Source organism: Streptomyces sp. NBC_01433 (assembly GCF_026340105.1).
Lineage (GTDB): Bacteria > Actinomycetota > Actinomycetes > Streptomycetales > Streptomycetaceae > Streptomyces.
Genome location: NZ_JAPEPM010000002.1, coordinates 1,834,694 through 1,950,036 on the forward strand (window position 1 = coordinate 1,834,694; position 115,343 = coordinate 1,950,036).

Sequence of the window (115,343 nt, forward strand, 5' to 3'; positions counted from 1 at the left end):
GTCCTGTTCGCCACCGTGACCATGGTCGGCGTCAACACCCTGCGCCGGGTCGACCTGGACCAGGGGCACAACATGACGATCGCGGCGGTGGCGCTGGGGGCGGGGCTGCTGCCCGAGGTCTCCGAGGGCATCTACGACGGCTTCCCGTCCTGGGCGCAGATCGTGGTGGGCAGCGGCATCACGAGCGCCGCGTTCACGGCGTTCCTGCTCAATCTGTTGTTCCACCACACCTCTTGGGGGCGTGGGACACCGAAGGCGGGTGGGGAGCCGCCGGAGCAGGTGGATACGGAACTGCCGGAGCAGGCAGATGCGCAGCTGCCGGAGCAGGTGGCGTCGGCCGAACGGGGCATCCGGAGCGCCGTGAACATCTCCTGATCATCACATCAGCTACTTTCCGTCAGTGACCCTATTTGAACGGAAAGTTACGCGTTTGGCCGCTCTGACCCTTCTAGGGGGAGTACTCGCCGGTTGTGGGACCCCTTCGGGCTCCGGCGCGAAGGCGGACCTGGTGCACGCCCCATCGAGGGCCTCCTCGATCGCGCCCCCGACGGCTCCCTCAAAACCGCCCACCCTCGCGCCGGGTCCGGCCGGGCGGACACCGGTCTTCGAACGGGGGCTGCCCCGCGGTCGAGGTGACAAGGTCGTGGCACTCACCTTCGACGCCGACATGACGGCCGATCAGGGATCGCGGGCAGCGGCGGGCGAGCAGTTCGACAACCCGCCGCTGATCGCGCTGCTGCGCCGGCTGAAGGTCCCCTCGACCGTCTTCATGACCGGGCGCTGGGCCGAGGAGTACCCGGAACAGGCGCGGTCCATCGGCACGGACGCGCTGTTCGAGATCGCCAACCACTCGTACAGCCACCATGCCTTCGCCTCGCCCTGCTACGGCCTGCCGGTGGTGGACCGGGACGGGATGCTCGGCGATGTGGAACAGGCCTTCGCCGCGTTCCGGAAGGCCGGGGCGCGCAATGTGGTGCCGTACTTCCGCTTCCCCGGCGGCTGTTACGACGACGCGTCGCTGCGCGCCCTGGCACCGGCGAAGGTGACGGCGGTGCAGTGGGACGTCATCAGCGGCGACGCGTTCGCCACGGACGCGGACGCGGTGGCCGAGCAGGTACTGAACGGGGTGCGGCCGGGGTCGCTGGTCGTGATGCACTGCACGCGCAGCGCGGCACCGGTCACCGAGGAGGCCGTACGGCAGGTCGTGCCGGAGCTGCTCAGGCGCGGCTACCGCTTCGTGAAGGTCTCCGAGCTGATGCGGGGCTGAACCCGCACAGGGGCCGGGGGCCCGGATGGGCAGGGCGGCGATCAGCCGGAGCAGGCCGTGCGGCCCGCTTCCTGCCACTCGCAGACCGGGCACAGGGTGATGCCGCGGGTCGGCTCCGGGTACTCCGTCGGCTCGCGGCACAGCACGCACTCGGCATACGGAGGGCCCATGGCGGCCGGGCCGGGCGCCCGTACGGAGGCCGGGGCGGGAGTCTCGCAGTACGCATCGTCCATGGGGACGAGCGTACGGGCCGCCCGCGCCCGCCGGGGATCTGCGGGGCACGCGCCCCTAGTCACCCGCGCCGCGCGGCCGACCGGCAGACGAAGAGGGCCACCGCCGCCGCGAGAACCGCCGCCCCGAGCAGCGGCAGGCCGGGCACGGGAACCGAGCCGGTACGCGATCCGGAGACCAGCGAGGTCACCGCGTACTTCGCCGGTGAGCCGCTGGTGACCAGGGCGAGCAGGACGCCGAGAACGGTGGCCGCGACGGACCGGCCCCGGCGGTTCGGCAGCGGCCGGGTGCAGAGCGCGCCGACAGCCGCTCCCAGCAGGGCGCAGCAGAGGACGGCGAGCAGTCCCGCGAGTGCGGCGGACGGAAGGGTGCCGATGGTGCGGTCGTTGGTGACCGGCGCGCTGACCAGGGTGACGCCCACGGCGGCCACGGTGCCGAGGGCCGCCGCGCACCCCGTGGCGGTGAGCAGCGAGGCCAGCTGGACCCGCCCGGGTCCGGCGGCCGCCGCCGCGACGGTCCGGGCCGCGTCCGGCTCCTGGGTGGCGCAGAGCTGGACGAACCAGGCGGCCACCGGAAGCAGTACGGCCGCCGTCCATCCGAGCGAGTCCAGCACGGGCTGCCCGCTCCGCACGCCGATGCCGAGGGTGGCCGCGTAGAGGAGGACAGGGGCGAGCCAGCACTGCGAGCGCAGGAGCAACGCGGTCTGGTAGCGGAGCAGCACGGTCATCGTGCATCGGGGCGGGAGGTGGGGGTGGGGGTGATGGCGGGGTCCGGGTCGAGGTCGGGGTCCGGGTCGGGGTCGGTCGCCACCTGCCGGACGTGCCAGGGCGGGTGGGCCGTGAGGAGCACCCGCAGCAGGGCGTCGGAGTGCGCGGCCCCGACGGTGAGCCGCACGGTTCCGGCGGTGCCGGGGCCGGTTCGCGGGTGGGCGCGCCGGGCAGTCCGGCGGGGAGCGGGGCGCCGGAGGGCCCGGTGGCCTCGATCAGGACGCGCGGTCGGGTGCGGTCAAGGTCGGCCGGGTCCGTGACCGGTACGACGGTGTTCCCGGCCAGCCTGAGCGTGAGGTCCACCGAGGCGGCGAGCCGGCGCGGGTCGTGGTCGACGAACACGACGGTGGCGCCCGCGCCGACGCGTTCGGCGACGGCCCGGTCCAGTTCGTCGCGGGCCGCGGTGTCGAGCCCGGTCCATGCCTCGTCCAGGACCAGCAGGTCGGGTTCGGCGAGCAGTGCCTGGGCGCGACGGCGACCTTCTGGCCGGTGCCCTTGGAGAGTTCGGCGAGCGGGGTACGGGCGTGCCCGGTGGCACCGAACCGCGTCAGCCAGGTCTCGGCGCGGGCGGCGGCCTCGGCGGTGCGCCGGCCGTGGACGCGGCCGAGATGGACGAGGTAGCCGGCCGCGGTGAAGGGCAGCGCCGCCGGGAAGCGCTCGGGGACGTAGGCCGTACGCGGACGCTGTCCGGTGATCCGGCCCTCGGTGGGGGCGTCGATTCCGGCGAGCAGCCTCAACAGGGTGGACTTGCCGGTGCCGTTCGCGCCCTCGACGCGGACCAGGTTCCGCGCGGGCAGGTCGAGATCGACTCCGCGCAGCACCCAGGGTCCGCCGAGGCCGTAACGGCGTCCGACGCCTCTCAGGTTCGGACCGCCCCCCATGTGCCGGCCGGTCTCAGTTGGCCGTCTTCTCGGGCTTGAGCTCGCTGGGCCGTACGATCACGAACCCTTCGCCCTGGAGCATCAGCTGCACCGCCTCGCCGGAGCCGCCGCGCACCATGGAGCCGAAGCTCTGCGAGCGGTGCAGCGAGGTGGAGAGCTGCTCGCTCCATCCGACGACCGCGTCCGTGTCCACGTACACCGGCTGCTGCCCGGTGACGGGGATGACTATGGGGTGGCCCTCGCACATCAGGCCCAGTTTGCCGTAGCCGCTGAAGACGCTGTTGAAGAGGCCGCCGCCGGTCATCCCGGCGCCCTTCACGGTCTTGATCTCGTACGTCAGGCCGGCGTCGAAACAGAGGACGTTGCGGCCGTTGATGGTCAGGACGTCGCCCTGCTCCATCTCCACGATGAAGCAGTTGGCCGCCTCGTGGGCGAACCATGCCTCGCCCTGGCCGCGGACCGCCATGAGCGGCAGCCCCTCGCCGGTGACCGCGCGCTTGAGCATGCCGCCCAGGCCCTGGCCCTTGCGCTCGAACTGCAGGTTGCCGCGGTAGGCGATCATCGATCCCTGGCGGGCGTGCATCTCCCCGTTGACGGCGTACTTGATCGATTTGGCGTTCTGCACGGTCATACCGGGGGCGGTGGCCTGCTGGGCCATGTGCTCGCTGGAAAAGAGGTCGCTCTTCATGCGCAGCATCCTCACCCGGAGCATGTCATTCCGCCAAGAAGCGTGATTCATCCGCCGGAAACCCGGCGCGGAGAGCCTGGCAGACTGGGACGGGTGAGCAGCAACGACACCCCCGCGACCGAACCCGCCACGACCGCCCCGGACAGCCCGTTCCGGACCGAGCCGACCTCCCGTGACGAGGCACCGCAGTTCGTGCTGCCGATCGTGCTGCATCTGGAGAAGACGGACCCGCCGGCCCGTACCGACGCCCTGCGGACGGCCGCCCGCGCGGTGCTCACGATCCTGTCCGACGAGCGCTCCCTGGGCGAGGGCGAGTGGGCGCAGGAGATGCGGGACTGGCAGGACGCCCGGATCCGCAAGGTGGTGCGCCGGGCGCGCGGCGCGGAGTGGCGCAAGGCGTCCGCGCTGCCCGGGATCACGGTGACGGGCGAGGGCGCCGAGGTACGGGTGTTCCCGCCGGTGCCTCTGGACGGCTGGCCCAAGGAGCTGGCCAAGCTCCAGGTGTCGGGCACCGACCTGGACGACCCGGAGCCCCCGGCCGCACCCGACACGACGGGTCCGGTGCTGTGGCTCAACCCGGAGCTGGACATGTCGGCGGGCAAGACCATGGCGCAGACCGGGCACGGGGCGCAGCTCGCCTGGTGGGAGCTGTCGGACACGGAGCGCAAGGCGTGGCGCGAGGCCGGTTTCCCGCTCGCCGTGGCCACCGCCGACGCGGAGCGCTGGCGTCGGCTGACCGTGAGCGGACTGCCGGTGGTGCGCGACGCCGGGTTCACCGAGATCGCCCCTGGGTCCTGCACGGTGGTCGCCGACCATCCGGCGCTGCGCCGCTGATTCACCGGGGCTGTCCCTCCCCCGCACCACCCGCACCACCCACACAGCCCGTACCACCCGCACCGCCCGTACCACCCACACAGCCCGTACCACCCGCACCGCCCGTACCACCCACACAGCCCGTACCACCCGCACAGCCCGTACCACCCCGCGGTGGTGCGGCGGCACCGGAGCGCTGGGGCGGGGAACCTCAAATCGACCTCTGAACGTCCCTGTGTTCGGATTCACCACCGCCTGCCGGGGCCATCACCCCTGCACGGGATGGACAAGGGGGACACCATGAGACTGGGAATCGGTATCGGCTGGCGGCCTGAGATCGCCGACGCCGTGGAGGCGCTGCCGGGCATCGACTGGGTCGAGGCGGTGGCGGAGAACATCTGCGCCGACCATCTGCCCGACTCCCTGGTACGGCTGCGGGAGCGCGGCGTCACCGTCGTGCCGCACGGCGTCTCGCTGGGCCTGGGGGGCGCCGACCGCCCGGACGCGGGGCGGCTCGCGGACCTTGCCGCGCGGGCGGAGCTGCTCGGTACGCCGCTGGTGACGGAGCACATCGCGTTCGTACGGGCCGGGGGGCCGCTCACCGCGTCGCCGAGGCTGGAGGCGGGCCATCTGCTGCCGGTGCCGCGGACCTGGGACGCGTTGGAGGTGCTGTGCGAGAACGTGCGGATCGCCCAGGACTCGCTGCCCGTGCCGCTGGCCCTGGAGAACATCGCGGCGCTGATCTCCTGGCCGGGCGAGGAACTGACGGAGGGGCAGTTCCTGGCGGAGCTGGTCGAGCGCACCGGGGTACGGCTGCTGATCGATGTGGCCAATCTGCACACCAACCGCGTCAACCGCGGCGAGGACCCCGCGAAGGCGCTCGACGAGCTGCCGGTGGAGGCCATCGCGTACGTACACGTGGCGGGTGGCGTCGAGAAGGACGGCGTCTGGCACGACACGCACGCCCATCCCGTGACGCGGCCCGTCCTGGACGTACTGACCGAGCTGCGCTCACGGGTCGACCCGCCCGGTGTGCTGCTGGAGCGTGATGACGACTTCCCGCCCGCGACGCAGCTGGCGGACGAGCTGACCACGATCCGCGCCACCCTGAAGGCGGCAGCCGCGCCGGACACGGTGGCGTTGAAGACGGCGACGACAGCGACGACCGTGGACGTCCCGGCTGCCGCGAAGGATCCGGACGCCCCGTCGGCCCCTCGGCCGGTGGTGCGCGCCGTCTGTGCCCCGGCGGTCCGGGAACGCTCCGCCGTCGCCCAGACCGCGCTGCTCTCGGCACTCGTCGCGGGCACTCCCGCACCCGAGGGCTTCGACCAACGGCGCCTGGGCGTGCAGAGCCGGGCGCTGGCCGCCAAGCGGGCGGGGGTGGTCGCCAAGGTCGCGCCGGAGCTGCCGGAGATCCTCGGCGACGACTACCGGGACACCTACCTCGCGTACGCCATGACCCGGCCCATGTCCGCCGGATACCGCCGTGACGCCCTCGACTTCGCGGAGCAGCTGCTGATCGCGGGCCGGCCGGCGGACGCGGCGGCCAGGCGGCGGCTGACCCACTGGTGGCAGGACCGGGCGGCCCCTCGCCCGCCGCGTCGTACGACCCGTCTGGTCCGGGCGGCCCGTGCCGCCCTCGTGGGGAAGTGATCCGCCATGAACGCGTTGGCTCTGCTGCTGTCCCTCGCGGTGGCCGTCTCCTCGGTGCTGCTGCTCACGAAGACCGCGCGTGACCGCGTCCGCAGGCGCCCCACGGACTCGGATGTCTTCGTTCACGACCTGTACGAGGCGGCCTTCCTGAACGGCGGCCCGGCCAGGGTGGTGGACACCGCGCTGACCGCCCTGTACTCGGACGGACGCCTGATCATCGGCGGCCCCGGCATCGTCGCCGTACAGCGGCCGGAGGCCCGTGACCCGGTCGAGCGGGCCGTGCTCTCGTCGCTGGCCGACGCGCCGAGCGGGGCGCTGCACACACTGCGGGAAGCGGTGATGCGGCATCCGGCGGTGCAGGAGGTCGGGGACGGACTCGCCGCCCGTGGGCTGCTGGTCTCCCCCGGGGAGAGCCGGCCGCGCCGCCGCTGGGGGCTGATCCAGGGGCTGAGCTGCCTGGTGGCTCTTCCGGTCTCCCTGATCCTGACGTTCGTCCAGTACGCGACGCACGACGGCTACGCGGACATTCCGTTCCCGTTCATCGTCAAGATGCTGCCCGCGATCCTGATCGGCGGCCTGATCGGCCTGCTCGTAGCGTCGGCCACCCGTATCCGGATCACGAAGGCGGGGCTACGGGCCATACATGGCCACCGCTCCGCCCACGCCACCGTGCGGGACCCGGCCCATCTGGTGGCCACGCTGGGACTGGGCGCGCTGCCCGATCCCGTACTCCAGGGGCAGTTGATGGCGGCTGCTCGGTTCCGTACCGGCAACCGGCGGTCGGCGTCGTTCCGTACCGCTTCCGGTGCCGGTGCCTCGTCCCACTCCTCCGGCACCTCGGATGTCCTCGTTGCGACGGCGTGGTGTGCCGGTGCGAGCCCCAGCGGTGCGAGCTGCGGGGGCTCGACCGGGGGCGGCGGGCACAGCGGCGGTGGCGGAGGCTGCAGTTCGGGTTCGAGCTGCGGTTCCGGGTCCGGGTCCAGTTGCGGTTCCGGGTCCAGCTGCGGCAGCAGCAGCGGATCGAGTTGCGGCGGCAGCTCAGGCGGCTCCAGCTGCGGCAGCAGCTCCTGACCACCCGTCGGACAGGCACCCGTCCGCATACTGAACAGGGCATGGCGCCCGGCCGCCTGCCTCGCATAGAAATCCGGCATGCTCTGGGTCATGTTTCTGCTGGTCGCGTGGGGCGCGGCGGCGATCTCCTGTGTCCGGCTCTGTCTCGCCTCCGCCGCGGCCGCGCAGCCGCCGGCCGACGTCGCGCGGGAACCCGCACGTCATGAACTGAACCTGTACGAGACGGCGTTCCTGGCCGGCGGCCCGCACCGGGTCGCCGATCTGGCGCTGGTCTCCCTGCATCTGCGGCGACGGCTGCTGCTCGCCCACACCGGCTGGGCGACCGTCGTCGATCCGGAGGGCCTGGACGAGGTCGAGCGGACCGTGATCCGTGCCATCGGCCCGGAGGGGCAGTCCCGGATAGCGCCGATACGGGCCGCGGCGGCCGCAGCCGACGCCGTACGTACGCTGGCCGACCGGCTGGTCGCCGCGGGCCTGGCCGTGCCGCCCGGAACCCGTACGGGCATCGCGTCGGCGGTGCGGGCGGTGCGCGGTTCGGCGGTGCTCGTGGTGGCGATGGGCGCCGCCGCCGTACTGATCCCGGGCCGGGAGCCGGGGTACGGCGGTCCGGTGCTGGCCTGGTTCGGGCTGCCGCTCGTACTGACCCTGGGCTGTCTCGCCATCGCCAGGATCGAGAACCATCCGTACAGCCCGTGGGCCTCCCCCACCGGGCAGCGGTGGCTGGACTCGCTGCCCGCCCCGGTGCGGGGCGCGGATCGCGAACTGCTGGCCGCGGTGGCGGTACGCGGCGTCCGTGCCGTGCGGGACCCGGCGCTGCGGGCGGCTCTGACGGGCCGCCCGATGAACGCCTGAGCCCCGCCCGGTCACTGCTCGACGGCGGCGGCTGTTCGCCGCCTCGCCGGTCCGGGCTCGCCGCAGGCAGAAAACCTGCGGCGAACCCGGAGCCGAACCCGGTGTCGCTGGAACGGCGGGCGGCACACGCGGTGCCGGTGCCCGTCGCCTGATCTTCCGGGTTGGGGTGGTCGGGAAACGCTGGCTATGCGAGCCCGGCCACCAGGTCTGCGATGGACTTCCTGCGCCCCGTGTAGAACGGCACCTCTTCGCGGACGTGCAGCCGCGCCTCGGAGGCCCGCAGGTGACGCATCAGGTCGACGATGCGGTACAGCTCGTCGGCCTCGAAGGCGAGGACCCACTCGTAGTCGCCGAGCGAGAAGGAGGCGACGGTGTTGGCGCGGACGTCGGGGTAGCCGCGGGCCATCTTGCCGTGGTCCGCGAGCATGCGACGGCGGTCCTCGTCCGGCAGCAGGTACCAGTCGTAGGAGCGCACGAAGGGATAGACGCTGATGTAGTCGCGCGGCGTCTCGTCGGCCAGGAACGCCGGAACGTGCGACTTGTTGAATTCGGCGGGGCGGTGCAGCGCCATGTTCGACCAGACCGGCTCCACCGCGCGGCCCAGCTTGGTGCGCCGGAAGAGGTTGTACGCCTCCTGGAGCTCATCGGCGGTCTCGGCGTGCCACCAGATCATGAGGTCGGCGTCGGCCCGCAGACCGGACACGTCGTACGTGCCCCGCACGGTGATGTCCTTGGCCCCCAGCTGGTCGAACAGCTCCTGGACCTCCTCGGCGTAGCCCGCGCGGTCCAGGGGCAGCACGTCGCGCAGCTTGAAGACGGACCACAGCGTGTAGCGGATGACCTCGTTGAGGTCCTTGGCCTTCTTGCCGGCGTTCGGACCCTTGCTTGATGTCGCAGTCTCAGGAGCACTCATACGGCTATTGTCCCGCCTCGCTCCGAGTGCCCCGAACCAGGGTCGACGTGGCGATGATCTCTCCCGTGATCGCCCCGGCGTCCTCTCCCGCGCTCCCGTCCGTGACCGTTCCCGTGACCGCCGCTGTGCCCTCTCCCGCGCCTTCTCCCGTCAGGTCGTGGGCGAGCTCGGCCGCGGCCCGGTGCGCGCTCGCGACGCAGGCGGGGATGCCGACTCCGTCGTACACCGCCCCGCAGACCCGCAGCCCCGGCAGCTTCGCGACCTCGTCGCGGATGCGGGCGACCCGGTCGAGATGGCCGACCGGGTACTGCGGAAGGCCGCCGATCCACCGGGTGACCTCGGTGTCGACGGGCTTCGCGGCCAGTCCGGTCGCCTCGGCGAGGTCGCGCAGCGACACATCGACCAGTTCGTCGTCCTCACGGTGCAGATGGTCCTCCTCGCCGTAACGGCCGACGGAGGTACGCAGGACGAAGAGGCCGGGCGCCGCGTCGGCCACCCACTGCCACTTGTTGCTGGAGAAGGTGGACGCCTTGATCGTGCGGCCGTCGACCGGCGGGACGAGGAAGCCCGAGCGCCCGTGCAGCGCGCCGGTCGCCTCGGTGTCGAAGCGCCGGAACGCCAGGGTGACCAGGGCCATCGACGCGTACTCGACTCCGGCCAGTTCGGCGGAGGCGGCCGGGGACTCGGCGGCCAGGAGCGTGGAGGCGGACCAGGCGGGGGTGGCCAGGACGATGCCGTCGGCGGTGATCACCCGGGTGTCGGTGCGGACGTTCCAGCCCTCGTCGGTACGGGTCAGCCCGAGGACCGGGGTCGCGGTGAGGATCTCGCCGCCCCCGGCACGTACGGCTGCGGCGACGGCGTCCGGAAGGGTGCCGACGCCGCCGTCGATGCCCTGGAAGACGGGTCCGGTCCGCTGCCGGGCGGCGGCCCGCTCCTGGACGCGCCGCACCCCGTCGAGCAGGGACCCGCCCTCCTTCACCACCTCGAAGAGCTGCGGTACGGCGGCCCTCATCGAGATCCGGTAGGCGTCACCCGCGTACACCCCGCCGAGCAGCGGTTCCACGAGCCGGTCCACGACCTCGCGGCCGAGCCGGTCGGCGACATAGCTGCCGACCGCGACATCGTCGCCGACGGCGGTCGGGGTGAGGTCGCGCTCCTGGGCGATCCTGGCGAGGCCCTCCGGGGAGAGCACCCCGCTGAGCGCCGCCGGGTCGCCCGGCACGCCCATGACATGGCCCTTGGGCATCGGCCGCAGCGCGCCGCGCGTCCATACCGAGGCGGTGGCGGTGGCGGGCGGCTGGAGACGGTCACCGAGGCCGACGGCACGGGCCAGGCCGACCGCCTCGGGGCGCCGCGCGAGCATCGACTCAGCGCCGAGATCGACCCGGGTGCCCGCGATCTCCCCGGTCATGAGTTTGCCGCCGACCCGCTCCGTCGCCTCCAGGAGCGTGACCCGCAGTCCGGCCAGGACCAGCCGGTGGGCGGCGGCCAGACCGGCGATGCCACCGCCGATGACGACGACATGGCCCGTACGCGTGTTCACGCGCTGATGAGAACGCTGCATGGGTCCACTCTCTCAAACCCGTACCGAGTCATGACCGTGACCACTTCGAAACCGCTGACAGGCAACCCGCGCAGGGGGTCCGTACGTCGAACCGGCACCATCAACCATCGTCCTGGGGGGACCAGTTATGAAAACCGCGAGAAACACCTCTCGTACGGGCACGCGCCGTTCCCGCGCGGTCCTCGCCACCGGGGCGCTCGTCGCCCTGCTCGCCGTAGGCGGCTGCGGCGCCGCGGGCGACGACAGCTCCTCCGGCACCAGCGCGGCGGGAAAGCGGGCACCGGACACGGCCGGAGGCGATGCGGCCGCGTACGGCGCGAAGTCCGCGGACGGCGTCAAGCCCGCCGAGGGCGCCTCCGCCGCACCGAAGGCGGGGGCCGCCGCCACCCATGTCATCCGCACGGCCACCCTGTCCGTCGAGGTGAAGAGCGTCCCGAAGGCCGTCGCGGCGGCCCGCGGCACCACGGAGGACAGTGGCGGCCTGGTGGCGAACGAGAGCACCGAGCGGGTCGACGACACCCACGAGGTCTCGCACCTCGTGCTGCGCGTCCCGCAGGACCAGTACCAGGCGGTACTGCGGAAGCTCGCGGGGTCCGGGAAGCTGCTGTCCCGCTCGTCGAACGCGAAGGACGTCACCGACGAGGTGGTCGACGTGGAGAGCCGGATCGCCACCCAGCGGGCGAGCGTGGCGCGGGTCCGGGTGCTGATGGACAAGGCCGAGAAGCTCAGCGACGTGGTGACGCTGGAAGGCGAGCTGAGCACGCGTCAGGCTTCGCTGGAGTCGTTGCTCGCCCAGCAGGCGAGCCTGAAGGACCGCACCTCGCTGGCGACGATCACCCTGGACCTCACCGAGCCGGAGGGGGCGGCCGAGGAGGCGGAGGACGACGGGCCGGGGTTCCTGGACGCGCTGGGCGGCGGCTGGGACGCGTTCGTGACGACGCTCCGGTGGATCGCGATGGCGCTCGGCGCGGCGGCCCCGTTCCTGGCCGTCGTCGCGGTGCTGGCGGTGGTCCGGCGGCGGCTGCACGGCCGCCGGTCCCGCCGCGGCGCGGCCCTGGACCGGGCTGAGCCCGCACCGGCCACGACACCGGACACGGAGACCGCGCCGACCCCCTGAGCGCCGTAGCGTGGGCCCCCGGAAACGGTGAAGGGACCCGGCATGACAGCGACGCGACTAGTGGTCATCGGCGGCGACGCGGCGGGCATGTCCGCCGCGTCGCAGGCCCGCAGGCTCAAGGGGCCGGACGAACTGAGCATCGTCGCCTTCGAGCGCGGCCACTTCACCTCGTACTCCGCCTGCGGCATCCCGTACTGGGTCGGCGGCGACGTGGAGCGGCGCGACGACCTGATCGCCCGCACGCCCGAGGAACACCGGGAACGCGCCATCGATCTGCGGACGCGCACCGAGGTGACGGAGATCGACGTCGCCGGGCGGCGGGTGCGGGCGGTGGACCGGGAGAGCGGCGAGACGTACTGGACGGGCTTCGACAAGCTGGTGATCGCCACCGGGGCCCGGCCGGTGCGCCCGGCGCTGCCCGGCATGGACGCGGCCGGAGTCCACGGGGTGCAGACCCTGGACGACGGCCAGGCGCTCCTGGACTCCCTGGACCGGGCCACCGGGCGGCGCGCGGTCGTCGTGGGCGCGGGGTACATCGGCGTCGAGATGGCGGAGGCGATGCTGAAGCGCGGCTTCGAGGTGACGGTGCTCAACCGGGGCGAGCAGCCGATGGCGACGCTCGATCCGGACATGGGCGCGCTCGTCCATGACGCGATGGACGGACTGGGCATCACGACGGTCAACGGGGCGGCGGTCACCAAGATCCTCACGGGTCCGGACGGCCGGGTGAGCGCGGTGGCGACGGACGCGGGGACCTACCCGGCGGATGTGGTGGTGCTCGGCATCGGTGTCGCGCCGGAGACCGCGCTGGCCGGGGCCGCGGGCCTGCCGCTCGGCCCGCACGGCGGTCTGCTGACGGATCTGTCGATGCGGGTCGTGGGCCACGACAACATCTGGGCGGGCGGCGACTGCGTGGAGGTCCTGGACCTGGTGGCGGGCCGCACCCGTCATATCGCGCTGGGCACCCATGCCAACAAGCACGGTCAGATCATCGGGTCCAACGTCGGCGGCGGCTACGGAACGTTTCCGGGCGTGGTCGGTACGGCGGTGAGCAAGGTCTGCGATCTGGAGATCGCCAGGACCGGGCTGCGCGAGAAGGACGCGAGGGCGGTGGGCCTGCGGTACGTCACGGCGACGATCGAGTCGACGGGCCGGGCGGGCTACTACCCGGGGGCGCGGCCGATGACGGTGAAGATGCTCGCGGAGTACCGCACGGGACGGCTGCTCGGCGTGCAGATCGTGGGCCGGGACGGGGCGGCCAAGCGTGTGGACATCGCGGCGGTGGCGCTGACGGCCGGTATGACGGTCGATCAGATGACGGCGCTCGACCTGGGGTACGCCCCGCCGTTCTCCCCGGTCTGGGACCCGATCCTGGTGGCCGCCCGCAAGGCGAGCGCGGCGGTGCGCGCGGCGGGAACCGCCTGAGCGACGCGGGACGGGCGGGGCCCGGCGTGACGCACTTACAACGTCCGCCGGGCCCCGCCCGCGCGACGAAGGGGCGCCCAGGGGCCTTCCCGAGGGTCCGAGGGCGCCGGGGAAGGCCCTACCGGGCGGTCTGCGTGTGTACGTACTCCACGAGCCGGGTCAGCGCGTCGGGGTCCATCGACGGCATCACACCGTGGCCCAGGTTGAAGATGTGGCCCTCCAGGCCCGCGGCCGCGTCGAGCACCTCGCGGGTCTTCTCCTCCACCGCGGGGGTCGGCGCGAACAGCACCGCCGGGTCGAGGTTGCCCTGGAGCGCCTTGCCCGGACCGACACGGCGTGCGGCCTCGTCCAGCGGGACCCGCCAGTCGACGCCGACGACATCCGCGCCCGCCTCGCCCATCAGGCCGAGCAGTTCGCCGGTGCCGACGCCGAAGTGGATGCGCGGGACACCGTGCGGGGCGATCGCGTCGAAGACCTTCGCCGAGGCGGGCAGCACCGAGCGGCGGTAGTCGGCGGGGGCCAGGGCGCCCACCCAGGAGTCGAAGAGCTGGACCGCCGAGGCACCCGCGCGGATCTGGACCTCCAGGAAGGCGCCGGTGATCTCCGCGAGCCGGTCGAGCAGATCGGCCCAGAGCTGCGGGTCGCCGTACATCATGGCCTTGGTGCGCTCGTGGTTGCGGGACGGGCCGCCCTCGACCAGATAGCTGGCGAGCGTGAACGGCGCCCCGGCGAAGCCGATGAGCGGGGTGGCACCCAGCTCGGCGGTGAGCATCCCGATGGCCTCGGTGACGTACGGGACGTCCTCGGGGGTGAGGTCGCGCAGCCGGGCGAGATCGGCGCGGGTGCGGATCGGCTCGGCGATGACCGGGCCGACGCCGGGCTTGATGTCGAGGTCGATCCCGATGGCCTTGAGCGGGACGACGATGTCGCTGAAGTAGATCGCGGCGTCGACCTTGTGGCGCCGCACGGGCTGCAGCGTGATCTCGGTGACCAGCTCCGGCATCATGCAGGAGTCGAGCATCGCGATGCCCTCACGGACCTTCAGGTACTCGGGCAGCGAGCGGCCCGCCTGACGCATGAACCAGACCGGGGTGTGCGGCACGGGCTCGCGTCGGCATGCCTTGAGGAACGCCGACCCATGGGTGGCGGAGGTCTTCGTCTGCTGGCCCGAAGGGCGGTCGTTGGCACTCACACACAGAATCTTCGCACGCACGCGGAAGGAGCCCGGCCCCGCACGGGTGTCCCTCCCTGCGCCGGGCTCCGGTTCCGCCTACTCTTCCCGGCATGGCTCCGGCTCAGGGACAGTTCTCCGATCAATCCGATGGCGCTGACAGCAAGGACAGTGCGGACGGTAGTTCCGTCCCGCCCGCGTTCCGGTCGGCGGTCGACGCACTGCGCTCCGCGCGGCTCCGCCCGGAGCTGGAGGTGGAGCCGACCCGGCCGCCCCAGCGGCTGGCCCCGCACGCGTACGCGCTGGAGGCGGCGGTCGTCGACGGCGAGGACGATCTCGCCGACGGCCGTCTGGTGCTGCTGCACGATCCGTCGGGGCACGACGCCTGGCAGGGCACGTTCCGGCTGGTGACGCTCGTGCGGGCGGAGCTGGAGCCGGAGATGGCGGCCGATCCGCTGCTGCCCGAGGTGTGCTGGTCCTGGCTGACGGGTGCGCTGGAGGCGCGCGGCCTGTCGTACGGCGAGGCGGGCGGAACCGTGACGCGCGCCGGATCGCACTACTTCGGTGCGCTGGCCACGCGCCGTCCCGCGACGCAGATCGAGATCAGGGCGTCGTGGACACCGCGCGAAGGCCGGGGCGGAGTGCCGGACGCGGGGTCACACCTGATGGCGTGGGGCGATCTGCTGTGTCAGATCGCGGGTCTGCCGCCCTCGGGTCCGGCGGACGCGGCGGTGGTGACACTGCCGCAGCGCCGCGGACCCCAGATTCCGTGACGCTCTGTCACATGAGTTCGTTCATTTACCGACTCTCTTTTCGTACAATCGATCGCATGTCCTATTTGCCCGAATTGTTACTCACCAAATCGTGATCTTCCTCTAAAGGAGGACGGGTCTGCTGCCGAAGAGGTCAATGACCCTTCAAGCACGGTTCGCCCCGGCTTCATCCCCGAGCCGGCCCGTCCCGCCACTCCCCAGGAGGCCTGGTGTCCGTTCTCCTCGAGCAGCCCGCAAGCCTGGTCGCCTACCGCCCGAACAAGCCGACGGCCATGGTCGTCGTGGCCGACCCGCGCGTCCGTTCCACCGTCACCCGCCATCTGTGGGCACTCGGAGTACGTGACGTCATCGAGGCGTCGTCCATCGCGGAGGCACGCCCCCGCGTCGGCAACCCGCGCGACATCTGTGTTGCCGACGTCCACCTGCCCGACGGTTCCGGGCTGACCCTGCTCTCCGAGACCCGGGCCGCAGGCTGGCCCAACGGTCTCGCCCTCTCCGCCGCCGATGACATCGGCGCCGTTCGCAACGCCCTCGCGGGCGGCGTGAAGGGCTACGTCGTCACCGGTACGCGCACCAACATCGGCCACCCCACCCGCCCCGGCGTCGCACCGATCGGCGCCAATGCCGCCCGTATGCACCGCCGGCCCCCCGGTTCCCCGAGCCACCCGGGCGGCTACCGCGAACTGTCCGGCCGTGAGGTGGAGGTGCTCCGCCTGGTCGCCGAAGGCCAGTCCAACAAGGCCATCGGCGTCTCGATGGGTCTCTCCGCCCTCACCGTCAAATCCCACCTCGCCCGCATCGCCCGCAAGCTCGGCACCGGAGACCGCGCAGGAATGGTCGCCGTCGCCCTGCGGACGGGCATCATCCACTGACCCCTCGCCCGCCGGGACGTGCACAGATGCGCCCTCGGCTGGAATACGTGCATCGGCGCCCGTCGACGGAAGGTTCCGTCGACGGGCGCCGTGCATACACAGATACCCTTGACAGGTGACCGACGCCCAAGAGACCGCAGCAGACACTTCACTGCGAACCACCGGGGGCGCCCCCCCGGACGACGTCGCCCCGGCGCCGATCCCCTTGCTCGAACCGCGCGAGGGCATCCCCCCGGTGGTGGCGTCCGACGACGCCCTCGCCGAGGTGGTCGCGGCCTTCGCCGCGGGCACCGGCCCCGTGGCCGTCGATGCCGAGCGCGCCTCCGGCTACCGCTACGGCCAGCGCGCCTACCTCGTCCAGCTGCGCCGGGCGGGCGCGGGCAGTGCGCTGATCGACCCGGTCGGCTGTCCGGACCTGACGGCCCTGGGCGACGCCCTGACCGGCAGCGAGTGGATCCTGCACGCCGCCACCCAGGACCTGCCCTGTCTGCGCGAAATAGGCATGATCCCCACCGGGCTCTTCGACACGGAGCTCGCCGGACGGCTCGCGGGCTTCCCGCGTGTGGGCCTCGGCGCGATGGTCGAGAGCGTGCTGGGTTTCGCGCTGGAGAAGGGCCACTCCGCGGTCGACTGGTCCACCCGCCCGCTGCCCGACCCCTGGCTGCGCTACGCCGCCCTCGACGTCGAGCTGCTGATCGACCTGCGTGACGCCCTGGAGGAGGAGCTGGACCGCCAGGGCAAGCTGGAGTGGGCCCGGGAGGAGTTCGACGCGATCGCCTCGGCGCCGCCCGCTCCCCCGCGCAAGGACCCCTGGCGCCGCACGTCGGGCATGCACAAGGTCCGCCGCCGCCGTCAGATGGCGGTCGTACGGGAGCTGTGGAACACCCGCGACCAGGTCGCCCAGCGCCGTGACATCTCACCCGGCAAGGTGCTCGGCGACGGTGCGATCGTCGAAGCGGCCCTGGCGCTTCCGGCCACCCTGCAGGCCCTGACCGCACTGCCCGGATTCGGCCACCGCATGGGCCGTCGGCAGCTGGAGCAGTGGCAGGCGGCCGTGGACCGGGCCAAGGCCCTGCCGGACGCCGAGCTGCCGCAGCCCGGCCAGCAGGTGGCCGGGCCGCCGCCGCCGCGCTCCTGGGTGGACAAGGACCCGGAGGCCGCAGCCCGGCTCTCGGCGGCGCGTGCCGCGGTGTCGGAGCTGGCGGAGCGGCTGCACATGCCCCAGGAGAATCTGATCACCCCGGACACCGTGCGCCGGGTGTGCTGGGAGCCGCCCAAGAGCCACACCCCGGGCGCCGTCGAGGACGCGCTCGCCGGGTACGGGGCGCGGCACTGGCAGATCGAGCAGGTGGGACCGATCCTGCTCCGGGCGCTGGACGCCACCGTCTGACCCCCGCGCCCGAACCTTTCTCCACAGCACCCCCGGCCCCCGGCCGGGGGTGCTGTGTTCGGTGGCCGCGGAGGGCTCTTCCGGAGGCCGGTTTCCGGGCGGGTCGGCCCCGCGGGGGCACGGCTTCCCGGGGCGCGGTTGTCGTCCGGGCGCCGCGGACCACGGATCCGCGGCCGGAACGCTCATCCCGGAGGGTCGAATTCACGCCAGGTTGCACGCGCTCCCGCCGTCCGCCGAACGGGGCTCCGGCGCCCGTGTGCCGTCCGCCCGACCGGTGTGACCTTCGACGCTCCGGCCCCGGGGGGTGGGCAGTCTGGTTACCCGCAAGTAGCATGAGGGCAGGCGGCGCGCTTGTGGGCGCGCCCCGCAGCAGTGCCACCCCGCACCCTGGAGGAGAGCCATCGTGCCTCGTACCATCCGGGATGTCGTCTTCGTCGACGGCGTCCGCACCCCGTTCGGCAAAGCGGGCCCGAAGGGCATCTACCACGAGACCCGCGCCGATGATCTCGTCGTGAAGGCCATCCGGGAGCTGCTGCGCCGCAACCCGGATCTGGACCCCGCCAAGATCGACGAGGTCGCCATCGCCGCGACCACCCAGATCGGCGACCAGGGCCTGACGCTGGGCCGGACCGCCGGAATCCTGGCCGGTCTGCCGACGTCCGTCCCCGGCTACTCGATCGACCGCATGTGCGCGGGCGCCCTGACCGCCGTCACCTCGACGGCCGGCTCCATCGCCTTCGGCGCGTACGACGTCGTCGTCGCCGGTGGTGTCGAGCACATGGGCCGCCACCCGATGGGTGAGGGCGTGGACCCGAACCCGCGCTTCGTATCGGAGAAGCTGGTCGACGAGTCCGCCCTGTTCATGGGCATGACCGCGGAGAACCTGCACGACCGGTACCCCACGATCACCAAGCAGCGCGCCGACGAGTACGCGGTGCGTTCGCAGGAGAAGGCCGCCAAGGCGTACGCCAACGGCAAGATCCAGCAGGACCTGGTACCGGTCTCCGTGCGCCGCACGAACGCCGAGGCGGGCGAGACGGGCTGGGGCCTGGTCACCGCCGACGAGCCGATGCGTCCGGGCACCACGATGGAGTCCCTGGCCGGTCTGAAGACCCCGTTCCGCGCCCACGGCCGCGTGACGGCCGGTAACGCCGCGGGGCTCAACGACGGCGCCACCGCCTCGCTGCTCGCCGCCGAGGACGTCGCCCGCGAGCTGGGCCTCCCGGTGAAGATGCGCCTCGTGTCGTACGCCTTCGCGGGCGTCGAGCCGGAGGTCATGGGCTACGGCCCGATCCCGGCGACCGAGAAGGCGCTGGCCAAGGCCGGTCTGTCGATCGACGACATCGGCCTGTTCGAGATCAACGAGGCGTTCGCCGTGCAGGTGCTCGCCTTCCTGGAGCACTACGGCATCGCCGACGACGACGCGCGCGTCAACCAGTACGGCGGCGCCATCGCCTACGGTCACCCGCTCGCCTCCTCGGGTGTGCGTCTGATGACGCAGCTGGCCCGCCAGTTCGAGGAGCAGCCGGAGGTCCGCTACGGCGTGACCACCATGTGCGTCGGCTTCGGCATGGGCGCCACGGTCGTCTGGGAGAACCCCCACTTCGAGAACGCAGCCGGAGGCAGCAAGTGAGCTCCACCACTGAGCTTCTGAAGGGTGCGGCCCAGCTGTTCCCCGGTGAAGTCGTCACGCAGGCGCACGTACGCCACCTCGACCTCCCCGCGGGTGCGGGCAGGTTCGCGCTGATCACCCTGGACAACGGCCTGGACCACACCAAGCCGACCACCTTCGGACCGCAGTCGCTGGCGAACCTGGACGCCGCCGTCGACCAGGTCGAGAAGGAGGCCGCCGAGGGCACGATCACCGGTATCGGCATCACCGGCAAGCCGTTCATCTTCGCCGTCGGCGCCGACCTCAAGGGGGTCGAGCTGCTGGGCCGTCACGAGGACGCGCTGGCCATCGGCAAGGGCGGCCACGACGTCTTCCGCCGGCTCTCCTCCCTCGCGGTCCCGACGTTCGCGTACTACAACGGCGCGGCGATGGGCGGCGGTGTCGAGGTCGGTCTGCACTGCTCGTACCGCACGGTCTCCAAGGCGCTCCCGGCCTTCTCGCTGCCCGAGGTCTTCCTCGGTCTGGTGCCGGGCTGGGGCGGCTGCGCGCTGCTGCCGAACCTGATCGGTGCCGACCGTGCGGTCTCGGTGATCATCGAGAACTCGCTGAACCAGAACCGTCAGCTCAAGGGCAAGCAGGTCTTCGAACTGGGGATCGCGGACGCGCTCTTCGAGGGTGCGGACTTCCTGGAGCAGTCGCTGATCTGGACCGCCGACGTGCTCAACGGCACGGTCACGGTGGAGCGCCCCGACGTCGACCGCGGGGACGCCTGGGACCGGGCCGTGGCCCGTGGCAGGGCGATCGCCGACTCCAAGGTGCACGGCGCCGCCCCGGCCGCGTACCGCGCGCTGGAGATCATCGCCGCGGCCAAGGACGGCGACCTGGGCGCCGGTTTCGACGCCGAGGACCAGGCCCTCGCGGACCTGATCATGGGCGGCGAGCTGCGCTCCGGGATCTACGCCTTCAACCTGGTCCAGAAGCGCGCCAAGCGCCCGGCCGGTGCTCCGGACAAGTCGCTGGCCCGCCCGGTCACCAAGGTCGGCGTCGTGGGAGCGGGCCTGATGGCCTCGCAGCTCGCCCTGCTGTTCCTGCGCCGCCTGGAGGTCCCGGTCGTCCTCACGGACATCGACCAGGCGCGCGTCGACAAGGGTGTGGGCTATGTCCACGCCGAGATCGACAAGCTGCTCGGCAAGGGCCGCGTCAACCAGGACAAGGCCAACCGCTACAAGGGCCTGGTCTCCGGTGTGCTGGACAAGGCCGAGGGCTTCTCCGACGCCGACTTCATCATCGAGGCCGTCTTCGAGGAGATCGGTGTCAAGCAGCAGGTGTTCGCGGAGGTCGAGGCGGTCGCCCCGGCGCACGCGATCCTCGCCACCAACACCTCCTCGCTGTCGGTGACGGAGATGGCGTCGAAGCTGAAGCACCCCGAGCGGGTCGTCGGCTTCCACTTCTTCAACCCGGTCGCGATCCTGCCGCTGCTGGAGATCGTCCGCGGTGAGCGGACCGACGACGCGGCGCTGGCCACGGCGTTCGGTGTGGCCCGCAAGCTGAAGAAGACCGCGGTCCTGGTGAAGGACGCCCCGGCGTTCGTCGTCAACCGCATCCTCACCCGCTTCATGGGCGAGATCCAGAACGTCATCGACGAGGGCACCCCGGTCGAGGTCGCCGAGAAGGCCGTCGAGCCGCTCGGCCTGCCGATGTCCCCGCTGGTGCTCCTGGAGCTGGTCGGCCCGGCCATCGGCCTGCATGTCTCCGAGACCCTGAACCGCGCCTTCCCGGAGCGCTTCACGGTCTCCGGGAACCTGGCCGCCGTGGTCAAGGCGGGCAAGCGGGGCTTCTACGTGTACGACTCCGGAAAGCCGGAGCTGGACCCGGAGGTCGCCGCCCTCCTGAAGCAGGGCGATGTCGTCCTGTCCGAGGAGCAGACCCGCGACCGCGTCCTGGACGCGGTGGCGCAGGAGATCGGCCTGATGCTGGACGAGGGCGTCGTCGCCGAGGCCCAGGACATCGACCTCTGCCTGATCACCGGCGCGGGCTGGCCCTTCCACCTGGGCGGCATCACGCCGTACCTGGACCGGGCGGGCGTCTCGGAGCGGGTGAACGGCAAGAAGTTCCTGGCACCGGGCGTGGCGAGCGTCCCGGCGTAACACCTGGGGAACGGGCAGGGCGGGCCGCACGGGAGGGATCCGGTGCGGCCCGCTCGCGTCTCCCCCGCCGTTCACCTCACCGGGCTTCCGTCTCCTCGGCCGCTCGACGCCCGGCTTCCGTCTCCCCGGCCGCACCCGCGTCTCCACCGGCCTCGCCCCGGCGGCCCGCTTCCGGTCGGCCGGCTCAGCTCCGGGGGATGACGGCGATCGCGTCGGCGACCTTCCGCCGGCGTTGCCCGCCGGGCGCGCCCGGCTCGGAGGGACGGTTGACGACCTCGCCGCCGACCACCATCGTGCTGGAGCCGCCGCCGTCGAGGTTCAGCCCGTCCACCGCTCCGAGTTCCCGCAGGATCTCCGCCGCTTCGCGCAGCGTGACACCGGCGCTCCGCGCGCTGCGTCCGTCGAACACCACGAGGAGCAGGGTCCCGTCGGCCTTCACCCCGGCGACCGTCCGAGGGTGTCGCGCGTCCACGGAGGCGGCGCTGACTCCGTTGGCGGCGGCGTTGATCCGGACCGCTCCTCCACGCAGCAGAGCGGGGCCCGCGCCCATCACGGACACGCCGGGTGCGAGGATGTCGCGCCCCGTCCGATCCGTCACCGCCGTCTGCCGGGCGATCCGCTGTCCGGGGCCGGCGTGTGCCCGCAGCCAGTCGGCGCCCGCTCCCACACCTGCCAGCGTGGAACCGTCACGGGGTATCACTCCCCCCGCGGGGCTGCGCACTTCGCTCACCCGCCCGTCCGCCGTCAGTACCGCTTCGGTGCTGCCCGGCTCACCGGGCGGCGTGTGTTCGCCCCAGCGCGGGGTGAACGCGACGACTTCGCTGTCGTCGACACACAGCTGGTTGTGGCGGGGCCGTGACTCGGGAAGGCCGGTGGCCTCCGACCGGTCGCCACCTGTCCCGCCGCAGCCGACGATCCTTCCCGGTACCCGGTTGATCCCGTCCAGTTCGCGCGTCGCGCCGTCGGCGGCCGACAGCGTGAGGGCGGAACGTACCTCGTCGACGCGGGCCCGGCCGCCCCGCCGACCGGGAAGAATCAGCGCGGTGCGGCCGTCGGCCGCCTCGCTCAGCAGCTCGCCGTCGACCACCCTGATGCCGAGCGGATCGCCCGCGTAGCCGCTGAAGGCGGGGGACGCCGGGGTGTCGAAGAAGGAACCGTTCACCGCGGCGACGGCACCCGCCCGGCTCGCCATCCGGCTGACGGTCTCCGTGGTCGTCAGGTGGTGGGCGGCGACCGCTCTCACGGTGACGTGCGCGGTGGGGGCGATCGTGAGTGCGGTGACCTGGACCGGGCGTCCGTCCGCCAGCCGGTGGGTCGTACGTCCGGTGGTCACCCCGCACGGAGCGTCCTGTTCGCAGACTCCGCCCGCCGGGCCGGGAACCGGTGGCCGGGCGGGCCGGGCCGCGTCGCCGCCCGAGCAGCCGGAGAGCGCCGCGGTGGCCGCCAGCAACACCGCGCACCACCGTGACAGGCGTTCGTACCGCGGCCTCACCTTCCCGGTGTCCTCTCCCGCAGCCCCCCGCGCGGGGTGCCGGGTTCGCCGACATGGACCGTCACACGGCCCGTCACCAGGTGGCCGGGACCGGCCTCCAGTACGTAGTCGAACCAGTCGTACCCGAGGTGGCCCCGGAACGGGTCGTACGTCACCGTGCCGTCCGGTTCGACACCGGTCAGCCCGTGTCTGGCGGGGCCGACGCCGATCAGGCGCACGTCCTCGCCCAGTCCGTCGGCGAGGTCCTTGAGGACGCCGCGGTGTCCCGGCAGCAGCACCAGGGCCCGCCCCTGCGGCGGCACCGGGGCGATCCGGTAGCCGCGGTCCTTCAGCGAGAAGGTCGTCGAGGTGAGGCCCTTGCCGCCGTCGGCGATGATTCCCGCCCTCAGCACCGGGACGAGGAAGGCGTCGGGGGACGCGTAGTCGTTCACCCGCAGCGTGAACCTCGCCACCCGCTCGACACCGGGTCCGGTCGAGGTCGCGTACCGGTCTCCGGAGGGCAGCAGGCTCATGCCCGCCATGCTCTCCATCACGGCGACCCGCGCGAACGAGTCGGCCATGAGATAGCCGTAATAGCGTGTTCCGTCGCCCTGCGGGGTGAGGATCCACTCGCAGTCGATGCGTTCGCCCGGCCGGACCGGTTCACCGGGGTCCCGGTCGGCGCGGAGTTCCAGTCCGCAGACGATCGACGGATCGTCCTGCTGGACACTGCGCAGGGTGGCCAGGGTGAAGGTCGTCATGATCTGTCGGCCCCTCGGCCCGGGCCCAGGGTGCGCGCCCTCGTCAGCTCGTGATGTGACGCGTCGTCGAGCCAGGTCACCCACTCCGGCGGGAATTCGGGGCGGTCGAGGTTGATGGCCCAGTGGGACGGAATGATCTGCTCGGCCACCAGCGTGTGGACGACGTAGCGTGCGCACGCGAGGGCACCGGCCGGCATCAGGTGTCCCGGATCGTGAAAGCCCTCGGGATGGTTGGGGTGTTCCCGCGGCTCCAGATGGACGAAGAAGGGGCGTACGCCCTCCGGTCCCAGCTCGCTCCACCAGCTGTGCGTCCGGTCGTAGAGGTTGACGTAGGGAACGCCGCATTCGACGGCGAGGTCGCGCATCGCCATCGGATACTCCGTGATGCTTCTCGGCAGATTGCCGTGCGCGTCGTGGGTGTCGCTTTCGGGCGGGCTGATCAGAACCGGATGGGCGTTGCGCTCGCGCGCGCCGTCCACGAACTTCCTCAGGTGCCGCGGGAAGTCCCCGTACGCCTCCGTGCGGAGCCACTCCTGCGGCTTCGCGTCATTGATCCCGAAGGAGGTGAGCAGATAGTCCCCGGCCCCGATGTTCGCCAGGATCCATTCGAGACGACCGCGCTCGGTGAACGTACGGGCGCTCGCACCCGCCCGGGAGCAGTTGACGATCTCCACGTCCGGGCTGATGAAGAGGTGGAGCACCTGGCCCCAGCCGGTCACGGGCGCCCTGCTCGCTTCCCGGGCCGCCGCCGCCGAGTCGCCCGCCAGGAAGATCCGGGGAGGCCGCGGTGTGCCCGCTTCCCCGTCAGACAGCACGCTCCCAGCCTCCGTCCCGCGGCACGGGGCTCGCCCCGTGGAGGTCCATTCCGTCGGCGGTGGGCAGCGGGTCCGGCTCCCGGTCCTGCCGCGGATCCGGTGCCGACAGGACTCCGACCGGCCCCGAAGGACCGAGGTCGGCGGCGTTCGCGTCTCCCAGGGCGTCGATCGCCCGGTACACGCGTTCACAGTTTCCGTCGCCGCGGTGCGCGAAGAAGTGCTCGGCGCGTTCCCGGTAGGGGCTCTCGACGGTGAACTGCCGGGCCATCGCCGCGATGATCTCGTCGACCGCCTGGTCGACGGTGCGGCAGACCGGCCCGAAGCCGTCCTGCGACAGGTTGAAGTAGCCCCGCTTGTAGTGCCGTCCGTAGAAGTCCTCCTCGTCGAAGGGGACGTGGACGAGCGGGATGCCCATGTACGCCACGTCGAAGAACACCGACGAGTAGTCCGTCACCATGAGGGAGCACTCCTTCATGGCCTCCTGGACGTTGCGGGTCTTCGGGTCGGCGACCTCGATGGCGGCGGCGTCGATCCGGAAGTTGTGGAGGTAGGGCCGGATCTCGTAGTGGGGGAAGAACTCCAGGTCGACACCGAAGCGTTCGAGGGCGTCGATGAGCCGCCGGTCGGAGAGCAGCGACCGGTAGAAGCGGAAGTACTCGGACTGGGTGAAGGCCGTCTTGGCGGGCCCGGTGGACTTCTTGTACGAGGCGGTCACGATCCACTGCCGCCAGGTGGGCATGAGCAGAATGCGCGGGCGCTGCCTCGGCTCCCTGCGCAGCGCGTCGAAGCGGGGCAGCCCCGCCAGCACCGCGCGTTCGCCGAAACCGGCCTCCAGGGCCAGGTACTCGCGTTCCTGACGTCCGGTGGTCACGATCATGTCGTAGCTGGTGATCCGCTGGTCCACGCCGGAGGTCACGTCGTTGTAGATGATCCCGTGCTGCAGGAACACCCGCTGGTACTTCAGCAGCTCACCGAACCGGTGCAGGAAGAGCACCTTCCGGTAGCCCTCGGGCACCAGGTAGGACTCGGAGTCGTACGAGCCGATGAGCTTGGTCGCGTGCAGCAGGTACATCCGGTGCTTGAACGAACCCAGCTTGATCACTCGGCCGTAGCGGGCGACCTTGGCGTGGTCGGCGGCCTTCCCGTCGATGACGTAGTAGGCCCTGCGGCGCTTGCGGTGGGTCCGCATCCACTTGAAGAAGTGGTACGAGTTGTCCTGCGCCGTGTCGGTCCGCTCGCCGATGAGCCAGATCTCGCGGGAGTTGAGGAACGGGTAGGTCAGCCAGTACGCCAGCCGCATCCGCCAGCCGGGGTTGCGGGTCTTGAGGATGCGGATCTCGCGGACCGTCCGCCACAGGGCGTGCTTGACCCGGTGGCGGATCTTCCGGTCGACGAGCCGCAGGTGCAGGGCGTCCTGACCGCCGATGGTGAGCATGTAGGGGTGGCGTCCGATCCTCCCCGGTCCCTTGAGCCGGTGCAGCGGCAGCCGCGCCTTCATCACGACATTGCGCTGGCGGGAGCCGTCCACCCGTTGGACGCGCAGCCGGAAGTCGCCGACGCCGAATCCCCCGCGCACCAGATCGGCGAGCGGTATCTCGGCGTACCAGCCCGCGTACAGGTCGCGGCCGTTGCGGGCGTTCCACAGATCGCGCCGGGCGACCTGGCGCAGCGGCACACTGATCTTGGCGTTCGCCGTCTGGTAGACGAACGCCAGCGGGTTGAGCATCGGGCCGCTGATGTCCATCCCGGGGAAGGACAGGCAGCCCTCCACGACCAGCACATCGCCTCGGGTACGGACGGACTCCACCACGACGTTGGGGTCGTTGACCCGGGCGGCCCGGGTGTTCCTGGCACCGCCCGCGTAGCTGCGGTGGAAGCCGTCGTCGTCGATCTCCAGCACCAGGGGTGCCTGCTCCAGTACGGGTGCCGGGTCCCGGAAGAGCTCGAAGTTGCCGCTCTTGGCCGCGTAGTGGTCGAGCTGCTGCGCGGGGTTGGTGGCGTATTCGAGGATGACCTCGTCGGGGATCTGGGCGTAGTGCCGGGAGATGTCGGGGAACATCTCCTCCAGCTGCGTACGGCCCATCACATTGCGGGCGTTGCACAGGAAGCCCTTGTAGGTGCGGGTCGCGTAGCGCTGGAACATGCGTCTGATGTCGGACCGCTCGGTGGCGGTGTAGTCCAGCAGGAAGTGGTTGAGCCGCAGGTGGTCGCGGTAGTTCGCCGGCTTGCTCCACAGGGAGTCCATGATGGAGGAGCCGTCGGGGCGCCCGCGGTAGTAGTAGACCGGGCGGTCCACGATGCTGATGGCGTTCGCCCGCAGCATGCCCGGCAGGGTCACCCAGGAGTCCTCGAAGTGGACTCCTTCGCCGAAGCGCACTCCCAGGCGGCGCAGCAGGCCGGTGCTGAAGACCTTGTTGCAGGCGGATCCGCTGAAGATCAGGTCGGGTACGTCGGCGAAGTCGTCGATGCGGCGGTCGCCCTTGCCGAAGTACTGCTTCCACGGGCCGTACGGCCGGTCCGGGAAGTTCACCAGATCCCCGACGACCACCTCGGACCCGTCCCGCCACGCGGCCTGGAGCATCAGGGACAGGGCCTGCTCGCCCAGGATGTCGTCGGAGTCCAGGAAGGTGACGTACGGCGCGGTGACGCGGTCGAGACCGTTGTTCCGGGCGTTTCCGAGCCCGCCGTTCGGCTGGTGGACCACGGTCACGTTGGCGTAGAGGCGCGCGAAGTCGTCGAGGATCCGCGGGGTCTCGTCGGTCGCGCCGTCATCGACCAGGATGACCTGCGTGGCGGCGAAACCCTCCTGGGCCGCGATCGAGCCGAGGCAGTCGTCCAGGTAGGCGGCGACGTTGTAACAGGGCACGACGACGGCCATCTCGAAGGGATGTTCAAGGGTCGCGAACGGCCTGTGGAGCCGGTCGCGCCACCACATCCAGGGCGCGTCGGGGTCGTTCTGGGCGGACTCGAAGGTCCGGCGTCCGGCCGTCGCCCCGCGCAGGGCGAGATTTCCGCTGACGGTGCGGTAGCCCTCGAACTCCTCACCGTCCGACGCGAAGCCGAGCCCGCCGAGGTCGACGTCACGCACGTTGAGGGGCGACCGTGACCGGGCACGGTTCCACTCGACGACGACGGACACATTCCAGACGGTGCCATCCGAGAACTCCTCGCCGAGCATGGCCGCGAGGTCGACCGAGCCGCCGAAGGAGACGAACCGCTCATCGACCTCGACGCCCGGGACGGGTGCCGTGATGTCCTTCTTGGAGTGCCGGTTGCGTACGGCCAGGGTGAGCTTGAGGTCGTGTCCGCGCTCGATCCGCCCGAACCGGTTGACCAGCCGGCCCTGGAAGCGGAGCTTCGACGCGTCCGTCATGGACCATGCGTCGAGCTGGGCGAAGAGCGGTTCGTTGGAGAGCTTGGCCCGCGACAGGCCCAGCTCCGTCACATCGAGCATGCGCCGGGCGTCCGGCAGGTGCAGATGGTCCCCCGACCAGAAAACCCGTCCCTCCTCCTCCACGAGGAAGGACGACAGCACGCTCTTGCGTTGCGCGTAGTCGAGGGTCGTCAGCGCCGCCTCGATCTCCTGGTACATGACGAGGTAGGCCCGCACCCGGTCGACCGGGTCGCACAGTTCGAAAGCCTCGTCGCTGATCGAGAAGAGGTAGTTGCCCGCGATCTCGGCGAAGCCCTGCTGGAACTCCGGGTCGCCCTCCGCGAGCGCCCGCATGTACAGGCGCAGGTCGTGCGCGAGGAACTTCGAGTCCTTGCGGACCTTGAGCTGCCACAGCCCCCGGTCCAGGAGGAACGCGTCGGTGGCCCGGTGCACGGCGACCCGGTCCGTGATGCTGCGCAGTTCTCCGGTGCGGCCGGTGATGGATCCGCCCTCGGACTCCCACATCCACCGGTACACCGGGTCGGTGATGACGGTGATCCCGTCCGCCAGGCAGCCCGCGACGGTGGAGAAGTAGGTGTCCTCGTAGAAGACGCCCTCGGGGAACCGGACACCGGCGTCCCGCAGGAAATCCACCCGGTACATCTTCGCCGCCGCGATCGGGTCCGAGAGCAGCAGCGGGAACTCCACGAGGCCGGGCACGGTGCGCGCCATCGCGTACACCTCCGGGGCCCAGCCCTCGCTCTCGCCGGTGGCACGGTTGACCCGGACCGCCTTGCCCGCGGTGATGTCGCTGCCGGTCTCCAGCGCTCCGGCCAGCAGCAGCTCGCAGGCGCGGGGCGGAAGTTCGTCGTCGGCGTCGAGGAACAGCACGTACCGGCCTGCGGCCTGTGCGATGCCCAGGTTGCGGGGCGCGCCGACGCCACCGCTGTTCGTGGGCCTGCGCAGCACGCGGACGCGGCTGTTGTTTCCGGCGAAGCTCTTCACGACGTCGAGCGTGTTGTCCGTCGAGGCGTCGTCGACGATGACCACCTCGACCAGTTCGTACGTCTGGTTGACGGCCGACTGGAGCGCCTTCCCGATCGTCGTCGCCGCGTTGTAGGCGGGGATGACGACGGTCACCCAGACGTCAGGGGTGTCCTGTTCGTAACTCACGCGAAGCTCCCTCACTCGCCGGGGTGACCGTGGTGCTGCGGCTGGTGGGTGTGGGGGGCCGCGTACAGCGGCTGTACCTGTGGGTGGTGACGGCTCTGGTGGTCGTGGCCCCGGTCGCCCGGCTGCTGGTACTCGTGCCCGTACGGCGGCCGGTGGCCCTGCGTCGCGGGGGCCGGGTAGGTCTGGGCGTAGGGCTCGGGGTGGGCCTGGGCGTAGGGCTCGGGGTAGGTCTGGGGATACGGCTGGGGGTACGGCCGGAAGCCGGGGTCGTCGTCGGGCTGCGGGTTCAGCAGCTCCTCGTCGGCGAACGTCCGGGCCGGCACCGCCCGGCCGTGGCGGTGGCGCCCGCGGTGGAGATGGGGGGCGATGGTCCCGGCCGCGCTCGGGGCCGGCACGTTCAGACCGGCCATGACGGCGGTGAAGTCGCGGGTGGAGAGCCAGAACTTGTACATGATGATCAGCTCGAAGATGCCCATCAGCACCGCCGACACCAGAGTGGTCATCAGGATGTGGCCGATCAGCGGGCCGATGATGAAGACGAACATCTGGAACTCGATGCCGCTGATGAGATGCGGCCTGATGCGGCTGCGCAGCAGCGCCCTTCTGACCCTCAGGTACCAGGGGAAGCGGTGGCGGAACTGGGCGTGGAGGTCGACGACCTGTCCGGTGCCGGTCTGTTCCTTGAGCAGTTCGGCGTCGGCCTCGGGGTTCTCGCGCAGCAGGTCCTCCATGAACTGGACCTTCGGCGCCTCGGGCTCGGCCGCCGGGACTGCCAGAACTGCCGGAGCTGCCGGGGCTTCTGCGGCTTCCGCGGCGGCGGGTTCGGCCCGCCGCTGCTCGTTGGTGACCTTCTCGATCTTGGCGCGCATCGACATGCGCATCTTGTAGATCTGAAGAGCGTCCACATAGCGGAGCATGTCGAGGAAAACAACCATCAGCGCAGCGAGAAGAAACCTTTCGTCATCGGTCCGCAGGTACTGCCCACCCATGAGCGCCAGGGCACAGAAGAGCACCCGGATACGGTCGAAGACGTAGTCGAGCCAGCCGCCGAACACCGTGCCGTTGCCCTTGAGCCGGGCGAGCTTCCCGTCGATGCAGTCAAGGATGAAGCTCAGGTGGTACAGCGCCGCCCCGATGGCGAGGGACAGACCGTCGCCCTTGAGGAAGAACCCCGCGGAACCGAGGCCGACGAAGAGCGCCGCCCAGGTGACGCCGTTCGGCGTGATGAAGTTGAACCGCGCCATGACGATGAGCATGCGGGTCGCGACGGGGTCGACCAGCACCACCGTCCACCAAGCGTCACGCTTCTTGCATGTCAGTTTCTGGACAGCACGCAGAGACAGCTTGGCCATAACCCCTCAGTCACGAGAACAGCGGCGAACAGTCCTCGTTCATGCACGGGCAAACACGAGGGACCCCCATGTTCACGAGGTACCCACGGGTCCTTCACATGAAAGGTTCATCGACTTTATCAAGAACTTAACCATTTTCGGCCAGTGTCATCGCCGATAGAGACCCTCCAGGATCACCGCCGATCAAGGAGCGTCACACTGTGTGCCAGGAACCGAACTCGAAGCCGCTGTTCAGTGACTCTCGGTGGGCAATCGCCAACTGTGCCCCGGCTGTGAACACGCCCAATGTGACCATTCCGGTACGGGAACGGACAGCGGCGGGCGTGAGAGGCGATTTCGCGCCCGCCTCGTTCCACCACACCCCGGCGTCCGGTCGCCCTTCGGCGTACGCCCCCGCCACCGCCGTACCGCCCGGCCCCGAACGGACGAGGAGCGCGTAGTTCCAGCCATTCACCTCGACCCCACGGACGCCGCCGATCGGCCCGGTGCCGTCCGCGCCACCGAGGGGTACCGGGGCCGCGGCCCCCGGCCACCACATGCCGGGCTCGTTCGTCCGCAGGTCCCGGAACAGGACGGTGCCCGCTTCCGGGCCCGCCGCCATGGACCGCGGGCAGGGCGAGAAGGGCACGCCCCGGTCCTCGGTCCAGGTGCCCTCCGGCCCGGAGCGGAACCAGCGCACCACCGCGTCGGAGTCGCGCGCGCGGGCCAGCAGTTCGACCTCTCCGCGCGCCGTCGTCACCGTGATCAGATCGTCCGCGACGCGGACTCCGCCCAGATGCCGCCACGGTCCCCACGTTCCGTCGGGAGACTGCTGACGACAGCTGACGCTCTGTCCGAAGTTGCGCGTGAAGACGAAGAAATTGCCCGCGCCGTCGAAGCCGGCCACCGGGAATCCGCCTTCCCGGCTCTTGTACCGATGACCGTGGTTCGCGGACCCCAGCGAACGCCACGGAGTGAGCGGCTGCCCGGTGCGGTACTGGACGGCATGGACGATCTCCACGTCGTCACCGCCGTCCTTGCGTCCGGTCCGGCGCAGCGCGAGGAGGTGGACGAAGCCCTGGAGATCACGGACGACCGTGAGACCGGGCATCAGCCTCGGGCCGGGCAGCAGTTCGGGACCCTCCCAGGCACTCCCGCCCGGCTCGGTCTGAACCCACCGCACCACACCGGCCGCTGACGGGAGGAAGGCGGACAGCCGGCCGTCGAACCCCTCGGTGAGCCAGTCGGCCGTACGGGGATAGCGCGACGCCGCGGCGGCACCCAGCGTCTCGTGCGCCCCCGCGCGACGGCAGTCGGCGAACACCGGGAGGCCGGACTCCAGCTGATACGCCCGCGCGGCGGCCAGCCCGTCCAGCGCGGCGGCGGCACGCCGCGGGGGCTCCTCGTGCACCGGCCTGTCCTGCTCGTCGTCGTACCCCACCCGGATCGGATCGGGGTCCGACAGGCGTATCCAGCGGGGACTCAGCGCGCGCAGCTCCCGCAGGAGTCCGTCCCGGCCGCCGTCGCCACTCGCGTCGGCGTAACGGGGACCGCCCGCGAGGTGACACCCGCGCCGGGCCGCTTCGGCGAGCGCCCGCTCCAGGGCGGCGCGCTCCTCCTTGTTCCCCTCGTCGGCGCACAGGACGCCGATCTCGGTCCCGGCCTCCTCGGCCGCGACCAGGGGCACGGCATCGAGCGGGCCCGCGACGATGATCACCACCCGCTGGGAGTCCGCGGCCCCGGCCGGGCCGGTCTGCGGCTTCCTCACCGGACCGCCTTGCGTCCCGCGGGCCATGTCTTCCCGTCCTTCCGAGGTTCACGCGACGGCGTGGCGCTCATGTCCGGCCGTCCTTCCGAGGCTCACGCGACCCGATGGCGCTCATATCCGGTACCAGTCGCTGAGGGTCAGGCCCTGACCGTCCTGCTGCCGCGCGAGGGCCAGACGACGGTCCGCGCCGATGGCGGCCACGGCCAGCCTTCCCTGTCCGTCGCACACGAGCGCGGGGTCTCCGGCGCAGCTCATCGCGGTGTCCGTCCACCAGACGCCGGCCTGCTCCCCCTCGGTGGTACAGACACCGAGGCCCACGGTTCCGGACGCGCCCCGGACGGCCAGCACCGTGCAGTCGAGTCCGTCCAGTGTCGTGCGCAGCGCACTGACGCGCCCGTCTCCCGGCTCGCCGCCCAGCGGTACGGGCCACTGCCCGGCCCGGACGGCGACCGCACCGGCGCCGCGCGCGTCGCTCAGGTAGTAGGTGAGCCGGCCCGGGGCCGTCTCCAGCGCGGTCACCGACCCCGGCAGGGGGATCACCCCCACCTCGGCTCCGGGAACCAGGGCTCCCCCCGGCTCCGTCTGGCGCAGGTGGAGCGCCCCTGTGCGTACGGGAACGAGTATCTCCACCAGCCCCGTGGACACCGCCGCGGGCGCGGGCCGGTCGGTGACACCGGCGACCGGGAGATTCCGCCACGCCTCCCACTGGCCGTGCTTGTCCTCCCGGCGCAGCGAGAGTGCGCCCAGGCCCGTCGGGACACAGACGTACAGCGCGCCGTCTGTGGCAACGGCCGCTTCCGGGGCCCCGACCTCCACCGCCCGGCGGACTTCCTTGAACGGGTTTCCCAGCGACCGCCATTGCGTCACGGGCCGGCCGGTCTGGTACTGGGTGGCGTGCATGATGTCGACCGTCGACCAGTCGTCGGCGCGCGGCCGCACCCGGCGTCCCACCAGGTGGGCGTAGCGGTCGCGCCCCTGGACCACTGTGAGGTGGTCGATGCCCTTGGCGGGGATGGCCTCGGGGCCCGCCCAGTGACGCGAGCCGGGAGTCGCCTCGGTCCAGCGCAGGACCGCGCCGTCGACATGGACGTAGGCGGTCAGCCTGCCGTCGTGACCGGTCAGCAGCCAGGGTCCGCCGAGGACCTGGCCGAGTCCCGTCCCGGCAGAACCCGACGAGTCCGTCGGCCGGTCTTCGCGCAGGGGGGCACTTCGCATGGCGTGACGTACCCCTCCCAGGGCATCAGGCCCCGTCCAACGGGCGGGGGCTCAGGACCGAGACATCATAGACATCGGCAGAAACGTTTGTGCGGAGGCCGTTCGTCACACGGCCGGACGGCGTGCGTGCGGGTGCCGACGGCACCAGCCCTCCCAGGCCGACGCCACCATCTCGCGCACGTCGTGCCGGGCGGACCAGCCGAGCTCATGGCGGATGCGGTCCGCGGACGCGACGACCCGGGCCGGGTCGCCCGCCCTGCGGGCTGCCGCGACGGGGGCCGCGTCGGGCCCGTACCCGGTCACCTCGCCGATCAGGTCGATCATCTCCCGCACCGAGACGCCTTCGCCCCGGCCGATGTTGACCGTCAGATCCGTACCGGGGCCCCGGTCCATCAGGGCGAGCGCGGCCGCGAGGTGGGCCGACGCGATGTCCTCGACGTGGATGAAGTCGCGTACGCAGGTGCCGTCCGCGGTGTCGTAGTCGTCGCCGAACACCACGGGGGCCGCACCCTCGGTCAGCTTCTCGAAGACCATGGGGACGAGGTTGAAGACCCCGGTGTCCGCGAGGTCGGGCGTGGCCGTGCCCGCGACGTTGAAGTAGCGCATCGAGGCGGTGGCGATGCCGTGCGCGCCGCCCGCCGCGCGGACCATCCACTCACCGGCGAGCTTGGTCTCGCCGTAAGGGTTGATCGGGGCGCACGGTGTGTCCTCCGCCACCAGCCTCACATCGGGCATGCCGTACACGGCGGCCGACGACGAGAAGAGGAAGGCGCGCACCCCGCTGTCCACGGAGGCGTCGAGGAGGCTCTGGAGGCCCTGGACATTCTCGCGGTAGTAGTACAGCGGGCGTGCGACGGACTCGGCCACCTGCTTCTTCGCCGCGAGATGCACGATCCCCCGGACGGAGAACTCCCGCATCGTGCGCCGCAGATGATCCCCGTCGAGGGTCGTCCCCCGGACGAAGGGCACGTCCGGGGGGAGACGCGAACGGTCGCCCGTCGAGAGGTCGTCGAACACCACGACGGGCTCACCCGCCTCGCGCATCGCGCGCACCGCGTGCGCCCCGATGAACCCTGCCCCACCTGTGATCAACCAAGCCATGGGGCGAATAGTAGTTCGATCTACCCATGAGATGAATTTTCGGCTATCGGAACACACTTTCACACGATCGACTGTTCTATAGTGCACGGTCAGTCATGCATTCACGGACCGGTCACACCCCCCACCCGAGTCCCACGCACTTCACCGCCCGCACCGGGCATTGAGATTTGAGGACTTGAGCGGGATGACCCACGACGCCATGACACCGGCCCCTCACGAAGGCCCGGGGACCGCACCTCACGGCGACGGCCGGACACCGCGGGGCCGCAAGAAGGAACGGAAACGCCGACGCGGCCTCAAGATCACGCTCGGTGTGCTGCTCGTCCTGCTGCTCGCGGGCGGTGGCACCGTCTACTGGCTGTACAGCCGGCTCGACGGGAACATCACGGGCGTCGACATCGACAAGGCGCTCGGCGAGGACCGCCCGGAGAAACTGCCCACAGCCGGACAGAACCTGCTGGTCCTCGGCTCCGACTCGCGGGCCGGGGCGGAGAACAAGGAACTGGGCGGCGGCGGCAACGTGAGCGGCGCCCGTTCCGACACGGCGATGGTGGTCCACATCCCCGAGGGGCGGACGAAGGCCGTCGCGGTGTCCATCCCGCGTGACACGCTGGTGACCCGGCCCGAGTGCGCCAAGTCCGACGGCTCCACGACCTCGTCGGCGGACCGGGTGATGTTCAACTCGGTCTACTCCCAGCTCGGACCGGCCTGTGTGGTCAAGACCGTCGAGAAGATGTCCGGCGTCCGGATCGACCACTATCTGGAGATCAACTTCGCCGGGTTCAAGGACCTGGTCGATGCCATCGGCGGCGTCACCGTCGATGTCCCCCAGGACATCCACGACAAGTCCTCCGGCCTGAACCTCACCGCCGGTCCGCACAAGCTCGACGGCACCGAGTCCCTCGCCTACGTACGCACCCGGCACGGCATCGGCGACGGCAGCGACCTCGGCCGCATCGGCCTCCAGCAGCAGTTCCTGCTGGCCCTGCTGAGCGAGGTCAAGTCGCAGGACCTGCTGGGCAGTCCGTCGAAGTCGTACAAGATCGCCAACTCGGCCACCAAGTCCCTGACCACCGACTCCGGACTGGCCTCGCTGACGTCGCTCGGGGACTTCGCCCGCTCGATGAACGGCGTCGACCCGGCCACGATGGAGACGATCATGCTCCCGGTGGCGTACGACAAGAAGGACCCCAACCGGGTCGTGGCCGCCGAGCCGCAGGCCGGTGAGCTGTGGAAGGCGATCCGCTCGGACACCGCCATCCCCAAGTCGGCCAAGAAGTCCCCCGCGACCGGCGGCTGACGGAGCCAGGCGCTCCGGCGCCGTGACACGCTGCCGGGATGCCGAACGAACCCGTACTGGTCATCGTCGACGCCGCGAACGTGGTCGGTTCCGTCCCGGACGGCTGGTGGCGGGACCGGCGCGGGGCGGCCGAGCGGCTGCGCGACTCCCTGGTCCCGTACGCCGGGACCGGCCTGCCCGGACATCCCGGCCCCGTCGAACTCGTCCTGGTCGTCGAGGGCGCGGCCCGGGGCGCCGAGGCGGTGCCGGGCGTACGCGTCGAGACGGCGGACGGCAGCGGTGACGACCGGATCACCGAGCTGGTCGCCGCGGCGGGGAGCCGCCCCTGTGTCGTCGTCACCGCCGACCGCGGGCTGCGGCAGCGGGTCGAGGCGTACGGGGCGCGGTGCGTGGGCCCGCGTACGGTACGCCCGCTGCCCCCGCACCGCGGCGACTGAGCTCGGCCGGGACACGGCCGGACGAGTGGCCCCGAAGCGTGGTGCGGAACCCGCCGGGCGCCTCATTCGCGCCGTGAGCCAGGCCCCCTGCGGGGACGCACCGGGAAGGCGACTCCGAGGGCGTCGAGGACGGCCAGCGGGTCGAGGTAGTCCCGCCAGTGCGTGATCCTGCGGTCCCGGATGGTGATCACGGAGACGAAGTGGTTGTCGTACGCCCGTCCCGTGCCGACCGCGCGACCGTGCACCACGTACTCAAGGACGACGACCGAGGTCTCGCGGTCGTGGTGGACGGCGAGGCCGTCGGCGCTCTCCGCGACCATCGTGTCCCCGTACCCGCGATACAGCGCGGCCAGGGCGTCCCGGCCCTCGATCCGCCTCGGGTAGTCCGGCACGGTGACCACGTACTCGGTGACGGCGTCCTCGGTGAACCAGTCGAAGAAATGTTCCCCGTCGACCAGACCGTCGAGCCCTTCCCCGACGATGCGGAAGAACGGCTCCAGCGCTGTGAAGTCGTCCAGATCCCTGACGGCCATGACGTTCCTCGATTCTCGAACACGAATGGGGGATGCGGGGAAGCCCGGACCGGAACCGGAACCGACGTCTTCCGCACGGACCGGACGCTACGACGGGACCAGGACAGCTTCGGTCCTGATCGTGCCGTGCCCTACGCTCCGGCGTGTGATCAGCACTTCCGCGCGACTCCTGCGGCTGGTCTCGCTGCTCTCCACCCGCCCGTCGTGGACCAACAGCGAACTGGCCGAACGTCTGGACGTCACCGCACGCACCGTCCGCCGGGACATCGCCAAACTGCGCGAACTCGGGTACGCCATCGACTCCGACCCCGGCCCCTGGGGCGGGTACCGGCTCAGCGGCCGGGGCAGCAAGGTGCCGCCGCTCAGCCTGGACGACGAGGAGTCGCTCGCCGTGGCCGTCGCCCTGCGCGAGGCGGCCCTCAGCGGTGTCCTCGGCACCGACCAAGCAGCGCTCTCGGCCCTCCTGAAACTCCGAAGACTGCTGCCCGCGCACATCGCGGACCGGCTGGTCGCACTGGACGCCGCGTTCGTCCACACCCCCCGGTCCGACGAACGCCTGGTCCGCCCCGATGTGCTGCTGGAACTGGCCACCGCCTGCCGACGGGGTGAGCGCGTCCGGCTCTCCTACCGCGACCGGCAGGACCGGGCCACGGTCCGGGACGTCGCCCCCCACCGCCTGGTGCGCACGGGCCACCGCTGGTACCTGGTCGCCCTGGACATCACGCGGGCCCAGTGGCGCACCTTCCGCGCCGACCGCGTCACCGAGGCCCACCCGACCGGCCGGCCTGCCGCCCTCGTCGACCCGCCCGACGCCGCGCTCCTGGTCTCCCGCATGCTCACCAGCGGCTACCCGCTCTACACCACGGTCCGTGTCCCCCTGCCCCTGGACCGGGCGCTGCTCCTCGTCCCCCGCAACCTCGGCACGCATGAGGCCGACGGCACCCACGCCACGCTCGTCACCATCGGTGGCTCCACCCCCGAAGAACTGGCCACGTATCTGCTCCGCCTGGCGACCCCCCTGAACGTCCTGACCCCCGCCTCGGTCCGAACCGCCCTGCGCACCCGGACCCAGGCCCTGCTCGACGCCAACGGTCCGGAACCGATGGACGCTTCAGCGCCCGGTCGACATCCGGCTGTGCTTGCGCCCGTACGCGAGGTAGATGATCACGCCGATCACCATCCAGATCCCGAACCGCAGCCAGGTCTCCGCGGGCAGATTGAGCATCAGCCACACCGAGGCGGCCACCGAGACGATCGGGAGCGCCGGCACCCACGGGGTGCGGAAGGCACGGGGCAGGTCGGGGCGGGTACGGCGCAGGACGATCACGCCGAGGGCCACGACGACGAACGCGAAGAGCGTGCCGATGTTCACCAGGGTCGCCAGTTCGTCGATGCTGGTGAACCCGGCGACGATCGCGATGATCACGCCGAGCAGGATCGTCGGACGGTACGGGGTGTGGAAGCGCGGGTGCGTCTTGGAGAAGAACCGCGGGAGCAGTCCGTCGCGGCTCATCGCGAAGAACACCCGGGTCTGGCCGAGCAGCAGGATCATGCAGACCGTGGTGAGGCCGATGGCCGCGCCGAAGCTGATCGCCCCGGCGTAGAAGGGGCGTCCGACGGCCTTGAAGGCATCCGCGAGCGGGGCGCTCACCGAGAGCTGGGTGTAGTTCTGCATGCCGGTCACCACGATGGACACGGCGACGTAGAGCACCGTGCAGATGACGAGTGAGCCGAGGATGCCGCGCGGCATGTCCCGCTGCGGAACCCTGGTCTCCTCCGCCGCGGTGGCCACGACGTCGAAGCCGATGAAGGCGAAGAAGACGACGGAGGCGGCGGTGAAGATTCCCATGACGCCGAAGTTCGTGGGCGTGTAACCGAACATCAGCTGGACCAGCGGGGCGGTCAGGTCCGAACCGGAGGGCTGCGGTTCGGCCTTCGGGATGAACGGTGTGTAGTTGGCGGCCTTGATGAAGAAGCTGCCCGCGACGATCACGATGAGGACCACCGCCACCTTGATCGCGACCACGACCGTGGTGACCCGGGCCGACAGCTTCATGCCGAGCACCAGGATGACGGTCAGCACCAGGACCAGGGCGAACGCCAGGATGTCGAAGCCGAACCCGTTCGACGCGTCGGTCCCGGAGAGCGCGTCGGGGAGCGTCCAGCCGATGTTGCCCAGGAGCGAGCGGACGTAGCCGGACCAGCCGACCGCCACCACCGCCGTGCCCAGGGCGAATTCCAGCACCAGGTCCCAGCCGATGATCCAGGCCACCAGTTCGCCCAGTGAGGCGTACGAGAAGGTGTACGCGGATCCGGCCACCGGGACGGTGGAGGCGAATTCGGCGTAACAGAGCGCGGCGAGGGCGCAGACGACGCCCGCGATCACGAACGCGATGGCGGTGGCGGGGCCCGCCGACTCCTTGGCCACCTTGCCCGTCAGCACGAAGATGCCGGTGCCGATGACCACGCCCACGCCGAAGACCGTGAGGTCCAGCGCGGAGAGGGACTTCTTGAGCGCGTGCTCCGGCTCTTCGGTGTCGCGGATCGACTGTTCGACCGTCTTGGTCCTGAACAGCCCGTTCCCGCTGGGTGGTGTGTCCTGCTGCGCGCTCACCTGCGTACCTCCACGCGGTTGTCGTGAACGCCATGATTGGGACACCACCGGCCGGGCAGCGCGGCACGGGCGCCGTTTCACGCGAATGGGCCGGTCGGGTCACCCGTACAGGGTGGTCCGACCGGCCCATTGGCCGTACGGGTCAGTCGCGGGCGGGCTCCACGGCGCGGCTCTCGTACCCGCCGTCGAGCTTGGCGACCAGACCGGTGACCTGGCGGGCGATGTCCGGCGCGGTCAGCCCGATCTCGGCCATGACCTCCTTGCGGGAGGCGTGGTCGAGGAAGACCGGCGGAATGCCGAAGTCCCGCAGGGGTACGTCGACCCCCGCGTCGCGCAGCGCCTGGGCGATGGCGGAGCCGACGCCGCCGGCCCGGCTGTTGTCCTCGACGGTGACGACGACCCGGTGCCGCTCGGCGAGCGGGGGCAGCGCCTCGTCGACCGGCTTGACCCAGCGGGGGTCGACCACGGTGGTGGAGATGCCCTGGGCACCCAGCAGGTCGGCGATCTCCAGGCACATCGGGGCGAGCGCGCCGACGGAGACCAGCAGGACGTCCGGCCGGTCCGTGCCGGGCTCGCGCAGGATGTCCATGCCACCGGCCCTGCCGACGGCCTTGACGGCCGGGCCGACCGCGCCCTTGGAGAAGCGGACCACGGTCGGCGCGTCGTCGACGTCCACGGCCTCGCGCAGCTGGGCGCGGACCTGGTCGGCGTCGCGCGGGGCGGCGATCCGGAGCGTGGGGACGCACTGGAGGATCGACATGTCCCACATGCCGTTGTGCGAGGCGCCGTCCGTACCGGTGACTCCGGCCCGGTCCAGGACGAAGGTGACCCCGCACTTGTGCAGGGCGACGTCCATCAGGACCTGGTCGAAGGCGCGGTTCAGGAAGGTGGCGTACACCGCGAAGACGGGGTGCAGCCCGCCGGTGGCGAGGCCCGCAGCGGAGACCGCGCCGTGCTGCTCGGCGATGCCGACGTCGTAGATCCGGTCCGGGAACGCCTCCTCGAACTTGCCGAGGCCGACCGGCTGGAGCATGGCCGCGGTGATCGCGACGATGTCCTTGCGCTCCTTGCCGAGCTTGACCATCTCCTCGCCGAAGACCGAGGTCCAGTCCAGGCCGGAGCTGGAGATGGGCAGGCCGGTGTCCGGGTGGATCTTGCCGACGGCGTGGAAGCGGTCGGCCTCGTCCTGGAGGGCCGGGGTGTAGCCGCGGCCCTTCTCGGTGAGGCAGTGGACGATGACGGGGCCGCCGAAGCGCTTGGCGCGCTGGAGCGCGGACTCCAGCGCCTCGATGTCGTGGCCGTCGATCGGGCCGACGTACTTCAGGCCGAGGTCCTCGAACATGCCCTGCGGGGCGATGAAGTCCTTGAGGCCCTTCTTGGCACCGTGCAGGGTCTCGTACAGCGGCCTGCCGAGGACGGGAGTGCGCTCCAGCAGGTCCTTGCCGCGGGCCAGGAACCGTTCGTAACCGTCGGTGGTACGCAGCGTGGCGAGGTGGTTCGCGAGGCCGCCGATGGTCGGGGCGTACGAGCGCTCGTTGTCGTTGACCACGATGACGAGCGGGCGGTCCTTGGCGGCGGCGATGTTGTTCAGCGCCTCCCAGGCCATACCGCCGGTGAGCGCGCCGTCGCCGATGACCGCGACGACATGGTCGTCCTTGGCCAGTACCTCGTTGGCCTTGGCAAGGCCGTCGGCCCAGCCCAGCACCGTCGAGGCGTGCGAGTTCTCGATGATGTCGTGCTCGGACTCCGCGCGGGAGGGGTACCCGGAGAGTCCGCCCTTGCTCTTGAGCTTCGAGAAGTCCTGGCGGCCGGTGAGCAGCTTGTGCACATAGCTCTGGTGGCCGGTGTCGAAGAGGACCTTGTCCCGGGGCGACTCGAAGACCCGGTGCAGGGCGATGGTCAGTTCGACCACGCCCAGGTTGGGGCCCAGGTGACCGCCGGTCTTGGACACTGCGTCGACGAGGAAGGTACGGATCTCCCCGGCGAGCTGCTCCAGCTGGTCGAGGCTGAGCCGGTCCAAATCGCGCGGTCCCTCGATGCGGGTCAGCAGGTCCACCCGTGCCTCCTTGCGTTGAGCTGGTCGAGCGTGCCGATCCGATGAGTCTAATGTTCCGCCCGCCGTCGCGGGCATCGGGCGGGGGTGTGCTGTCACACCACCGGCCGATACGCGACGGTGCCCGGCACCCGATGAGGGGCGCCGGGCACGGTCCGGTGCAGGTGGCGTCAGGCGCGGCCCGCGGTCTTCTGGGTGCGGCGGGAGACCGAGTCGATGACCACGGCGGCGAGGAGAACCGCGCCGGTGATCATGTACTGAACGGCGTTGGCCATGCCGATCATGTTCAGGCCCTGCTGGATCGACTGGATCACGATCATGCCGAGCAGCGCGGACCAGACCTTGCCCCGGCCGCCGAAGAGGCTGGTGCCGCCGATGACGGCGGCCGCGATGACCAGCATCAGCGTGTTGCCGGCGCCGACGCTCTTGGTGGCGCCGCCGGAGAGGCTGGCGATGAAGAGTCCGCCGAAGGCGCCCAACGTGCCGGACAGCGCGAAGACCGTGATCCGGATCCGGTCGACGTTGATACCGGCGCGGCGCGCCGCCTCGGGGTTGCCGCCGACCGCGAAGACCTGGCGGCCGAAGGCCGTACGGCGGGCGACGAAGTCCGCGATGATCAGGACGGCGAGGAAGAGCACCAGGGCGAGCGGCAGGCCGCGGGCACCGGAGGGCTCGTTCAGGACGTACGCGACGACGAAGCACAGGATCGTGACGACGGCGGTCCGCAGCACGACCTCGCCGGTGGGGCGTGCGGGCAGGTTCGCGGCCCTGCGGCGCTTGCTGTCCACCAGGAGCGAGGCGGCGTACGCGAGGACGGCGACCAGGGCCAGTCCGTAGCCCGCGGCCTTGTCCTCGAAGAAGTAGTTGGTCAGGTTCTCGACGGCACTGCCGGACGGCGTGTTGATCGAGCCCTCCCCGCCCATCATCCAGTCCTGGAGTCCGCTCCAGCCGAGGAAGCCCGCCAGGGTGACGACGAAGGCCGGTACCCCGATCTTGGCGAAGAAGAAGCCGTGCAGCGCGCCGAGGGCCATTCCGGAGAGCACGGCGACGATGATCGCCAGCCATTCGTTCCAGCCGTTGTTCACGTTGAGCACGGCCCAGACGGCCGCGCCGACACCGGCGACGGAGCCGACCGAGAGATCGATCTCGCCGAGCAGCAGCACGAAGACGATGCCGACAGCCATGATGCCGAGGCCGGAGCTGTAGACAGCGATATTGGCGACGGAGCTGGCGGAGAGGAAGTTGCTGTTCTGGAGCTGGAAGACGATCGCGATGACGATCAGACCGACGAAGACCGGCAGCGAGCCGAGTTCGCCGCCGCGCACCTTGCGGGTGAACTCCGACCAGTAGCCCTTGAAGCCCTCCTCGCGGACGAGGAGGCGCGGGTCGACGGCGGGGATGGGGGCCGCCGACTGCTCGGCCGCCGGTGCCGTCGCGGGGGCGCCCTTCGCGGGCTCCTCGGCGGCGGGCTTCTCGGTGGAAGGTCCGGGGGTCTTGGCGAGGTCGCTCACTTCGCGTCCTCCTTCGTGGCCGTGTTCGTGGCGGTGCGTGCCTGGCGACGCGTGACGGCATTGTCCGTGGCGCCGGTGATCGCGGCGATGATCTCTTCGTGGGAGGTGCTCGCGACGTCGAAGACGCCGTTGTTGCGGCCCAGTCGGAGCACCGCGACCTTGTTCGCGACGGCGCGCACGTCGGCCATGTTGTGGCTGATGAGAATGACGCCGTGGCCGCGCTCGCGCAGCCGCTCGACGAGGTCGAGGACCTGGGCGGTCTGCTCGACGCCGAGTGCCGCGGTCGGCTCGTCCAGGATGACGACCTTGGGGTCGCCGATCAGGGCGCGCGCGATGGCCACGACCTGGCGCTGTCCGCCGGAGAGCGAGGCGACCGGGATCCGGACGCTCGGTATCCGGATGGAGAGCGTGTCCAGGAGTTCCTTGGCGCGCTTCTCCATCGCGATCTCGTCGAGTACGGAGAGCTTGCGCAGTTCGCTGCCGAGGAAGAGGTTGGCGACGACATCGAGGTTGTCGCAGAGGGCCAAGTCCTGGTAGACGGTGGCGACTCCGAGCTCCTGGGCGTCGTTCGGCCGGTTGACCCGGACCGTCCGCCCCTCCCACTCGATGGCGCCTTCGTCGATCGGGTGGACGCCCGAAATGGTCTTGACGAGGGTCGACTTGCCGGCGCCGTTGTCGCCGACCAGGGCGACCACTTCGCCGGGGTGAATCTCCAGGTCCACATCGGTGAGCGCCTGAACGGCGCCGAACCGCTTGGAGATTCCGCGCAACGCCAGCACGGGCGTAGCGGACACGTGAATCATCTCCTTCGCCGCCTGACCGGCGGGGATGGTGCTGCTGAGCTGGGGGGTGTGCGAGAGGAGCCCGGCGCCCGCCCCCGCTTCGCGGGGCGTTGACGGGGCGGGTGCCGGACCGGCTCGGGGGCGCCCGAAGGCGCCTGCCCGCAGGAGTGCTTGACGTGATCCCGCGGGCCCCGGACCTTCCTTGGCGGAGGCCCTACTTGATGCCGGCCGCCTCGCAGGCCGCCTTGTACTCGGCCGTGCAGATCTCCGCGGCCTGGTAGACCTTGTCGGCGATGATCGTGGAGGCGACGTTGTCCTTGGTCACGATCTGCGCGTCGTACAGCTTGGCCGGGATGCCCTTGAACTCGCCCGTGAGGCTGTCGACCTTGACCGGGGTCAGGTCGTCGATCTTCTCGCCCTTGAGGAGCTTGACGGCGATCTCGGCGGTGGTCTCGGCCTCGGGCTTGATCTGCTTGTAGATCGTGAAGGACTGATCACCCTTCAGGACTCGCTGCAGACCGGCCAGTTCGGCGTCCTGACCGCCGACGGGGATCTTGATGCCCTGCTTGTCCAACGCGGTGATGATGCCGCCGGCCATGCTGTCGTTGGCGGAGTAGACGCCCTGGAAGCCCGACTTGCCCAGCGAGTCGATGGCGGCACCCATCTTCTTGTTCGCCTCGTCCGGCGACCAGTCCGGGATGTCCTGCTCGTAGACGACCTTCTTGACCTGGGTGTCCAGGACGCTGTGGGCGCCCTTCTTGAAGAGCGGGGCGTTCGGGTCGGTGGGCGAGCCGTTGATCATGACAACGTTGCTCTCCTTGGCCTTGGCGCCGAGCGCCTTGACCAGGGCCTCACCCTGCAGGCGGCCGATCTTCTCGTTGTCGTACGAGACGTACGCGGAGATCGGCCCCTCGGCGAGCCGGTCGTACGCGACGACCTTGACGCCCTTCTTCTCCGCCTGCTGCACCCAGGACTTGGTGGCCTTGTAGTCGACGGAGTCCAGGATGATGACCTTCACACCCTGCGTGACCAGCGCGTCGAACTGCTTCTTCTGGGTCTCGGTGTCCTGTGCGGCGTTGTTGTACTTGACCTCGCAGTCGTCGCACAGTTCCTTGATCTTCGCCTCCATGATGGGGCGGTCGAACGTCTCGTAGCGCGTGGTCTTGTTCTCCGGCAGCAGGAGACCGATGGTCTTGCTGTCGCCGCCACTGCCGGACTCCGCGTCGTCGCCCGCCTTGCCACAGGCGGCGAGGGAGACCGCCATGGAGAGAGCGGCCGTGCCTATGACGATGCGTCGCGTCATTGCGATCATGGGGGTTTGCCTCCCTGACGTGGCCGCAACGTCGCGGCCGAGGTGGCAGGAAGTCAACTCGGCCGCAACGTCAGCGTCAAGGAGTAAATCCTTAACGAGATGACAACGGTGCCATTCGTTATCTAAGTGAAGACAGGGGTGGCCGCAGGCAGGGTGCTCTCCAAAAGGGTTGAATCCCCCATCTCACTCAGCACCAGGGCCAGCGCCCCCAGTACCTCCGCCCGCCCGCCGAGCGCGCCGGGCAGCACCGAGAGCTGCCGCGCCGCGCTGGGGATGGCGTACCGGGACACCGAGTCACGGATGGGCCCGAGGACCAGTTCCCCGGCCTCCGCCAGGGAGCCGCCGAGCACCACCCGGCTGGGGTTGAGCAGGTTGCACAGATTGGCCACCCCACTGCCGATGTGCCGCCCCACGTCCCCGATCACCCGGCGGCAGCCCGGATCGCCCTCGCGGGCCAGCTGGACCACCCGTTCCATGGTGAGATCGGGGCCGTGGCTGGGCTGGAGCAGGGGCAGCACATACCGGGCGGCCGTGAAGGTCTCCAGGCACCCGCGGTTACCGCAGCGGCACACCGGGCCCGACTCGTCCAGGGTGATGTGCCCGATCTCGCCGGCCGTACCGCCGGGCCCCCGGTAGATGGTGCCGTCGATCACCAGACCGGCACCGACGCCGCTGGCGACCTTGATGTACGCGAGGTCCCGGACCCCTCGCCCGCTCCCCCAGACCAGCTCGCCCAGCGCCCCGAGATTGGCGTCGTTGTCGACGTACACCGGCACTCCGAGCCGCCCGGCGAGCTCGTCGCTCGGGTTGATACCCGTCCAGCCCGGCAGGATCGAGGTGGAGCCCAGCGTGCCGGACTCGACGTCGATGGGTCCCGGGACACCGAGACCGACGCCGATCACCTTCTCCGGGCTGACCCCGGTGGTCTCGATCAGCCGCCTGACCAGCACTTCCGCCCGTCCGAAGCCCTGCGCCGACGAGGCGTCGACGTCCAGCGGCTCGGACTCCTCGGCCAGCACCTGGTGGGCCAGGTTGCCGACGGCCACCCGCAGATGGGTGTGGCCGAAATCGACGCCGACGACGATGCCCGCGTCCCCGCTGAGCGAGACGCTGCGGGCCCGGCGGCCGCCCGCCGAGGTGGGGGTCACCTCGACCGTGCCGCCCTCCTTCAGTTCGCGGACGATATTGGAGACGGTAGCCGCGGAGAGGCCGGTGCTTCTGGCGATCTCCGCCTGGGTGAGCGACCCGGCCATCCGTACGGCTCGTACGACCCGCTCAAGGTTGGCCCGATGCAGAGACGTCTGCGACCCGGGAGTCTCCATCGACTCATCCACTCCTGCCCTTGGCGGACGGCGCGGAAGGCCGTCCCGGCCGGGACCGCACCGATGAGGCCCCGGCTTTCTCCAACATGTGAACTCTAAGCTGAACGTTCGGGGGTACCTCCCGTCAAGACCTGAGCGCACAGGGCCTGGAGCCGCCGCCGACGCGGGGCACGGTCCACGGCCGGAGAGGTCGGAGCGGAGCGCGCGAATGCCCCGGCGGACACATCCACCGGGGCATTCACCTGGAAAAGCGGCCGGGGCCGAATCAGGCCGACCGGAGCCGAATTACTTGAGCGCACCCGCCGTCATGCCCGAGACGACCTGGCGCTGGAAAATGATGTACGCCGCCAGCACGGGAAGCATCGCGATCACCAGACCGGCGAAGAGACCGGAATAGTCACTCTTGTATCCCTGGCTGGCAGCCAGTTCGACCAGTCCCTGGGCGAGCACCCGCTTGTCCGGGTCGGTGTTCAGCACCGTCGGCAGCATGTACTGGTTCCACTGCCCCAGGAAATTGAAGATACCGACGCTGATCAGTCCGGGTTTGGCCATCGGCAGCATGACCTGGAAGAACGTACGGGTGTGAGAGGCACCGTCGATGATCGACGCTTCCGCGATCGATGTCGGCAGCGTACGGAAGAACGAGGTCAGGAAGAACACGGTGAAGGGCAGCGAGTACGCGATGTACACGAGAATCAGCCCGTGGATCGTGTTCAGCAGCCCCATGTTGTCCATGACGTAGAACAACGGCACCAGCGCCAGCATGACCGGGAAGCTCATCCCGCCGACGAACAAGAAGTAAATGAACCGGTTGCCGGGGAACTCGAAGCGGGCGAGCACATAGGCGGCCATCGAACCGAAGACCAGCGTGCCGACGAGCGACCCTCCCACCACCAGGATGGTGTTGAGGAAGTACTCGCTCATGTTGGCCTGGTTCCAGGCCCTGCCCCAACTGGAGAAGTCCAGCGAGTCGGGCAGCTCCCAGGGGGAGTTGAAGATGGCCGTGTCGGTCTTGAAGGAGGACATCACGGCCCAGAACAGGGGCAGGATGACCATGAAGGCCCAGAGGATCAGCATCCCGTGCGAGAAGACGTTGAGGACCTGGCCCTCAGCCTTCTTCCCCGGGGCCGCGGCGCCCTTGCGGACGCCACCGGTGCGCTGCTTCGGTACACCCGGCGAACCGGGAGCGGAAGGACCGGAGGCGCCGGAAGGACCGGAGGCGTCCGAGGGGCCGGAGGGAGGGGTGTCAGTGGTCTTCATCAGAACTCCAGCCGCTCGCGCCGGCCCACGCGCATCACGATGGCCGCGAACGCCAGCGTCACGATGAGCAGGGCGACACCGATCGTGGTCGCGTAGCCCGCCTGTCCGTCACGGAACGCCGCTTGGTACACGTACAGCGGCAGGACGGTGGTCGAGTAGTCGGGCCCGCCGGGACCGACACTCATGATGTGCACGACGGCAAAACCCTCGGCACCCAGCGCCAGGATGCCCATGTAGACCCAGCCGGACTGGACCGTGTCCCACAGCAGCGGCAGCGTGATCCGGAAGAAGGTCGTGAAACGGCTCGCGCCGTCCAGCAGGGCCGCCTCGTAGAAGTCCTTGGGGATGGAGGCCATGCCCGCCGAGAACAGCACCACGAAGAAGCCGACCGTGCACCAGACGAGGACCGCGGCGATGCACCACAGGGCCAGCTTCGGATCGCCCAGCCAGTCCGGCACGTCCTCGAAACCGAACGCCTTGAGCGTGCCGTTGATCATGCCCTGGGCGGGGTCGAAGGCGAACTGGAACAGGATGGCCACGATCGCGATCGAGAGCACCTGCGGGAAGAAGTACGCGATCTTGTAGAAGCCCGAGCCGCGCACGCCGGCGATGGCGGCGCCCCTGCGGCGCCGCCCGCCCACGTTGAGCATGAAGGCGAAGAAGAGCGCGAGCCCCAGCGTCACCAGCGGCAGCAGCACTGCCAGCAGCACACTGTGCTGAAGGGATTTCCAGAAGACGTCGTCGTTCAGCATCTTGGTGTAGTTGCCGAAGCCGATCATCTTGAAGTCGGGGCTCAGGCCCGTCCAGTCCGTGAACGAGTAGTAGATGGACTGGATGAACGGCCAGATGACGAAGATGACGTACAACGCCATCGGCACCACCAAGAACCCGACTATGAACCGGTATTTACCGTGTTGCATCGTTACCGACTCCGACCTTCCTGCGCTGCCGCCGCTGGTGACGGGTTGTCACTGGTGCTTGTAGTGCTTGATGGACTGGTCCTTGGCCGCCGCGTCGGCGTATCCCTGGATCTTCTTGATGGTCTCGGCCGGGTTGGCGCGGCCGGCCATCATCTCGCCGAGTGCGGCGACACCGATCTGCTCCTTCTGGAGCTTCACGTACCAGTCCTGCAGGCGGGGGTTGACCACATTGGTGCCGGCCTTCTCCAGGGCGGCGAGGCCCGACGTGAGGCCGTCCGACAGCTGCAGGCCGTCGGTGCCGCCGTTGAAGGCGGACAGGGACTTGCTGCTGGTGGTGAAGGACTTGGAGGACTCCTCGCTGAGCAGGATGCGCAGCTGCTCCATGCCGCCCTCGGGGTTCTTCGCCTTCGCCGGAACGATGAAGGGCTCGCCGCCGGATGCCCACATGGTGCCGAACGGCAGCACGTCCGAGGAGTCGAGGCTGGAGGGAGCGCCCACGGACAGCTTGAAGTCCTTGGGGATGATCGCCGCTTCCTCGTTCTCGACCCAGGAGCCGTTCGGGATGAACAGCGCCTTGCCGCGGGCCCAGGCGCCCTGCGAACCGCGGTGGTCCAGGCCCGGGGTGCCCTTGAGGATGTAGCCCTTGGCGAAGAGCTCGTAGTACGCGTCGAAGGCCGCCTTGACGGCGGGGTGCTCCCAGGCCTTCGGCTCCAGGTTGTCGATCGCGTCGAGGACCTCGACACCGCCGATCTTGGCGATGAACGGGTAGAGCGAGAAGGGCAGGTAGTAGGGGTGCTTGCCGGGGTAGGTCCAGCCCGCGATCCCCTTCTTCTTGGCCTTCGCGCACAGCGCGAGCATGTCGTCCCAGTTCTCCGGGTACTGCGCGTCGAGCTTGTCCAGCGCCGTCTGGGAGTACCAGACGCCGTAGACGGTGTACGCGTAGTAGAGGATCCAGCACGGGTCGCCGTCGAACTGGCCCATCTCGACGATGCCCGGACGCAGCGTGTCACGGACCTTCTTGGCCGGGTCGTCGATGGAGGGCGCGTCGAGCAGCGGGGTGAGGTCGGCGAGCTGCTTCTTGCCGACCAGGACGCCCATGTCCATCTGCTGGGCACCGGAGTTGTCGATCAGGTCCGGCGGGGTGCCACCGTTGAAGCGCGGCTGCAGTACCGACTGGATCTTCTGCGTCTTGGAGAACTTGACCTTCGCCTTGGGGAAGGCCTTCTCGAAGGACGCCTGAGCGTCCTCGGCGTACTTCGTTCCGTATCCACCGTCGAAGATGACCAGTTCGAGGGGGGCGCTCTCATTGACCGCCAGCGGATTCTTGGCGGTCTTCGTGCCCTTTTCGACCTTGTCGTCGCTTCCGCTGTCGCCGCTCGCGCAGGCGGACAGGAAACCCATCGTCGGAACAGCGATCACGCCGAGTGCGGCAGACCGCTTGATCAGATCGCGACGGCCAAGGCCCTCATTGTTGTGGGCGGAGGTGGATCCCATGCTCAAGTCCTCGCCTTCTACAGGACTCAGGCGGTGTACCGGTCACCCATAGTGATTCGCCTCAGGCGAAGGGCCCCGCCACCGCGGTCAGTTGCGCTTGGGTCATACAGATATGTACGGGCATTGCGTGCAGCGGGGTATCGGGAGAAGACCGTACAGCGCGAACGCCTCCGGCGCCCCGCGGACTTCCCCCCGCCCCCTGCCGTGCGACCGTGTGAAACGGCTGCGCGGGTGCCGACAGGTATAGTCCACTTGTTGCCAACTGAGCAAGATCGAGTACGTGTTTTGGCGGCAGTCTTTCCCGAGTTGAGACCTCTTGGATACCTCGGCACCGTGCGTCCCGATCCAGGGGCACCTTTTTCCGCATTACGGTCGATTCGCCTGGGCGATCCCGCGCAACACCCTTGACACATCGGACCACTTGGCTCCCTACTGGACCTTGCATCATGCTATGACAACGTTGTCCAGCACGCTTCCGGGGAGGAATGGCTCGGCATGCAGCCACCACGTGGTCTCCACCAAGGCTCTCGAAAGAGACAAAGCCGCTCGGCCGCCGTCATTGCGGCATCTCTCGCCCTGGTGGTGGCGGCCCCCACCGCCGCCGCCGCGCAACCGGCCGGACCGTCCCAAAAGCCCTCGGGTGAGCGGACGTTCAGCTCCTCCTTCGAATCGGACGAGAAGCAGCCGGACTGGCGCAATACCGTCGAAGAGGGCCCGGACGGCAGCAAAAAGGCGTCAGGGATCGACGGCGGATTCTCCGCGGGGATACCGGGCAATGTCACCGACAAGGTGACGGACCTGCGCGCCAGCGACGAGAACACCGGCGGCGGCGAGGTCAAGGAGAACCTGACCGACGGTGAACCCGGCACCAAGTGGCTGTCGTTCAAACCGTCCGGCTGGATCGAGTTCGATCTGGCCGAACCCGTCAAGGTCGTGACGTACGCCCTGACCTCGGCCAACGATCACGACGAGCGGGACCCGAAGGACTGGACCCTGAAGGGCTCCACGGACGGCACGTCCTGGACGGATCTGGACACCCGGACCGGCCAGACCTTCGCGAAGCGCCTCCAGACCACGTCGTACGACTTCACGGCCGACAAGGCGTACCAGCACTTCCGGCTGGAGATCACGAAGAACAACGGCGCCCCGGACGCGACCCAGCTCGCGGACGTCCAGTTCTCCGACGGCGACACCTCCACCCCGGCGCCCGACGACATGCGCACCCAGGCCGACCGCGGCCCCTCCGGCTCGCCCACCGCGAAGTCGGGTGCGGGATTCACGGGGAAGAGGGCTCTGCGGTACGCGGGTACGCACAAGGCGGACGGCCGGGCGTACTCGTACAACAAGGTCTTCGACGTGAACACGGCCGTCACCAAGGACACCGAGCTCTCCTACCTGGTGTACCCGCAGATGAGCGAGACGGACCTCGCCTACCCGGCGACGCATGTCGCGGTGGATCTGGCCTTCACCGACGGTACGTACCTGAGCGAGCTGAAGGCCACCGACAGCCATGGCGGTCCGCTGACCCCGGGAGGCCAGGCGGACGCCAAGCGCCTCTACGTCAACCAGTGGAACAAGGTCGCCTCGCGCATCGGGACGGTAGCGGCGGGAAAGACCGTCGACCGGATTCTGGTGGCGTACGACTCCCCCAAGGGCACGGCGAAGTTCCAGGGCTGGATCGACGACCTCGTGATCGCCCCGAAGGCGCCGGAGAAGCGCGAGGCGCATCTGTCGGACTACGCGCTGACGACCCGCGGCACGAACTCCAGCGGCGGCTTCTCGCGCGGCAACAACATCCCGGCGACCGCCGTCCCGCACGGCTTCAACTTCTGGACGCCGGTGACCAACGCCGGCTCCACGAGCTGGCTGTACGACTACGCGCGCGGCAACAACGAGGACAACCTGCCCACGCTCCAGGCCTTCAGCGCCAGCCATGAGCCGAGCCCGTGGATGGGCGACCGCCAGACCTTCCAGATGATGCCCTCGGCGAAGGCGGGCACCCCGGACGCCTCCCGTACGGCCCGCGCGCTGCCGTTCCGCCACGAGAACGAGACCGCGAAGCCGCACTACTACGGGGTGACGTTCGAGAACGGCCTCAAGGCCGAGATGACGCCGACCGACCACGCCGCGCGGATGCGGTTCACGTATCCCGGCAACGACGCGAGCATCGTCTTCGACAATGTGTCGAACGACGGCGGTCTGACGCTCGACGCGAAGTCCGGTTCCTTCTCCGGCTATTCGGACGTCAGGAGCGGCGGCTCGACGGGAGCGACCCGGCTCTTCGTGTACGGCGCCTTCGACGCGCCGGTCACCGACAGCGGAAGACTCAAGGGCGGCGGCGGTGACGACGTCACCGGCTTCTTCCGCTTCGACGCGGGCAAGGATCGTACGGTCGGCCTGCGTCTGGCCACCTCGCTGATCAGCCTCGACCAGGCGAAGAAGAACCTCGCCATGGAGCTTCCGGCGTCCACCTCCTTCGAGCGGGTCCAGGACCGGGCGCGGAAGGCGTGGGACGGCATCCTGGGCAAGGTGGAGGTCGAGGGCGCCGACGCCGACCAGCTGACGACGCTCTACTCCAGCCTCTACCGGCTGTACCTGTACCCGAACTCGGGCTTCGAGCAGGTCGACGGGAAGAGCAAGTACGCCAGCCCCTTCTCCCCGCGGACCGGCACCGACACCCCGACGCACACCGGCGCGAAGATCGTCGACGGCAAGGTGTACGTCAACAACGGCTTCTGGGACACCTATCGCACGACCTGGCCCGCCTACTCGTTCCTCTCCCCGAAGAAGGCGGGCGAGATGGTGGACGGCTTCGTCCAGCAGTACAAGGACGGCGGCTGGATCTCGCGCTGGTCCTCGCCGGGGTACGCGGACCTGATGACCGGCACCAGCTCCGACGTGGCGTTCGCCGACGCGTACGTCAAGGGCGTGAAGTTCGACGCGGCGGCGGCGTACGACGCGGCGGTCAAGAACGCCACGGTGGCCCCGCCGTCCTCGGGCGTCGGCCGCAAGGGCATGGAGACCTCGGTCTTCACCGGGTACGCCGACACCGCCACGCACGAGGGCCTGTCCTGGTCGCTGGAGGGCTACCTCAATGACTACGGGATAGCCCAGATGGGCAAGGCGCTCTACAAGAAGACGAAGAAGGAGCGGTACAAGGAGGAGTCCGCGTACTTCCTCAACCGCGCCCGCAACTACGTCAAGCTCTTCGACGACAAGGCCGGCTTCTTCCAGGGCAAGGACGCCAAGGGCGACTGGCGGCTCCCGTCCGAGAAGTACGACCCGCGTGTCTGGGGCTACGACTACACCGAGACCAACGGCTGGGGCTACGCCTTCACCGCCCCGCAGGACAGCCGGGGCCTGGCGAACCTGTACGGCGGGCGGGACGGTCTGGGCAAGAAGCTGGACACGTACTTCTCCACGCCGGAGACGGCCGGACCGGAGTTCGTCGGCTCGTACGGCGGCGTCATCCACGAGATGACGGAGGCGCGTGACGTACGGATGGGCCAGTACGGCCACAGCAACCAGGTCGCCCACCACGCCACGTACATGTACAACGCGGCCTCCCAGCCCTTCAAGACCCAGGAGAAGGTGCGCGAGGTCCTGGGCCGCCTCTACACGGGCAGCGAGATCGGGCAGGGCTACCACGGCGACGAGGACAACGGCGAGCAGTCGGCCTGGTTCCTGTTCTCCTCGCTCGGCTTCTACCCGCTGGTGATGGGCAGTGGCGAGTACGCGATCGGGTCGCCGCTCTTCACGAAGACGACCGTGCACCTGGAGAACGGCCGCACGCTGGTGGTCAAGGCGCCGAAGAACAGCGCGAAGAACATCTACGTTCAAGGCTTGAAGGTCAACGGCAGGAAGTGGACGTCCACTTCGCTCCCCCACGACCTGCTGGCCAAGGGCGGCACCCTGGAGTTCGACATGGGCGCGAAGCCGTCCGCCTGGGGCACCGGCAAGAACGCGGCCCCGGTGTCCATCACCGAGGACGACAAGGTCCCGTCCCCGAAGGGTGACCTGCTGAAGGGCGACGGCGCCCTCTTCGACAACACCTCGGCGACCTCGGCGACGGTCGGGTCGGTCGACCTGCCGGTGGGCGCGGCGACGAAGGGGCTCCAGTACACGCTGACGTCGGGAGCGGCGGGCAAGGCGCCGACGGGCTGGGTCCTGCGGGGCTCCTCCGACGGCGCGAAGTGGACCGACCTCGACCGGCGGACCGGCCAGTCGTTCGCCTGGGACAAGCAGACCCGGGTGTTCTCGGTGGACCGGCCGGGCGCGTACACGAAGTACCGGCTGGTGCTCGACGGCGCGGCGACCCTCGCGGAGGTGGAGCTGCTCGGCTGAGGCCGCCCCCCGCGACCGGTGACGGTCTCCGGGGGCGACGGAGCGAGGACGGGCCATCCGCACGTGCGGGTGGCCCGTTCGCTTGTCGTGGCGCTCGTCCGGTTGTCGTGTCTCGATCGCTTGGGGTGGCCCCGTCCGCTTGGGGTGGCCGGCGTGAGGTGGCCGGCTTGGGGTGGCCGCCCGGGGGGGCTTGTCCCCCGGACAACCCACGCCTCGTGTGGGCTGGTCAGGGTACTTCCGCGTTTTCGTTTGTGTCTTTATCTGTTTTTATGACTTTTTATGACATCTCTTGGGCGATCAGGTGATCAGTACGACAATCATCTCGGCTTGAAGGAGCCCCCATGCCCATCTCTGCCTCCATCCGCTCACGCGGCGTTCGCACCGGTACGGCGGTCGCCGCAGCCGTCGCCGCCGCCGGACTCATCCTGGCCGGAGCGCCCGCGGCGTTCGCGGCTCCGGGCGACAGCGGCGACCTGAGCGTCCAGTCCATCGGTCAGCAGCGCGGCAACAACCGCGAAGGTGCCCCGGTCTGTGCGTTCAAGCTGGTCGCGGCCAACTTCGAGACGCTCCCGGTGGTCCCGTTCACGATCATCGCGCAGCCACCGACCGTGCCTCCGGGGGACACCCTGATCGGTTCCCTCGCACTCAACCAGGGCAAGGCCGTCAGCCAGGAGTACCTGCTGCCGGACGGCACCTACCAGCTCCAGTGGACGGTCCCGGTCGGCCTGAAGCAGAAGACCTTCACCATCGACTGCTCCCGCAACGGCAACAGCCAGGGGCGTCCGGGCAACCAGGGCGGCGAGGGCCACAAGGAGGGCTCGTCCTGGTCCGGTGAGGACAAGGACCACCACCGGCCCTCCGGTGCGGTCCCCGCCGGCGGCGGTGGCGTACCGGCCATGGAGAACGTCAGCTCGGACAACGGTTCGGCCTTCGGGGCGACCACGGCACTGGCGGCCGGTGCGGCCGGAGTGACCGGGCTGATCCTGGTCCGCCGGGCAGCACGCCGCCGCGCCAGTGGCGCAGCGTAGCGCCCCCCACCGCCGACGGCGACGGGGACCGAGTCGCGCATGCCGTCTCACCATGACGCTGTGCGCGACCGCCTCGCTGGTGACCGGCGTCGTCTGGGCGAGCGGCGACTCGTCCGACGACGCATCGTCCAGCGCCGCCCACGGCTCGGACGCCGCGGGCGGCGGGTCGCCGGTCAGGCGGGAACCGGTGCGGTCGATGGCGAACGTCCCGGCATCACACGCGCCACTGCCGCCGTCGGCGCCGGTGAAGCTGGCCGTCCCCGCCATCGTGATCGAGGCGCCGGTCACCCGTCTCGGCCTCGACAAGAAGAACCGGCTGGACGCCCCGCCCATGAGCAGGCCCAAGGAGGTCGGGTGGTACCGGGACGGCCCGGCCCCCGGCGAGAAGGGAACCGCCCTGATCGTCGGCCACCGGGACACCCGTACCGGCCCGGCCATCTTCCTCAACCTGAACGCGCTGCACCGCGGGGACATCGTCAAGGTCCGGCGGGCCGACCGCAGGACCGCGGTCTTCACCGTGGACGCCGTGAAGACGTACAAGAAGGAAGAGTTCCCCGACGACAAGGTGTACGGCCCGACCGGACGCCCGGAGTTGCGTTTGCTGACGTGCGGTGGGCGCTTCGACAAGAAGAACGGCTACTCGGCGAATGTGGTCGTCTTCGCCCACCTCACCGGTCTCAAAGCGGCATGAGCCGTCACCTGGGACGGATGACGGCCGGTACCTCGCACGAGGTACCGGCCGCTTCGCCGTTCCCCCGCGTCAGGAGGCATCGCCCTGCCTCAGCAGGCATCGTCCGCGTCAGGAGGTATCGCTGCGTCAGGAGGCATCCGCGGCGACGCCCGCCGACAGCTCTTCGGGAAGGGCCAGGTTCAGCGCCGTGACGACCGGCTGCCCGTGCTCCCTGCCGAGCCGGGAGACCGCGCCCGTCGCGAGCTGGAAGAGACGCCCCTCCGCCGGGGTCAGCCCGAGGTAGCGGGCGATGAACACGCGCAGGAAGTGGGAGTGCGCGACGAGCGCGATGTCCCCGTCCCCGGTCCGTTCGGCGGCGGCCCGCACGCCCGCGAGGACACGGTCGGCCCGCGCGCCGACCTCTGCCGGGCTCTCCCCCGGGTGCTCGTCCGTTCCGGGGTCGACCCCGTCGGTCCACAGGTTCCAGACCGGGCGGGTGCGCTGGATCTCCAGCGTCGTCACGCCCTCGTACCCGCCGTAGTCCCACTCGTGCAGCTCCGGGGTGACCCTGGGCGCGGCGAGCCCGGCCAGCTCGGCGGTCCGGCGGGCCCGTACGGACGGGCTGACCAGGGTGAGCGTGATGCTCCGTCCGGCCAGCAGCGGGGCCAGCGCGCGGGCCTGGCGCTCGCCGACGTCCGTCAGGGGCATGTCGGTGTAGCTCGTGTGCTGTCCGGAGCGGGACCACGCGGTCTCGCCGTGCCGGATCAGGATCAGCTCGCCCATGGTGGTTCCGCCCTCTGTGCCGATGCCACTGTCTTCGGGGGTGCGAACCCGCGGAGCCACGATGGCATTCCGCGGCGACTGCGGCGACCGCGACATCCGGCGGTCCGGCGGTCCGCCAGGCCCACGTACCGTATGGCTCGTACACGTGTTTCGGTCGTTTTCCCGTGGGGGGACCTCTTGTCGGACAGTTTTCCGCCGCCGCCGTCGCCATCTCCGTCGCCATGGCCACCGTCGCCGCCGCGCGGGCAACGTACCGGGCTGATCGTCTCGCTCTCCGTCGGCGGCGGGCTGCTGGCCGCGACGGCCGTCGCGGCGCTCGTCTACACGGCGATGGACCGGGTGGCCCCCGAGTCGCTGGAGAGCCTGCCCGCCCGGTCGGCCGGGACACCGTCCCCCGAGGCACTCGCCGGTGAGGATCCGACCGCGGAGCCCAGCGCCACCGGTACGGCTCCCGAGGAGGACGTCAAGATCACGAAGTGCACGGTGGATTCCCTGACGAAGTGGCCCGCCGCCGAGCTGAGGGTGGTCAACGGTTCCGGGAGCCCGGCGGACTACGTCGTGACCGTCGAGTTCGTGGACAAGGACGGCACCCGGGTCGCGGACGGCATCGCGGCGGTGCTCGCACTGGACGCCGGCAAGGTGGCGAAGAAGAAAGCGCAGGGCCTCGGCGATGTGCCGCGCGGCACGGAGTGCCGGATCACCGAGGTGACGCGGACGGTTTCGGTCGGCTGAGGGCCGCTGCGCCCGGAATGCTCCCAGATACGCGGAAGGGCCGCACCCCGGTGGGGGTGCGGCCCTTCGGCTCTGCCGCCTACTTGCGGATCAGGCTGCGGAGCACGTACTGCAGGATGCCGCCGTTGCGGTAGTAGTCCGCCTCGCCGGGGGTGTCGATACGGACGACGCCGTCGAACTCCACACCCGTGTCGGTGGTGACCTTGACCGTGCGCGGCGTGGTGCCGTTGTTCAGCTCGGTGACGCCGGTGAAGGAGAAGGTCTCCTCGCCGGTGAGGCCGAGCGACTCGGCGGTCGCGCCCTCGGGGAACTGGAGCGGGAGGACGCCCATGCCGATGAGGTTCGAGCGGTGGATGCGCTCGTAGGACTCGGCGATGACGGCCTTGACGCCCAGGAGCGCGGTGCCCTTGGCCGCCCAGTCGCGCGACGAGCCGGAGCCGTACTCCTTGCCCGCCAGGATGACCAGCGGGGTGCCCGCGGCCTGGTAGTTCTGCGAGGCGTCGTAGATGAACGACACCGGCCCGTCCGCCCGGGTGAAGTCGCGGGTGAAGCCGCCCTCCGTGCCCGGGGCGATCTGGTTGCGCAGGCGGATGTTCGCGAACGTGCCGCGGATCATGACCTCGTGGTTACCGCGGCGCGAGCCGTAGGAGTTGAAGTCGCGGCGCTCGATGCCGTGCTCCGTGAGGTACTTGCCGGCCGGGGTGTCGGCCTTGATCGCACCGGCCGGGGAGATGTGGTCGGTGGTGACCGAGTCGCCCAGCTTGGCCAGGACACGGGCGCCGGCGATGTCCTCGACCGGGGTCGTCTCCATCGTCATGCCCTCGAAGTACGGGGGCTTGCGCACGTAGGTGGACTCGGAGTCCCACTCGAAGGTGTTGCCGGTCGGGATCGACAGCGCCTGCCACTGGGCGTCGCCCGCGAAGACGTCCTTGTAGGACTTGTTGAACATGTCCTCGCCGATGGAGTTGGCGACGACGTCGTTGACCTCGGCCTCGGAGGGCCAGATGTCCGCGAGGTAGACCGGCTTGCCGTCCTGGTCGATGCCCAGGGCGTCCTTGGTGATGTCGACCTTCATCGAACCGGCGATGGCGTACGCGACGACCAGCGGCGGGGAGGCCAGGTAGTTCATCTTGACGTCGGGGTTGATCCGGCCCTCGAAGTTACGGTTGCCGGAGAGCACCGAGGTCACGGCCAGGTCGTGCTCGTTGACCGCCTTGGAGACCTCTTCCGGCAGCGGGCCGGAGTTGCCGATGCAGGTGGTGCAGCCGTAGCCGACGAGGTTGAAGCCGACCTTGTCGAGGTACGGGGTCAGGCCCGCCTTGTCGAAGTAGTCGGTGACGACCTTCGAACCCGGCGCCAGAGTCGTCTTGACCCAGGGCTTGCGGGTCAGGCCCTTCTCGACGGCCTTCTTCGCCACGAGCGCCGCGGCGACCATGACGTACGGGTTCGAGGTGTTGGTGCAGGAGGTGATCGCGGCGACGGTGACGGCGCCGTGGTCGATCTCGTACGTCGAACCGTCGGGGGCCGTGACCGTGGTCGGGCGCGACGGCACACCGTTGGCGGCGGCCGGGGAGTCGGAGGCCGGGAAGGACTCCTTGCCCGACTCCTCGTCGTCCGAGACGTAGTTGCGCACGTCCTGGGCGAACTGCGCCTTGGCGTTGGCGAGGACGATGCGGTCCTGCGGGCGCTTCGGGCCGGCGATGGAGGGGACGACCGTGGAGAGGTCGAGCTCCAGCTTCTCGGAGAAGTCGGGCTCGGCGGACGGGTCCAGCCAGAGGCCCTGCTCCTTGGCGTACGCCTCGACGAGCGCGACCTGCTGCTCGTCGCGGCCGGTCAGGCGCAGGTACTTCAGGGTCTCGCCGTCGATCGGGAAGATCGCGGCGGTGGAGCCGAACTCCGGCGACATGTTGCCGATGGTGGCGCGGTTCGCGAGGGAGGTGGCGGCGACGCCCTCACCGTAGAACTCGACGAACTTGCCGACGACGCCGTGCTTGCGGAGCATCTCGGTGATGGTCAGCACGAGGTCGGTGGCGGTGGTGCCGGCCGGGAGCTCGCCGGTCAGCTTGAAGCCGACGACGCGCGGGATGAGCATGGAGACCGGCTGGCCGAGCATCGCGGCCTCGGCCTCGATGCCGCCGACGCCCCAGCCCAGCACGCCGAGGCCGTTGACCATCGTGGTGTGCGAGTCGGTGCCGACGAGGGTGTCGGGGTACGCCTGGCCGCCGCGGACCATGACGGTGCGGGCCAGGTGCTCGATGTTGACCTGGTGGACGATGCCGGTGCCCGGGGGGACGACCTTGAACTCGTCGAAGGCGGTCTGGCCCCAGCGCAGGAACTGGTAGCGCTCCTTGTTGCGGCCGTACTCCAGCTCGACGTTCTGGGCGAACGCGTCGTTGGTGCCGAACTTGTCGGCGATGACGGAGTGGTCGATGACCAGCTCGGCCGGGGCCAGCGGGTTGATCTTCGCCGGGTCGCCGCCGAGCTCCTTCACGGCCTCACGCATGGTGGCGAGGTCCACGACGCAGGGGACGCCGGTGAAGTCCTGCATGATCACGCGGGCCGGCGTGAACTGGATCTCCTGGCTGGGCTGGGCCTGCGAGTCCCATCCACCCAGCGCCCGGATGTGGTCGGCGGTGATGTTCGCGCCGTCCTCGGTGCGGAGCAGGTTCTCCAGCAGCACCTTCAGGCTGTAAGGGAGGCGCGCGGAGCCCTCCACCTTGTCCAGCTTGAAGATCTCGTACGACTCGTCGCCCACGCGCAGCGTGCTGCGGGCGTCGAAGCTGTTCGCCGACACGACAGTCTCCTTCTTCAATGTGCGCGTACTACCGCGCCGCGCCTCATTGGCGGCCGGCGCCGCGTGGTGCCGCCTACGGCCCCGACCGTCCGCTAAGGTAAGGCTTAGTTAGGTAACCCTTACCGTGCGGCGGCTGCGGTGCGCCTCGGCAGATATCTCGATGTCGAGATAACTCTAGTACATCGCCGCCGCTCGGTCATGCCCGGGCGGCGCCGTCCATTCGTGTCCAGTCCCGAGCGGCGCCGTGCGGCGCCCGGCCGGGTGATCGCCCGGCCGTCCCGCCGGGCCGGTTCACCGGGGCGACCGGCTCACGCGAGGAACGCCGCGAGTGCCGCCGACGAAGCGCGGCCGGAGCGGGTCGGCGGAGCGCCGCCGCCGGACACCCGAACGGACGCGCACCGGGGGCCGGGCCGAAGCACCGCCAGGACGATGGGCACGGACCGGAGTTCAGGGGCGAACGCGCGTACACACGCTCGCGACGGCAAGCCGGCCGTCACCCGAACACCACACCCCCGCGCGATCTTCATCTCATATTTGAGATAACCTGCCGCCATGTCAGACGATTACCTCGTACGCATCGGCAAGCTCATCCGTGACGCCCGTCAGCACCGGGGCTGGACGCAGACGCAGCTGGCCGAGGCGCTCGCCACCAGTCAGAGCGCCGTCAACCGCATCGAGCGCGGCAATCAGAACATCAGCCTTGAGATGATCGCCCGTATCGGTGAAGCCCTCGACAGCGAGATCGTCTCGCTCGGATACGCCGGACCCATGCATCTGCGGGTCGTCGGCGGCCGTCGCCTCTCCGGCGCCATCGATGTGAAAACCAGCAAGAACGCGTGCGTCGCGCTGCTCTGCGCCACGCTGCTCAACAAGGGCCGCACCGTGCTGCGCCGCGTGGCCCGCATCGAAGAGGTCTTCCGGCTGCTGGAGGTGCTGAACTCCATCGGGGTCCGCACCCGTTGGATCAACGACGGCGTGGACCTGGAGATCATCCCGCCGGCCCAGCTCGACATGGAAGCCATCGACGCCGACGCCGCGCGCCGGACCCGCTCCATCATCATGTTCCTCGGTCCGCTGCTGCACCGTATGGACCAGTTCAAGCTCCCGTACGCGGGCGGCTGCGACCTGGGCACGCGCACCATCGAGCCGCACATGATCGCGCTTCGCCGGTTCGGGCTGGAGATCGCGGCCACCGAAGGGCTCTACCACGCCCAGATCGACCACTCGGTCACGCCCGGCCGGCCCATCGTGCTGACCGAACGCGGCGACACGGTCACCGAGAACGCCCTGCTGGCCGCCGCCCGCCACGACGGCACGACCGTCATCCGCAACGCCTCGTCCAACTACATGGTCCAGGACCTGTGCTTCTTCCTGGAGGCGCTGGGCGTACGGGTCGACGGCGTCGGTACGACGACGCTGACCGTGCACGGTGTGCCGAACATCGACGTGGATGTGGACTACTCCCCCTCCGAGGACCCGGTCGAGGCGATGAGCCTGCTGGCCGCCGCCGTGGTGACGGAGTCCGAACTCACCATCCGCCGGGTGCCGATCGAGTTCCTGGAGATCGAGCTCGCGGTGCTGGAGGAGATGGGCGTCGACTGCGACCGGACGGCGGAGTACGCCGCCGACAACGGCCGCACCCGGCTGGTGGACCTGACCGTGCGGCCCTCCAAGCTGGAGGCCCCGATCGACAAGATCCATCCGATGCCGTTCCCCGGTCTCAACATCGACAACGTGCCGTTCTTCGCGGCCATCGCGGCCAGCGCCCACGGCCAGACCCTGATCCACGACTGGGTCTACGACAACCGGGCGATCTACCTCACCGACCTCAACCGGCTGGGCGGCCGCCTGCAACTCCTCGACCCGCACCGGGTCCTGGTCGAGGGCCCGACCCGCTGGCGCGCCGCCGAGATGATGTGCCCGCCCGCCCTGCGGCCCGCGGTGGTGGTGCTGCTCGCGATGATGGCGGCGGAGGGCACGTCCGTGCTGCGCAACGTCTATGTCATCAACCGCGGTTACGAGGATCTGGCCGAGCGGCTGAACTCGGTGGGCGCACAGATCGAGATCTTTCGCGACATCTGACATACCGCCCCGTCGCACCCTTTCTGACCTGCGAAGACACGGGCCAGATGGGGTGTGACGGGGTCTGTGGGACTTCCCTGGGACTTTGGGGCCCGGGAGCGGTCCCTGGCTCCCTTCTCGGCTAGCTGAAACAGGGCGTCGATGGCGGCGGATGTGGGCGACTCCCTCTTCGAAGTCGAAGTTGAAGTCGAAGTCGTCCAGGCTGAGCCCGGACGCCTCGCCCTGGCGCTGGCCGAGACCGGCGCCGGTCCCCACGAGGATCCGGTGGCGGTCCGGGAGGGCGGCGCGGACTGTCAGCACGTGGTCCTGAGGCCATGCCTCCAGTCTGCTCGGAGCAGCGGCCGACGGCCGGACGGTCTTCGCACGGCACGGATTGCGTGCGAGCCGGCGGTTCTCGGCAGCGGCCTGGAGCACGCTGGACAGCGTGGCCCGGACGAGGCGGACGGAGGCGGGCCCGAGTTCCTGTTCCAGCCGCTTCTTCCAGCTCCGGAGGACGTCGGTGCCCACGGCGTTCAGGGGGAGTGCTCCGAGGTGCGGAACGATGTGGCGCCGCACCCGCTGCTCGACGCGGCCCGATTCCGCGGCGGGCCCGGACCGGCCGAGACTGCCCGGTGCGGACGACCGCCGCTCACCGCGCGCATCGGACACCTCGATCCGTAGGGCGGCCTCCGGAGCGCGGGTCAGCGCCAGGTGGTCCCGGCCGGCCTGACGGCTGTCCTGTGATGGGACAGCCGTCAGGCTCCCAAAACCCACCGGGCCGCCGCGATCGCACTGAGCATCAGCGGCGGCGCAAGCCACCAAGGGCCCATCGCGCGCCGGACCGTGGGAGGGACGACCGTGACGAGCAGTCCGAGGCCGCTGACCACGATGGCGAGAAAACACATCAGCGTGATCGCACCGTACGCGTCCTGGTCCCAGCTCCCCGAAGGGCGAGTGATCAGCGCCGTATAGCAACAGAATGCCGCGATGGCGTAGAGGAGTGTCAGCGGTACAGCCATGACCCATCGAAGGCAGCCACTGTCGTCCCCGGGCGCACGCGTGGTTTCGAACTGCTCGGACATCAGCGCAGTGCTTTCCCGGCGTTATCGAGGTCATTGTTGAATCCCCGGCCGTACGCCTGGGCCTTGTCGTCCTCCCAGTAGGGCCCGCCGTTGTACCGCGCGGCAAGTTCTCGGTACTGGGCGGACGTCATCTCCTCTGCGGGCACGTTGGCGAACTCACTCTCCGCTTTGAGCTGCGCCAGGTATTCGGACGCGATGAAGATGTTCTGCCCGGGGTCCTGGAGGGACTCCTCGACGACGGCGCGCTGGTGTTCGGTCAGATTGTCCGGATCATAACCGAGCACTTCAGCACCTCGTCGGACCTGGATCGCGATGGGGCCGAAGGAGGTCTCGTCGGGGCTGCCGCCGAGACGGTACGGCAGATTCTCCGGCGAGATGGGGCGCAGCCCCCAAGGTGCGTCGGCCTGCTCACGGATCGTGCGATCCACTCCTTTCTCTCCTGGCCCGAGGACGGAGGCAGCCAGTAACCATCCTTCGCCTGAGGCAGGTTGGCGACCTGCGTCCTGATGTCACGAGGCGTCGACGAGACCGAAGCACTGAGCCCGAACGCCTCGCCCTGGCGCGGGCCGAGACCGGCGCCGGTCTCCACGAGGATCCTCAGCATCATGGGGGATCCCTGTCAGGCGGGCTCCAGGGCCCCGCGTACCGCGGCCGGGTCCCAGTAGAAGGGCCGGAACTCCTCGATCCGGCCGTCCCGGACACGGATCAGCTGGACGATGGTCGTCTCCAACGCCCGGCCGGTATCGCGCGCCACGAACCGTACCTCGCTGGTCACGACGACATCCCGGCCGTCGACGAGGCGGCGCTGGTCCAGGACCTCGACCGCCTTCCAGCACTCCCCCATGACCGCCATGAACCGTTCGATGCCCTCGGGGCCGTGCCAGTCGCCGGAGTACGGCAGGCCGGGGGCCTGGTGGAGTACGACGTCCGGGTCGAGGCACGCCGCGATGTCCGCGAAGTCGGCCCGCCCCGGGCCGCCGGCCGCGACGAAGTCGGACTCGGCGGCGTAGAACCGGGTGACGACCTCCGCCGGGCCGGTCTCGGTGGTGTTCATGGGAGCGCCCTTCGTTGACCCTTCGGTGGCCGGACGGCCGCCGCAGGGTCAACGAAGAGGGTCCGCGCGGGTCACCCGCGTGTGCTCCGTACGTTCCGGTGGATCTCCAGTGTCGCGGCGGACCGGTTGAGGGTGATGTAGTGCAGTCCGGGAGCTCCCTCGGCGAGCAGCCGGTCGGCCATCGCGGTGGCGTGCGCGACCCCTACGCGGTGGCCTTCGGCGGGGTCGTCGCAGGCTGCCCGAAGGCGCTCGGCGAGCGCCGGGGGGAAGGTCGCGCCGGACAGCTCGGCGAACCGCCGGATCTGCTGAACGTCGGTGGCGGGCATGATCGCCGGAACGACCGGGATGTCACAGCCCGCCGCCGCGATCCGGTCCCGCAGCCGCAGGTAGTCCTCGGCGTCGAAGAACATCTGGGTGACGGCGTAGTCGGCGCCGGCCCGGCACTTGGCGACGAAGTGCCGTATGTCGCTCTCCCAGTCGGGTGAGCGCGGGTGCTTTTCGGGGAATGCGGCGACGCCCACCCGGAAGTCGCCCAGCCGCCGTACCAGCGAGACGAGTTCGTGGGCGTGGCTGAACCCCTCGGGGTGGGGGTGCCACGGCGCCGTCGGGTCGCCCGGCGGATCGCCCCGCAGAGCCAGGACGTCGCGTACGCCCGCCGCCGCGTACTCCCCGATGATCCGGCGCAGTTCCGCCACCGAGTGGCCGACCGCGGTGAGATGGGCGACGGGGCGCAGCGTGGTCTCCGCGACGATCCGCCGGATGACCTCGACGGTGCGGTCCCGGGAGGATCCGCCGGCGCCGTAGGTGACCGAGACGAAGGTGGGCGAGAGAGCCTCGACGCGGCGGATCGTCTGCCACAGCGTCCTGGTTCCCGCCTCCGTCCGCGGCGGGAAGAACTCGAACGAGAACGAGGGGCCGCTCTCCTCCCGTCCCCGCGGTGCCCGGTGCCCGGCGGGGACGGGAGGCGCTGGTGCGGGGGCGGGGGCTGGAGCGGGGGCGGTCACGGCAGCTCCCCGAGGAGCGGCTCCAGTGCGGCGGCCTCGCCGGGCCCGTAGGCGTCGAGGACGCGGCTCAGCAGGTCCGTGGGCACGACCTTGTACTCCTGGGTGCCGGCCGACTCCAGGACGATCGTGGCCAGTGCGCAGCCCAGCCGGAGGGCGGTGCCGGGCGGCAGGTTCCGGGCGACGGCGGCGAGGAAGCCGGACCGCAGTGCGTCGCCCACACCGGCCGGGTCGACGGCGTCCGGTGTACGCAGCGCCGGCACGCGTTCCGCCGGCTCGCCCTGCCGGGCGATCTCCGCGCCGTCGGCGCCGTGCGTGGTGATCCACGCGCCGACCCGGGTGAGGACCTCGTCCCGGGTCCAGCCGGTGCGCTCCAGGAGGAAGGCGGCTTCGTAGGCGTTGGTGAAGAGGTAGCGGGCGCCGACGACGAGCCGGCGGGTCTCCTCCCTGTCGAGCCAGGCGAGCTGCTGCGAGGGGTCGGCGACGAAGGAGATCCCCAGTGCCCGGCACTCCGCGGTGTGCCGGAGCATGGCCGCGGAGTCGTTAGGCGCGACCACCACCAGGTCGGGGGTTCCCACGCGTCGGGCGACGGCGGCCAGCGAGATATGCCGGGCCTCGGCCATCGCACCGGCGTAGAAGGTCGCGATCTGGCGGTGGTCGGCGTCGGTGGTGCACAGGAAGCGGGCCGTGTGCAGGGTCTCGCTGACCCGCACCGATCCGGTGTCCACCCCGGCGCTCTCCAGCCAGGCGGCGTACTCCGCGAAGTCCTTGCCCGCGGCCCCGACGAGGACCGGCCTCTGCCCGAGCCGGGCGAGGCCGGTCGCGATGTTGGCGGCGGCGCCGCCGCGCCGGACGTCGAGGGTGTCGGCCAGGAAGGACAGGGAGACGTGGTCGAGCCGGTCGGGGAGCAGCTGGTCGCGGAAGCGGCCGGGGAAGACCGTCAGGTGGTCGGTGGCTATCGAACCGGTGACTGTGATGCGCATGGGGCCTCCTCGGCCGTACGGCGGGTGGTCAGAGGCCGGCGGCCCGGCGCAGCGCGTCCACCCGGTCGGTGCGCTCCCAGGTGAAGTCGGGCAGCTCGCGGCCGAAGTGGCCGTACGCCGCCGTCCGGGCGTAGATCGGGCGGAGCAGGTCGAGGTCGCGGATGATCGCGGCGGGGCGGAGGTCGAACACCTCGGTGACGGCCCTCTCGATGGCGTCGGCCGGTACGGACGCGGTGCCGAAGGTCTCGATGAACAGGCCCACCGGCTCGGCCCTGCCGATCGCGTAGGCGACCTGCACCTCGCATCGGCGGGCGAGGCCGGCGGCGACGACGTTCTTGGCGACCCAGCGCATCGCGTAGGCGGCCGAACGGTCCACCTTGGAGGGGTCCTTGCCGGAGAAGGCCCCGCCGCCGTGCCGGGCCATGCCCCCGTACGTATCGATGATGATCTTGCGGCCGGTGAGTCCGGCGTCGCCCATCGGCCCGCCGATCTCGAAGCGGCCGGTGGGGTTGACCAGCAGCCGGTAGTCCTCGGTATCGAGCTTGATGCCGTCCTGGGCCACCTCGCGCAGCACGTGCTCGACGACGAACTCGCGGATGTCGGGCGCGAGCAGCTTGTCCAGGTCCGTGCCGGGCGCGTGCTGCGAGGAGACGACGACGGTGTCCAGCCGCACCGGCCGGCTGCCCTCGTACTCAATGGTGACCTGGGTCTTGCCGTCGGGCCGCAGATAGGGGATCGAGCCGTCGCGCCGGGCGGCGGACAGCCGGCGCGACAAGCGGTGGGCCAGCTCGATGGGGAGCGGCATCAGGGTCGGCGTCTCATCGGTCGCGTAGCCGAACATCAGGCCCTGGTCCCCGGCGCCCTGCCGGTCCAGCGCGTCGTCCTCGCCCCGGGCGGCACCGCTTCCCGCGCGTGTCCCGTAGGCGCCGTCGACGCCCTGCGCGATGTCGGGCGACTGTGCGCCGATGGAGAGCGACACCCCGCAGGACGCGCCGTCGAAGCCCTTGTCGGAGGAGTCGTAGCCGATGGCCAGGATGGCCTCGCGCACGAGGCGGGCGATGGGGACGTGGGCGCGCGTGGTGACCTCCCCCGCGATGTGGACCTGCCCGGTGGTGATCAGGGTCTCCAGCGCCACCCGGGAGGTGGGGTCCTCGCGCAGCAGGGCGTCGAGGACCGTGTCGCTGATCCGGTCGGCGATCTTGTCGGGGTGGCCCTCGGTCACGGACTCCGAGGTGAACAGACGACGGGACATCACAGCTCCTCCGGCTAATCGGCGGACGGTTCGGGCACGGTGGACCGCCCGGGTGCGGCGAGGGGTTCGGGTGCGGCGTGGGGTTCGGGTGCGGCGAGCGCTCGGGCGACCAACGCCCGCGCGGCCCCGGTGTAGGTGGTGGGGTCGAGCAGTCGGGTCAGCTCCGCGCCGGTGAGGTGCGCGGTCACGTCCGGCAGTTCCCGCAGCACCTCGGCCAGGGGGCGGCCCCGCCGGTCGGCGGTGACCGAGGCGGCGGTCAGGAGTTCCCTGGACCGGGTGCGGCCGAGGCGTGGCGCCAGGACGGCGGCCAGCCGCTCCGTAACGACCTGACTGTTCGTCATGTTCAGGTTTCGCAGCATGCGTTCGGGCCGGACCGTCAGGCCGTCGGCCAGTTCGGCGGCGGTCCGGGCGGCTCCGCCGGCCAGCCGCAGGCACTCGCGCAGGAGCAGCCACTCGGCATGCCAGACGCCCGCCGAGCGCTCGTCCTCCGTGACCAGACACTGTGTCAGCGCACTAGCCATGGACGGGACTTGCAGAGACGCGCTGCGGATCAGCGTGGACAGCACCGGGTTGCGCTTGTGCGGCATCGCGGAGGAGCCGCCGCGGCCGGCCACGTCCGGTTCGGCGGCCTCGGCGATCTCGGTGCGGGCCAGCACCTGGACGTCGACGGCGAACTTCCCGAGGGCGCCCGCGGTGAAGGCGAGTGCCGCCGCCACGTCCGCGACCGGGGTGCGCAGGGCGTGCCACGGCAGCACGGGACGGGCCAGTCCGGTCTCGGCGGCGAAGGCTTCCAGGAGGCGGTCCGGATAGTCGTCGGGGCCCGCGCCGTCGGCGTACTGGAGGTACCCGGCCAGCGTTCCGGCGGCGCCGCCGAGGGAGACGGGCAGGGCCCGGTTCGCGGTCGCGATCCGGGCCGCGGCGTCCAGCACCAGGCCGCGCCAGCCCGCCGCCTTGAGCCCGAAGGTGGTGGGTACGGCGTGCAGGGCGAGGGTGCGGCCCGCCATGGCGGTGTCCCGGTGCTCGTCGGCGAGCGTCGCCAGGGCCCCGGCGGTGCGCACCAGGTCGGAGTGGACGAGGTCCAGCGCGCGCCGGCACACCAGCATCGCGCCGGTGTCCAGGACGTCCTGACTGGTCGATCCGCGGTGCACGTACTCCGCCGCGTCCCGGTTCTCGGCAGCCACCGCCGCGGTCAGGGCGCGGACGAGGCCGACGACCGGGTTGGCGGTCTCCCGCGCGGCCAGGGCCAACGCCCTCGGATCGAACCGCTCGGCGCGGGCGGCGCGGGCGATCGCCTCGGCGGCCGCCTCCGGCACCGTACCCAGCCGCGCCTGGGCCCGCGCGAGCGCGACCTCCGCGTCGAGCATGGCCTGGAGCCAGGCGCTCTCGCCTACGGCCTCCTCGACGGGCGTGCCGACCCGGACGGGCGAGAGCAGTCCGGCATCCGGTCCGCCGTCGAACCGATGCCCCGCCCCCGTCATGTCGCCACCTCCATCAGGCCGTTGCCGGGGGCCGCGTCCGGGGACACGGCTCGGGAGGGGGCGAGTGCCAGCAGGGCGCGGGCGATGGCGTCCGAGTCGCCGAGCGTCACCGAGTTCACGCCCGGCCGGATCCCGGCGGCCGTCACCCAGTGCACGGCCTCGGTGGGCACGCCGTAGGCGAAGCGGCGCGGATGGACCCGGCCGCGGGCGTCCACGGTCCGGTAGGGCCGCTCGGTGACCGCGAGGCCCCCCGACTCGTAGGCGGTGCCGCGGGCGCCCTCCAACCGGTACGGGGTGACCTGACGAGTCGTCACGAGATGGGTCAGCAGCGCGTCCCCGGTCCGCCGCAGATCGGGCTCCGGGAGCCGGGCCTCGATCAGCACGGACGCCTGGACGGGCTCGGCGTCCACCGACGGGGACCGGGCGATGAACGCCGCACGGCCGCCGTGCAGGTCGATGTCGACCCTCAGGCCGGGCCCGAGGATCTCCACGACGCCCGCCTCGATCAGCGCGTGCAGCTCCTCGATGCGCGAGAGGGGCGGCCCGATCGACAGATAGGCGTTCAACGGGGTGTACCAGCCCTGGAGTTCGTCGCGGTAGGAGTTGCCCTCCAGCCCGCCGTGGTCGACGGCCAGGCGGATCTCGTTGCGCAGATCGCGCAGCACGTCGAGGGCGGCCTTCAGCGGGCTGCCGACGTTGCCCGCCCGCGCCTCGCGCATGTCCTGCTCCAGGCGGCCGAGGAGCCAGTGGCGCCAGGCCGCCCGGCCGGGGAAGCGCAGGCCCCCCGCGGGCCTGGCCAGGGCGTCCCAGTCCCAGCGGGCGGCGTCCTCGATCCCGTGGGCGTCGAGCAGGTCGGCGGCGGTCGCGGCGGAGGCCGTCAGATAGGAGGCGGCGAACGCCGGTGTGTGCTCGGCCCGTCCCCGGGAAACCAACAGGGTCTCGTAATAGACGCACTCCACCTCCTTGGCGATCAGCGGCCACAAGTCGGCGGCGAAGCGCACCCGCTCCCCGTCGGCCACCCGTCGGCGCAGCGCCCCGATGGTGTCCGTGTCCAGCAGCCGCGGCTCGTACCGGCCGAAAGCCCCCTTCTGGTTCTCGCCCCGGGCGTGGTACGGCACGCCGCGGCGCGATCCGGCGTACACCTTGGGCTCCTGGCCGGACGGCAGGTAGACGAGCCGTTCGCCGCGGCGGACGAAGGAGCCGCCCCGGCCGCGGGTGAGGAGCGCCATGTGGTCGAAGAAGTTCAGGCCCAGTCCCCTGATCAGCACCGGCAGCCCGGGTTTCACCTCGGACAGGTCGAGATCGGCCGGGTTGGCGGGCGGGTAGTGCGACAGGCCGTGCGCCAGGGCCGTCCGCGACCACGCGGCGTCCTCCTGCGAGGGCCGCGCGGGCAGATGGCCCTGGGAGAGGACGACCGCGTCCAGGCCTGTCAGGCGGCTCCCGTCGGCGAGGACGAGCGTCTGGGGACCGCCGGGCAGCGGCCCGTCGTCGGCCAGCGCGACGGCACGGGTGCGGTGTTCGACGACGGTGCAGTGCGCGGGCGCGTTCGCCCGCACCCGCTCGAAGACGTCCCGCAGATAGCGGCCGTACAGGGCCCGGGTCGGGTAGGCGTCCGGAGTCAGTTCCCGCGCCTCCGCCCGCGCCTGCCGGTCCCTCGCCGCCGAACCGGCGGTGCGCGCCCACGCGTACAGGCTGGGGCCGGGCTCGACCGGCCCGTCCACCTCCACCGACGCGTCGGTGTACACCGTCACCTGCGAGGCCACCGTGTTCATCAGCAGCAGCCGTGACTGGTCCGTGCGCCAGACCCGGCCCGCGCCCGGCGGATACGGATCCACGAGATGGATCACCACCGGGCGGTGCGCGGCGGACACGCGCTCATTGGCGCAGATCCGCTCCAGCACCGACAGTCCGCGCGGACCGGCCCCGACGATGCCGATCTCCAACGCCGTGGCGCCGCTCATGCCGCACCTCTTGTCCTGGACAGCGATCCGGTCACCCTGGCCATGAGCTCCTCCGGGTCGGTGGGCGGCCGGTTGCCGCGCCACGCGATGTGCTGGTCGGGCCGGACCAGGACCAGATCGCGTCCGTACAGGTCCCGTCCGTCGGCGACGTCGACGTCCAGGAGCGTCAGAGGCATCCCGCGGGCATGCGCCGCCGCCTCCAGCGGCTTGCTGTCCGGTGCGCGCCCGCCCAGCCGCAGCAGGGTCCAGCCCGTGCCGAACCGGTCGAACAGCGAACTCCCCTGTCCGTGCCACGCGTCCAGCCACAGGTGCGGCGCACGGCCGCCGGGCACGCCGGAGGGGGTGTAGGTGCCCCACGAGTCGGCGGGCGGCTCACCGTCCTCGGCCACCAGCGGCGAGCCGTCGTAGCGGGCGCCGAGCTGCACGCCCAGGGAGTGGGTCCGCTCCCCGTAGCACCGCAGCAGGTCTCCGGTCCGGTCTCTCGCCGCCGTCCCTGCCGGGCCGTCCTCCTCCAGCGCCGGGGGCCGTTCGACGGCCCCGAGCCCGGCGTTCAGTTCGCGGGCCGCGGTGGTGTTGCGGCGGGCGATCGGCCGGCGCTCACTCTCGTACGAGGCCAGCAGGCCGGGCCCGCCCCAGCCCTGGAGGACACCGGCGAGTTTCCAGGCGAGGTTGGCCACGTCGTCGACGCCGGTGTTCATCCCGAATCCGCCGTTGGGCGTGAACAGGTGCGCGGCGTCCCCGGCGAGCAGGACCCGGCCGACGGTGAACCGCTGGGCGACGAGTGCCGCCCCGGGCGTCCACGGGCGGTGACCGAGCACCTCGACCGGCAGGGGCGTGCCCGCCGCCCGCCGCACCAGGTCGGCGAGCGGGCCGGGGCCGGTGCGGTCCGGGTCCGCCGAGCTGGTCAGCAGGAAGAACTCGTCCTCTCCGTTCAGCGCGATCAGGTTCATCACCAGCTCGCTGTTGAGCGCCCAGTAGCTCCAGGCCCTGGTCCCCTTCATGACGTCCCGGTGGAACGTGGGGAGCCGCAGGTGGGCGGCGGTCGCCCGGCGGCCCAGCACCTCCTGGTCGAGGGAGCCGGGGCCTTCGTAGTGGACGCCGAGGGATCGCCGCACGAAGCTGCGGCCCCCGTCGCACCCGACGGCGTAGCTCGCGGCGACGTCGTGGACGCGTCCGGCGGCGTCCTCGGTGCGCAGGGTCACCCGGTCGGCCGCCTGCTTGAGGCCGGTGACCGTCCGGCCGAGACGCAGGGTGATGTTCGGCCGGGTGCGGACGTGCTCGGCGAGGAAGCGTTCGACGTACATCTGGTTGGCGCGGTGCACCGGTTCCGGGGACTGGTCGGTCGCGGGGGCCCGGCCGACCTGACGCATCCTCGTATTCCGTGAGGGCAGCGGGAGCCGGGACAGCTCGTGGCCGTTGTACCGGGTGAAGTAGGCGATGTCGGCGGGGTGTTCGCCCGGCAGCCCGAGGGCGCGTATCGGGGTGGCGATGCCCAGCCGCCGGTAGTGCTCCATGGTCCGGGCGTTGTGGGTGTTGCCGCGGGGCGTCCCGTGCGGGGCCTGCGCGCCGTCGAACACGGTGGAGGGTACGCCGTGGCGGTCCAGCAGGAGCGCCAGCATCAGGCCGACGGGGCCGCCGCCGACGATCGCGACGGGTGTACGGGTGGGGCCGTTCATCCGGCGTCGCCCTCCTCGGTGCGCGGTCCCGGCCGGGCGCAGACCGGTTGCGGGCTCCGGCCCGCGGAGACCTCCCGGCCCCGGCCGAGCGCCGTCAGGAGCGCCTCCTCCACCGCCCGCAGGGGGTCGGCGCACGCGGAGTGCCCGCGCATCGTCACGAACCCGTCCGGGCGGACCAGGACCACGCCGTCCTCGTCGTGGCCCCGCAACTCCTTCCACCGGCCTTCGGCGTCGGCCGGAGCGCCCTCGGCGCCCACGGCGTACGCGTCGATCCTGACGCCGTGCCGTCGTGACAGCAGTCGGGCGGCCTCCACCCACGCAGCGCCCCGGTCTCCCGCGAGCAGCAGGAACGAGCCGGGCGCGCGGTGCAGCCGGTGGGTGGCGGTCCGCCTGCCGTCCTCGACGAGCCAGGCGTGCGGCAGCCGGGAGCCGGGCCGGGCCGTCTGCGGGTAGTGCAGCCCCAGCGGGTCCTGCCGGGGGCGCGGGGTCCCGTCGGGGGTGACGGAGTCCGCTCCGGCGTAGTCGTACCCCATCTCCAGGCCCAGGTGGGCGGTGGTGATGCGGTTGGTGTCGAAGTACTCGCGCAGAACGGCCCGGCGGGTCTCGCCGTCCGGGGTGTCGGAGAACAGCGCGGTCATCTGGGCGCGGTTCCAGTCCGGGTGGGCGCCGTGCACCACGCCCGTGCCGGCGGTGAACGCGATCTGGTTGAAGAGCGAGAACAGGGCGCGTTCGACGACGCGCCGGGCCACCGGACGGCGCTCGGACTCGTAGGTGTCCAGCAGCGCGTCGTCCGCCGCTCCGTCCAGGACCAGCGCCAGCTTCCACGCCAGGTTGTGGGCGTCCTGCACCCCGGTGTTCAGCCCCAGGGCTCCCGACGGGGGGTGGCGGTGGGCGGCGTCGCCGACCAGGAAGACGCGTCCCGAGCGGAACCGCCGGGCGACGGTGCCCTCCACGGGCCAGCGGCTGATGCTCTCGACGTCCATCGGGTGGCCGTCGGGCAGCTTGAGCGTACGCCGCACCATCGTGACGATCGTCTCGTCGTCGAGTGCCGCCGCGCCCTCGGCCCCCGGCGGCCGGGAGAACATCAGCGTCCACTCCCGCGAGTGGCGGCCCCACCGGTCGGGCCCCATCGGCACCACCCCGCAGTGCTCCAGCGTGCCGTCCTCCGAGAGGCTGGAGACCCGGTTGACGACCGCGTCGTCGTACGGGATGAACGGCGAGAAGTCCGCCCTGACATGGAGGTTGATCCACTCCAGGAAGGTCGGGGTGCCCTCCATGGGGATGCCACGCAGCCGGCCGATCGTCTTGCCGCCGTCCGCCGCGACCACGTACGCCGCGCGCACGGTGGAGGTCCGCCCGCTCCCCCGGTCCAGGACGGTGGCGGTCACCCCGTCGGGGTCCTCGTCGAGGGCGGTCAGCTCGTGGTGGAAGAGCAGGCCGCCGGGCGCGCGCTTCTCCGCGTGCCGGCGCAGCAGGGGTTCGAGCCAGCGCTGGCCGAGGTTGGCGTGCGGCTGGGCCGAGGCCAGGGCGTAGCGTTCGGCCAGTTCCCCGCCGCCGTAGGCGCTGGTGCGGTGGAGCACCTGCCGGTCGTACGGTTCGTCCCCGCCGAGGCTGGAGAGCCACACCATCGCCCCGCAGTTCTCGGGCGGCGATCCCTCGCGGTAGACGTCCTCGGCGACGCCGTGGTGCGCGAATATCTCCATGGTCCGGGCGTTGAGGATGTGCGCCTTGGGCTGGACGGACGTGGACGGGTGGCGCTCGACCAGCAGCGAGCCGACGCCGAGGTCGGACAGGGCCAGGGAGGCGGTCAGCCCGGAACCTCCACCGCCGACGATCAGCACCGGGACGTGGTGGTCGGGCCGGGGGTTCGCGTTCACCGGTGCTCCTTCGCCGGGACCGCGGTCAGCAGGCTGGTCTCCAGGGACATCTCCCGTACGGATTCCAGGCCCAGGCCCGCGCCGTCGAGCAGCGACCGGTAGCCGTCGAGCGTCCGCTCCCGGCCGCCGGCCGCCATCAGCAGGTGCAGATCCCACAGGAGCGGCAGCAGTGCCGAGCCGTCGGTCGGGATGACGCGCTCCACGATCAGCAGCCGGGCCGAGGCGGGCATCGCGCGCCGGATCGAGGTCAGCAGACGCAGGCAGTGCTCGTCGTCCCAGTCCTGGAGGATCCGTGACAGCAGGTAGACGTCTCCGCCGCCGGGAACGCTCTCGAAGATGTCTCCGGCGACCGTGCGGTGCCGGCCGGTACCGAGCTCCCGCGTCAGGTGGGCGTCGGCGACCGGGACGACGTGCGGCAGGTCGAGCAGCACGCCGCGCAGCGTCGGGTGGGCGGCGAGGATCGTGGAGAGCAGCATGCCGCCCCCGCCGGCGACGTCGACGACGGTGTGGTCGGCCGCGAAGTCGTGGGCTTCCAGGACGTCCTGGAAGAAGACGTTGCCCGCGTTCATCGCCCGCTGGAACCCCGCGGCGGCTTCGGGGTCGGCCGCCAGGTGTTCGCCGAGGGTGACGCCGAAGGCGTGCCGGAACCCGGAGACGCCGGTGCGGACTGCGGGGACCACCGCGCCCCAGGCCCGGTGGAACTCCTCGCCGTAGATGACGGCCATGTCCCGCATGGAACGGTCGTGGTCGGTGCGGAGCAGGTCGCCGACCTCGGTGAGCCGGTAGCCCTCGTCGCTCCCGCCGGTGAAGACGCCCATGGCGGTCAGCAGGCGCATCAGTCGTTCGATGCCGTCCTTCTCGCAGCCGGTCGCGTCGGCGAGTTCCGCGGGCGTGCTGCGGCCGCGGTGGATGTGGTCGGGCAGGCCGAGTACGGCGGCCGCGTGGAGCGCCTGGGCCTGCCAGGCGCCGGTGAGGAGGTCCACCACGCGGCGCGTGGGATGCACGTCGGGCACGGGTCGGATCCTTTCGGGTGTCAGATCGTCCGGCGGGGTGCGTCGCTGGGTTTCAGGCCGTCCGACGGGGTGCGTCGCTGGGTGTCAGATCGTCCGGCGGGGTGCGTCGCTGGGTTTCAGGCCGTCCGGCGGGGTGCGTCGCTGGGTGTCAGGCCGTCCCGTGGCGGGCGTCCTGTCCGGCGCCGGCGGGTTCCGGGGCGCGAACAGCGGGCGGTGCGGTGTGGTGGTGTGCCACGGGGCCCCCGGCGGGGCGGCGCAGGACCGGGCCGTGCTCCTCGCGCAGCAGGCGCTTGAGGATCTTGCCGGTGGGGCCCACCGGCAGCGCGGTGCGGTCCGCCGCCACGACGAGGGCGGCGAGCGGGGCGAGTCCCTTCCCCTCCAGCTCGACGTTGCACAGGTCCAGCAGGTCCCGCGCGGAGCGCGGCACGTCGTCGCCGAACAGCACCACGGCGGCCGGGCGCGACGCCCCCGGGCTGTCGGGGTCCTCGACGGCGACGACGGCCGCGTCCAGGGCCTGTGTGGTCAGCAGCACCGACTCCTCCAGGGGGAGGCTGTAGACGGGGCCGCCCTCGGTGTGGATCACGTCGGGGGTGCGGTCCAGGTGGTACCAGCGGCCGTCGGTGTCCCGGCGGACCACGTCACCGGTCAGGAAGTAGCCGTTGCTGAGGGAGTCCCGGCTCAGTGACGGGTCGTCCCAGTAGCCGGGGGTCACGCTCGGCGTGCGCACGCCGAGGAGTCCGGCCTGCCCGTCGGGCAGCGGCCTGCCCCGCTCGTCGAGGACCGCCGCGTCGCGCACGGCCTTGACCGGGAGGCCGATGAGCCGGCCGTACTCGGTGGTCGCCGGCGTGTAGACGGTACGGAAGAGGACCATGCCCATCTCGGAGGAGCCCAGCCCGTCGACGTACCGCGAGCCCGCGACCCGGCGGCGTCCCTCGCGCCGCATGCCGAGCGCGGTCAGCGGCCGGATGTGCCGCTCGTGCGAGGCGTCGCCCATCCCGTTCCAGGTGTGGATGGACTGGGCGGCGTACGGGGTGACCTCGGCGACGTCGATCTCCGCCAGGGTCAGCGGAAAGCCGAGGACGAAGGTCGGGCGGAAGCGGTTGACGGCGCGCGCGACCGACGTCCCGTCCGCGCCGTCGAGGACCAGGGTGGGGATGCCCAGCAGCAGGGCCAGGCTCAGATAGCTGATGCCCGCGGAGTGACTGTGCGGCAGGGCGGTGAGCATCCGGTCCGACGTCAGGGACGGGAAGGTCCACAGCCGTTCGCGCTTGCCGTCGAAGAAGGAGGCGTGGGTGAAGACGGGGGCCTTGGGCCGGCCCGTGGTCCCCGAGGAGTGCGAGATCATCACGAGGTCGTCGCCCCGGTGGGCGTACGGAAATCCGGGCAGCGGACCCGAAGGCCGCGGCGCCGTCTCGTCGAGGCGGCGGATGTCCTCGGTCAGGATCCTCTTGTGCGGGGCCGTGCCCGACCGCTCCCAGGCCCCGACGCACCCGGCGAGCAGGTCCGCGTCGCCGACGAGCACGGTCGTGCGGGTGCGCCGGAAGTATGCGGCGGCGGTGTCGACGGGCATCTTGGGATTGCAGTGCACGGCGACCGCGCCGAGGCTGGTGATCGCTATGTGGTGCAGCAGTCCGTACAGGCCGTTCCGGGTGTGGACGCCGACGTGGGTGTGCGGGAGCACTCCGTGGGCGCGGTACCAGTGCGCGTACCGGATCACGGTGATCCGCAGGTCGTTGAGGGAGTATCCGGGCAGCTCGCCCTCGTCCCAGGTGTCGGAGGTGACATCGGGGTGGAAGAGCAGCGGCCGGTCCCGGTCGGTGGCGACGCGCCAGGCGTGCCAGAAGAAGTTTCCGGCGCCCAACTGCCGGTCGAGCGTCAGACGCAGGCGTTGCGCGGCGGACCGCTGGGTCCGGAGGATGTTCATGCGTGTGCCTCTCTCGTGGTACGGCGGCCGGTGCCCGGTCGGTGTCGGGCGGCGGCCGTGTCCGGCCGCCGCCGCGTCGTTCTCCGTCTCCTCGCTCACTTCTCCAGGCAGAACTCGTTGATCGGGTAGCCGACGTGGCGGTCCTCGGAGGGCAGATAGCCCAGGACCTTGTCGCCGGGCTTCAGCTCGGTGCTGTTGAGGACCTTGCCGCCCGGTCCGAGGACCCGGACGTGCCAGTCGTCCTGGAGGATCAGGTTGGCGGTGCGGCCGTCGGGAGCCGTGGCCTCGATCAGGATCAGCGGACGGCTCTCGATCTTCACCCTGCCGACCGTCACCAGCCGCGTCTTGCCGTGGATGTCCACTGCGGTGACCCTGCTGCCGGCCTTCAGCTCGCTCAGGTAGTTGGTGCGCTCGTTCTGCCCCAGGGTGTACGAGTGGATGGCGCCGGCGTTGACCCGGAAGGGCCGGGTGGGCATGTAGGGCAGCGGGTGCGTCTCACTGACGCACAGGATCATGCCCTTGGACGTCGAGCCGACCAGGATCCCTTCGTCCTCCCGGAAATACGTGGCGGTGTCCACGCACGCCCGGTCTCCCATCCCGACGTGTGCGGTGGAGGTGACCTCCAGCTCGACGAGCTGCACGTCATCCACACCGGCTTCCGCGGCCCGCCGCAGGGCGGTCGCGTCGCCCACGGCCGCCGGGGCCATCAGGACGCCGTCCGAGCCCAGTTCCAGGACACCGAAGATGATCTCGGCCTCCTCCACGTCCTGGGCGACCGTGACGAGGCTGCCCTCGGACCGTGCGGCGGCGGCGATCACGATCTCCAGCGGGATCTTGGTGGGATCGCGGAAGTACAGCAGGCTCCAGCGGTCCGTACGGGCGGACCGGCAGGCGTCCTCCAGGGTGTCCGCGTCGATGATCTCGACGTACCGGCCGAACTCGGTGTCGGGGTGCAGCAGGGCCAGTTCGGAGGGTTCGCCGTGCTTGCCCGGCTCGACGACGACGATGTCGGCGGAGCCGAAGTCCGCGGGCAGCGGCTGCCCCTGGGGGAAGAGGATCTTGCGTACGGTGGGCGGCAGACCTTCCAGGTCCGCCGGGTCCGAGGCGAGGATGCCGTCCACACGCGCGTGGATCGCCTCCTCCACGATCGCTTCCTTGGCCGATCCGACGGAGCGGATGTCGATCCAGCTGAGCTTCACAGAGCACCTGCCATTCGCAAGGAGGGTTCGGGTACGGGGGGACTGCTGGGTCCGTGCAGGATCTGCGCGAGTTCCCGCACGGTCGCGCGGGGGTTGGGAGAGCCGAACACGCGCCGTCCCACGGCCAGTCCGCTGCATCCGGCGGAGAGCGCGACGGCCGCGAGGCCGGCCAGACTGGACGTACTGTCGCCGCCGCCCGCCACGATGATCGGCAGCGGGGAGCTCTCGACGACCTCGGCCATGCGCTCGACCGGCGAGGCGAGCACGGTCTTGACGATGTCCACGCCGAGATCGGCGGCGATGTTGACCACGTGGGAGATCAGGACGGGGTCGTAGGGGTCGGTGACCCGGGGGCCACGCGGGTAGATCATGGCCAGCAGGGGCATGCCCCAGCGGTCGCACGCGGCGGCGACCGCGCCGAGATCCGCCAGCTGCTCGGCCTCGGTGTCGGAGCCGATGTTCACGTGCACGCTCACCGCGTCGGCACCGAGCCGGATGGCATCCTCGACGTCCCCGACCAGGACCTTGGCGTTGACGTCGGGGCCGTGCGCGGTGCTGGCGCTGAGATGGACCAGGAGCGAGCAGCCCGCGAGCCGTTCGGGCGCGATCGCGCGGGCCCGGCCCTTGTGGACCACGATGCCGTCGGCACCGCCCGCGACGACATCACGGATCAGCCCGTCGAAGGCGCCGGCCGCGGTGATCGGACCGTCGGACACCGAGTGGTCGAGCGGGACGAAGAGGTAGCGCCCGTCCTGGTGGCGGGACAGCCGGGCCAGGCGCAGGGACTTTCCGGTGGAGGACGTTCTCATCAGGCACTCCCTTGTGCGACGAGTGGGGGATCTACGGCCGGCCCGGGTCCTGTGCCTTCTTGCGGACCACCGTCACTCCGTCGCCGATCGACAGGATGACCGCCTCCACGCGCGGGTCGGCGGCGACATGGGCGTTGAACGCGCGCATGGGCGCGCCCTCGCCCTCGGGGTCGTCGACCACGGTCGAGAACCACAGGACGTTGTCGACGAGGATCACCCCGCCCGGACGCATCCGCGGCACGAGCTCCTCGTAGTAGGCGGTGTAGTTCGCCTTGTCCGCGTCGATGAAGGCCAGGTCCCACTCGGGATCCGTCGGCAGCGAGCGCAGGGTGTCCAGCGCCGGCCCGAGCCGCAGTTCGATCCGGTCGGCGACGCCGGCTTCCTTCCACGCGTCCTGGGCGATGGCCGTCCACTCCTCGTTCACGTCACAGGTGAGGAGGTGACCGTCGGCCGGCAGCCCGCGGGCGATGCTGAGCGCCGAATAGCCGGTGAACGTGCCGACTTCAATGGCCTTGCGCGCGGACATCATTTGCGCGAGGAACGTGAAGAAGGTTCCCTGGGGAGTTCCGATCCGCATACGGGCCCGGTCGCCGACCGTAGTCGTGCGTTCCATCAGACCGAGCTGTGCGTCGTCGACCGGGAGGCTGTTCTCCACGATGTATTCGTGAAGTGCTTCGGATACCAATGTCGGTCTCATGGGGCGATCCTGGCAGTATCCGCACCAGGATCATCCCAGAATTTCTACAGGCATCAGGAATCATGGATTCCGACGCGCTTCGGCTGCCGGGATGTGATCCCAGCGCCGGATTTCCGGTTGCCGGAGGGCACAGAAAAGAAGGGGGCGACGGACAGGACCGCCCCCTTCTTCTCCCTCTTCCTACGCACTCAGCAATGCCAGGCGGCCACCTCGTCGGGCAGCGGCTCCAGTTCGGTGATCTCGCTGGGTTTGCGTTCCATGTACTCGGGGTTGCAGCCCTGGTAACCGAGGAGCTTCGCGATCGGGGCGAGGACCCCGAACAGCACGCGCTGGACCGGCCAGGCGGGCGAGGTGAAGCGCAGGACGTCCTCGAACTCCAGGGTGGTCACGGCCTGCTGGAGCAGACGGGGCATCCCGTCCGGCGTGGTCTTGCCGTCCTGCGCCAGCCCGAAGAGCTGACGCAGCACCAGCTTCTCGAACCGGTCGGCCCGTCCTATCAGTTCACATACGTGCCGGGACTCGTCCCCGCCGGCGTTCCACCAGCGGTGCTTGGCACCGGCGGGTATCAGGATGGTCTGTCCCGGCCGGTCCAGGACCACTTCCCGGCCGTCGACGGAGAACGCGACCCGCCCGCGGACCAGCGTGAACCGCTCCTCGCTCAGGGGGTGGACGTGCGCCCCGGACACGGCGCCGCCGGGCTGCACATACACATCCATGACGGTCCGCATCCCGCCGGTCTCCGCCGCGGGCGTACGGATCACCACACGCTCGCGGCACCGGGGGTTCTCGTAGACTTCTCCCTGGCTGACAGCCATCCTGGGCCTCCCTTTCATCGAGACGGGCGAACAGAGCGCCGCGCCTGCCGAAGTTCAGAGCCGTGTGCCGCCACTCGCGTCGATGACCTGGCCGGTGATCCACCGCGCCTCGTCGGTCGCGAGGTAGGAGATGACATCGGCGACGTCACCCGCCTGCCCCACCCTCCCCAGCGCCGACTGCTCGGAGACCTGCTGCTGTGCCTGGGCGTTGCCGCGCAGCCAATCCGCGTTGGCGTCGGTGTCCAGGGGGCCGGGAGAAACCGCGTTGACCGTGATACCCCGCCCGCCGAGCTCCTGTGCCAGGCCGAGCGTGAGCGTGTTCAGTGCGCCCTTGGTGAGGCCGTAGACGGCCGTTCCGGGGAAGGTCATACGCGTGACGGCAGACGACACATTAATGATGCGGGACCCATCGCGCAATCGTCCGAGCGCCTGTTGGATGAGAAAGAAGGGTGCTCTGATATTGACCGCCATCATGCGCTCGTAGTCGTCGGGTTTGGCCTCTTCCAGCGATCCGCGGACCAGGGTCGCCGCGTTGTTCACGAGAATGTCGACCCGCGCTTCACCGCCGTCCGTGTGCGAACCGATGGAGGCGTCGAATGCCTCCCAGAGTTCGGCCGGTCCGTCCGGCGAGGAGAATTCCGCCTGCACCGCGAAAGCCTTGCCTCCCGCGACGCGGATGGACTCGACGACCTCCCGGGCCGCCGCCCGGTCGGAGGCGTAGTGGACGGCCACCACGGCGCCGCGCGCAGCCAGCCGCTCAGCCGTCGCCCGGCCGATGCCCCGGCTGGCTCCGGTCACCACGGCCACTTTGCCCGTGAGCGCCGGCATCACGCACCGCTCTTCTCGGCGCGGGCCCTGCGCGCCAGGAACACCCACACGACCGCGGCCGCGAGGAGCAGGAAGAGCGCGTCGACGAGCACACCCGCCCGTACGCCGCCCAGGACGGCGTCGGTTGCCGAACCGGTCTTCTCCAGCGCCGATGTGCGGGCCGAGATCACCGCGCTGATCACCGGAATGCCCAGAGTGATGGCGATCTGCATGCTCATCGTCGTCAGACCGGTGGCGAGTCCCTGCTCCTCGTCGGGCAGCCCCGAGGTGGCGCTGACCATGTACGCCACGATGGCGTAGGCGTGGGCGAAGAACCCGACGGCGAGTCCGACGAAGACCAGGACCACGCCCATGTCGCTGTCGTTCAGTCCCAGCAGCACCGCGAAGCCGAGGGACTGGACGACCAGGGCGAGCGAGAGGACCGCCGGAGCCCCGAGCCGGGCCAGCAGCCTGGGCGCGATGGTCCCGGCCACGATGATCGCGATGCCGGGCAGGCCGATCGCCACGCCCGTCGTGAACGCGGAGAAGCCCAGCACCTTCTGCATGTACAGCGTCGCGGTGAAGGAGGTCGCCGTGGCCATGGCGATCGTGGCGAAGCCGCCGAAGTTGCCCCACAGCACGGAGCCGCGCTTCAGCACCCTCACCGGCGCGAGCGGGTTGTCGCTCTTCAGCTCGATGAACCAGAAGGAGACCAGGAGCACTGCGGCCACCGCGAGCCACACGTAGACGGAGGACGCGCCCCAGCCTTCGTGCCCGGCGGTGGTGATGCCGAAGACCAGCGCCAGCAGACCACCCGTGACGGTGATCGCGCCCGGCACGTCCAGGCGCGTGCGGGTGGCCGCCCGGCCCTCCGGAATGACGGTCAGCGTGCCGATGACGAGGAGCACGACCACCGGAACGTTGATCAGGAAGGACCAGCGCCAGCTCAGGCTCTCGGTCAGCACACCGCCCAGCAGCGCGCCCGCGCTGAACCCGGCGCCCACCAGCGCCCCGTTCAGCCCGAGCGCCTTCTGGCGCAACGGCCCCTCGGGGAACGTCGTGGTCATCAGCGACAGCGCCGACGGCACCGAGATGGCCGTGGCCACACCCTGGGCCACGCGCGCGGCCAGCAGGACCTCCGGGGAATTCGCCAGCCCGCCGACCAGGGAGGCGAGAGCCAGGAGCACGATCCCGACGAGGAACATCTTGCGCCGCCCCGCCAGGTCGGCGATCCGCCCGAACAGCAGCGTGAACCCGGCGGCGGGCAGGGCGAAGGCCGTGGTGATCCACTGCAGCGAGTCGAGCGAGAAACCCAGCGAATCCCCGATCACCGGCAGGGAGACGGTCAGGATGGAGAAATCGGCGGCGAGCATGAACTGGGCGCCCAACAGCACTGCCAAGGCCACTTTTTGACGGCTGGTCATGCCATCTTGCTCGGTCGCGGCCACGGCTGGTGCGCCGGCCCTCTCCTCCACGTCGGACATGGTCTTCCTTTCGATTCGTCTGCCATGCGCTGGCTTGCAGTGGGTGGAACACCGGCCGACGCCGGGCAGTTGCACGCGCGGTCCCGGCAGTTGCGTCCCGGCAGGTGCACCCGCGGTGGCGGAACCCGTCCGGTCCGGGTGAATCAGCGTGAATCCCCGCGGATCCCGGTGAACCCCCGCGGATCCCGGTGAATCCCGGCGGGTCCCGGTGAACCCCTGCGGATCCCGGTGAGCCCCCCGCGGATCCCGGTGGGCCCCGACGTATCGCTGCAACCCTCTGCGGCCCCGTGGTGTTCTGATGGGTGATGGATGACATGGCCGAGCAGGTGACAGCACGCCTGGCAGTGGATCTCGACGACGGCTTCACGGAGCTGGTGCGGGTCCACGCCACGGCGGTCCGCGCGTTCCTGCTCCGGGTGACCGGATCCGCCACCGAGGCGGACGACCTGGGGCAGGACACCTTCCTGCGCGCCTATACGGCGCTGCAGGGCTATTCGCCGCAACGCCGCCGCGAATTGCGGCCGCGTGCCTGGCTGATGACCATCGCGGCCAACGCCTGGCGCAACCACGTCCGTTCCGGCGTGCGCCGCCCGGTGTCGGCCACCCCGGTCGAGGACGTCTGCCAGGCCTGGCCCGACCGTAGCCCCGGTCCCGACGAACGTGCCGACACGGCCTTCGACAGACACCGGCTCGTGTCGGCGCTGACGGAGTTACCGGAGAATCCGAGGGTCGCCGTCGTGCTCCGGCACATCGTCGGCCTGAGTTACCAGGAAATCGCCGAAGCGCAGGGCTGCCCGGTAGGAACGGTCAAAGCACAGGTGTCCCGTGGTATCGGTAGCCTGCGTCAGCTGATGGCCACCGAGGACCCGCCCCCGAGGGAGGTGTCGAAGTGACGACGAACGACGAGGGCGCTGCCTCCCCGCAGCACGACCTGGAGAGCGCGCTGGCCGCCCTCACCACCTCAGCACCGGTGGACTACGGGCTGCGGGTGCTGAGGCATGTGGGTATCTCCGTCGAACGCTACGACAGATACGTACGGCTGGAGACGGGAGCCGGAGGGCTCTACGTGGCCTTCAGCCCACACGCGGTCACCGGCGCCATGATGGAGACCATGGTCGTCAGCACCGAGATGTTCGAAGAGATCCACTGGTCCCGGACCCGTCGTACGGCCATCCGCTCGGACACCGCCCTGCCGGGGCTGCGTCCCGCGGTGCGCACCGGCCGGGCCAAGTCCCTCCCCATCGACCTGGGTTCCGTGGACGAGGAGCACCGCGCGGTGCTGGAAGCCGTGCGCACCGTTCCCAAGGGGCAGCTGCGTCCGGTCAGCTGGGTCGCCAGGGAGGCCGGGGTGGGGCCCCGGCCCGAGGCCGTCACCCGGGCACTCGCCGCCAACCCGGTGACCCTGCTGATCCCCTCCCATCGGATCACCGACGAGCACGGCTCGCCGTGCGACGTCTCCTACCCGCCCAGCACGGGCCGGGCGCTGCGGGCCGCCGAGCACATCGACATGGAGCGGCTGGCCGGCCTGTCGCAGGAGGGAGCCGTCTTCCTGGGCAGCCGGACCACCCATGTCTACTGCCATCCCACCTGCGCCCACGCCCGCCGGATCACCCCGCGGCATCAACAGCCCTTCCCCAGCGCCTCGGCAGCCCGCCGAGCGGGCTACCGGGCGTGCCGTAGCTGTCGCCCCCTCGCCGTCTGAGGGATCCGGAGGACCGGTCCGACACCGGCCGAGTGCCCCGGCCGGCCTGGATGCAACCCTTCACCGCGCCGCGGTGTTTCTCAGTGGGGCACAGTCCTGACAACGAGTGGGGAGTGAGCACGCCATGCGTCATGCATCCGGTGGTGAGCCCGACTGGTGGGGAGCGGAACTGCTCGCGCGGCACCCCTCCCGGGCCGTCTGGGCCGAAGGCGACCACGCGGTGACCTACGGACTTCTGCGTACCCAGGCGAGCAGGCTCAGAGGGTTGTTCGCCGCGCACGGCATCCGTTCCGGCACCACCGTCGCGCTCCAGGGCACGCCCAGCTTCTCGCAACTGCGGTCGACACTGGCCCTGTGGTCGCTGGGCGCCCAGGTGATGCTGATCGGGCAGGAGATACGCGGCATCGAGCTGGCCCGGCTGCTGGACAGCCGACGTCCGCAGTACCACGTCACCTTCAGCGGGAACGGCCACGGTCGCCGGGCCTTCCACGACGAGTGCGAGATCCTCGTGCGCCGTATGCGCCGCGGGCTCCCCGCCGCGCAGGACCACTGCCTCGTCCACTTCACCTCGGGAAGCACCGGCTTCGCCAAGGCCGTGGGCCGCACGGGCCCTTCGCTGCTGGCCGAGCTCGATGTCTTCCGGCGCGTCCACGGAATGCCGGGGGCGGGAGCACGGGTCCTCGTGCTCGGACCGGTCACGCACTCCTTCAGCCTGGTCGGTGGGCTGCTGCACAACATGGACGTGGGCGCCGTGACCGTCTTCGCTCCCCGCTCGGCCCGCCCCGCCGTCCTGCGCACCGCCATCCGGTCGGGCGCCGACACGATCCTCGGCACGACCGCCCACTTCACGGAACTCGCCCTGGGCGACCGCCCGGTGCGGGTGCCGGGGCTCCGCCGCGCCGTGTCGGGCGGTGACCGGCTGGCGGACCGGGTGTACGCCCGGTTCGCCGATCGCTACGGCGTGCGCATCGGGCAGGCGTACGGCACCACGGAGTCCGGGATCGTCGCGGCCGACCCCACCGGTTGGTACGGCCCCGGATCGGTGGGCCCGGTCGTCCCCGGGCGACGGGTGCGGCTCATCGGAGAGGAGTTGCAGGTACGTCTGGAGCACACCCCCTACCTCTCCGAGGAGCCGCCTCCCGCCCGCTTCGTGGCCGACGGGCCGCCGGACGGTCCCGGCTGGCTCTGCACCCGGGACCGGGCCGCCTTCGACCCGGCCGGAGGCGCGCTGCGCATCCTCGGCCGGATCGATCCCGCCGCCGACCGCGGTGACCGGGCGCAGGGTCTCGATCGCCTGCTGCTCGCGGACCGCACGGCCGGCCGGGCGCTGACCCGCAGCGGGCGGCCCAGGAGCTGACGCCCTGCCGCCGCGCCCGCGCCTGCGCCGGCACCGCCCGCACGACACGCAGGGCCTCGCGTCCGGATCCGGCCCGATCCGAACGAAAGGCCCTGGTCCGACCGACGGGACAGCCCTCAGCGCACCACCGGTGTCATCATGCCGGTCGGCGGGTGCGGTGCCGTGCGGTCTGTGTCGGTGTCCGTGTCCGTGGCATTGAGGATGCGTTGCTGGAGCCGCTGCACCGGAGCACCGGGCTCGATGCCGAGTTCCGCCACCAGGTTGAACCGCAGCCGGTTGAACACCTCCAGCGCCTGGGCCCTGGCGCCGATGATGTCCAGCACCCGCATGTACTGCAGGTGCAGGCCCTCGTGCAGGGGGTGTTCGGACACCGAGACCGACAGATCGGACAGCGCCTCGTGATAGTGCCCCAGGCTGATGCGGTTGGCGCAGAGGGTCTCCACAACGCCGAGCCGGGATTCCTCCAGGTGACGCCGCTGAGCCTCCAGCGAGGGGCCGGTGACGGTGTCGACGAGGGCGGATCCCCTCCACAGGGCGAGGGCCCGCGAGAAGGTCTCGACGCCCTCTCCGACGGAACCGGTCCGCGCGATGGTCCGGCCGTGCTCGGCCAGCTCCAGATAGCGGCGGTGGTCGAACCGGGCGACGGAGTCGCTGAACATGTATCCGCCGGGCCGGGTGAGGAGCAGCTCCTGGCCCACCACGCGCAACGGCATGCCCGTGATGTGTGTCAGTACCTTCCGCGACTGGAAGACATACGTCTGGATGTTGCGCAGGGCGCTGGCGGGCGGGAAGCCGTTCCACACCTCCCGCACCAGGGAGGACACCGGGATGAGCCGGCCGGCGTTCGCCACGAGCAGGGCGAGGACGGTGCGGGGCTTCGGAGCCAGTTCGACGCTCTCGGGGGGATCGCCGGCAGACACCAGGAGGGGGCCTAATATTCCGATGTCCATGAAGACTCCAGGGCGGGCCGTCGCAAGGCGGGGTTAGCGGCTGAGGCCGTGCGGCGGGCGCGGCACGGCCACGGAATCGACGAGGGCCGGAACCGGGGCCTCGCGAAGAATCGAGGCCCCGGCCCGTGTGGGAGACGTGCCGGGGGTGTCCGGCCCCGCTCCTGCGGATATCCCTCAGCCCAGTTCGAGGGTGGTGGTGGCGAACACCCGCTCTTCGGCGGTCTCGGGTACCGGCCCGGTGTACATGCGCACCGTGTGGAACCGCGCCTCCAGGCCCCGGGACGCCAGCAGGTCGGCCGACGCGGTGTGGGTGCCCGGGATGTCGAGGGACACCTCCTCGTCCGGGCCGAGATGGCTGACCAGGCTGTCGAACAACGCGGCGGCGTCCTGCGGGGTATCCGCGAAGAGCGGTCCGATGCGGTGGCCGCGACCGGCCGGACGGATCACTCCGTACCCGGCGACGGCGCCGTCGCGCAGCCGGGCGCGGGCGGTCCGGCCCGGGGAGGTGAGCCACCGGGCGACGAATCCGCTCCGGTCGGCGGGGAAGCAGCCGCGGTCGTACGCGGCCAGGGCCTCGGTGTGCTCGGGGGTGACCCGTACGGTCCCCGGGACGAGTCCGGCCGGCCGTGCCGGACGCCCGGCGTAGTGCACGGTGTCATGCACCGCCTTGAACCCGTGCGTCTCGTAGTTGGCCTGCTGGGCGGGCATCGCGTCCAGGCCGACCGTGCGGTTCCCGGCGTGCGGGAAGGCCGCGTTCCAGGTCGCCAGGCCGTGGCCCCGGCCGCGGAATTCCGGGTCGGTCAGGTAGTGGCCGAGGACGGCGTACCGGTCGGAGTAGTTGACGATGGAGACGGCCGCGACGGGCCGTCCGTCGAGACGGCCGATGAAGAAGCCGGCGGGGTCGGTGGGGTGGAAGCAGGCCACGTCGCCGTTGCCGACGTTCCAGCCCTCCCCGTCCGCCCATTCCGCCACCCGGTACCAGTCCTCCAGGGTGGCGGTGGAAACGGTGAGTTCGTCATGGGGGTTCATGAAGCGGTGGTCCCTTCTGGTCCGACTGGGCTCTACTGGGCCGGGCTGGATGCGCGGAAGTGGGCGGGGAGCGGTGCTCACAGGCCGAGGGAACGCCCGATCATCTCCTTCATGATCTCGGTGGTGCCGCCGTAGATCGTCTGGACCCGGCTGTTGGCCCACTCCCGGGAGATCGGGCTCTCCTTCAGGTAGCCGTAGCCACCGTGCAGTTGGAGCGCCCGGTTGGATATCTCCACCTGGAGTTCCGTGGTCCACCACTTGGCCTTCGCCGCGTCGGTGGCCGACAGCCGGCCCGCGTTGAGCCGGCTGACGCAGTGGTCGAGGAAGACGCGGGCGATGGTGACCTCGGTGTCCATCGTCGCCAGCTGGAACCGGTTGTGCTGGAAGCTTCCGATGGCCTGCCCGAACGCCTGCCGCCGCCGCGCGTACTCCAGGGCGTCCTCCAGCATCCGTTCGCAGGCGGCGACCGCGACCGTGGCGATGCTCAGCCGTTCGCGCGGCAGACCGGTCATGAGGTAGGCCATGCCGGCGTTCTCCTTGCCGACCAGGTTGCCCGCGGGAATGCGGCACTCGTCGAAGAACAGCTCGCAGGTGTCGCTGGCGCTCCAGCCGAGCTTCTCCAGCCGGCGCCCCCGGGCGAAGCCGGTGGCACCCCGCTCCACGACGAACAGGCTCAGGCCCTGCCCGCCGCGCTGCGGAGCGGTGCGCGCCGCCACCAGGACGACGTCGGCGTTCTCGCCGTTGGTGATGAAGGTCTTCTGGCCGTTCAGGACGTAGTGGTCCCCGTCCCGGACGGCCGTGGTGCGGATGTCGGCCACATTGGATCCGGCATCCGGTTCGCTGATCGCGATGGCCGCGACGAGTTCGCCGGAGCACAGTCCGGGCAGCCAGCGCCGACGCTGCTCCGGTGTCGTCCGGCCGGCGATGTAGGAGGCCACCACGTCGTTGTGGGCCACGAAGCCGGGCACGGTGACCCTGGCCCTGATGAGCTCCTCCGCGAAGACGGCCGGGTAGCGGAAGTCGGGTTCGCCCCCGCCGCCGTACTCGGTCGGCGCGTCCATGCCGAGGAGTCCGGCGGCGCCGGCCTTCCGCCACAGGCCGCGGTCGACGATCCCTTCCTTCTCCCACCGGTCGTGGTACGGGACGGCCTCGCGCTCCAGGAACGTACGGACCATCTTCCGGAAGTCCTCGTGCTCCGCACCGTAGTGCGGCGTCACCTCGGGCCGCTCGCGCATGTCAGCGATTCCCCTTTCCGGTCCGGTCGCCCATCGGGGGTCCGGGCCGTGCCTTCGGCTGCCAGAGCGAGGACCCGCTCCGGTTCGAGCACCGCCGCGAAGTGGCCGCCGGGGATCTCGACGCGGTGACTGGGTGCGGTGCTGTGCTCCGCCCATCCGGCCATCTGACCGGGTGTCACATGGGGGTCGTCCCGCGCGGCGACCAGGACCAGCGGGTGGTCGACGCGCAGGGTGGACGTCTCCCGGCCGAACTGGCACCGGATCTCCTCGTCCTCGCGCATCATCCGGACCAGGAGCCGCGTCATCGTGCTGTTGGACAGCAGTGCGGACGCCGTGCCGCCGTCGGCGACCATCTTGGCCAGCAGCGCGTCGTCGTCGAGGTCGCCGATGACGGTGTCCGGCTGGAGCCGGGGCGGCAGCGCCGCCGACAGCACGGACCGCTCGGGCGGCTCGCCGAGTGTCCGCGCGACCGCCGCGCCCACCGACAGGCTGAGCGTCGCGCCGAAGCTGTGGCCGAAGGTGGCCCAGCGCAGTCCCGGCCGCTCCTGGCGGGCCGCCAGCAGATCGGCCGCCACCTGGCCGGCCATGGCGGCGACCAGCTCCGGGTAGTGGGTGACGCGGGCGTCCCGGGCCCGGGGCCCGCGCCCCGGCTGGTCGACGCCCACGATCTCCAGGGGCACGCCCTGGGGCGCCCGCCATCCCCGGTACACCAGCGAACTGGCGCCGGCGTGCGGGAAGCAGTAGAGCCGGACCGGGGCCTTCGGCGGCGGTGTCGCGCGGCTCATGCCCGTACTCCTTCCGTGAACGCGGCGACGATGTCGTCGCCGATGCGGTCGGCGAGCATCAGCGTGGTCAGATTGGTCGGGACGCTCGGCACCGACGGGAAGACGGACGCGTCGACCACCCGCAGCCCTTCGACGCCATGGACCCGGCCGCGCTGGTCGACCACGGACATCCGGTCGGACGGCGGTCCCATGCGGGCCGAACCGACCGCGTGCCAGCCGGGGTTCATGATGTTGCGCACCGCGTTGCGGAGCACGACCTCGTTGCCGATCATCCGGTCGGTCCAGAACTGCGTCCGCTCCAGCCGCTCGGCGATACCGGGCGCCCCCAGGATGCCCCAGGCCTTGCGCACACCGTGCATGAGCCGGTCCACGTCCCTCTCGACCGTGCCCATGCCCAGCTCGATGACGGGCGGGGTGTCCGGGTCGGCGCTCTCGGCGAAGACCCGGCCCCGTGACTCCGGGCGCATCAGCATGACCGACAGGCCCACCGCCATCGGCGAGCCGAGCCGGTCGACGAACCCGGGGATCGTCGTGGACTCCACGTTGTTCAGCAGCCCCACCTGGACGTCGACGTCGTCGTCGTACCCGCTGGACATCCGCGCCGCGATCTGCCGCCACGGCATACCGGGCTTGCACACGCCCGGCTCGGGCAGGGACCAGATGACCACCGAGGGGTGGTCGGCGAGGTTCTCGCCCACTCCGGGCAGATCGACGACCGGGGGAACACCGAGGGCGGCCATCAGCCGGGCGTCGCCGACGCCCGAACGCTGGAGGACGACCGGTGTGCCGACCGCGCCCGCGCACAGGATCACGTTCCGGGCCCGCACCGTGGACCGGTGGCCGTCCTTCCCCACCAGCTCCGCTCCGACGGCGCGCCGGCCCTCGAAGAGCACCCGGGTCACCCGGCAGCCGGTCCGCAGTTCCAGTTCGGGCAGTTTCCGCACGTCGGTGAGGTACGCGGTCGCCGCGTCGACCCGCTCGCCGTCGACGGCGTTGGCCGGCACCGGACCGACTCCGCGCTCGCCGCCGCCGTTCAGATCGGGCAGGTCCTCGACGCCCATCCGCAGGCACGCGTCACGGAACGCGACCTCCAGCTCATGCAGGTTCGCGGGGCCGGGCCGGCGTACCGGAATCGCGCCGCGGTCGCCGTGCGCCGCGTCGCCGGGGAAGTCCGCGTCGCTCTCGATCCGGCGGTAGTACGGCAGGACCTGCTCCCAGGTCCAGTCCGGGTTGCCGAGCGCCGCCCAGGCGTCGAAGTCCCTGCGCAACGGGCGCATCGCGATCGCCCCGTTCACCGCGGACGACCCTCCGACGACCTTGCCCAGCTGGTAGGGGAACCGGGTCCACAGGGCGCGGGTCCGCCGCTCCCCTCCGCTGGATCCGGACGCGCCGTCGGCGCCCACCAGTTCGTCCCACCGGGTGCTGGAGCGGAGGTTGGCCCGGTGGTCCCAGTTGAAGCCTTCCAGGATGAGGCGGTTCGCGTCCCGGAGGGGGTTGGTCTCCGCTCCCCCTTCCGGCTGGTCGTCGCCCGCCTCCACCAGCAGCACCCGCGCCCCGGCGGCGGCCAGCCGCGCGGCCGTGACGGATCCCGCCGAGCCCGCGCCGACCACCAGATGGTCCCAGTCGGTGCCGCCGGTCGCGTCCGCGGGGCCGTGTGCCGTGCCGCTCACGCGGTCGCCGCCTGGAACGGGAGGACCATCTCGGTGAAGTCCGCGATCGTCGCGTTCATGAACAGCCCCTCGATGACCTGCTGTTCGGTGTCCTCATCGATGCCGAAGTCGGCGCGCAGCCGGGCGATGATCCTCACGGCGTGCAGCGAGTCGCCGCCCATGTCGAAGAAGCCGTCCTCCACGCCGAACTCGCTGTGCCCCAGCAGCTCCGCCCACAGCGCGAAGAGCCGCTCCTCGATGGCGCTGCGCGGCGCGGTCCGCCCCTGGGTCTCGTCACCGTCGCTCCAGGGCAGCGCCAGCGCGTCCCGGTCGATCTTCCCGTTCGCGGTCAGCGGCAGTGCGTCGCGGGTGAGGTAGTGCGAGGGCACCATGTAGCCCGGCAGCACCTCCTCCATCGCGGTGCGCAGGGCGACAGGTTCGAGCACCGCCGCGTCGTCGCCGACGAGGTGGGCGGTCAACTGCCGCTGTCCGGTACGGGGGTGGGCCGGGGCGGTGACCATGACCTGCCGCATGCCCGGCAGCCGGCCCAGGGCGGCCTCGATCTCGCCGAGTTCGACGCGATAGCCGTTGATCTTCACCTGGAAGTCCTCGCGGCCGAGGATCTCGATGTCCCCGCCCGGCAGGTACCGGCCGAGGTCGCCGGTCCGGTAGAGCGGTTCGCCGGTCACCGGGTGCTCGATGAACCGCTCGGCCGTGCGCACCGGGTCGCTCCAGTAGCCCTGGGCCACGCCGATGCCGCCGATGTAGATGTCGCCCGTCACTCCCCTCGGGGACGGCTCCATCCAGGCGTTGAGGACGTGCAGGGTCTGGTTGGCCAGCGGTTTGCCGTACGGGATGCTCGTCCAGTCGGCCGGGACCTCCCCGATCGGATAGCACACCGACCAGATGGAGCCCTCGGTCGCCCCGCCCAGGCTGATCGTCCGCATGCCCGGGACGCGCCGGCTGATCTGGCCGGGCAGCGCGACGGGGATCCAGTCGCCGCTCAGCAGAGCCAGCCGCAGACTTCGACCGTGTCCGGCGCCGTCCCGCTCGGCGGAGTCCGCGAGGGACTCGGTCCACAGCCGCATCGGCGCGGGCACGCTGTTCCAGACGGTGACCCCGTGCCGGTCCAGCAGCTCCGTCCAGTGGGCGACGTCGTTGCCGCGTCCGGCGGAGGGGACGACCACGCATCCGCCCGCGCCCAGGATGCCGAAGAAGTCGTAGACGGAGAGGTCGAACCCGGCCGGGGCGAGGGCCAGGACCCGGTCCCGCTCGGTCACCTCGAAGCGCGCGTTGATGTCCTGCACGGTGTTCGCGGCACTGCGGTGCGAGATCATCACCCCCTTCGGCTCGCCCGTGGACCCGGACGTGAAGATCACGTACGCGAGATCGTCCACGCCCTGCCGGCTCTCCAGCGATCCGGTGCCGCACCGCAGCGTGGCCGGGTCCTCGGGGGTGATGACCTGGATGCCCTCGGGCCACGTGAGGGATTCACCCAGTTCCGCTTCCGTGACGACGGCCTTGGCCCGACATCGGTGCAGCAGGGAGTGGCGGCGCTCGTCGGGCAGCTCCGGGTCGATGGCGACGTACGCGGCGCCCGCGTGCAGGACGCCCAGCAGGGCGGCGATCTGCGCGGCGCCCGGCCGCATGGAGACGGCCACGAGCGTGTTCGGCTCCGCGCAGCCCTCCGAGCGCAGCCGGCGGGCGATCCGGTGCGCGTTCTCCTGGAGCGTCCGGTAGGTGACCTCGGTCCCGTCGGCGATCACGGCGACGGCGTCGGGGCGGCGGAGGGCGGCTTCGTGCACCAGTTCGTGGAGGCGGCGCGGCGGGATGTCGGCGGTGGTCGCGTTGGCCGCCCGGCGCTCGGCGAGCTCGGCCGTCGGCAGCGGCACGGCGCCGCCGGTGCTGTCCCAGAGCGTCTCGTCGTCGGTCAGCCGGTCCAGGAGGGTCCGGTAGGCGTGGAACATGGCGTCGAGCGTGTCGTCGGCGAACAGCCCGTCGACCGCGTTCCAGTTGACGGTGAGGGCGCCGTCCTCCTCGAAGACCTGGTTCTCCAGCCATACCTGGGGGGTCTGGCTCGCGCCGTGCGCCAGCTCGCCGAAGGCGCTCAGCGGGTCGCCCTTGGCGTCGTCCTCGCCGCCGTCGACGGTGCTGGTGAAGACCACCGGCATGGACACGTTGCGCCCGTCGCCCTGGCGGCGGGTCAGTTCGCGCAGGACCCGCACTCCCCCGTACGCGGAGTGCGCGAGGTCGGCGAGCAGTCGGCTCTGCAACCGGGCGGCCCGCCGGCCGAACGTCTCGTCGGACCGGCCGTCGACGGTGAGCAGGTTCGGGGAGAGGAAGTTGCCCACGATGCCGTCGGCCTGCGGGTGCAGCGGCAACCGGTTGAGCAGGGTGAGCGTGAGGGTGAACTCCTGGCGCCGCGACCAGGTGCGCAACACCTCGCCGTAGGCGGCGAGCAGCAGGTTCGAGGGGGTGAGGCCGTGCCGGCGGGCGGTGGCGGACAGGGCGGCCCAGCGGTCCTGGGGCAGGACGGCGCGGCGCCGGACGAAGGAGGGCCGGCCGATCTGCTCGGGGGCGACGGCCAGCGGCAGGTCGGGGGCCGGGGGGAGCTCGTCGAGGCGCGCTGTCCAGTACTCGGCGGCGCGGCGGCCGACCGGGCCGTCGCGGAGCTCGTTCTCGGCGAGGACGTGATCGCGGAAGGTGTATCCGAGCGGGACCGGGGACCAGGCGGGGTCATCGTAGAAGCGCCGCCACTCCGCGAGCACGAGCAGGAGGCTGCGGACGTCGACGAAGAGCAGGTCGACGCTGATGTGCAGACGGGTGCGGTTTCCGGGCAGATGCGTGGCCCGGATGTCGAACAGCGGCCAGCGGTCGCCGGGCAGTACCTGGTCCTCCAGCTCGGCGCGGATACGTTCCAGTGCCCCGGCCCGTTCCGCCTCGGACGCCATGCGCAGGTCGGTGGCGGCTATCTCGTACGGAGGTGTCTCGTCGAGGACCCGCTGGTCGCCGTCGGCACCGGTCACCGCGCGGAGCATGTCGTGGCGTTCCACGACCCTGCCGAGGGCGGCGGTGAGGCGCGGGACGTCCAGGGCGGGTCCGTCGAACTCGAAGAGGTAGTGGCTGGAGACCCCGCCGAGCTCCAGGCCCTTGTGACGGCCGATCAGGTATCCCTGCTGGATGTCGGTCAGCGGGAACGCCTCGTGGCGGTCCTTCGGACGCGGTTCGGCGCGGGGCAGGTCCCGCGGGTGGGGCCGGCCTCCGGCCAGCGAGTTCAGGCGGTCGTGGTGAGCGGCGATCCCGTCGCGCAGATGCGGGGGCAGGGCGCCGTCCGGAGCGTCGGTGCTGATCCGTTCTCCGTCGAAGCGGAGGTTGACACGACGATTCAGCAACTCGGCTACAAGGTCTTCCATGAATTCCACGCCTCTCTTCACCACGTGCGTCGAGGTAACAACCCCGATACCGTCCCGGACCGCCGCACGAAGCATCAATACGGTGCCACCGCAGAACTGACCGAAGGGCCCCTTCGGCACCACCGAATGGTCAAGAGACCTGAAACACAACGGTGTTGACCCGTTCAGGAATTCCACCCATGATTTCGCCATGGAAAATCGGACCCCCTCACCGCCAAGCGGAAAACGCATACTCGTCGCCGCCACCGGTTCCATTGCGACGCCGTCGCTGCCGTCGTATCTCGGCGTACTGCGTGAGCGGCTGGACGCCACCTGCACCGTGCTGCTCACGCCGGCCGCCGCTTCGTTCCTGCCGCCCCAGACGGCGGCGCTGTTCGCGGAGCGGGTGGTCAGCGGGGAGTCGCCCGTCGACTGGCCGACCGACAAACCGTCCCGGCTCGCGGGCGACCACGACATCCTGGTGGTGCTGCCGGCCACGGCGAACACGCTCGCCATGGCCGCTGCGGGGGCCGCCCCCAACCGCCTCGGCACGGTGATCCTCGCCGCCGACTTCCCCGTGGTGTTCTTCCCGGTCATGGGCGCGCGCATGTGGGAGAAACCGGCCGTGCGGCGCAATGTGGCCCAGTTGCGGGAGGACGGCTGCGTGGTGCCGGAGCCCGTCTGGCACGAGGGGTTCGATCCCGGTACGGGCAGCCGCTCCAGCCATCCGTCACTGCCCTCCCCCGAGCAGGTGGCGGAACTCGTGGGCGAGCTGCTGTCCATGTCGCGGGCCGGCTGACCGTCGCCGGGGAGACGAAGGACCCCGCGGCGTCCCGAGACGCCGCGGCAATTCACTGACCACCGGAGGTGTCGTGATGTCGGAGGAGATTCCGACGATGTACGAGTGGGTCGGCGGCGCGAAAACGCTGGAACGGCTCACCGAGGAGTTCTACCGACGGGTGCGGAAGGACGAACTCCTGGCCCCGCTCTTCCAGTACATGACCGACGATCATCCGCAGCACGTGGCGACCTGGCTCGGCGAGGTCTTCGGTGGGCCCGCGACGTACACCGAAGAACTCGGCGGGTTCCGGCGCATGCTGAAGAGCCACCGCGGCCGGGCGATCCAGCCGGAACAGCGGCAGCGCTGGGTGACGTTGATGCTGGAGGCCGCCGACGAAGTCGATCTGCCCTCCGACTCAGAATTCAGGTCGGCATTCGTCGCGTATATCGAATGGGGTTCGCGCCGGGCCATGGGGAATTCGCAGCCCGACGCGCCGCCGTCGCGGCGGGAGACCGTTCCGGTCTGGGGCTGGGGCCAGTCCCCGCCCGGCAAGGCCTGACCGGCGCCGGTGGAAGCCGGCCCGAACGCCGAGCGTGCCGTCCCCGCGGGGGACGGCACGCTCGGCGTCGTCGTGGGCTACGCGCTGCCGCGGCGGCGGACCACCCTGGTCGCCGCGAGCGCGGCGACCAGGTAGACGACGGCCCCGGCGCCGAACGCCCAGGAGTAGCCGACGACCACCTCGGCCCGGGTCGCCGCCACCGCCATCAGGGCGGCCAGACCCACCGTGGGCCCCAGCTCCATGGCGGTGTTCATCACGCCGCCCGCCAGCCCGGCCTGGTGGGCGGGCACGTTCGTGGTGGTCAGCACGGCCGAGCCGGAGAAGATGAAGGACGTACCGGCCGCCAGCAGGACGGCGCCGGGCATCAGCCCGAGGCCGAACGAGGTGTCGGGGCCGATCCCGGTGAGCAGCGCCAGTCCGACGGCGCCGGCCACCAGTCCGGCGACGGTGACGCCCCCCGCGCCGTACCGGCCGACCGCCCGGCCGGCCAGCTGGTTGGCCACGATCAGGGCGAGGGTGAAGGGTACGAACGCGCCGGTCGTCGCCAGGGTGGACCAGTCCTGCTGCTGCTGGAGGTAGAGCGAGAGCAGGAAGGTCACCAGGCCGGTGCCCGCCGCCGCCAGCAGGATGCCGACGAGGCCCACCAGCCGACGGGGCTCCACGGTGAAACCGGGCGGCAGCAGCGGATCCCGCACGCGCCGCTCGACCAGCAGGAACAGGACGAGCAGGGCGGCCCCGATCGCGATCGGCACGAGGACCCGGGGCGAGCTCCACGGGTGGTCGCCGCTGAGGATCAGGCCGTAGCTGCCGATCGAGATGCCCAGCGTGGCGAGCAGGGCCCCGGCCGGGTCGAGTCCCGGCCGGGTGGCCGAGGCGTCGGCGGGATCGGCGGGCAGCAGTCGGCGGGTCATGAGGAGCGCCACCGCGGCGACGAGCACGGGAACGGCGAACATCCAGCGCCAGGACACCCACGTGGTGACGGCGCCCGAGGTCAGCGTACCGATGGCGGCGCCGAGGACGGACACGCCGCCCCAGCTCGCCATGGCCCGGCCGAAGGCCGCGGGTTCGCGGAAGACCGCGCGCAGCACCGCCAGGGCCGCCGGTGCGGTGAGAGCCGCGCCGACGCCCTGGCTGAACCGGACGGCGACCAACGCCTCGAACGTGGGCGCCAAGGCGGCCGTCGCGGACGCCAGGCCGAACAGCACCAGTCCCAGCACGAACATCGGCCGGCCGCCGTACCGGTCGGCGAGCCGGCCGCCGAACAGCAGCAGACCGCTGTAGGGCAGCCCGTACGCGGCGTTGACCAGGACCAGGTCCGCCGCGCTCAGGTCGAACTCCTGGCCGATCGCGGGCAGCGGCACCGCGATCAGGGTGATGGTGAAGATCAGCGTCGCCTGGACGACGGCGAGCATCGCGAACGCGAGTCCGGCCGGGGACCCGGTGTCCTTGCCGGAGGGTCGGCCCTCGCCCCCGCGGCCGTTGCCGGAGTCCACCGGTCCGGCCGTCGGCGCTCCCGGGGGCGGAGTGGGTTCGGTCAGTGGCTGGGTGGGGTCCATCGCAGGTCTCTCCTCGGGGCCCGGTCGGGCGTCGGTAACTCGGTGGACATGACCGTGCGGTCCCGTCAGGCGGCTGTCCGCGCAGCGGCCCGGACGGCCAGCTCGACGTCCTCGTCGACCAGTTGGTGGTTGAGGGCGAACGCGGCGGCGGATCCCATGCCGGCCGAACTGACCACGAGGGCGCGGGGGTCCACGACGTTGCCGACCGCCCACACGCCGGGCACGCTGGTGAGGCCGGAGCGGTCGGTGGCGATCCACCCGTCGGTTCCGCGCTCGCAGCCGAGCGCCGTCAGCAGTCCGTCGCGCGGCACCATGCGCGGCACGACGAAGACCGTGCTGCGGGCGACCCCGCTGTCCTCGGCCAGTTCGACCCCGCGCAGCCGGTCGTCCTCCACCACGAGCCGCTTGACGGTCCCTTCGACGACGGGCACCTGCCGGGCGGCCAGGGCCGTCCGCTCGTCGTCGGTCAGCTCCAGTCCGTGCCGGAACAGCACGACGTCGTCGGACCACTGGCGCAGCAGCAGCGCGTGCCGGACGGCCCCCGGGCTGGTCCCGAGCACGCCGAGCGGCTGGTCGCTGACCTCGTAACCGTGGCAGTACGGGCAGTGGAGCAGGTCCTTCCCCCACCGCTCCCGGACCCCGGGGATGTCCGGCAGTTCGTCGCGCAGGCCGGTGGCCACGATCACGCGGCGGGTGGACAGCGTCACGCCGCCGACCAGCCGCACGGTGAAGCGCGGCGCGGCGTCCTCGCCCGCGCGCTCCACGTCGTCGACCTCGCCCTGTATGAACTCCGCGCCGTATCCGGCCACTTCGGCCCGGCCGGTCTCCAGGAGCGCACTCGGCGCCATCCCGTCCCGGGACAGGAAACCCTGCATGTGCGCGGAGGGAGCGTTGCGCGGCGCCCCCGAGTCCACGACGACCACCCGGCGGCGCGCCCGTGCCAGGACCAGCGCCGCGTTGAGCCCTCCGGCCCCGGCCCCGATCACGACGACGTCGATGCCGTCCTCGTGCGTGAACCCGTTCCGCGATCCGTTCTCGGACATGCTCGCCCCTCTCATCTCACTCTTTCCGCCTGTGCCTGCTCCCGCTGTCAGCACCTGGTACAGGGTGCGATCGCCGCCCTGCGCGGGACAACGTTTGTTGCCGTTTCCGCAACGACCCGGTGGAATGGGCGATATGAAGCAATCACCTGCCATCTCCCAGGTCCTCGACGAGGTGGGCCCCCGGTTACGCCGACTGCGCACGCAGCGCGGTGTGTCACTCACCGCGATCGCCGAGGCGACCGGGATCTCCAAGAGCACCCTGTCCCGGCTGGAGTCCGGCCAGCGCCGGCCCAGCCTGGAGCTGCTGCTGCCCATCGCCCAGGCCCACCAGGTCCCCCTGGACGAGCTGGTGGGCGCCCCGGAGGTCGGCGATCCGCGGATCAGGCCCTCGCCCCGCAGCGTCAACGGCAACACGGTGCTGCCGCTGACCCGCCAGCCAGGTCCGCTCCAGGCGTTCAAGATGGTGCTGCCGGCCAGCCGGAAGACGCCCGATCTGTGCAACCACGAGGGCTACGAGTGGCTGTACGTCCTCTCCGGCACGCTCCGTCTCCTGCTGGCCGACCACGATCTCGCGCTGGGCCCCGGCGAGGCCGCCGAGTTCGACACCCGGCTGCCGCACTGGTTCGGCACCACCGGGGAGGGCCCCGTCGAGGTGCTCAGCCTGTTCGGGCGGCAAGGGGAGCGTATGCACGTACGGGCCCGCCCCCGGGACGGAAGCCGGCCGGCCCACTGAGGTCCGCGGCGAGCATGTCGATCACCTGCTCCCCCGCCGTGTGCGGAAACAGGTGGTCGCCGGGGAGGATCCGCACGCGGCAGTGCCGCCGGGTGTGCGCCCGCCAGCCCGCGAGCCGCGCCCGGTCCGCCGACGCGTCGCCCCGGCCGCCGAGGGCGGTGACCGGGCAGTGCAGCACGTCCTCGGTGCGGGCCCGGTAGGCCTCGGCGATGGCGAAGTCGGCCCGCATCAGCGGCAGTACCCTCCCGATCGCCTCCGGATCGGCGAAGGTCCTGCGGGCCGATCCGTAGAGCTCCCGCACCCGGTCCAGAAACGGCTCGTGCGGCAGCCGGCTCAGCTCCTGCGTCCCGGCCCCCGGGCGGGGCGCTCCCTGCCCGGACACGTAGAGCCGCTCGGCGACCCGGTCGTGGCGCCATTCCAGGCGGGCCGCGATCTCGTACGCCAGCAGCGCGCCGAGCCCGTGTCCGAACAGGGCGAACGGCCGGTCGCAGAGCCGCGTCACGAACCCGGTCAGATCCCGCAGCAGGGCTTCCGCTCCGGCGGCCGGACGCTCGTGGCCCCGGGAGCCCCGGCCCGGCAGTTCGACCGGCGTGACCACGACCGACGGGGCCAGCTGCCGCGCCCAGGGCTCGTACATCCGGGCCGAGGCCCCGGCGTACGGCAGACAGAACAGGCGCACCGACATATCCGTCATCACACACCCGCCCCGAGTCCGGCCGCCGTGGTCCGGGGCGAGGCACCGGCGAGGGCGCCCACCAGATCCCGCAGCCGGGCCGCGAGCCGTTCGGCCGTGGAGCGGGAGGTCCGGGTCCGGTCGTAGGTGAGGCGCAGCGGCAGGTCCTGGCCGGGCAGGAGGTGCAGGGCGAGGGCGTGGTGCGGCCTCGCGTCGTAGTCCGCTCCGGTGACCTGGAGACGCAGGTCGAGCAGGTCGGGCCGGGGCAGCTCCGCCTCACCCGCGAACACGGCGCTGTCCGCGGTCCCGGACCCCGCGACGCCGTGGGCCGGGTCGACGGCGTCCGTCAGCCGGCCGCTCAGCTCGCACAGCCACGGCAGCAGCGGCCGGGACTCGTCCGGTCGGGGCGGCAGCGCCACCGCGGTCTCTCTCGACCCGACGGCGCTCCAGGTCCCTGGCCGTCCGGCCGGACGGCCGGGGAGGACGGCGTCGCACGTCGGGCGAGGGCGGCCGGCTCCGGAGGGCTGCAGCATCAGCCACGCGGCGTGGAGCACGGCGGCGGGGACGATCCCGTGCGTACGGCACATCCGGCGTACCGCCGTGGCCGACGCGTCCAGGCGCAGGTCCACGGCGCCGAAGGGCGTCGTGTGGTGGGGCGGTCGCTCATGGTCCGGCGGGGGCGGGGAAGCCGGCGTCGGCGGTACCGGATCCGGTACCGGCACGCTCCCGGCGCGGGCCGCCGGGACGCGTGTGAGGGCGGGCCGGCCGGTCAGCTCGCCGGGGTGCCGGGGTGCCGCCGCCGGCCCCGGACATCGGCCCGTGAGCAACGCCCGGTAGGTCTCGCAGAGTTCGGCGACCACGACGGCGGCCGACCACCGGTCCACCACCAGGCGCGAGAACCGCCAGGCGAGGGTCCAGTCCTGTTCGCCGCACCGCACGAGCAGGGTCCGGTTCAACGGTGTGCCGTCCAGCGGGAGTCCGTGGGCCCGTTCGCGGTCCAGCCGCTCCCGCAGCCGGGCTTCCCGTACGGGCTCCCGGGTGGCTCTCCAGTCCACCGCTCCCCACGACGGCCGGCCACCGTCCCCGTACTCGGCGGAGCCGTCGGCGCGGTCCCGTATCCCGGCGCGCAGCGCGAAGTGGCGCCGCGTCATGTACCGCCAGGCCTCGGCGAGCACGTACGGGTGGAGGGTGCCGGTGAACCCGATCAGCACGTGATCGACGTACACCCCGGTGCCGGGCCTCCGTCGCACCTCCGCCAGCAGCCCGGCCTGGAAGGCCGAAAGCTGTTGTGTGCCTGGCTCTTCGATCTTCGTGGACATGCGCTGCCACCCTTTCGGTTCGCCGGGACGACTACGACCTCCGGGGTGACGGACACCGACCGTGCCAGGCCCCCGCACGGCCCGGCCGACCGTACCCGTGCGGAATGATCGCTTCTCAATACGGTGGATCCGCAGAATCGACCGAAGCATCATCTTGTGCTGGCCGAAGACCGTATCTCCGACGGCTGTGCGAACGCCTGGCGTGTTAGCGTCCAGATAGCACGTGTACAGCGTTCACCCGGCTCGGCCCGGCCCGAAAGGCCGGATAAGGGTGGTCTCCACGCTTTCATCATTGCTGTCGAACAGGGGGATACAAGCGGTGTCCAGGGAGTTGTTCGAACGGAGTGAAGAATTCCGGATAATCGAGGAGATGCTCGACTCCGCGCTGGCGGGCGAGGGGGCATCCGCCCTGGTGGAGGGCATTATCGGGACCGGGAAGACCACCCTGCTCCGGTGGGCCGAGGAGCAGGCCCGACAGCGGGGCATGCTGGTACTTTCAGCCACCGCCGCCCCCACGGAACGCCGTTTTTCGATGGGTATCGTTCATCAGCTGTTCAGCTGTCTGGAAAACGCGGGACCTCTCCCGGCCCCGCCCGAACAGGGCACATCGCATCACCCGGCGCAGGTCGATCCCCAATATCTGCAGCTCTCCGATCTGTACAAGGTAATGAGTACGACATCGGAGCGGATCCCGATTCTGGTGACGGTGGATTGCATTCAGTGCGTCGACCGGGATTCCCTCTTATGGCTGGGATTTCTCTTGCGCCGCATCGAGAACATCCGCGTGGTGTTGCTGGCGAGCCAACGCCGGGGTGAACCGGCCAGCGATCAGCATCTTCTGGTCGAGTTCATGGAGAGCATCCGCCCCGACCGGCATCTGCGCCTGGAGGACCTCAGCCCGAGTTCCGCGTCCCGTCTGGTCGACGCGCTCGCCAGCTGCGTCCCCGGCCCCGCCGAAACCCTCATCGCCGACAGCGGCGGAAACCCGTATCTGCTGACCCAGCAAATACTCGCCACCCCCAGCACGGAGCAGTCCGGCGACGGCGTCCGGTGCGACTCGGCGGGGGACCTGCCGATACGGCTCCGGGCGGTCAAGGACCGCGTGCTGTGCCTGCTGCGCCGACTGCACCGCGACGGTCTGCGCGTCGCGCACGCCGCCAGCGTCGTCGGCGGCTCCGCCGTGAACGCCGAACTCGTCGCGGAGCTCTGCTCCCTGTCCGTGGAGGAGGCGTCCCTCAATCTGGAGCAGCTGGCCGAGTGCGGCATCCTGCACCCGACGAGTCTCGCCTTCCGCCACCCCATCATCGCGCGGCTCCTCTACCTCGACATCCCGCGCTCGCACCGCGCCATGTTCCACCAGCAGACCGCCCGATGTCTGCACAACCGTGGATTCAGCCCCGGCGACATCACCCCGCACCTCGTGCAGGCGGCCGCCCTGGACGAACCGTGGATGGCCACCCTGCTGCTGGACGCCGCCGAGGAGCTGCTGCCGCGCGACGCGCGCACGGCCCTCCAGCACATCGACACCGTGGAGCGCCACGGCGTCCCGGACCACCTGGCCACGCGCGTCGCCGAACTCCGCGTACAGGCCCTCCTCGAACTGGACCTCCCCAGGTCCGTACCGGCCCAGTACGCGCTGCTCGGACTCAGTCCCGGTCACCGGGAGCTGGCCTCCCGTTCGCACCGGCTCGCCAACACCCTGATCCGCCTCGGCGACCCGCGGAAGGCCCGTCAGGTGCTCAACGGCGCGCACGACCGCGTGGCGGACCAGGACGCCGCCGCCGCGGCCCGGCTGAGCCGGCACCTGGCCCACATCTGTATGGACGACGGCGGGTGTGCCGACGCGCCGAGGGGGCTGGATCGCCTGGAGACCGTCATCCTGCGCCGCACCGCGTACGGCAAGTCGGCCTCGGCGGCGCGCAGGCTCAGCCGCACATGTCTCGCCACCCCCCGCACCCCCTACGGCTCGCCCTCCTGGTACTACGCGCTGCTCGGGCTGATCTGGGCGGGTGACTTCGACGAGGCCCAGAGCCACATCGACGCGGAGGTGCGGCTCGCGGTCAAGGAAGGCGCCGTGACCCGCATCGCCGAGGCACGGGCCGTCCGCGCCCTGCTGCACATGCACCGGGGCCTGCTCACGGAGGCCGGGCACGATGCCCGGCTGGCGCTCACCGCGCTGCGGCGCATCGGCGCGGACCACTACCACATGGGCGCCCTCGCCCGTAGCGTGCTGATCGACGTGGCCGTGGAGAAGGACCAGCTCACCGAGGCCGGCGAGCTGCTGGAGGTCCAGGTGCCGCAGGCCGGGCAGTCGGCCCCCTGGTGGCATCTGCACCTCGCGCACAGCGCCGCCCGCGCCCTCGGCCGGCTGGGCCACACCAGACAGGCCCTGACCCTCGTCACGTACTGCGAGCAGGAGCTGGGCCGCCGGGGGATCACCAACCCCGCGGTCCTGCCCTGGCGTTCGACCAAGGCGCTGATCTGCGTCGGCCTCGGCAACCTGCCCGAAGCCCGCCGGCTGGCCCAGCAGGAGGCCGATCTCGCCCTGCGGTGGGGAGCACCGTTCGCCCAGGGCAGGGCTCTGCTCACGCTGGCCGCCGTGTCCCCCGTCGGTGACGTGCTCAGGCTCGCCCGCCGCGCGGTCGAGCTCCTCGACATGGAGGAGGCCCCGCTGCTGTACGCGCAGTCCCTGTACGCGACCGGGTACGCGTACCAGCTGAGCGGATCCACCGCCCGGGCCCGCGAGCTGCTGCACCGGGCCAATGAGGTGAGCATCGCCTTGGGCGCGGACGGTCTGGTGGAGCTGGTGCAGAAGGCGCTGCGCGACGCGGGCGGCAGGCCGGACCCCCGCAAGGCGTCCGCCGAGGCGCTGCTGACCCCCTCGGAACGCCAGGTCGCCAAACTGGCCTCGCAGGGCATGAGCAACCGGGACATCGCCCGGTTGCTCCAAGTGAGCCTGCGCAACGTCGAATCGCACCTCACCCACTGCTACCGCAAGCTCCGGATCAGCGGCCGGGGCGAGCTGGGCCGGTTCCTGTCTGCCGAGGACGATGCGCCGGGCCCGGCGCTCCTGCACCCGCACGCCGCCGCCGAGTACCGGCGTCAGCGGCTGTCCGCCTGACGCCGGTCGGTCAGCCCGGATGGGGCGACGTCGTGTGCGGGCCCGGCAGGGCGATGATCCCGTCGCGGCGGGCGATCCAGGCGGTTCCGTCGCCGCGGACGCACCGCAGTCCGTCCACGGCGTCCGCCCCGGCCAGCTCCAGGAGACCGGGCAGGTCGAGCGAGGCGAAGCCGAAGGTGCGGGCCGGATCCCATGCGGTGGAGTGGGCGAGACGCCGGACGAGCTGCGCGATGCCCAGCGGGGCCCCGGCCAGCACCCAGGCGTCGGGGCTCTGGGCCGTCAGTCGGCCCGCGGGCCGCAGCCAGGAGGCAGCCTCCTCGGGCCAGTCGGTCCGGGTCAGGACGTCCCCGCCGCGCGCCTGCCACGCCGTGACGAAGGCGTCCGCGGCGGCCCGGGAGGGCGCGTCCCGGCCGTGGCCGACGGCGATCGCGCCGGTTCCGGCCCCGGCCCGGGAGAGCGACCGCGTCAACAGGCCGATGAGCGCGCCGAGTTCCGCCTCGGTGTGCGGCCCGGGGACGGCGCCGGACAGGCCGGGCGGGCGGAGCCTGGGCGACGGCCGCCCGCGGGCGGCCCCCCGGTCCGGCGGGGCGGCGACGCGTCGCCCCGCCCCGGGGTCGCGGCCGTTCACTTGGCGTCGTGGAAGACGAGGCCCAGCGTGTGCCTGGCGCCGGAACGGACCGTGCTCACCCCGTGCCGCATCGGTCCGGCGGACCAGCCGCGCCGGGAGGCGACGGGCCGGTCCCGGGTGGTGAAGACCAGCGCGTGCCCCTGCTCCAGGGTGGTGGACGACCCCCGGGACTGGGCGCGCGGCCGCTGCTCGGTCATCAGGAACTCACCGCCCGTGAAATCGGTGCCGGGGGCGTCCAGTCCGACGACGACCTGGAGCGGGAAGACCAGGTCCCCGAAGACGTCCCGGTGCAACGCGTTCCAGTCCCCCGGACCGTAACGCAGCAGGATCTGTGCGGACTTGTTCTGTCCGGCCTCGTGGCACATGCCGATCCACTCGCCCAGCGTGTCCGGCCACGGCGCGCTCCGGCCGAGCCTGTCGGCCCAGTCGCGGGCGATGGGCAGCAACCGCGGGTAGAACGCCTCGCGCAACTCCCGTACGGGCTCCGGCAGCTCATGGGTGAAGTAGCGGTACTGACCGGAGCCGAAGCGGTAGCGGGCCATGTCGACCGTGGCCCGGAAGCGCTCGGCGTCGTCGTACAGGGCGGCGATCTCACGGCACTGCCCTGGAGTGAGGAGTTGCCCGGCGAGGGCGCTGCCGTGTTCGTCCAACTCCGCGGCGAGGGCGTCCCGGTCGATGTCGGCGACGCGGCCGGTGAGCGTGCTGGGCTGATGCGGGTGTGTGCTGCGGCTCATGTTCCTTCTCCGATACGAGTGGACGCCTCCAGGATCGGCGCTCGCGGACCCCATGACCGGCGGCATTCGGACATCGCGGTGCGGCCGGGTGGCGGGGGCGAGGATGCCCCGCCGCCCGAGGGGCGAAGAGGTCCCGGCGGGCCGGTTCACGGCGGTCGGTCCCGGGGTGTCGGGGGCTCCGCCGACGGAGATCGAGCCCCTGGTGCGCTACGCGCTTCCCGGGGCGTCCCGACCGGCCGTCCGAAGGTGAACCCTGTTCGCCATCAGACCCTCTACGTGATGCCGGCCCACGTCCAGTCCGGAGGAATCCCCCTCGCTATGTCCGGCCCATCGTGGAAACCTGCGAGAAGACACAGTCGGACGAACTCACGGGTATCTCCCGCGGTCCGGTGCTCCAGGAACTGGTCTAAGGGCTATCAGGATTCCCGCATTCCGCTCAGCAAGCGGCAGTGGACACCCGACACCCCCGGAATTTCCCATGCGTTTCGCACCCTGGGCGCTCGTCTCAGGGGCGCCCGCCCCCGCACCGGACTCAAGGCCCGCATTGCACTCGAAAAGTTCGCCGTCCATTCACCCGGCGACCTCCGTAGAATGCCCCATTCCGCCTGTACGACCGCACGGCGCAGCAGTCGCCACGTCCTGGTCGGCATGCGCCCGCAGTGCCTCAACCAGGGATTGACGGAACTCCCTATTAGGGAAATAAAGCCAATGACTCGGGCTTCGCGGGCTTCATCGATCGGCCCGCTCAGCGGTCGCCCGCGGCCGACGGGAGCAGAGAGCACAACCTGCGCTGCGACGTGTGGACCGTACCCGCGGGGTCGACGTCGACAATCTCCACCCAGAGTGTGGCGCCTTCGGGCAGCGATAAGGGGGCGGCGGCGTTTCTCCGGCCGACCTGGGTGACGAAGGCATCCAGTGCCTCGGAGGACGACTCGGCGGCCGAGTACTCCCGGGACAGGCCGGAGGTGGAGCAGTTGGCGACGTCGGGGGTGGGGTAGATCTCGGAGCCGTCAGGGGAACGCAGTGTGACGACGGGCGAGGGCCGGTAGGCGGCGGCGAACATCGGAAGGTTGGAGAAGGGGTAGACCCGGTCGTCGAAGGCGAGGGACAGCACGGTCGCGACGGCGAACACGACGACCGCCGGGATCTGCGGGCCGAGGTCCGTCCAGGCACCGCCGACGAACGGGAACGGCAGCACGGCCAGCGCCACCAGCATGGCGTTCTCCCGGAAGTCGACCGACAGAACCCACAGCGAACTGAGGTGGAACAGCAGCAGGCTCACGCAGATCACGGCGCGGGGCGCCGTACCCAGGAGCGCCAACGGGGTCGCCAGTTCCAGCAGCAGCGCGGCCCACAGGGTCACGACACCCCAGCGCGGCCGACGGGCCAGGGCCCAGCCTGGGCCGGTTTGCCTCACCGCCTTGCCGTCGCCGGCCTCGAAGCGGGCGAAGAGCGTGACGTAGAAGGGGAAGAGCCGCGGATCGGGCCAGCGCAGACCGCGCTTGCGTATCTTGGAAACGGCCGACACGAAGTAGTGCGCGGGGATCGTCCCCCACAGCCCCTGCGCCATCCACACGGTGGTCCGGTGCGACGTGGCGTCGTACCCCGCCGCGGCGGCACACAGCCCGGTGGCCGTGATCGCCAGCGCCGCCATCCCCAGCAGGTGCAGGTGGTGGTGAACCTTGAAGTGGCGGCTTCCGTCGTCCTCTTCGGTGACGTACCCAGCGAACTCCTGCGACAGATAGACCGTCGCCAGGAGCAGGAAACCCGCGGTCATGACGGCGACGGCGACCGGCGCGAGCACGTTCGCCGCGAAGGCGCCGCCGGACAGCAACACCGCGCAGAACAGTGCGATACGCGCCCAGGCGGGAGTCAGGAAGTCGCCGATACGAGCCCCGATCGTGCCGGCCCGCCAGCTGGTGGCGGTGTTGAGCTCTCTGAGCGGTCCGGTCGTTGCGACGCCGAGGATGATCGCGAACAAGGCCCGGAAGACTAAGTCGGACATGGAGTGTGGGGCGTTCCAGGAATCCAGCCAAGCGGCCCGGTCGAACAGCATGTGTCTGCCTTCCGTATCGTTGGGGTGAGGATCGGGCCGGGCTAACCGCGTTGGCCCACGCCGTCCTGGACCAGAAGGTCGGAGCGGGCGATGCGGTAGGCGAGTTGGGCCCGGCTGCGGCTGCCGAGGTCGTCTGCCGTCTTCTTGATGTGGGTGGCCACGGTGCGGGCGCTCATCCCCAGCCGAGCCGCGATGGCGCCGTCCGTATAGCCGTCCACCATCAGACGCAGTACGGCCCGCCGTACGTCGTCGGTGAGCTGCGGCGGCCGCTCGTGCGCGGACAGCGGCCCAATGGGTTCCGCCCGGCCCCACGTCGAGGTGAAGACCCTCACCAGGTGCTGTACGGCGCCGGGGTGGCGGATGGCGACGGCGCTGGTGGTGCGCGCCTCGTCGCCCGGGATGAACGCCACCTTCTGGTCGCAGATGATGAGGCAGTCGGAGATGTCCTCCACGGTACGCACCTCGGCACCCGCCGCGGCAAGGCGCTCCAGGTAGGCGAGGCTGGGGCCGTGGGAGCGCACCGTGTGCCGGCACAGTGCGCGCCGACGCACACCCGGGCGCAGATCAGGCGCTATCACCCCCCAGGGCGACTCCAGGGTGTCCGCACGACCGGGCTGCGCTGTCAGCAGCTCCTCCCGGCACTCGCGAACGGCGGTCTCGACCGCGGCCTGAATCACGTTGCGCCCCACGTACGCCTCTATGGGCGCGCCGGCCGCCGAGTGGAATCGCTGATACACCGCCTGGGTGGTGGCAACGCGCGAACGGATACCCGTCATAATCTCCCGCTGCCGGGCGATCTGCTGTTCGTGCGGGCGGATAAGAAGGTCGGCTGCGATACCCGGGGGAATCGGAATGAAAGCATCCGGGGATTCCGGTAATGGACGCAACAGGCCCAGCGCACGCAGGCACGACGGAATTTCACCCGATACCTGCCCGAGGGTCAGCGCCTCCCGGTAAGTCTCCAAGCCCCGTTCACACACCTGCGGAAGGGAAACCCTGTCCAGTATTTCCGTATTTTTGCACATTGATTCTTCCTTCATGATCCTACATTGCAGGATCATGATGGCATGCCCGCCTTCCTTAAATAAGAGCCCGGTGGAAAGATTGTCTATCCGTAACAGCGGAGCACGGGGAAATCATTTAGCCGAACCAGCAAGCATACAGCCGAACAAGTTTTACCCCGCTCCGGCGACTTGCCGACCGATTCCCTCAGGCGTCCATCTCAACGATCGGGGTATGTACTGATGTCACGGATCTTTCTGGCTGCGCCCTATACGCAGTGGATGGACTGGACAAGAGGGACAGTCATCCCGGAACGCAAAGAATTCTTAAACAGCATTCGGCAGGCATTCCTGAACCGCGGACACGCGGTGTTCAATGCCCACCAGAACGAGGACTGGGGTGAGGGGTGGCTGGCGCCCGAAGTGTGCACGCCGGCGGACTTCCTCGCGGTGCAGCGGGCCGACGTGCTGTGCGTCGTGCTGGGAGATCCTCCATCGCCCGGGGTGATGACGGAACTTGGCTGGGCGTCGGCGCTGGGCCGTCCGTTGGTACTGCTCACCGGGACGACCCAACTGCCCGCGCTGGTCACCGGGCTGGGCGAGGTCACCCACACCGTGGTGCGACCGTGCCCTCGGGAATTGACCGCCGACATACTCGATGACCTCGTCGCGGAGGTCGAGGCCGCGGCCGCCGCGCCGGCCCGCCGGCCGGCGGACGGTCCCGTCGCCGGATACCCCAAGACCTCGCTCCCCTACGGCTACGAAGCAGGCGAGCTCACGGCCCCCCGTGTCGCCTGAGGCCGTGGCCGGCCGACTCCGGATCCTCGTCTCGGGGGTGGACTTCGGCTGGGGCAGCGCCGGAAAGCTGTCGAGCATCCTTGAGTCGCTGTGCGCCCGCACGGCGGCCACGGTGATCGGCCTCGGCACCGTCCTCGGCCGTCCGGTGCTGGGCGACCGATCCGTGACGGAGTGGCGGCACGCGGACCCCACCGACCGGGCCGCCATGCGGGCACTCGTCGAGGAGACCAACCCCGACCTCGCCCTGGTGGTCCTCGATCCGGCCCTGGCCACCGCGCTGCAGGAAGCCGATTGCCCGGTGGTGTACGTCGACAGCCTGCCGTTCCTGTGGACCGAGCACGACCCGATGCCGACCGAGGTCGCGCTGTACTGCGCGCAGAGCACGCTCCCCCTTCCGCCGACCGCCGCCGGCGTTCTGGGCGGGGTGCGCCACCTGTCCTGGGTACCGCCCATCGTGCCGGGCGCCGTTCGCGAGGCCAGGGAATCGGCGCGACCGACCGCGACCGGGGCCGCGCGGCGAACCACACGGGACGACGGCCTGGCGGTGGTCAACGTCGGCGGGCTGCACTCCCCGTTCACCGGCACGGACGACCCCTCCTACCTCCACCTCGCACTGCCGCCCGCTCTCGACGCGCTCGCGGCGCGCGGGGTACGGCGGACCGTTGTCACCGGCAACGTCGGACCTGACGCGCTGCCGGCAGCGCCCCCGAACATGACGGTGGAGGCCCGCTCCCTGAGTCACGGCGACTTCATCGAACTCATCGCGAGTGCCGGGCACGTCGTCAGCTCGCCCGGCCTGACCAGCATCCTCGAATTGGCCGCCATGGGGCGCGGCGCCCTACTGCTGCCGCCGCAGAACCTCAGCCAGGTGCTCAACGGCGACTTGGTCGCGGAGCGCTGCCAGGACGCGCTGCGGGTGCCCTGGCCCACACATGTGATGTCCCGCGCGGAGATCACCGCCTGGCACCGGGAGGGCGAGGACCACGCCGTCACCCGGATCCGCACCCGTATCGCCGCCGCGGCCTCGACCGCCGCCGGGCGCGCCCGGGTCGCCGCCTCACTGGCCGAGCCGCTGGCGAAGGGACTGGCGTGCACTGCGGACGGCGCCTCCTCATTCAGCCCGGTCGCGGCCTCCTACGACGGCGCCGACCGGGTGGCGGAGGCGGTAATCGCGCTTGCATCGCAGCGCGCGGCCGGCACCTCACGGTAGCCGCCGGAACGACCACCATCACAGCTGCGACAAGGTTGGAGCGCATCATGCCGGACCGTTCGAGGTACCTGTTCATTCGCATCCTTGAAGCGTGCAACGCCGACTGCTTCATGTGTGAGTTCGCGCTCTCCCGCGACGAATACCGTTTCAGCACCGACGACTTCGCGGAGCTGCTGCCCCAGGCGGCCGAGGCCGGGGTGGGGTACGTCCGGTTCACCGGCGGCGAGCCCCTGATGCACCGGGACGTGATCGACCTGGTGCGGTTGGGCACCGAGCACGGGATGCGCATGTCGCTGATCACCAACGGTCAGCTGCTGCCCCGGTACGTGGGGCGACTGGCCGAAGCCGGCCTCGCCCAGGTCGTCGTAAGCCTGGACGGCTCCTCGGGAGCCACCCACGACGTCTACCGGCGGTCTCCCGGCATGTTCGACGCCGCCGTCGAGGGGCTCGGTCTCGCCCGGGACCTGGGCATCATCCCGCGGGTCAACAGCGTCGTCGGACCCCACAACTACACGGAGATGCCGGACTTGCAGGCCCGGCTGACCGAACTGGGCGTGCAGCAGTGGGAGTTGTCGGCGATCAAGCTCGGCCGCGAGGTGCGCTACCAGGACCCCGCCCACGTCGTCACGACCTGCGACCCCATCTACACCGCGCAGCCCGCTCAGCTGCTGGTCCCGCTCGGCAAGCGCTTCTACGGCGACACCCCGGAGGAACAGGTCGCGTACTTCGAGGAGTCGGTGACCCCGCGCGCCTCTCTGCCACTGTGCCTGGTCACCGACGACGTCATCTACCTGGACGGCAAGTACGGGCGTACGTACGCCTGTAGCTGCCTGCCGCACCGGGAGGACGAGTCCGGACCGGGCGGCGCCGCGCTGCGCGACCCGTCGGGCCGCGTCCTGTTGGACAACCCCGCGTTCCGCGCACACGCCGACGCCTTCAAAGTCAACGGCCCCACCATGTGCGACGGCTGTTCAGCCACGGCCGCCGGTTACAGCGATGACCTCGCCCGGCTCGGCCGGGTGCCCGATTGGAGCTACTGACCCCTCCGGCCGCCGCACGGCATCACCCCCTCAGGCATCGGAGGCCCCATGACACACCGGATCACCGCACCGCAACCGCCGCAGCACCGACTGCTCGTCGCCGCGTCCCACGACGACGCCGACGCACAGACGCTGCTGAGCTGGATCTGCGCCCATCTCGACGGTTTCGAGATGGTCCCGGTCGGCGAACAGCCGCCCGGCCCCCCGGCCAGGGCCGCACTGGTCTGCGGCGACAAGGATCTGGCCGAGCGCCTGGAGAAGGACGGCATCCCCTCGGTGTTCGTCGCTACCTCCGGTACGGTGCCCACGGGCGGATGGCCGGCCAGCCGCATATGCCTGCTGCACCGTCCGCGCTGGCTGCCGGCTCCGGCGCCGGAAGCAGGGTCCGGCCCGGATATGAGTTCGGACGGGAGCCCGGCCACGCGGCCGGCCGCCCGTTCGGCCCTGCACGACGCCAGGGCCGATGTGGTCGTCACCATGGCCCCGCCGAGGGCCGTGAGATCCCGCGGCGACGGCGCCGTACTCCAACTGGCCCTGCCCGCCGGGCTCGACGACGAAAACCGGAACATGGACACTGCGGCGGCCGGGATGCTGCGGCATGCGCTCGCCACACTGGAAGGCGCCGCGGTCCCCGTGCGCGGTCTGGTACTCGCCGGGCGCCCGCCCGGCGCGAATCTACTCGCCACCATGGTGAAACTGCTGCCCGGAGTGGAGCCGTTGACCGGCGTCGGCGCGGCGGCGGACCGTCTGCTGACACAGGCGTCACTGCTGGTCTCCTCGCCGCTGCTGGCCGCGGTCGCCCAGGCGCACACGGCCCGGATCCCGCTCGCCACCCTCCCGCCCCTGGGTGTCGCCCAGCAGGCGGTGCTGCGCGCCTTGGGTGACGTGGACGTCGTCGTGCCCGCCCTCGACCCGACCGCCGGCGCACCGCACGACGCCCGGCGGATACGCGACCTGATCGCGACGCCGAACCTGCTCGCGGCGCGGCTGGACGACGTACTGGAGCTCGCCGGGGACGACCGACGCGGTGCGCAGCAGGTTGCCCGGCAGGTCCGCCAACTGCTCCTCGTACCCATGTAGTCGATGCGGTCACTGCCCATGAGGGAGCACCATCCGCCCGGACCGCCGCGAACACCCCACCATTGACCGCCGAATCATCGGAGAGTGATGTTGCGAAAGCTGCCCTACGGGGCCAACTACCTGAGCTGGGCGGAAGTACCCGAGCTGCGCGAGGCGTTCGAGGACAAGGCGCTCTTCCGCTACATCACCTCGGGCGAGAGTGTGTCGAGCCGCTTCGAGCGTGCCGTCGAGGAGCGCCTGGGAGCCGGACACGCGCTGGCCACCCACAACGGAACTCAGGCGCTGCGGCTGGCCCTGGTCGGCACCCGTCCCGCCGCGGGCACCCCGGTCCACATACCGGCCGTCACCTTCGTGGCCGTAGCGGGCAGCGTGCTGTCGTGCGGACTGATACCGGTGCCGGTCGACGTGGACGAGCGCTTCGGCCTGGACGCTTCCCTCCTGCCGCCGGATGCCGAGCGAGTGGTGGTCGCCCATATGGAAGGCATGGTGGGCCCGTTGCCGGAGGGCGTGCCCTATGTGATCGAGGACACGGCACAGGCCATGGGGGGCCGCCACCGCGACGGGCGGCACGCCGGGACGGTGGGCTGGGCCGGCACCTTCTCCTTCCACCACGCCAAAGTGCTCACCTCCGGGGAGGGCGGGCTGCTGACCGCCCGTGACCAGGAGGACTGGGTGCGGCTGCGCTCCTACAGTGACCACGGATCGGACCGCGCACACGGCCAGTACCCGGCGTGGCGGGAGGGCTCGTTCTACGGCGAGAATCTCTGCTCCAACGAAGCGGTCGCCTCGGTTCAGTTGCAGCAGTTCCGGCACCTGGACGAGATCCTGGCGAGTCTGGAGCGGCACTACGCTCTCGCGGTCGAGCAACTGCCGGGCCGCCCGGACATGCGGGTGGTGCCCCGCACCGAGGGTGACGTGAAGGTCAGCGTCCGGGTGCAGTTCGACTCCGGCGAGCTGCGCGACCGCGCGCTGGCCGCGCTCACCGACCGCGGCCTGCCCGGCTGGACGCTCGACCGCTACTTCCTGCCCGAGCACCCGGTGCTCAAGGGCCGTGCCTCGATCTACTCCGACGGCTTTCCCTGGAACCTCGACGACGGCTCGGAGCGCTATCGCCCGCTCAGCAGGGACGGTTTCGCCGGGACCCGGGATCTGCTGAGCCGCACTCTGTGTATCCCGCTCGCCCCGGAACTCGACAAGGCCGAGCAGGATACCTATGCAAAGGAGTTGGCCTCAGTGCTGACTCTGCTGTAGACCCTGCGCGGGCGTTGACACCGCGCCTGAACGTATCGATCACCAAAGTGAGCTGAGTACTCCGTGTTCCCAGAAGCCTCGCGTTTCACCGACTTCCTGCGCGATCCACACAAGCTGGCGCCCGTCCTGTGGAGCGTCCTTGGCCGCTTGCCGCTGTACCTGGTCAGTCTGGCCCTGGTCCTGTTCGTCACGGGCGAGGGCGAGAGCTACAAGTCGGCCGGAACGCTGCTCGCGGTCTATACGATCGGCACCGCTCTGCTCAGCCTGCTCATCGCCCGCGCGATGGACGCGTACGGCCACCGGCCGCTGCTGGTGCTCACCGCGGTCGTGCACCCGATGGCGCTGATTGGATTCGTCGCCGTCTACCCCGATCAGCGCTGGCTG

At 71.0% G+C, this 115,343-nt stretch carries 91 protein-coding genes and 3 pseudogenes (2 of these 94 running past the window's edge); 35 read left to right on the forward strand and 59 right to left on the reverse strand.

What is annotated here, in order from left to right; translation table 11 throughout:
• Window positions 1–375, forward strand: a pseudogene (locus OG413_RS35610) (nucleobase:cation symporter-2 family protein); it begins 977 nt to the left of the window's first position.
• A gap of 130 nt (window positions 376–505) precedes the next feature.
• Entirely contained in the window at window positions 506–1,267 is a 762-nt protein-coding gene (locus OG413_RS35615; protein ID WP_266813298.1) for a polysaccharide deacetylase family protein, read from the forward strand.
• A gap of 41 nt (window positions 1,268–1,308) precedes the next feature.
• Here the strand turns inward: OG413_RS35615 and OG413_RS35620 are convergent, their stop codons facing one another.
• The 4 genes and pseudogenes from OG413_RS35620 to OG413_RS35635 all read right to left on the reverse strand — a co-directional run bounded on the left by OG413_RS35620 (window position 1,309) and on the right by OG413_RS35635 (window position 3,834).
• Entirely contained in the window at window positions 1,309–1,500 is a 192-nt protein-coding gene (locus tag OG413_RS35620) for a hypothetical protein (RefSeq protein WP_266812742.1), read from the reverse strand.
• Between the two features lie 59 nt (window positions 1,501–1,559).
• On the reverse strand, window positions 1,560–2,225 hold the full coding sequence (locus OG413_RS35625; protein WP_266812744.1) for an ABC transporter: 666 nt from the start codon (window positions 2,223–2,225) through the stop codon (window positions 1,560–1,562).
• Window positions 2,222–3,146 (reverse strand): annotated as a pseudogene (locus OG413_RS35630) (ATP-binding cassette domain-containing protein). Before OG413_RS35630 ends, OG413_RS35625 begins: the two are co-directional and overlap by 4 nt.
• Window positions 3,147–3,159: 13 nt before the next feature.
• Window positions 3,160–3,834, reverse strand: a complete 675-nt coding sequence (locus OG413_RS35635) for an AIM24 family protein (protein WP_266812746.1) — start codon at window positions 3,832–3,834, stop codon at window positions 3,160–3,162.
• 93 nt (window positions 3,835–3,927) lie between these two features.
• Here OG413_RS35635 and OG413_RS35640 point away from each other — a divergent pair, with 93 nt between their 5' ends.
• From OG413_RS35640 to OG413_RS35655, 4 genes are all read left to right on the forward strand, one after another.
• On the forward strand, window positions 3,928–4,668 hold the full coding sequence (locus OG413_RS35640; RefSeq protein ID WP_266812748.1) for a peptidyl-tRNA hydrolase: 741 nt from the start codon (window positions 3,928–3,930) through the stop codon (window positions 4,666–4,668).
• Between the two features lie 279 nt (window positions 4,669–4,947).
• Complete coding sequence (locus OG413_RS35645; RefSeq protein WP_266812749.1) at window positions 4,948–6,300, forward strand: DUF692 domain-containing protein; 1,353 nt, start codon at window positions 4,948–4,950, stop codon at window positions 6,298–6,300.
• Between the two features lie 6 nt (window positions 6,301–6,306).
• Window positions 6,307–7,371 (forward strand): TIGR04222 domain-containing membrane protein, encoded by a 1,065-nt coding sequence (locus OG413_RS35650; protein ID WP_266812751.1) that lies wholly within the window; start codon window positions 6,307–6,309, stop codon window positions 7,369–7,371.
• A gap of 78 nt (window positions 7,372–7,449) precedes the next feature.
• Window positions 7,450–8,223 carry a TIGR04222 domain-containing membrane protein gene (locus OG413_RS35655; protein WP_266812752.1) on the forward strand — a complete coding sequence of 258 codons (774 nt, stop codon included), beginning with the start codon at window positions 7,450–7,452 and terminating at the stop codon, window positions 8,221–8,223.
• A 184-nt stretch (window positions 8,224–8,407) separates the two neighbouring features.
• On the opposite strand, the gene hemQ is transcribed toward OG413_RS35655, so the two are convergent.
• A complete protein-coding gene (hemQ, locus tag OG413_RS35660; RefSeq protein WP_266812753.1) occupies window positions 8,408–9,136 on the reverse strand; it encodes a hydrogen peroxide-dependent heme synthase in 729 nt (242 codons plus the stop codon).
• A gap of 4 nt (window positions 9,137–9,140) precedes the next feature.
• Window positions 9,141–10,700, reverse strand: a complete 1,560-nt coding sequence (hemG, locus tag OG413_RS35665; RefSeq protein WP_266812763.1) for a protoporphyrinogen oxidase — start codon at window positions 10,698–10,700, stop codon at window positions 9,141–9,143.
• Between the two features lie 127 nt (window positions 10,701–10,827).
• Here hemG and OG413_RS35670 point away from each other — a divergent pair, with 127 nt between their 5' ends.
• Both OG413_RS35670 and OG413_RS35675 read left to right on the forward strand, forming a co-directional pair.
• Entirely contained in the window at window positions 10,828–11,817 is a 990-nt protein-coding gene (locus tag OG413_RS35670; protein ID WP_266812764.1) for a DUF4349 domain-containing protein, read from the forward strand.
• Window positions 11,818–11,859: 42 nt separating this feature from the next.
• Window positions 11,860–13,242: an FAD-dependent oxidoreductase gene (locus OG413_RS35675; RefSeq protein ID WP_266812765.1), complete on the forward strand. Its 1,383-nt coding sequence runs from the start codon at window positions 11,860–11,862 to the stop codon at window positions 13,240–13,242.
• A 118-nt stretch (window positions 13,243–13,360) separates the two neighbouring features.
• On the opposite strand, the gene hemE is transcribed toward OG413_RS35675, so the two are convergent.
• Window positions 13,361–14,434: a uroporphyrinogen decarboxylase gene (gene hemE, locus OG413_RS35680; RefSeq protein WP_266812766.1), complete on the reverse strand. Its 1,074-nt coding sequence runs from the start codon at window positions 14,432–14,434 to the stop codon at window positions 13,361–13,363.
• Window positions 14,435–14,526: 92 nt separating this feature from the next.
• Between hemE and OG413_RS35685 the strand changes: the two genes are divergently transcribed.
• From OG413_RS35685 to OG413_RS35705, 5 genes are all read left to right on the forward strand, one after another.
• A complete protein-coding gene (locus OG413_RS35685) occupies window positions 14,527–15,186 on the forward strand; it encodes a DUF3000 domain-containing protein (RefSeq protein WP_266812767.1) in 660 nt (219 codons plus the stop codon).
• Window positions 15,187–15,395: 209 nt separating this feature from the next.
• Window positions 15,396–16,058, forward strand: a complete 663-nt coding sequence (locus tag OG413_RS35690) for a response regulator transcription factor (protein ID WP_033300087.1) — start codon at window positions 15,396–15,398, stop codon at window positions 16,056–16,058.
• 115 nt (window positions 16,059–16,173) lie between these two features.
• Entirely contained in the window at window positions 16,174–17,448 is a 1,275-nt protein-coding gene (locus OG413_RS35695) for a ribonuclease D (protein ID WP_266812768.1), read from the forward strand.
• A gap of 403 nt (window positions 17,449–17,851) precedes the next feature.
• Complete coding sequence (locus OG413_RS35700) at window positions 17,852–19,081, forward strand: acetyl-CoA C-acyltransferase (RefSeq protein WP_266812769.1); 1,230 nt, start codon at window positions 17,852–17,854, stop codon at window positions 19,079–19,081.
• Window positions 19,078–21,207, forward strand: coding sequence for a 3-hydroxyacyl-CoA dehydrogenase NAD-binding domain-containing protein (locus OG413_RS35705; protein ID WP_266812770.1), 2,130 nt, complete (start codon window positions 19,078–19,080; stop codon window positions 21,205–21,207). Before OG413_RS35700 ends, OG413_RS35705 begins: the two co-directional genes overlap by 4 nt.
• A 184-nt stretch (window positions 21,208–21,391) precedes the next feature.
• On the opposite strand, the gene OG413_RS35710 is transcribed toward OG413_RS35705, so the two are convergent.
• The 8 genes from OG413_RS35710 to galE form a co-directional block, all read right to left on the reverse strand.
• Complete coding sequence (locus OG413_RS35710) at window positions 21,392–22,699, reverse strand: phosphodiester glycosidase family protein (protein ID WP_266812771.1); 1,308 nt, start codon at window positions 22,697–22,699, stop codon at window positions 21,392–21,394.
• Complete coding sequence (locus OG413_RS35715) at window positions 22,696–23,439, reverse strand: hypothetical protein (protein ID WP_266812772.1); 744 nt, start codon at window positions 23,437–23,439, stop codon at window positions 22,696–22,698. Before OG413_RS35715 ends, OG413_RS35710 begins: the two co-directional genes overlap by 4 nt.
• Entirely contained in the window at window positions 23,436–24,254 is an 819-nt protein-coding gene (locus OG413_RS35720) for a GDSL-type esterase/lipase family protein (protein ID WP_266812773.1), read from the reverse strand. The genes OG413_RS35715 and OG413_RS35720 overlap by 4 nt, the downstream gene beginning before the upstream one ends.
• Window positions 24,244–28,800, reverse strand: coding sequence for a glycosyltransferase (locus OG413_RS35725; RefSeq protein ID WP_266812774.1), 4,557 nt, complete (start codon window positions 28,798–28,800; stop codon window positions 24,244–24,246). Before OG413_RS35725 ends, OG413_RS35720 begins: the two co-directional genes overlap by 11 nt.
• A gap of 11 nt (window positions 28,801–28,811) precedes the next feature.
• Entirely contained in the window at window positions 28,812–30,152 is a 1,341-nt protein-coding gene (locus OG413_RS35730; protein ID WP_266812775.1) for a CDP-alcohol phosphatidyltransferase family protein, read from the reverse strand.
• A 193-nt stretch (window positions 30,153–30,345) separates the two neighbouring features.
• Entirely contained in the window at window positions 30,346–31,899 is a 1,554-nt protein-coding gene (locus tag OG413_RS35735; RefSeq protein ID WP_266812776.1) for a hypothetical protein, read from the reverse strand.
• 111 nt (window positions 31,900–32,010) lie between these two features.
• A complete protein-coding gene (locus OG413_RS35740) occupies window positions 32,011–33,114 on the reverse strand; it encodes a hypothetical protein (RefSeq protein ID WP_266812778.1) in 1,104 nt (367 codons plus the stop codon).
• Between the two features lie 105 nt (window positions 33,115–33,219).
• Window positions 33,220–34,215: a UDP-glucose 4-epimerase GalE gene (galE, locus tag OG413_RS35745; RefSeq protein WP_266812779.1), complete on the reverse strand. Its 996-nt coding sequence runs from the start codon at window positions 34,213–34,215 to the stop codon at window positions 33,220–33,222.
• Window positions 34,216–34,399: 184 nt separating this feature from the next.
• On the opposite strand from galE, the gene OG413_RS35750 reads away from it, so the two are divergent.
• Entirely contained in the window at window positions 34,400–35,515 is a 1,116-nt protein-coding gene (locus tag OG413_RS35750) for an LCP family protein (protein ID WP_266812781.1), read from the forward strand.
• Between the two features lie 38 nt (window positions 35,516–35,553).
• Entirely contained in the window at window positions 35,554–35,952 is a 399-nt protein-coding gene (locus OG413_RS35755; protein ID WP_266812782.1) for an NTP pyrophosphohydrolase, read from the forward strand.
• A gap of 62 nt (window positions 35,953–36,014) precedes the next feature.
• On the opposite strand, the gene OG413_RS35760 is transcribed toward OG413_RS35755, so the two are convergent.
• The gene (locus OG413_RS35760; RefSeq protein ID WP_266812784.1) at window positions 36,015–36,485 is read right to left on the reverse strand and encodes a nuclear transport factor 2 family protein; all 471 of its coding nucleotides are present in this window, start codon (window positions 36,483–36,485) and stop codon (window positions 36,015–36,017) included.
• A 25-nt stretch (window positions 36,486–36,510) separates the two neighbouring features.
• Between OG413_RS35760 and OG413_RS35765 the strand changes: the two are divergent.
• Window positions 36,511–37,554, forward strand: a pseudogene (locus OG413_RS35765) (helix-turn-helix transcriptional regulator); the annotation flags it as partial.
• Between the two features lie 42 nt (window positions 37,555–37,596).
• Here the strand turns inward: OG413_RS35765 and OG413_RS35770 are convergent.
• The 9 genes from OG413_RS35770 to ngcE form a co-directional block, all read right to left on the reverse strand.
• Window positions 37,597–39,099 carry an amino acid permease gene (locus tag OG413_RS35770; RefSeq protein ID WP_266812786.1) on the reverse strand — a complete coding sequence of 501 codons (1,503 nt, stop codon included), beginning with the start codon at window positions 39,097–39,099 and terminating at the stop codon, window positions 37,597–37,599.
• Between the two features lie 142 nt (window positions 39,100–39,241).
• On the reverse strand, window positions 39,242–41,155 hold the full coding sequence (dxs, locus tag OG413_RS35775; protein ID WP_073719084.1) for a 1-deoxy-D-xylulose-5-phosphate synthase: 1,914 nt from the start codon (window positions 41,153–41,155) through the stop codon (window positions 39,242–39,244).
• 167 nt (window positions 41,156–41,322) lie between these two features.
• On the reverse strand, window positions 41,323–42,552 hold the full coding sequence (locus tag OG413_RS35780) for a sugar ABC transporter permease (RefSeq protein ID WP_266813300.1): 1,230 nt from the start codon (window positions 42,550–42,552) through the stop codon (window positions 41,323–41,325).
• A 107-nt stretch (window positions 42,553–42,659) separates the two neighbouring features.
• Window positions 42,660–43,466, reverse strand: coding sequence for an ATP-binding cassette domain-containing protein (locus OG413_RS35785; protein WP_073719082.1), 807 nt, complete (start codon window positions 43,464–43,466; stop codon window positions 42,660–42,662).
• Between the two features lie 193 nt (window positions 43,467–43,659).
• On the reverse strand, window positions 43,660–44,748 hold the full coding sequence (locus OG413_RS35790; protein ID WP_266813302.1) for a substrate-binding domain-containing protein: 1,089 nt from the start codon (window positions 44,746–44,748) through the stop codon (window positions 43,660–43,662).
• 131 nt (window positions 44,749–44,879) lie between these two features.
• Window positions 44,880–46,079 (reverse strand): ROK family transcriptional regulator, encoded by a 1,200-nt coding sequence (locus OG413_RS35795; protein WP_266812790.1) that lies wholly within the window; start codon window positions 46,077–46,079, stop codon window positions 44,880–44,882.
• A gap of 285 nt (window positions 46,080–46,364) precedes the next feature.
• Complete coding sequence (locus OG413_RS35800; RefSeq protein WP_266812792.1) at window positions 46,365–47,339, reverse strand: carbohydrate ABC transporter permease; 975 nt, start codon at window positions 47,337–47,339, stop codon at window positions 46,365–46,367.
• Window positions 47,339–48,259 carry a carbohydrate ABC transporter permease gene (locus OG413_RS35805; RefSeq protein WP_266812794.1) on the reverse strand — a complete coding sequence of 307 codons (921 nt, stop codon included), beginning with the start codon at window positions 48,257–48,259 and terminating at the stop codon, window positions 47,339–47,341. The genes OG413_RS35800 and OG413_RS35805 overlap by 1 nt, the downstream gene beginning before the upstream one ends.
• A gap of 48 nt (window positions 48,260–48,307) precedes the next feature.
• A complete protein-coding gene (gene ngcE / locus OG413_RS35810; protein WP_266812796.1) occupies window positions 48,308–49,753 on the reverse strand; it encodes an N-acetylglucosamine/diacetylchitobiose ABC transporter substrate-binding protein in 1,446 nt (481 codons plus the stop codon).
• A gap of 495 nt (window positions 49,754–50,248) precedes the next feature.
• On the opposite strand from ngcE, the gene OG413_RS35815 reads away from it, so the two are divergent.
• From OG413_RS35815 to OG413_RS35825, 3 genes are all read left to right on the forward strand, one after another.
• Window positions 50,249–54,097: a GH92 family glycosyl hydrolase gene (locus OG413_RS35815; protein WP_266812797.1), complete on the forward strand. Its 3,849-nt coding sequence runs from the start codon at window positions 50,249–50,251 to the stop codon at window positions 54,095–54,097.
• A gap of 341 nt (window positions 54,098–54,438) precedes the next feature.
• Window positions 54,439–55,125: a hypothetical protein gene (locus OG413_RS35820; RefSeq protein ID WP_266812799.1), complete on the forward strand. Its 687-nt coding sequence runs from the start codon at window positions 54,439–54,441 to the stop codon at window positions 55,123–55,125.
• A 52-nt stretch (window positions 55,126–55,177) separates the two neighbouring features.
• On the forward strand, window positions 55,178–55,816 hold the full coding sequence (locus OG413_RS35825; protein ID WP_266812801.1) for a class F sortase: 639 nt from the start codon (window positions 55,178–55,180) through the stop codon (window positions 55,814–55,816).
• Window positions 55,817–55,942: 126 nt separating this feature from the next.
• Here the strand turns inward: OG413_RS35825 and OG413_RS35830 are convergent, their stop codons facing one another.
• Window positions 55,943–56,578: a histidine phosphatase family protein gene (locus tag OG413_RS35830; RefSeq protein WP_266813303.1), complete on the reverse strand. Its 636-nt coding sequence runs from the start codon at window positions 56,576–56,578 to the stop codon at window positions 55,943–55,945.
• A 177-nt stretch (window positions 56,579–56,755) separates the two neighbouring features.
• On the opposite strand from OG413_RS35830, the gene OG413_RS35835 reads away from it, so the two are divergent.
• Window positions 56,756–57,310, forward strand: coding sequence for a hypothetical protein (locus OG413_RS35835; protein ID WP_266812802.1), 555 nt, complete (start codon window positions 56,756–56,758; stop codon window positions 57,308–57,310).
• A 79-nt stretch (window positions 57,311–57,389) separates the two neighbouring features.
• Here OG413_RS35835 and acnA read toward each other — a convergent pair whose 3' ends face one another.
• Window positions 57,390–60,104: an aconitate hydratase AcnA gene (acnA, locus tag OG413_RS35840; RefSeq protein ID WP_266812804.1), complete on the reverse strand. Its 2,715-nt coding sequence runs from the start codon at window positions 60,102–60,104 to the stop codon at window positions 57,390–57,392.
• Window positions 60,105–60,656: 552 nt separating this feature from the next.
• Between acnA and OG413_RS35845 the strand changes: the two genes are divergently transcribed.
• Both OG413_RS35845 and OG413_RS35850 read left to right on the forward strand, forming a co-directional pair.
• Window positions 60,657–62,186: a UDP-N-acetylglucosamine 1-carboxyvinyltransferase gene (locus OG413_RS35845; protein ID WP_266812806.1), complete on the forward strand. Its 1,530-nt coding sequence runs from the start codon at window positions 60,657–60,659 to the stop codon at window positions 62,184–62,186.
• A gap of 141 nt (window positions 62,187–62,327) precedes the next feature.
• Window positions 62,328–62,846 (forward strand): hypothetical protein, encoded by a 519-nt coding sequence (locus OG413_RS35850; protein ID WP_266812808.1) that lies wholly within the window; start codon window positions 62,328–62,330, stop codon window positions 62,844–62,846.
• Between the two features lie 74 nt (window positions 62,847–62,920).
• On the opposite strand, the gene OG413_RS35855 is transcribed toward OG413_RS35850, so the two are convergent.
• From OG413_RS35855 to OG413_RS35940, 18 genes are all read right to left on the reverse strand, one after another.
• Window positions 62,921–63,247 carry a hypothetical protein gene (locus tag OG413_RS35855; RefSeq protein WP_266812810.1) on the reverse strand — a complete coding sequence of 109 codons (327 nt, stop codon included), beginning with the start codon at window positions 63,245–63,247 and terminating at the stop codon, window positions 62,921–62,923.
• Window positions 63,247–63,675, reverse strand: a complete 429-nt coding sequence (locus OG413_RS35860) for a hypothetical protein (RefSeq protein ID WP_266812811.1) — start codon at window positions 63,673–63,675, stop codon at window positions 63,247–63,249. Before OG413_RS35860 ends, OG413_RS35855 begins: the two co-directional genes overlap by 1 nt.
• Before the next feature lie 191 nt (window positions 63,676–63,866).
• Entirely contained in the window at window positions 63,867–64,301 is a 435-nt protein-coding gene (locus OG413_RS35865) for a nuclear transport factor 2 family protein (RefSeq protein ID WP_266812812.1), read from the reverse strand.
• Between the two features lie 71 nt (window positions 64,302–64,372).
• The gene (gene metF, locus OG413_RS35870) at window positions 64,373–65,305 is read right to left on the reverse strand and encodes a methylenetetrahydrofolate reductase [NAD(P)H] (RefSeq protein ID WP_266812813.1); all 933 of its coding nucleotides are present in this window, start codon (window positions 65,303–65,305) and stop codon (window positions 64,373–64,375) included.
• Entirely contained in the window at window positions 65,302–66,285 is a 984-nt protein-coding gene (locus tag OG413_RS35875) for a carbohydrate kinase family protein (RefSeq protein WP_266812814.1), read from the reverse strand. The genes metF and OG413_RS35875 overlap by 4 nt, the downstream gene beginning before the upstream one ends.
• Window positions 66,286–66,313: 28 nt before the next feature.
• Window positions 66,314–67,537 carry a methionine adenosyltransferase gene (metK, locus tag OG413_RS35880; RefSeq protein WP_266812815.1) on the reverse strand — a complete coding sequence of 408 codons (1,224 nt, stop codon included), beginning with the start codon at window positions 67,535–67,537 and terminating at the stop codon, window positions 66,314–66,316.
• A gap of 14 nt (window positions 67,538–67,551) precedes the next feature.
• Window positions 67,552–69,015, reverse strand: coding sequence for a 3-carboxy-cis,cis-muconate cycloisomerase (pcaB, locus tag OG413_RS35885; RefSeq protein ID WP_266812816.1), 1,464 nt, complete (start codon window positions 69,013–69,015; stop codon window positions 67,552–67,554).
• Window positions 69,012–70,976 (reverse strand): FAD/NAD(P)-binding domain-containing protein, encoded by a 1,965-nt coding sequence (locus OG413_RS35890; RefSeq protein ID WP_266812817.1) that lies wholly within the window; start codon window positions 70,974–70,976, stop codon window positions 69,012–69,014. The genes pcaB and OG413_RS35890 overlap by 4 nt, the downstream gene beginning before the upstream one ends.
• Window positions 70,973–72,652: an FAD-dependent monooxygenase gene (locus tag OG413_RS35895; protein ID WP_266812818.1), complete on the reverse strand. Its 1,680-nt coding sequence runs from the start codon at window positions 72,650–72,652 to the stop codon at window positions 70,973–70,975. The genes OG413_RS35890 and OG413_RS35895 overlap by 4 nt, the downstream gene beginning before the upstream one ends.
• Window positions 72,649–74,529: an FAD-dependent monooxygenase gene (locus tag OG413_RS35900; RefSeq protein ID WP_266812819.1), complete on the reverse strand. Its 1,881-nt coding sequence runs from the start codon at window positions 74,527–74,529 to the stop codon at window positions 72,649–72,651. Before OG413_RS35900 ends, OG413_RS35895 begins: the two co-directional genes overlap by 4 nt.
• The gene (locus OG413_RS35905) at window positions 74,526–75,542 is read right to left on the reverse strand and encodes a methyltransferase (RefSeq protein WP_266812820.1); all 1,017 of its coding nucleotides are present in this window, start codon (window positions 75,540–75,542) and stop codon (window positions 74,526–74,528) included. Before OG413_RS35905 ends, OG413_RS35900 begins: the two co-directional genes overlap by 4 nt.
• 148 nt (window positions 75,543–75,690) lie before the next feature.
• Window positions 75,691–77,466 (reverse strand): class I adenylate-forming enzyme family protein, encoded by a 1,776-nt coding sequence (locus tag OG413_RS35910; RefSeq protein WP_266812821.1) that lies wholly within the window; start codon window positions 77,464–77,466, stop codon window positions 75,691–75,693.
• 95 nt (window positions 77,467–77,561) lie between these two features.
• Entirely contained in the window at window positions 77,562–78,665 is a 1,104-nt protein-coding gene (locus OG413_RS35915) for a 3-dehydroquinate synthase II (RefSeq protein ID WP_266812822.1), read from the reverse strand.
• On the reverse strand, window positions 78,662–79,474 hold the full coding sequence (locus tag OG413_RS35920) for a 2-amino-3,7-dideoxy-D-threo-hept-6-ulosonate synthase (RefSeq protein ID WP_266812823.1): 813 nt from the start codon (window positions 79,472–79,474) through the stop codon (window positions 78,662–78,664). The genes OG413_RS35915 and OG413_RS35920 overlap by 4 nt, the downstream gene beginning before the upstream one ends.
• 31 nt (window positions 79,475–79,505) lie before the next feature.
• Window positions 79,506–80,171, reverse strand: coding sequence for an O-methyltransferase (locus tag OG413_RS35925; protein WP_266812824.1), 666 nt, complete (start codon window positions 80,169–80,171; stop codon window positions 79,506–79,508).
• Window positions 80,172–80,359: 188 nt separating this feature from the next.
• Window positions 80,360–80,986, reverse strand: coding sequence for a cupin domain-containing protein (locus OG413_RS35930; protein WP_266812825.1), 627 nt, complete (start codon window positions 80,984–80,986; stop codon window positions 80,360–80,362).
• 54 nt (window positions 80,987–81,040) lie between these two features.
• Window positions 81,041–81,814, reverse strand: coding sequence for an SDR family oxidoreductase (locus OG413_RS35935; protein ID WP_266812826.1), 774 nt, complete (start codon window positions 81,812–81,814; stop codon window positions 81,041–81,043).
• A complete protein-coding gene (locus OG413_RS35940) occupies window positions 81,814–83,277 on the reverse strand; it encodes an MFS transporter (RefSeq protein WP_266812828.1) in 1,464 nt (487 codons plus the stop codon). Before OG413_RS35940 ends, OG413_RS35935 begins: the two co-directional genes overlap by 1 nt.
• Window positions 83,278–83,591: 314 nt before the next feature.
• Between OG413_RS35940 and OG413_RS35945 the strand changes: the two genes are divergently transcribed.
• The 3 genes from OG413_RS35945 (at window position 83,592) to OG413_RS35955 (ending at window position 86,336) form a co-directional block, all read left to right on the forward strand.
• On the forward strand, window positions 83,592–84,170 hold the full coding sequence (locus OG413_RS35945; RefSeq protein ID WP_266812830.1) for an RNA polymerase sigma factor: 579 nt from the start codon (window positions 83,592–83,594) through the stop codon (window positions 84,168–84,170).
• Window positions 84,167–84,979: an MGMT family protein gene (locus OG413_RS35950; protein WP_266812832.1), complete on the forward strand. Its 813-nt coding sequence runs from the start codon at window positions 84,167–84,169 to the stop codon at window positions 84,977–84,979. The genes OG413_RS35945 and OG413_RS35950 overlap by 4 nt, the downstream gene beginning before the upstream one ends.
• Before the next feature lie 124 nt (window positions 84,980–85,103).
• Complete coding sequence (locus OG413_RS35955; RefSeq protein WP_266812833.1) at window positions 85,104–86,336, forward strand: AMP-binding protein; 1,233 nt, start codon at window positions 85,104–85,106, stop codon at window positions 86,334–86,336.
• 116 nt (window positions 86,337–86,452) lie between these two features.
• Here OG413_RS35955 and OG413_RS35960 read toward each other — a convergent pair whose 3' ends face one another.
• The 6 genes from OG413_RS35960 to OG413_RS35985 form a co-directional block, all read right to left on the reverse strand.
• Window positions 86,453–87,286 carry an AfsR/SARP family transcriptional regulator gene (locus tag OG413_RS35960; protein ID WP_266812834.1) on the reverse strand — a complete coding sequence of 278 codons (834 nt, stop codon included), beginning with the start codon at window positions 87,284–87,286 and terminating at the stop codon, window positions 86,453–86,455.
• A 174-nt stretch (window positions 87,287–87,460) separates the two neighbouring features.
• Window positions 87,461–88,315, reverse strand: coding sequence for a GNAT family N-acetyltransferase (locus tag OG413_RS35965; RefSeq protein ID WP_266812835.1), 855 nt, complete (start codon window positions 88,313–88,315; stop codon window positions 87,461–87,463).
• A gap of 77 nt (window positions 88,316–88,392) precedes the next feature.
• Window positions 88,393–89,550: an acyl-CoA dehydrogenase family protein gene (locus OG413_RS35970; RefSeq protein ID WP_266812837.1), complete on the reverse strand. Its 1,158-nt coding sequence runs from the start codon at window positions 89,548–89,550 to the stop codon at window positions 88,393–88,395.
• Window positions 89,529–90,335 (reverse strand): thioesterase II family protein, encoded by an 807-nt coding sequence (locus tag OG413_RS35975; RefSeq protein WP_266812838.1) that lies wholly within the window; start codon window positions 90,333–90,335, stop codon window positions 89,529–89,531. The genes OG413_RS35970 and OG413_RS35975 overlap by 22 nt, the downstream gene beginning before the upstream one ends.
• Window positions 90,332–92,005, reverse strand: a complete 1,674-nt coding sequence (locus tag OG413_RS35980) for a GMC family oxidoreductase (RefSeq protein WP_266812839.1) — start codon at window positions 92,003–92,005, stop codon at window positions 90,332–90,334. The genes OG413_RS35975 and OG413_RS35980 overlap by 4 nt, the downstream gene beginning before the upstream one ends.
• Entirely contained in the window at window positions 92,002–95,397 is a 3,396-nt protein-coding gene (locus OG413_RS35985; RefSeq protein WP_266812840.1) for an amino acid adenylation domain-containing protein, read from the reverse strand. The genes OG413_RS35980 and OG413_RS35985 overlap by 4 nt, the downstream gene beginning before the upstream one ends.
• A 190-nt stretch (window positions 95,398–95,587) precedes the next feature.
• Here OG413_RS35985 and OG413_RS35990 point away from each other — a divergent pair, with 190 nt between their 5' ends.
• Window positions 95,588–96,175, forward strand: a complete 588-nt coding sequence (locus tag OG413_RS35990; protein ID WP_266812842.1) for a flavoprotein — start codon at window positions 95,588–95,590, stop codon at window positions 96,173–96,175.
• Window positions 96,176–96,251: 76 nt separating this feature from the next.
• Window positions 96,252–96,716: a group II truncated hemoglobin gene (locus OG413_RS35995; protein ID WP_266812843.1), complete on the forward strand. Its 465-nt coding sequence runs from the start codon at window positions 96,252–96,254 to the stop codon at window positions 96,714–96,716.
• A 77-nt stretch (window positions 96,717–96,793) separates the two neighbouring features.
• Here OG413_RS35995 and OG413_RS36000 read toward each other — a convergent pair whose 3' ends face one another.
• Window positions 96,794–98,272 (reverse strand): MFS transporter, encoded by a 1,479-nt coding sequence (locus OG413_RS36000; protein ID WP_266812845.1) that lies wholly within the window; start codon window positions 98,270–98,272, stop codon window positions 96,794–96,796.
• Between the two features lie 65 nt (window positions 98,273–98,337).
• On the reverse strand, window positions 98,338–99,315 hold the full coding sequence (locus tag OG413_RS36005; protein ID WP_266812846.1) for an NAD(P)/FAD-dependent oxidoreductase: 978 nt from the start codon (window positions 99,313–99,315) through the stop codon (window positions 98,338–98,340).
• A 133-nt stretch (window positions 99,316–99,448) separates the two neighbouring features.
• Here OG413_RS36005 and OG413_RS36010 point away from each other — a divergent pair, with 133 nt between their 5' ends.
• Complete coding sequence (locus OG413_RS36010) at window positions 99,449–100,048, forward strand: helix-turn-helix domain-containing protein (protein WP_266812848.1); 600 nt, start codon at window positions 99,449–99,451, stop codon at window positions 100,046–100,048.
• On the opposite strand, the gene OG413_RS36015 is transcribed toward OG413_RS36010, so the two are convergent.
• Together OG413_RS36015 and OG413_RS36020 are read right to left on the reverse strand one after the other, a co-directional pair.
• A complete protein-coding gene (locus OG413_RS36015; RefSeq protein WP_266812850.1) occupies window positions 99,972–100,733 on the reverse strand; it encodes a thioesterase II family protein in 762 nt (253 codons plus the stop codon). The genes OG413_RS36010 and OG413_RS36015 overlap by 77 nt on opposite strands.
• An 8-nt stretch (window positions 100,734–100,741) precedes the next feature.
• Window positions 100,742–102,040 carry a condensation domain-containing protein gene (locus tag OG413_RS36020; protein WP_266812852.1) on the reverse strand — a complete coding sequence of 433 codons (1,299 nt, stop codon included), beginning with the start codon at window positions 102,038–102,040 and terminating at the stop codon, window positions 100,742–100,744.
• 319 nt (window positions 102,041–102,359) lie between these two features.
• On the opposite strand from OG413_RS36020, the gene OG413_RS36025 reads away from it, so the two are divergent.
• On the forward strand, window positions 102,360–105,161 hold the full coding sequence (locus OG413_RS36025) for a BREX system ATP-binding domain-containing protein (RefSeq protein ID WP_266812854.1): 2,802 nt from the start codon (window positions 102,360–102,362) through the stop codon (window positions 105,159–105,161).
• Window positions 105,162–105,171: 10 nt separating this feature from the next.
• On the opposite strand, the gene OG413_RS36030 is transcribed toward OG413_RS36025, so the two are convergent.
• From OG413_RS36030 to OG413_RS36045, 4 genes are all read right to left on the reverse strand, one after another.
• A complete protein-coding gene (locus OG413_RS36030) occupies window positions 105,172–105,789 on the reverse strand; it encodes a hypothetical protein (RefSeq protein WP_266812855.1) in 618 nt (205 codons plus the stop codon).
• The gene (locus tag OG413_RS36035; protein WP_266812856.1) at window positions 105,786–106,523 is read right to left on the reverse strand and encodes a 2OG-Fe(II) oxygenase; all 738 of its coding nucleotides are present in this window, start codon (window positions 106,521–106,523) and stop codon (window positions 105,786–105,788) included. Before OG413_RS36035 ends, OG413_RS36030 begins: the two co-directional genes overlap by 4 nt.
• Before the next feature lie 745 nt (window positions 106,524–107,268).
• On the reverse strand, window positions 107,269–108,528 hold the full coding sequence (locus tag OG413_RS36040; RefSeq protein ID WP_266812858.1) for a hypothetical protein: 1,260 nt from the start codon (window positions 108,526–108,528) through the stop codon (window positions 107,269–107,271).
• Between the two features lie 92 nt (window positions 108,529–108,620).
• Window positions 108,621–109,355 (reverse strand): LuxR C-terminal-related transcriptional regulator, encoded by a 735-nt coding sequence (locus OG413_RS36045; RefSeq protein WP_266812860.1) that lies wholly within the window; start codon window positions 109,353–109,355, stop codon window positions 108,621–108,623.
• Window positions 109,356–109,823: 468 nt separating this feature from the next.
• Here OG413_RS36045 and OG413_RS36050 point away from each other — a divergent pair, with 468 nt between their 5' ends.
• From OG413_RS36050 to OG413_RS36075, 6 genes are all read left to right on the forward strand, one after another.
• On the forward strand, window positions 109,824–110,378 hold the full coding sequence (locus tag OG413_RS36050; protein ID WP_266812862.1) for a hypothetical protein: 555 nt from the start codon (window positions 109,824–109,826) through the stop codon (window positions 110,376–110,378).
• Between the two features lie 4 nt (window positions 110,379–110,382).
• On the forward strand, window positions 110,383–111,588 hold the full coding sequence (locus tag OG413_RS36055) for a hydroxymethylcytosylglucuronate/cytosylglucuronate synthase (RefSeq protein WP_266812863.1): 1,206 nt from the start codon (window positions 110,383–110,385) through the stop codon (window positions 111,586–111,588).
• 47 nt (window positions 111,589–111,635) lie between these two features.
• Window positions 111,636–112,628 carry a cytosylglucuronate decarboxylase gene (blsE, locus tag OG413_RS36060; protein WP_266812864.1) on the forward strand — a complete coding sequence of 331 codons (993 nt, stop codon included), beginning with the start codon at window positions 111,636–111,638 and terminating at the stop codon, window positions 112,626–112,628.
• A gap of 48 nt (window positions 112,629–112,676) precedes the next feature.
• Window positions 112,677–113,708 (forward strand): CGA synthase-related protein, encoded by a 1,032-nt coding sequence (blsF, locus tag OG413_RS36065; protein ID WP_266812866.1) that lies wholly within the window; start codon window positions 112,677–112,679, stop codon window positions 113,706–113,708.
• Window positions 113,709–113,795: 87 nt separating this feature from the next.
• Window positions 113,796–114,959: a DegT/DnrJ/EryC1/StrS family aminotransferase gene (locus OG413_RS36070; RefSeq protein ID WP_266813305.1), complete on the forward strand. Its 1,164-nt coding sequence runs from the start codon at window positions 113,796–113,798 to the stop codon at window positions 114,957–114,959.
• A 63-nt stretch (window positions 114,960–115,022) separates the two neighbouring features.
• A protein-coding gene (locus tag OG413_RS36075) for an MFS transporter (protein ID WP_266812868.1) crosses the window boundary here: on the forward strand, window positions 115,023–115,343 show its 5' portion. The gene runs 957 nt beyond the window's last position; only the first 321 of its 1,278 coding nucleotides appear in the window; the start codon lies at window positions 115,023–115,025; its stop codon lies off the right edge, out of view.

Bases quoted from the DNA above. Each gene is read 5' to 3' on its own strand.
- OG413_RS36000 (WP_266812845.1), bottom strand. From the start codon at position 98,272: ATGGACCCCACCCAGCCACTGACCGAACCCACTCCGCCCCCGGGAGCG.
- OG413_RS35930 (WP_266812825.1), bottom strand. From the start codon at position 80,986: ATGGCTGTCAGCCAGGGAGAAGTCTACGAGAACCCCCGGTGCCGCGAG.
- OG413_RS35945 (WP_266812830.1), top strand. From the start codon at position 83,592: ATGGCCGAGCAGGTGACAGCACGCCTGGCAGTGGATCTCGACGACGGC.
- OG413_RS35675 (WP_266812765.1), top strand. From the start codon at position 11,860: ATGACAGCGACGCGACTAGTGGTCATCGGCGGCGACGCGGCGGGCATG.
- galE (WP_266812779.1), bottom strand. From the start codon at position 34,215: ATGGCTTGGTTGATCACAGGTGGGGCAGGGTTCATCGGGGCGCACGCG.
- metK (WP_266812815.1), bottom strand. From the start codon at position 67,537: ATGTCCCGTCGTCTGTTCACCTCGGAGTCCGTGACCGAGGGCCACCCC.
- OG413_RS35685 (WP_266812767.1), top strand. From the start codon at position 14,527: ATGGCTCCGGCTCAGGGACAGTTCTCCGATCAATCCGATGGCGCTGAC.
- OG413_RS35970 (WP_266812837.1), bottom strand. From the start codon at position 89,550: ATGCGCGAGCGGCCCGAGGTGACGCCGCACTACGGTGCGGAGCACGAG.
- OG413_RS35995 (WP_266812843.1), top strand. From the start codon at position 96,252: ATGTCGGAGGAGATTCCGACGATGTACGAGTGGGTCGGCGGCGCGAAA.
- OG413_RS35875 (WP_266812814.1), bottom strand. From the start codon at position 66,285: ATGCGCATCACAGTCACCGGTTCGATAGCCACCGACCACCTGACGGTC.
- blsF (WP_266812866.1), top strand. From the start codon at position 112,677: ATGACACACCGGATCACCGCACCGCAACCGCCGCAGCACCGACTGCTC.
- OG413_RS35955 (WP_266812833.1), top strand. From the start codon at position 85,104: ATGCGTCATGCATCCGGTGGTGAGCCCGACTGGTGGGGAGCGGAACTG.
- OG413_RS35825 (WP_266812801.1), top strand. From the start codon at position 55,178: ATGACGCTGTGCGCGACCGCCTCGCTGGTGACCGGCGTCGTCTGGGCG.
- OG413_RS35805 (WP_266812794.1), bottom strand. From the start codon at position 48,259: ATGCAACACGGTAAATACCGGTTCATAGTCGGGTTCTTGGTGGTGCCG.
- OG413_RS36010 (WP_266812848.1), top strand. From the start codon at position 99,449: ATGAAGCAATCACCTGCCATCTCCCAGGTCCTCGACGAGGTGGGCCCC.
- OG413_RS35750 (WP_266812781.1), top strand. From the start codon at position 34,400: ATGACCCACGACGCCATGACACCGGCCCCTCACGAAGGCCCGGGGACC.
- ngcE (WP_266812796.1), bottom strand. From the start codon at position 49,753: ATGGGATCCACCTCCGCCCACAACAATGAGGGCCTTGGCCGTCGCGAT.
- OG413_RS36050 (WP_266812862.1), top strand. From the start codon at position 109,824: ATGTCACGGATCTTTCTGGCTGCGCCCTATACGCAGTGGATGGACTGG.
- OG413_RS35785 (WP_073719082.1), bottom strand. From the start codon at position 43,466: ATGATTCACGTGTCCGCTACGCCCGTGCTGGCGTTGCGCGGAATCTCC.
- OG413_RS35795 (WP_266812790.1), bottom strand. From the start codon at position 46,079: ATGGAGACTCCCGGGTCGCAGACGTCTCTGCATCGGGCCAACCTTGAG.
- OG413_RS35625 (WP_266812744.1), bottom strand. From the start codon at position 2,225: ATGACCGTGCTGCTCCGCTACCAGACCGCGTTGCTCCTGCGCTCGCAG.
- OG413_RS36015 (WP_266812850.1), bottom strand. From the start codon at position 100,733: ATGTCGGTGCGCCTGTTCTGTCTGCCGTACGCCGGGGCCTCGGCCCGG.
- OG413_RS35965 (WP_266812835.1), bottom strand. From the start codon at position 88,315: ATGAACCCCCATGACGAACTCACCGTTTCCACCGCCACCCTGGAGGAC.
- OG413_RS36005 (WP_266812846.1), bottom strand. From the start codon at position 99,315: ATGTCCGAGAACGGATCGCGGAACGGGTTCACGCACGAGGACGGCATC.
- OG413_RS35910 (WP_266812821.1), bottom strand. From the start codon at position 77,466: ATGAACATCCTCCGGACCCAGCGGTCCGCCGCGCAACGCCTGCGTCTG.
- OG413_RS35655 (WP_266812752.1), top strand. From the start codon at position 7,450: ATGCTCTGGGTCATGTTTCTGCTGGTCGCGTGGGGCGCGGCGGCGATC.
- blsE (WP_266812864.1), top strand. From the start codon at position 111,636: ATGCCGGACCGTTCGAGGTACCTGTTCATTCGCATCCTTGAAGCGTGC.
- OG413_RS35865 (WP_266812812.1), bottom strand. From the start codon at position 64,301: ATGAACACCACCGAGACCGGCCCGGCGGAGGTCGTCACCCGGTTCTAC.
- OG413_RS35895 (WP_266812818.1), bottom strand. From the start codon at position 72,652: ATGAACGGCCCCACCCGTACACCCGTCGCGATCGTCGGCGGCGGCCCC.
- OG413_RS35935 (WP_266812826.1), bottom strand. From the start codon at position 81,814: ATGCCGGCGCTCACGGGCAAAGTGGCCGTGGTGACCGGAGCCAGCCGG.
- OG413_RS35820 (WP_266812799.1), top strand. From the start codon at position 54,439: ATGCCCATCTCTGCCTCCATCCGCTCACGCGGCGTTCGCACCGGTACG.
- OG413_RS35990 (WP_266812842.1), top strand. From the start codon at position 95,588: ATGGAAAATCGGACCCCCTCACCGCCAAGCGGAAAACGCATACTCGTC.
- OG413_RS35650 (WP_266812751.1), top strand. From the start codon at position 6,307: ATGAACGCGTTGGCTCTGCTGCTGTCCCTCGCGGTGGCCGTCTCCTCG.
- OG413_RS35815 (WP_266812797.1), top strand. From the start codon at position 50,249: ATGCAGCCACCACGTGGTCTCCACCAAGGCTCTCGAAAGAGACAAAGC.
- hemG (WP_266812763.1), bottom strand. From the start codon at position 10,700: ATGCAGCGTTCTCATCAGCGCGTGAACACGCGTACGGGCCATGTCGTC.
- OG413_RS35855 (WP_266812810.1), bottom strand. From the start codon at position 63,247: ATGTCCGAGCAGTTCGAAACCACGCGTGCGCCCGGGGACGACAGTGGC.
- OG413_RS35755 (WP_266812782.1), top strand. From the start codon at position 35,554: ATGCCGAACGAACCCGTACTGGTCATCGTCGACGCCGCGAACGTGGTC.
- OG413_RS35760 (WP_266812784.1), bottom strand. From the start codon at position 36,485: ATGGCCGTCAGGGATCTGGACGACTTCACAGCGCTGGAGCCGTTCTTC.
- OG413_RS35715 (WP_266812772.1), bottom strand. From the start codon at position 23,439: ATGACGACCTTCACCCTGGCCACCCTGCGCAGTGTCCAGCAGGACGAT.
- OG413_RS36070 (WP_266813305.1), top strand. From the start codon at position 113,796: ATGTTGCGAAAGCTGCCCTACGGGGCCAACTACCTGAGCTGGGCGGAA.
- OG413_RS36035 (WP_266812856.1), bottom strand. From the start codon at position 106,523: ATGAGCCGCAGCACACACCCGCATCAGCCCAGCACGCTCACCGGCCGC.
- OG413_RS35740 (WP_266812778.1), bottom strand. From the start codon at position 33,114: ATGCGAAGTGCCCCCCTGCGCGAAGACCGGCCGACGGACTCGTCGGGT.
- OG413_RS35635 (WP_266812746.1), bottom strand. From the start codon at position 3,834: ATGAAGAGCGACCTCTTTTCCAGCGAGCACATGGCCCAGCAGGCCACC.
- OG413_RS35845 (WP_266812806.1), top strand. From the start codon at position 60,657: ATGTCAGACGATTACCTCGTACGCATCGGCAAGCTCATCCGTGACGCC.
- OG413_RS36040 (WP_266812858.1), bottom strand. From the start codon at position 108,528: ATGTCCGACTTAGTCTTCCGGGCCTTGTTCGCGATCATCCTCGGCGTC.
- OG413_RS35800 (WP_266812792.1), bottom strand. From the start codon at position 47,339: ATGAAGACCACTGACACCCCTCCCTCCGGCCCCTCGGACGCCTCCGGT.
- OG413_RS35940 (WP_266812828.1), bottom strand. From the start codon at position 83,277: ATGTCCGACGTGGAGGAGAGGGCCGGCGCACCAGCCGTGGCCGCGACC.
- OG413_RS35790 (WP_266813302.1), bottom strand. From the start codon at position 44,748: ATGACGCGACGCATCGTCATAGGCACGGCCGCTCTCTCCATGGCGGTC.
- OG413_RS35975 (WP_266812838.1), bottom strand. From the start codon at position 90,335: ATGAGCCGCGCGACACCGCCGCCGAAGGCCCCGGTCCGGCTCTACTGC.
- OG413_RS35960 (WP_266812834.1), bottom strand. From the start codon at position 87,286: ATGGACATCGGAATATTAGGCCCCCTCCTGGTGTCTGCCGGCGATCCC.
- pcaB (WP_266812816.1), bottom strand. From the start codon at position 69,015: ATGACGGGGGCGGGGCATCGGTTCGACGGCGGACCGGATGCCGGACTG.
- OG413_RS35730 (WP_266812775.1), bottom strand. From the start codon at position 30,152: ATGGCCAAGCTGTCTCTGCGTGCTGTCCAGAAACTGACATGCAAGAAG.
- OG413_RS35670 (WP_266812764.1), top strand. From the start codon at position 10,828: ATGAAAACCGCGAGAAACACCTCTCGTACGGGCACGCGCCGTTCCCGC.
- OG413_RS35620 (WP_266812742.1), bottom strand. From the start codon at position 1,500: ATGGACGATGCGTACTGCGAGACTCCCGCCCCGGCCTCCGTACGGGCG.
- OG413_RS35920 (WP_266812823.1), bottom strand. From the start codon at position 79,474: ATGAGAACGTCCTCCACCGGAAAGTCCCTGCGCCTGGCCCGGCTGTCC.
- OG413_RS36020 (WP_266812852.1), bottom strand. From the start codon at position 102,040: ATGTCCACGAAGATCGAAGAGCCAGGCACACAACAGCTTTCGGCCTTC.
- OG413_RS35645 (WP_266812749.1), top strand. From the start codon at position 4,948: ATGAGACTGGGAATCGGTATCGGCTGGCGGCCTGAGATCGCCGACGCC.
- OG413_RS35925 (WP_266812824.1), bottom strand. From the start codon at position 80,171: ATGAGACCGACATTGGTATCCGAAGCACTTCACGAATACATCGTGGAG.
- OG413_RS35985 (WP_266812840.1), bottom strand. From the start codon at position 95,397: ATGGAAGACCTTGTAGCCGAGTTGCTGAATCGTCGTGTCAACCTCCGC.
- OG413_RS35890 (WP_266812817.1), bottom strand. From the start codon at position 70,976: ATGAGCGGCGCCACGGCGTTGGAGATCGGCATCGTCGGGGCCGGTCCG.
- OG413_RS36045 (WP_266812860.1), bottom strand. From the start codon at position 109,355: ATGACGGGTATCCGTTCGCGCGTTGCCACCACCCAGGCGGTGTATCAG.
- hemQ (WP_266812753.1), bottom strand. From the start codon at position 9,136: ATGAGTGCTCCTGAGACTGCGACATCAAGCAAGGGTCCGAACGCCGGC.
- OG413_RS35850 (WP_266812808.1), top strand. From the start codon at position 62,328: ATGGCGGCGGATGTGGGCGACTCCCTCTTCGAAGTCGAAGTTGAAGTC.
- OG413_RS35830 (WP_266813303.1), bottom strand. From the start codon at position 56,578: ATGGGCGAGCTGATCCTGATCCGGCACGGCGAGACCGCGTGGTCCCGC.